Origin of the sequence: Muricoccus nepalensis (genome assembly GCF_006438825.1) — a bacterium.
Taxonomy (GTDB): domain Bacteria; phylum Pseudomonadota; class Alphaproteobacteria; order Acetobacterales; family Acetobacteraceae; genus Roseomonas; species Roseomonas nepalensis.
The window spans coordinates 52766-165415 of the sequence record NZ_RCZP01000006.1; the positions used below are offsets into that span (position 1 = coordinate 52766).

At 75.3% G+C, this 112650-nt stretch carries 93 protein-coding genes and 1 pseudogene (2 of these 94 only partly in view); 40 read left to right on the forward strand and 54 right to left on the reverse strand.

Going from position 1 to position 112650, the window contains the following annotated elements:
- From addB to EAH89_RS08925, 4 genes are all read left to right on the forward strand, one after another.
- Positions 1-1046: the final stretch of a double-strand break repair protein AddB gene (gene addB, locus EAH89_RS08910; RefSeq protein ID WP_140882456.1), read on the forward strand. The gene continues 1945 nt to the left of window position 1, outside the view; 1046 of the gene's 2991 nt are visible here — the last part of the coding sequence; its start codon lies beyond the left edge, outside the window; it ends in the stop codon at positions 1044-1046.
- The gene (gene addA / locus EAH89_RS08915; RefSeq protein WP_140882457.1) at positions 1043-4486 is read left to right on the forward strand and encodes a double-strand break repair helicase AddA; all 3444 of its coding nucleotides are present in this window, start codon (positions 1043-1045) and stop codon (positions 4484-4486) included. Before addB ends, addA begins: the two co-directional genes overlap by 4 nt.
- A 130-nt stretch (positions 4487-4616) precedes the next feature.
- Positions 4617-4868, forward strand: coding sequence for a hypothetical protein (locus tag EAH89_RS31145; RefSeq protein ID WP_161993522.1), 252 nt, complete (start codon positions 4617-4619; stop codon positions 4866-4868).
- A 172-nt stretch (positions 4869-5040) separates the two neighbouring features.
- Positions 5041-6015 (forward strand): Bug family tripartite tricarboxylate transporter substrate binding protein, encoded by a 975-nt coding sequence (locus EAH89_RS08925; protein ID WP_140882458.1) that lies wholly within the window; start codon positions 5041-5043, stop codon positions 6013-6015.
- Positions 6016-6027: 12 nt separating this feature from the next.
- Here EAH89_RS08925 and EAH89_RS08930 read toward each other — a convergent pair whose 3' ends face one another.
- From EAH89_RS08930 to rnd, 4 genes and pseudogenes are all read right to left on the reverse strand, one after another.
- The gene (locus EAH89_RS08930) at positions 6028-8043 is read right to left on the reverse strand and encodes a methyl-accepting chemotaxis protein (protein WP_140882459.1); all 2016 of its coding nucleotides are present in this window, start codon (positions 8041-8043) and stop codon (positions 6028-6030) included.
- 93 nt (positions 8044-8136) lie between these two features.
- Positions 8137-9804, reverse strand: coding sequence for a histidine kinase famiy protein (locus EAH89_RS08935; protein WP_140882460.1), 1668 nt, complete (start codon positions 9802-9804; stop codon positions 8137-8139).
- A gap of 139 nt (positions 9805-9943) precedes the next feature.
- Positions 9944-10642: a class I SAM-dependent methyltransferase gene (locus EAH89_RS08940; RefSeq protein WP_140882461.1), complete on the reverse strand. Its 699-nt coding sequence runs from the start codon at positions 10640-10642 to the stop codon at positions 9944-9946.
- A 303-nt stretch (positions 10643-10945) separates the two neighbouring features.
- Positions 10946-12115, reverse strand: a pseudogene (gene rnd / locus EAH89_RS08945) (ribonuclease D); the annotation flags it as partial.
- 115 nt (positions 12116-12230) lie between these two features.
- Here rnd and EAH89_RS08950 point away from each other — a divergent pair.
- Together EAH89_RS08950 and EAH89_RS08955 are read left to right on the forward strand one after the other, a co-directional pair.
- Entirely contained in the window at positions 12231-12872 is a 642-nt protein-coding gene (locus tag EAH89_RS08950; RefSeq protein WP_140882463.1) for a nucleoside 2-deoxyribosyltransferase, read from the forward strand.
- A 175-nt stretch (positions 12873-13047) separates the two neighbouring features.
- Positions 13048-13698, forward strand: a complete 651-nt coding sequence (locus EAH89_RS08955; RefSeq protein WP_140882464.1) for a PEP-CTERM sorting domain-containing protein — start codon at positions 13048-13050, stop codon at positions 13696-13698.
- Positions 13699-13761: 63 nt separating this feature from the next.
- Here the strand turns inward: EAH89_RS08955 and EAH89_RS08960 are convergent, their stop codons facing one another.
- Entirely contained in the window at positions 13762-14361 is a 600-nt protein-coding gene (locus EAH89_RS08960; protein ID WP_140882465.1) for a PEP-CTERM sorting domain-containing protein, read from the reverse strand.
- Between the two features lie 583 nt (positions 14362-14944).
- Here EAH89_RS08960 and EAH89_RS31150 point away from each other — a divergent pair.
- Positions 14945-15553, forward strand: coding sequence for an SH3 domain-containing protein (locus EAH89_RS31150; RefSeq protein WP_161993523.1), 609 nt, complete (start codon positions 14945-14947; stop codon positions 15551-15553).
- 12 nt (positions 15554-15565) lie between these two features.
- On the opposite strand, the gene EAH89_RS08970 is transcribed toward EAH89_RS31150, so the two are convergent.
- Together EAH89_RS08970 and EAH89_RS08975 are read right to left on the reverse strand one after the other, a co-directional pair.
- On the reverse strand, positions 15566-16285 hold the full coding sequence (locus EAH89_RS08970; protein WP_140882467.1) for an LrgB family protein: 720 nt from the start codon (positions 16283-16285) through the stop codon (positions 15566-15568).
- Complete coding sequence (locus tag EAH89_RS08975) at positions 16282-16653, reverse strand: CidA/LrgA family protein (protein ID WP_140882468.1); 372 nt, start codon at positions 16651-16653, stop codon at positions 16282-16284. Before EAH89_RS08975 ends, EAH89_RS08970 begins: the two co-directional genes overlap by 4 nt.
- A gap of 134 nt (positions 16654-16787) precedes the next feature.
- On the opposite strand from EAH89_RS08975, the gene pgi reads away from it, so the two are divergent.
- Complete coding sequence (pgi, locus tag EAH89_RS08980; RefSeq protein ID WP_140882469.1) at positions 16788-18395, forward strand: glucose-6-phosphate isomerase; 1608 nt, start codon at positions 16788-16790, stop codon at positions 18393-18395.
- A 16-nt stretch (positions 18396-18411) separates the two neighbouring features.
- On the opposite strand, the gene EAH89_RS08985 is transcribed toward pgi, so the two are convergent.
- Together EAH89_RS08985 and EAH89_RS08990 are read right to left on the reverse strand one after the other, a co-directional pair.
- Positions 18412-20469: a TonB-dependent receptor family protein gene (locus tag EAH89_RS08985; protein WP_140882470.1), complete on the reverse strand. Its 2058-nt coding sequence runs from the start codon at positions 20467-20469 to the stop codon at positions 18412-18414.
- 60 nt (positions 20470-20529) lie between these two features.
- On the reverse strand, positions 20530-20946 hold the full coding sequence (locus EAH89_RS08990; protein WP_140882471.1) for a DUF2946 family protein: 417 nt from the start codon (positions 20944-20946) through the stop codon (positions 20530-20532).
- Positions 20947-21020: 74 nt separating this feature from the next.
- Here EAH89_RS08990 and mutL point away from each other — a divergent pair, with 74 nt between their 5' ends.
- The 3 genes from mutL (at position 21021) to EAH89_RS09005 (ending at position 24641) form a co-directional block, all read left to right on the forward strand.
- Positions 21021-22925: a DNA mismatch repair endonuclease MutL gene (gene mutL, locus EAH89_RS08995; RefSeq protein WP_140882472.1), complete on the forward strand. Its 1905-nt coding sequence runs from the start codon at positions 21021-21023 to the stop codon at positions 22923-22925.
- A 67-nt stretch (positions 22926-22992) separates the two neighbouring features.
- Positions 22993-23685, forward strand: a complete 693-nt coding sequence (locus EAH89_RS09000) for a hypothetical protein (RefSeq protein ID WP_140882473.1) — start codon at positions 22993-22995, stop codon at positions 23683-23685.
- Positions 23686-23768: 83 nt separating this feature from the next.
- Positions 23769-24641, forward strand: coding sequence for a potassium channel family protein (locus EAH89_RS09005; protein ID WP_194152313.1), 873 nt, complete (start codon positions 23769-23771; stop codon positions 24639-24641).
- 22 nt (positions 24642-24663) lie between these two features.
- Here EAH89_RS09005 and EAH89_RS09010 read toward each other — a convergent pair whose 3' ends face one another.
- From EAH89_RS09010 to EAH89_RS09030, 5 genes are all read right to left on the reverse strand, one after another.
- Positions 24664-25821 carry a DUF4336 domain-containing protein gene (locus EAH89_RS09010; RefSeq protein ID WP_206667487.1) on the reverse strand — a complete coding sequence of 386 codons (1158 nt, stop codon included), beginning with the start codon at positions 25819-25821 and terminating at the stop codon, positions 24664-24666.
- Between the two features lie 144 nt (positions 25822-25965).
- On the reverse strand, positions 25966-26205 hold the full coding sequence (locus tag EAH89_RS09015; RefSeq protein WP_140882474.1) for a hypothetical protein: 240 nt from the start codon (positions 26203-26205) through the stop codon (positions 25966-25968).
- Between the two features lie 128 nt (positions 26206-26333).
- A complete protein-coding gene (locus EAH89_RS09020; RefSeq protein ID WP_140882475.1) occupies positions 26334-26780 on the reverse strand; it encodes a DNA polymerase III subunit chi in 447 nt (148 codons plus the stop codon).
- Positions 26777-28252 (reverse strand): M17 family metallopeptidase, encoded by a 1476-nt coding sequence (locus EAH89_RS09025; RefSeq protein WP_140882476.1) that lies wholly within the window; start codon positions 28250-28252, stop codon positions 26777-26779. Before EAH89_RS09025 ends, EAH89_RS09020 begins: the two co-directional genes overlap by 4 nt.
- A 9-nt stretch (positions 28253-28261) precedes the next feature.
- Entirely contained in the window at positions 28262-29920 is a 1659-nt protein-coding gene (locus EAH89_RS09030) for a leucyl aminopeptidase (RefSeq protein WP_140882477.1), read from the reverse strand.
- Between the two features lie 47 nt (positions 29921-29967).
- On the opposite strand from EAH89_RS09030, the gene EAH89_RS09035 reads away from it, so the two are divergent.
- Both EAH89_RS09035 and EAH89_RS09040 read left to right on the forward strand, forming a co-directional pair.
- Positions 29968-30780 carry a helix-turn-helix transcriptional regulator gene (locus tag EAH89_RS09035; protein WP_241666923.1) on the forward strand — a complete coding sequence of 271 codons (813 nt, stop codon included), beginning with the start codon at positions 29968-29970 and terminating at the stop codon, positions 30778-30780.
- A 53-nt stretch (positions 30781-30833) separates the two neighbouring features.
- Positions 30834-31205 (forward strand): VOC family protein, encoded by a 372-nt coding sequence (locus tag EAH89_RS09040; protein ID WP_140882478.1) that lies wholly within the window; start codon positions 30834-30836, stop codon positions 31203-31205.
- 43 nt (positions 31206-31248) lie between these two features.
- On the opposite strand, the gene EAH89_RS09045 is transcribed toward EAH89_RS09040, so the two are convergent.
- Positions 31249-31479, reverse strand: coding sequence for a hypothetical protein (locus EAH89_RS09045; protein ID WP_140882479.1), 231 nt, complete (start codon positions 31477-31479; stop codon positions 31249-31251).
- A gap of 159 nt (positions 31480-31638) precedes the next feature.
- Positions 31639-32109, reverse strand: a complete 471-nt coding sequence (locus EAH89_RS09050) for a cupin domain-containing protein (RefSeq protein ID WP_140882480.1) — start codon at positions 32107-32109, stop codon at positions 31639-31641.
- A 132-nt stretch (positions 32110-32241) separates the two neighbouring features.
- On the opposite strand from EAH89_RS09050, the gene cysQ reads away from it, so the two are divergent.
- From cysQ to rsmA, 13 genes are all read left to right on the forward strand, one after another.
- Entirely contained in the window at positions 32242-33012 is a 771-nt protein-coding gene (cysQ, locus tag EAH89_RS09055) for a 3'(2'),5'-bisphosphate nucleotidase CysQ (protein ID WP_140882481.1), read from the forward strand.
- On the forward strand, positions 33009-33980 hold the full coding sequence (locus EAH89_RS09060; RefSeq protein ID WP_140882482.1) for an L-threonylcarbamoyladenylate synthase: 972 nt from the start codon (positions 33009-33011) through the stop codon (positions 33978-33980). Before cysQ ends, EAH89_RS09060 begins: the two co-directional genes overlap by 4 nt.
- Before the next feature lie 48 nt (positions 33981-34028).
- Positions 34029-34622 (forward strand): chromate transporter, encoded by a 594-nt coding sequence (locus EAH89_RS09065; RefSeq protein WP_140882483.1) that lies wholly within the window; start codon positions 34029-34031, stop codon positions 34620-34622.
- Positions 34619-35161 carry a chromate transporter gene (locus EAH89_RS09070; RefSeq protein ID WP_140882484.1) on the forward strand — a complete coding sequence of 181 codons (543 nt, stop codon included), beginning with the start codon at positions 34619-34621 and terminating at the stop codon, positions 35159-35161. The genes EAH89_RS09065 and EAH89_RS09070 overlap by 4 nt, the downstream gene beginning before the upstream one ends.
- A 123-nt stretch (positions 35162-35284) precedes the next feature.
- A complete protein-coding gene (locus EAH89_RS09075) occupies positions 35285-36313 on the forward strand; it encodes an extracellular solute-binding protein (RefSeq protein WP_140882485.1) in 1029 nt (342 codons plus the stop codon).
- Positions 36314-36335: 22 nt separating this feature from the next.
- A complete protein-coding gene (locus EAH89_RS09080; protein ID WP_140882486.1) occupies positions 36336-38120 on the forward strand; it encodes an ABC transporter permease in 1785 nt (594 codons plus the stop codon).
- Between the two features lie 122 nt (positions 38121-38242).
- Entirely contained in the window at positions 38243-39676 is a 1434-nt protein-coding gene (locus tag EAH89_RS09085) for an FAD-binding oxidoreductase (RefSeq protein WP_140882587.1), read from the forward strand.
- A complete protein-coding gene (locus EAH89_RS09090; protein WP_140882487.1) occupies positions 39673-40452 on the forward strand; it encodes a trypsin-like peptidase domain-containing protein in 780 nt (259 codons plus the stop codon). The genes EAH89_RS09085 and EAH89_RS09090 overlap by 4 nt, the downstream gene beginning before the upstream one ends.
- 81 nt (positions 40453-40533) lie before the next feature.
- On the forward strand, positions 40534-41751 hold the full coding sequence (gene lptF / locus EAH89_RS09095) for an LPS export ABC transporter permease LptF (protein WP_140882488.1): 1218 nt from the start codon (positions 40534-40536) through the stop codon (positions 41749-41751).
- Positions 41748-42857 carry an LPS export ABC transporter permease LptG gene (gene lptG / locus EAH89_RS09100; protein WP_140882489.1) on the forward strand — a complete coding sequence of 370 codons (1110 nt, stop codon included), beginning with the start codon at positions 41748-41750 and terminating at the stop codon, positions 42855-42857. Before lptF ends, lptG begins: the two co-directional genes overlap by 4 nt.
- Positions 42854-45316, forward strand: a complete 2463-nt coding sequence (locus tag EAH89_RS09105) for an LPS-assembly protein LptD (RefSeq protein WP_241666924.1) — start codon at positions 42854-42856, stop codon at positions 45314-45316. Before lptG ends, EAH89_RS09105 begins: the two co-directional genes overlap by 4 nt.
- Positions 45317-45384: 68 nt before the next feature.
- A complete protein-coding gene (locus EAH89_RS09110; RefSeq protein ID WP_140882490.1) occupies positions 45385-46764 on the forward strand; it encodes a peptidylprolyl isomerase in 1380 nt (459 codons plus the stop codon).
- Positions 46757-47584 (forward strand): 16S rRNA (adenine(1518)-N(6)/adenine(1519)-N(6))-dimethyltransferase RsmA, encoded by an 828-nt coding sequence (gene rsmA, locus EAH89_RS09115; protein ID WP_140882491.1) that lies wholly within the window; start codon positions 46757-46759, stop codon positions 47582-47584. Before EAH89_RS09110 ends, rsmA begins: the two co-directional genes overlap by 8 nt.
- Here rsmA and glpD read toward each other — a convergent pair.
- Genes glpD through EAH89_RS09150 form a run of 7 tightly spaced genes read right to left on the reverse strand, consistent with a single transcriptional unit; the run spans position 47581 to position 54236 of the window.
- Positions 47581-49077, reverse strand: a complete 1497-nt coding sequence (gene glpD / locus EAH89_RS09120) for a glycerol-3-phosphate dehydrogenase (protein WP_140882492.1) — start codon at positions 49075-49077, stop codon at positions 47581-47583. The genes rsmA and glpD overlap by 4 nt on opposite strands.
- Positions 49077-49898 (reverse strand): phosphonate ABC transporter, permease protein PhnE, encoded by an 822-nt coding sequence (gene phnE, locus EAH89_RS09125; RefSeq protein WP_140882493.1) that lies wholly within the window; start codon positions 49896-49898, stop codon positions 49077-49079. Before phnE (EAH89_RS09125) ends, glpD begins: the two co-directional genes overlap by 1 nt.
- Positions 49899-49921: 23 nt before the next feature.
- On the reverse strand, positions 49922-50716 hold the full coding sequence (gene phnE / locus EAH89_RS09130; RefSeq protein WP_241666925.1) for a phosphonate ABC transporter, permease protein PhnE: 795 nt from the start codon (positions 50714-50716) through the stop codon (positions 49922-49924).
- Positions 50713-51480 carry a phosphonate ABC transporter ATP-binding protein gene (gene phnC, locus EAH89_RS09135; RefSeq protein WP_140882494.1) on the reverse strand — a complete coding sequence of 256 codons (768 nt, stop codon included), beginning with the start codon at positions 51478-51480 and terminating at the stop codon, positions 50713-50715. The genes phnE (EAH89_RS09130) and phnC overlap by 4 nt, the downstream gene beginning before the upstream one ends.
- Entirely contained in the window at positions 51477-52574 is a 1098-nt protein-coding gene (phnD, locus tag EAH89_RS09140) for a phosphate/phosphite/phosphonate ABC transporter substrate-binding protein (protein WP_140882495.1), read from the reverse strand. The genes phnC and phnD (EAH89_RS09140) overlap by 4 nt, the downstream gene beginning before the upstream one ends.
- Positions 52571-53398 carry an HAD-IIB family hydrolase gene (locus tag EAH89_RS09145; protein ID WP_140882496.1) on the reverse strand — a complete coding sequence of 276 codons (828 nt, stop codon included), beginning with the start codon at positions 53396-53398 and terminating at the stop codon, positions 52571-52573. Before EAH89_RS09145 ends, phnD (EAH89_RS09140) begins: the two co-directional genes overlap by 4 nt.
- 46 nt (positions 53399-53444) lie before the next feature.
- The gene (locus EAH89_RS09150) at positions 53445-54236 is read right to left on the reverse strand and encodes a DeoR/GlpR family DNA-binding transcription regulator (RefSeq protein ID WP_140882590.1); all 792 of its coding nucleotides are present in this window, start codon (positions 54234-54236) and stop codon (positions 53445-53447) included.
- Between the two features lie 104 nt (positions 54237-54340).
- Between EAH89_RS09150 and phnD (EAH89_RS09155) the strand changes: the two genes are divergently transcribed.
- Entirely contained in the window at positions 54341-55315 is a 975-nt protein-coding gene (phnD, locus tag EAH89_RS09155; protein ID WP_140882497.1) for a phosphate/phosphite/phosphonate ABC transporter substrate-binding protein, read from the forward strand.
- A gap of 85 nt (positions 55316-55400) precedes the next feature.
- Positions 55401-56882, forward strand: a complete 1482-nt coding sequence (locus EAH89_RS09160) for an MDR family MFS transporter (RefSeq protein WP_140882498.1) — start codon at positions 55401-55403, stop codon at positions 56880-56882.
- A 12-nt stretch (positions 56883-56894) separates the two neighbouring features.
- Here EAH89_RS09160 and EAH89_RS09165 read toward each other — a convergent pair whose 3' ends face one another.
- Both EAH89_RS09165 and EAH89_RS09170 read right to left on the reverse strand, forming a co-directional pair.
- Complete coding sequence (locus tag EAH89_RS09165; protein WP_140882499.1) at positions 56895-57800, reverse strand: DUF305 domain-containing protein; 906 nt, start codon at positions 57798-57800, stop codon at positions 56895-56897.
- Positions 57801-57925: 125 nt separating this feature from the next.
- On the reverse strand, positions 57926-58957 hold the full coding sequence (locus EAH89_RS09170) for an ABC transporter substrate-binding protein (RefSeq protein ID WP_140882500.1): 1032 nt from the start codon (positions 58955-58957) through the stop codon (positions 57926-57928).
- On the opposite strand from EAH89_RS09170, the gene EAH89_RS09175 reads away from it, so the two are divergent.
- Positions 58956-59567 carry a chalcone isomerase family protein gene (locus tag EAH89_RS09175; RefSeq protein ID WP_140882501.1) on the forward strand — a complete coding sequence of 204 codons (612 nt, stop codon included), beginning with the start codon at positions 58956-58958 and terminating at the stop codon, positions 59565-59567. The genes EAH89_RS09170 and EAH89_RS09175 overlap by 2 nt on opposite strands.
- A 37-nt stretch (positions 59568-59604) precedes the next feature.
- Here the strand turns inward: EAH89_RS09175 and EAH89_RS09180 are convergent, their stop codons facing one another.
- Positions 59605-60627, reverse strand: a complete 1023-nt coding sequence (locus EAH89_RS09180) for an enoyl-CoA hydratase/isomerase family protein (protein WP_140882502.1) — start codon at positions 60625-60627, stop codon at positions 59605-59607.
- Between the two features lie 171 nt (positions 60628-60798).
- On the opposite strand from EAH89_RS09180, the gene EAH89_RS09185 reads away from it, so the two are divergent.
- Positions 60799-61992 carry an ABC transporter ATP-binding protein gene (locus tag EAH89_RS09185; protein WP_140882503.1) on the forward strand — a complete coding sequence of 398 codons (1194 nt, stop codon included), beginning with the start codon at positions 60799-60801 and terminating at the stop codon, positions 61990-61992.
- A gap of 229 nt (positions 61993-62221) precedes the next feature.
- Here the strand turns inward: EAH89_RS09185 and EAH89_RS09190 are convergent, their stop codons facing one another.
- Positions 62222-62908 carry a hypothetical protein gene (locus EAH89_RS09190; protein ID WP_140882504.1) on the reverse strand — a complete coding sequence of 229 codons (687 nt, stop codon included), beginning with the start codon at positions 62906-62908 and terminating at the stop codon, positions 62222-62224.
- Positions 62909-63283: 375 nt separating this feature from the next.
- Between EAH89_RS09190 and EAH89_RS09195 the strand changes: the two genes are divergently transcribed.
- The 5 genes from EAH89_RS09195 to EAH89_RS09215 all read left to right on the forward strand — a co-directional run bounded on the left by EAH89_RS09195 (position 63284) and on the right by EAH89_RS09215 (position 69460).
- Positions 63284-64339 carry an ABC transporter substrate-binding protein gene (locus EAH89_RS09195; protein WP_140882505.1) on the forward strand — a complete coding sequence of 352 codons (1056 nt, stop codon included), beginning with the start codon at positions 63284-63286 and terminating at the stop codon, positions 64337-64339.
- 33 nt (positions 64340-64372) lie between these two features.
- Positions 64373-65491, forward strand: a complete 1119-nt coding sequence (locus EAH89_RS09200) for an ABC transporter permease subunit (protein WP_140882506.1) — start codon at positions 64373-64375, stop codon at positions 65489-65491.
- A 5-nt stretch (positions 65492-65496) separates the two neighbouring features.
- Entirely contained in the window at positions 65497-66108 is a 612-nt protein-coding gene (locus EAH89_RS09205; protein WP_140882507.1) for a hypothetical protein, read from the forward strand.
- A gap of 83 nt (positions 66109-66191) precedes the next feature.
- Positions 66192-66917: a superoxide dismutase gene (locus EAH89_RS09210; protein ID WP_140882508.1), complete on the forward strand. Its 726-nt coding sequence runs from the start codon at positions 66192-66194 to the stop codon at positions 66915-66917.
- A 215-nt stretch (positions 66918-67132) separates the two neighbouring features.
- Positions 67133-69460 carry an FG-GAP-like repeat-containing protein gene (locus EAH89_RS09215; protein WP_140882509.1) on the forward strand — a complete coding sequence of 776 codons (2328 nt, stop codon included), beginning with the start codon at positions 67133-67135 and terminating at the stop codon, positions 69458-69460.
- Between the two features lie 40 nt (positions 69461-69500).
- Here the strand turns inward: EAH89_RS09215 and EAH89_RS09220 are convergent, their stop codons facing one another.
- The 7 genes from EAH89_RS09220 to EAH89_RS09250 all read right to left on the reverse strand — a co-directional run bounded on the left by EAH89_RS09220 (position 69501) and on the right by EAH89_RS09250 (position 78293).
- Complete coding sequence (locus EAH89_RS09220) at positions 69501-70763, reverse strand: M16 family metallopeptidase (protein WP_140882510.1); 1263 nt, start codon at positions 70761-70763, stop codon at positions 69501-69503.
- A complete protein-coding gene (locus EAH89_RS09225) occupies positions 70760-72181 on the reverse strand; it encodes a M16 family metallopeptidase (RefSeq protein ID WP_140882511.1) in 1422 nt (473 codons plus the stop codon). Before EAH89_RS09225 ends, EAH89_RS09220 begins: the two co-directional genes overlap by 4 nt.
- An 83-nt stretch (positions 72182-72264) precedes the next feature.
- Positions 72265-72825, reverse strand: a complete 561-nt coding sequence (locus tag EAH89_RS09230; RefSeq protein WP_140882512.1) for a DUF3035 domain-containing protein — start codon at positions 72823-72825, stop codon at positions 72265-72267.
- Positions 72826-72890: 65 nt separating this feature from the next.
- Positions 72891-73415, reverse strand: a complete 525-nt coding sequence (gene lspA, locus EAH89_RS09235; RefSeq protein ID WP_140882513.1) for a signal peptidase II — start codon at positions 73413-73415, stop codon at positions 72891-72893.
- On the reverse strand, positions 73415-76261 hold the full coding sequence (gene ileS / locus EAH89_RS09240) for an isoleucine--tRNA ligase (RefSeq protein ID WP_140882514.1): 2847 nt from the start codon (positions 76259-76261) through the stop codon (positions 73415-73417). The genes lspA and ileS overlap by 1 nt, the downstream gene beginning before the upstream one ends.
- Before the next feature lie 275 nt (positions 76262-76536).
- Entirely contained in the window at positions 76537-76812 is a 276-nt protein-coding gene (locus EAH89_RS09245) for a DUF3297 family protein (RefSeq protein WP_140882515.1), read from the reverse strand.
- 95 nt (positions 76813-76907) lie between these two features.
- On the reverse strand, positions 76908-78293 hold the full coding sequence (locus EAH89_RS09250) for a glycosyltransferase family 4 protein (protein WP_140882516.1): 1386 nt from the start codon (positions 78291-78293) through the stop codon (positions 76908-76910).
- 142 nt (positions 78294-78435) lie between these two features.
- On the opposite strand from EAH89_RS09250, the gene EAH89_RS09255 reads away from it, so the two are divergent.
- Complete coding sequence (locus EAH89_RS09255; RefSeq protein WP_140882517.1) at positions 78436-80631, forward strand: glycosyltransferase; 2196 nt, start codon at positions 78436-78438, stop codon at positions 80629-80631.
- A gap of 61 nt (positions 80632-80692) precedes the next feature.
- Here the strand turns inward: EAH89_RS09255 and EAH89_RS09260 are convergent, their stop codons facing one another.
- From EAH89_RS09260 to EAH89_RS09280, 5 genes are read right to left on the reverse strand one after another with little or no spacing between them, the layout of a single operon-like run.
- Positions 80693-82459, reverse strand: a complete 1767-nt coding sequence (locus EAH89_RS09260) for a polysaccharide biosynthesis/export family protein (protein WP_140882518.1) — start codon at positions 82457-82459, stop codon at positions 80693-80695.
- A 56-nt stretch (positions 82460-82515) separates the two neighbouring features.
- Positions 82516-83691, reverse strand: a complete 1176-nt coding sequence (locus EAH89_RS09265; protein WP_140882519.1) for a capsule biosynthesis protein — start codon at positions 83689-83691, stop codon at positions 82516-82518.
- Positions 83660-84310, reverse strand: coding sequence for an ABC transporter ATP-binding protein (locus tag EAH89_RS09270; RefSeq protein WP_140882520.1), 651 nt, complete (start codon positions 84308-84310; stop codon positions 83660-83662). Before EAH89_RS09270 ends, EAH89_RS09265 begins: the two co-directional genes overlap by 32 nt.
- Positions 84311-84331: 21 nt before the next feature.
- The gene (locus EAH89_RS09275; RefSeq protein ID WP_140882521.1) at positions 84332-85147 is read right to left on the reverse strand and encodes an ABC transporter permease; all 816 of its coding nucleotides are present in this window, start codon (positions 85145-85147) and stop codon (positions 84332-84334) included.
- Complete coding sequence (locus EAH89_RS09280) at positions 85144-85632, reverse strand: DVU3141 family protein (protein ID WP_140882522.1); 489 nt, start codon at positions 85630-85632, stop codon at positions 85144-85146. The genes EAH89_RS09275 and EAH89_RS09280 overlap by 4 nt, the downstream gene beginning before the upstream one ends.
- Before the next feature lie 42 nt (positions 85633-85674).
- Here EAH89_RS09280 and EAH89_RS09285 point away from each other — a divergent pair, with 42 nt between their 5' ends.
- Together EAH89_RS09285 and EAH89_RS09290 are read left to right on the forward strand one after the other, a co-directional pair.
- Positions 85675-87465, forward strand: a complete 1791-nt coding sequence (locus tag EAH89_RS09285; protein WP_161993524.1) for a capsular polysaccharide export protein, LipB/KpsS family — start codon at positions 85675-85677, stop codon at positions 87463-87465.
- Positions 87466-87473: 8 nt separating this feature from the next.
- Positions 87474-88235, forward strand: a complete 762-nt coding sequence (locus EAH89_RS09290; protein ID WP_241666926.1) for an SDR family NAD(P)-dependent oxidoreductase — start codon at positions 87474-87476, stop codon at positions 88233-88235.
- Here the strand turns inward: EAH89_RS09290 and EAH89_RS09295 are convergent.
- The 6 genes from EAH89_RS09295 to EAH89_RS09320 all read right to left on the reverse strand — a co-directional run bounded on the left by EAH89_RS09295 (position 88232) and on the right by EAH89_RS09320 (position 101624).
- On the reverse strand, positions 88232-89488 hold the full coding sequence (locus EAH89_RS09295) for a capsule biosynthesis protein (RefSeq protein ID WP_140882525.1): 1257 nt from the start codon (positions 89486-89488) through the stop codon (positions 88232-88234). The genes EAH89_RS09290 and EAH89_RS09295 overlap by 4 nt on opposite strands.
- A gap of 71 nt (positions 89489-89559) precedes the next feature.
- Positions 89560-90162, reverse strand: a complete 603-nt coding sequence (locus tag EAH89_RS09300) for a formyltransferase family protein (RefSeq protein ID WP_241666933.1) — start codon at positions 90160-90162, stop codon at positions 89560-89562.
- Positions 90163-90374: 212 nt separating this feature from the next.
- Positions 90375-91706 (reverse strand): aminotransferase class I/II-fold pyridoxal phosphate-dependent enzyme, encoded by a 1332-nt coding sequence (locus EAH89_RS09305; RefSeq protein WP_140882527.1) that lies wholly within the window; start codon positions 91704-91706, stop codon positions 90375-90377.
- 10 nt (positions 91707-91716) lie between these two features.
- Positions 91717-99072, reverse strand: coding sequence for a type I polyketide synthase (locus tag EAH89_RS09310; RefSeq protein WP_140882528.1), 7356 nt, complete (start codon positions 99070-99072; stop codon positions 91717-91719).
- 16 nt (positions 99073-99088) lie between these two features.
- A complete protein-coding gene (locus EAH89_RS09315; RefSeq protein WP_241666927.1) occupies positions 99089-100441 on the reverse strand; it encodes a glycosyltransferase family 4 protein in 1353 nt (450 codons plus the stop codon).
- 175 nt (positions 100442-100616) lie between these two features.
- Positions 100617-101624 (reverse strand): C-terminal binding protein, encoded by a 1008-nt coding sequence (locus tag EAH89_RS09320; protein ID WP_140882529.1) that lies wholly within the window; start codon positions 101622-101624, stop codon positions 100617-100619.
- A gap of 87 nt (positions 101625-101711) precedes the next feature.
- Between EAH89_RS09320 and EAH89_RS09325 the strand changes: the two genes are divergently transcribed.
- Positions 101712-102473: an SDR family NAD(P)-dependent oxidoreductase gene (locus tag EAH89_RS09325; RefSeq protein WP_140882530.1), complete on the forward strand. Its 762-nt coding sequence runs from the start codon at positions 101712-101714 to the stop codon at positions 102471-102473.
- Positions 102474-102486: 13 nt separating this feature from the next.
- Here the strand turns inward: EAH89_RS09325 and EAH89_RS09330 are convergent, their stop codons facing one another.
- Entirely contained in the window at positions 102487-103674 is a 1188-nt protein-coding gene (locus EAH89_RS09330; protein ID WP_140882531.1) for a 4-hydroxybenzoate 3-monooxygenase, read from the reverse strand.
- A gap of 150 nt (positions 103675-103824) precedes the next feature.
- On the opposite strand from EAH89_RS09330, the gene EAH89_RS09335 reads away from it, so the two are divergent.
- Positions 103825-104628, forward strand: coding sequence for an enoyl-CoA hydratase/isomerase family protein (locus tag EAH89_RS09335; protein ID WP_140882532.1), 804 nt, complete (start codon positions 103825-103827; stop codon positions 104626-104628).
- On the opposite strand, the gene EAH89_RS09340 is transcribed toward EAH89_RS09335, so the two are convergent.
- The 8 genes from EAH89_RS09340 to EAH89_RS09375 form a co-directional block, all read right to left on the reverse strand.
- The gene (locus EAH89_RS09340) at positions 104616-105323 is read right to left on the reverse strand and encodes an SDR family oxidoreductase (RefSeq protein WP_140882533.1); all 708 of its coding nucleotides are present in this window, start codon (positions 105321-105323) and stop codon (positions 104616-104618) included. The genes EAH89_RS09335 and EAH89_RS09340 overlap by 13 nt on opposite strands.
- A gap of 89 nt (positions 105324-105412) precedes the next feature.
- Positions 105413-106105 carry an urea ABC transporter ATP-binding subunit UrtE gene (gene urtE / locus EAH89_RS09345; RefSeq protein ID WP_140882534.1) on the reverse strand — a complete coding sequence of 231 codons (693 nt, stop codon included), beginning with the start codon at positions 106103-106105 and terminating at the stop codon, positions 105413-105415.
- Between the two features lie 3 nt (positions 106106-106108).
- Positions 106109-106846: an urea ABC transporter ATP-binding protein UrtD gene (gene urtD / locus EAH89_RS09350; protein ID WP_140882535.1), complete on the reverse strand. Its 738-nt coding sequence runs from the start codon at positions 106844-106846 to the stop codon at positions 106109-106111.
- Positions 106843-107931 (reverse strand): urea ABC transporter permease subunit UrtC, encoded by a 1089-nt coding sequence (gene urtC / locus EAH89_RS09355; RefSeq protein WP_338325524.1) that lies wholly within the window; start codon positions 107929-107931, stop codon positions 106843-106845. The genes urtD and urtC overlap by 4 nt, the downstream gene beginning before the upstream one ends.
- Before the next feature lie 5 nt (positions 107932-107936).
- Positions 107937-109490, reverse strand: coding sequence for an urea ABC transporter permease subunit UrtB (gene urtB, locus EAH89_RS09360; RefSeq protein ID WP_140882536.1), 1554 nt, complete (start codon positions 109488-109490; stop codon positions 107937-107939).
- 47 nt (positions 109491-109537) lie between these two features.
- Positions 109538-110773 (reverse strand): urea ABC transporter substrate-binding protein, encoded by a 1236-nt coding sequence (urtA, locus tag EAH89_RS09365; protein ID WP_140882537.1) that lies wholly within the window; start codon positions 110771-110773, stop codon positions 109538-109540.
- Positions 110774-110956: 183 nt separating this feature from the next.
- Positions 110957-112264: a TRAP transporter large permease gene (locus EAH89_RS09370; RefSeq protein WP_140882538.1), complete on the reverse strand. Its 1308-nt coding sequence runs from the start codon at positions 112262-112264 to the stop codon at positions 110957-110959.
- 5 nt (positions 112265-112269) lie between these two features.
- A protein-coding gene (locus tag EAH89_RS09375) for a TRAP transporter small permease (protein WP_140882539.1) crosses the window boundary here: on the reverse strand, positions 112270-112650 show its 3' portion. 132 nt of this gene lie beyond the right edge of the window; 381 of the gene's 513 nt are visible here — the last part of the coding sequence; its start codon lies beyond the right edge, outside the window — the gene reads right to left on this strand; it ends in the stop codon at positions 112270-112272.

Below are 112650 nucleotides of genomic sequence, written 5' to 3' on the forward strand. Positions count from 1 at the left end.
TCGCCGCCCCGCGCGCGACCCTGTCCCGCGCCCGCAAGCGCGGGGGATCGCCGACCGTGGCCGCGCGCTGGCTGACGCGGCTCGACACCTTCCTCAACGGCCAGGGCCTGGGCGGACTGGAGACCTCGCCCGCGACCGGCTGGGCCGGGCTGCTCGACATGCCCGAGGTCGCGCGCCCCTGCGCCCGCCCGGCGCCCGCGCCCCCCGCGACGCTGCGCCCGCGCAAGATCGGCGTGACGGATGTCTGGCTGCTGAAGGCCGATCCCTACGCCTGGTACGCCAAGCGCGTCCTCCGCCTCCGCCCGCTCGACGACCTCGACGCCGAGGCGGACGCGGCCGAGTACGGCAACATCGTTCACCACATGGTCTCGCAGTGGCTCACCCTCTGCGACGGCGACCCGCACTGCACCAAGGCGGTGGAGCACTTCGCCGCGGCCACCGAGCACGCGCTGGCCGAGTACGCCCCGCGCCCCGGCCTCGTCGCCTACTGGCGCCCGCGCCTCGCGCGCATCGCGGAGTTCGTGCTCGAGACCGAGCGCGGCCGCCGCGACGTCGCGGAGCGCCACGCCGAGATCACCGGCGGCATCGAGCTTCCCTGCGGCGTGCGCCTCGAAGGCCGCGCGGACCGCGTGGACCGCCGCGCCGACGGCAGCCTCGTCCTCATCGACCTCAAGACCGGCGCGCCCCCGAGCAACGCCGAGATGGCCGACGGCCGCGCGCCGCAGATGCCGCTCGAGGCCGCCATCGCCGCGCGCGGCGGCTTCGCCGGCATCCCCGCCGCCGAGGTCTCCTCCCTCGAGCACTGGCACGTCTCGGGCGGCTACGAGGCCGGCACCGTCGCCCCCTTCCGCCCGAAGGAGGCCACCCTGCCCGAGGTGAGCGAGGCCGCCTTCGAGGCGCTGGACGCGCTCGCCCGCGACTTCCTGCTCGGCGACCGCCCCTTCCTGGCCCGCCCGCACCCGGCGCGCGCGCCCAAGGGAGAGGACTACGACCACCTGTCGCGCTTCGACGAATGGGGCGGCGCGGGCGAAGGGGATGCCGCTTGAACGAGGCCCTCTCGGCGCGCACGCGCGCCTTCTACGCGCAGCAGGTCGCGTCCAACCCCCGCATCTCCGCCTGGGTGGGCGCCTCCGCCGGCTCGGGCAAGACGAAGGTGCTGACCGACCGCGTGCTGCGCCTGCTGCTGCGCGAGGACACGCAGCCCGGCCGCATCCTCTGCCTCACCTTCACCAAGGCGGCGGCGGCCGAGATGGCGACCCGCCTCGCGCTCCGCCTCGGCCAATGGTCGATGATGCCGGAGGACGAGCTTCGCGCGGCGCTCGAGAACCTGACGGGCCAGCCGCCGATCCGCGCCGAGATCGAGACCGCGCGCCGCCTCTTCTGCCGCGTGCTGGAGCAGCCCGGCGGCATGCGGATCGCGACCATCCACGCCTTCTGCCAGTCGCTCCTCCGCAGCTTCCCGCTCGAGGCCCGGCTGCCCCCCGCCTTCACCCTGCTGGAGGAGGCGGACAGCGCGACGCTGCTGGCCGAGGCGCGCGAGGCGGCGCTCGCCGGCCGCTCCATCCCCGAGGAGGCGCTGGCCGGCCTCGCCCGCCTCGTCTCCGCCGACAGCCTGGCCAAGTCGCTCCGCGAGCTCGTGGCCAAGCGCGAGCGCCTGCGCCCGCTGCTTGACCGCGTGGACGGCCACCTTAGCGCGCTCCGCGAATGCCTCGGCCTGCCCGACGGCGAGGACGAGGGCGCGCTCCCCGCCCAGGTCGTCACCCCGCCGCCCGCCTTCCGCGACGCGCTCCAGACCCTGCTGCAGCACAAGAACAAGGTCCCGCGCGAGGCCGCCTCCACGCTGCTCGCCATCCTCTCCGAGCCCGACCACGCGCGCCCCTCCCGCTGGGAATCCTGGCGCGAGGCGCTCTTCACCCAGAAGGGCGACCCGCGCGCCGCCCTGATGAAGGAGGACGCGCTCGCCGCCGAGATCGCGCGCGTGGAGGCCATCCTCGCGCGCCAGTCCGCGCACCGCCTGCTGGGCGCGACCGGTGCGCTGCTCTCGGCCGCGCGCCCCGTGCTCGACGACTACCGCGCCCGCAAGGAGCGCCGCGGCGCGCTCGACTTCGACGACCTCATCCACCGCGCGCAGGCCCTGCTGCGCGACCCCGGCTCCGCCTGGGTGCTGTTCAAGCTCGACGGCGGCCTCGACCACCTTCTCCTCGACGAGGCGCAGGACACGAACCCCGCGCAATGGGGCATCGCCCAGGCGCTGGCGGAGGAATTCTTCGCCGGCACCGGCACGCGCGAGCCCGGCGACCGCACGCTGTTTGTCGTGGGCGACGAGAAGCAGAGCATCTTCGGCTTCCAGGGCGCCGACGCCCGCGGCTTCGCCGAGTGGGAGACGCGCTTCGACGCCCAGGTGCGGCGCGGCGGCGCCACCTTCGAGCGCGTGCCGCTCACCGTCTCCTTCCGCTCCTGCGCGCCCGTCCTCTCCCTCGTGGACCACGTCTTCGCCGACGGCGAGGCGCGGCGCGGCGTGGTGCGCGAGGGCGCGACGCTCGAGCACTCCGCCGACCGCGCGGGCCACGCCGGGCGCGTCGAGATCTGGCCGCTGCTCGAGCGCCAGGAGGCGAGCGCGGCCGAGCCCTGGATCGTGCCCCGCGACCCCATCGCCGCGCAGGACTCCGAGGCGCTGCTCGCCGAGGCCATCGCCGCCCGCATCGGCACGATGATCCGCGAGGAGACGCTGCCCGCCCGCGGCGACCGCCCGATCCGCCCGGGCGACGTCATGGTCCTCGTCCGCCGCCGCACGCGGCTGATCGAGCTCCTCGTGCGCCAGCTCAAGCAGCGCGGCATCCCCGTCGGCGGCGTGGACCGCATGACGCTCGTCGAGCAGATCGCGGTGCGCGACATGCTCGCCCTCTGCGACACGCTGCTGCTGCCCGAGGACGACCTCGCCCTCGCCTCGCTCCTCAAGTCGCCGCTCGTCGGCCTCTCGGAGGAGGACCTCTTCGCCCTCGCCCACGGGCGGGAGGGCCCGCTCTGGCACGTCTTCATCAAGCAGCGCGGCGACGCGACGCCGGTCGGCCGCGCCGCGACCTGGATCGGCGACCTCGCCGACCGCGCCGACAACATCACCCCTCACGCCCTGCTGAGCGAGGTGCTGGGCGAGCACGAGGGGCGCGCGCGTCTCCTCGCCCGCCTCGGCGCCGAGGCCGCGGAGGCGCTCGACGAGCTCCTCTCCGCCGCGCTCCGCCACGAGAACCGCCACGCGCCGTCGCTGCAGGGCTTCGTGCAGTGGCTCCGCCGCGGCGGCGCCGAGGTGAAGCGCGAGATGGAGAACGCGGCCGACGCCGTGCGCATCATGACCGCCCACGGCTCGAAGGGGCTGCAGGCGCCGGTCGTCATCATCCCCGACATCGGCCGCGGCGGCGCGCGCGACACGCTGCTCTGGGCCGGCGGCGGCCGCGCCGGGGCCAACGCGCCCGAGGTCCCCCTCTGGGCCCCGCGCCGCGAGTTCCAGGCGGCCTCCTGGACCCAGGCCCGCGACGCCCGCGCCAACGCCGACGCGGAGGAGGAGAACCGCCTTCTCTACGTCGCCCTCACCCGCGCGGAGGACCGGCTCCTCGTCTGCGGCCTGGCCCCCGCCCGCGCGCCGGCGCACCCGAGCTGGCACGCCCTGGTGAAGGACGGATTCTTCCGCGGGCACGACGCCGGCCGCCCCGGCTTCGCCCGCGTGCCCTTCGACCCCACCGCGCTGGGCCTGCCTGCCGGCTGCGGCTTCGGCGAGGAGGGCTGGGAGATCACCACCCCCCAGGAGGCGCCGCCCAGGCCCGACCCCGCCGTGCTGCGCGCCGAGGCCGCCATCCTCCCCGCCTGGGCCACGGTGAAGGCCGACCCGGAGGCGAGCGAGGACCCCGTCGCCCCCTCGCGCCTCGAGGGCGAGGCCGAGACCCCCGCCGCCGCGCCGCACGGCGTGGCCGACCCCGGCGGCCGCCGCTTCCGCCGCGGCCTGCTCATCCACGGCCTGCTCCAGCACCTGCCCGAGCACGAGGAATCCGCCTGGGAGGGCCTCGCCCGCCGCCACCTCGCCCGCCCCGGCCACGGCCTGGGCCCCGAGGAGCAGGAAGCCACGCTCGCCGAGACGCTGGCGGTGCTGCGCCACCCCGCCCTGGCCGGCGCCTTCGCCCCCGGCAGCCTCGCCGAGGCGCCGCTGGCCGGCGTGGTGGACGGCATCCCCATCGCGGGCCAGGTGGACCGCCTGCTGGTCGCGCCCGACCGCATCCTCGTCCTCGACTACAAGACCAACCGGCCGCCGCCCTCGGAGATCTCGGCCGTGCCCCCCGCCTATCTCCGCCAGATGGCCGCCTACCGCGCCGTGCTCCGCGCCGCCTGGCCGGAGCGGCCGGTGGAGTGCGCCCTCGTCTGGACCTGGTCGGGCCACGTCATGCCGCTGCCCGACGCGGCGCTGGACCCCCACGCGCCCGGCGCCCCCCGGGGGTAGCGCGGGTGCCTCCATCCACGGGACGAATAGGGACTATCCACGCCCCGCGGTGGAAGAGGCGAGAGGAGGGGCGCATATCCCTCCCCGAGACGACGATATGGTTCGCCGCCATCCACCCAGGATATACGCGATGTCCCGCTTCAGCTTTTCCCAGGCCCTCCGCACCCTCGGCCTCGCCGCGGTCGCCGTGAGCCCCCTCGTCGCCGGCAGCGCCTTCGCCGACGGCTTCGACGGCCTCGGCCCCAGCGCCTACCCCGCCTGGACGCAGACCACGAGCCGCACCCCGCTGGCCGCCCGCAACAACGCCTCGCCCCTCAGCAACCCCCAGCAGGCTTTCCTCCTGCGCAGCGGCGCGACGGGCGGCGAGGGCCAGGGTTCCTGACCCCACCCAGCCTGGCCGGCGATGGAAGGGGGGCTGCCGGCACGCCCGGCGGCCCCCTTTCCGCGTTCCGCCCCCGGCAAGCCCCCGCGCAGGGGACCGCTAGGCCCGCGTAACGGCCGGGGCTAACCTCCGCCAAACCGCCGGCCGCGAGGCCGCCGCAGGAGGAACGCCCATGCTCAACCGACGCCACCTCGGCGCCGCCAGCCTCGCGCTCGCGGCGCTCCGCGCGCCCCTCGCCCGCGCGCAGGGCACCTACCCGGAGCGCCCCGTCACCCTCGTCGTCCCCTGGGCCGCCGGCGGCTCGACCGACGCGGTGGCGCGCATCCTCGCCGCCCGCCTCTCGCAGGACACCGGCAAGTCCTTCGTCATCGACAACCGCGCCGGCGCCAACGGCACCATCGGCTTCGCCTCCGTCGCCCGCGCGCGGCCGGACGGCTACACGCTGCTGGTCGGCACCATCAGCACCTACGCGATGGCGCCGCACCTCTACCAGCTCACCTACGACAACGACCGCGCCTTCACCGGCGTCGGCCTCATCGCCGCCCAGCCGATGATCCTCGTGGTGCCGAAGAACTCCCCCGCCCGCACGCTGGCGGAGTTCGTGGCGATGGCCAAGCGCCCCGGCGCCAACCTCACCTACGCCAATTCCGGCACGGGCAGCTCGACCCACCTCGCGACGGAGCTGTTCCTCCAGGCCGCCGGCCTCACCATGGGCGACGTCGGCTACCGCGCCGGCGCCCAGGCCGTGCAGGGCACGCTGCAGGGGGAGGTCTCGATGGTCATCCAGGCCGCCTCCGGCCTGCTGCCCCTCATCCAGTCCGGCGAGCTGCGCGCGCTCGCCATCTCGTCGCGCGAGCGCAGCCCCATCGCGCCGGAGATCCCGACCTTCCGGGAGCAGGGCTTCCCCGATTACGAGGCGGTGGAGCACATCGCCGTCCTCGCGCCCGCCGGCACCCCGGCCCCCATCGTCGCCCGCGTGAACGAGATGATGCGCGCCGCCATGACCGCCCCCGAGACGCGCGAGCGCCTGGCCGCCCTCGCGGTCACGCCCGAGACCCAGCGCCCCGAGGAATGGGCCGCCTACAACGACGCCGAGAACCGCAAGTGGGGCGAGGTCATCCGCTCGCGCGACATCAAGGTGCAGTAGCGCTCGCCGCCCTCAGGCCGCCAGGAGGGGGCGCTCGGCGATGGCGTCGAGCGCCCGGCCGATGCCGGCCAGCGCCTCCGGGTCCTGGCGGAAGGAGAGGGCGAGCACGCCGTCCCGGCCGCCCACGGCCCGGGCCGGCACGGGCTCCCCGCCCCCCGGCAGCCCGACCAGGATCTCCGCGCCGACGTCGCAGGGCCAGGCGCACTCGATCGCGGCGCCGCCGAAGGAGATGTCGACGATCCGGCCCTCCGCCGCCCCGTGGACCTCGCAGCGCAGCCGCGCCCGCGCGTCCCGCCCGGGCACGCGCTCGTAGCGCCGGCGCTCGCCGCTCCGCTCCCCGTTGCGCATGGCGGCGAGGAAGTGGTCCACCTCCTCGCGCAGGGTCCCCGTCAGCCGCGCGACCCCCTCGGCGGTGCGGCGCACGACTTGGTTCGCCTCACCCGACCGCTCGGCCGCGCCCGCCGCGCCGCGCATCGCGCGGGTGGACGTCTCGGTGGAGGCGGCCACGCCGTGGACCCGCTGCGCGATCTCGCGCGTCGCGGCGCCCTGCTCCTCCACCGCCGCGGCGATGGCGGTCGCGACCTCGCTGACCTCGCCGATCGCCTCGGCCACGCCCCGCACGGCCCCGACCGCGGCCTCGGTCGCGGACTGGATGGCGGCGACCTGCTCGGCGATCCGCCCCGTCGCGGCCGCGGTCTCCGCCGCCAGCCCCTTCACCTCGCCCGCCACCACGGCGAAGCCCCGCCCGGCCTCGCCAGCCCGCGCCGCCTCGATCGTCGCGTTCAGCGCCAGCAGGTTCGTCTGCCCGGCGATGTCACTGATCAGCCGCACCACCTCCCCGATCCGCGAGGCGGCCTCCGCCAGCCCCTGCACCGTGCCGTCGGTGGCGCGCGCCTGCCCCGCCGCGCGCTCGGCCGTGCGCGCCGCCTGGGCCACCTGGCGCGAAATCTCGGCGATGCTGGCCGTCAGCTCCTCGGTCGCCGCCGCGGCGGCGTTCAGCCCGCCGGAGGCCCCCTCGGCCTCGCCGACGGTGGCCTCCATCTCGGCGTGGGTCGCGCGCGCCGCCTCCGCCACCTCCGCCGCCGTGCCCCGCACCCCGTCCGCGGCGGTGCCGAGCTTGACCAGCACGCCCGAGACGGCGGTGCCGAAGTCCTGGGTCAGCCGGTCCATCGCGGCCTGCCGCCGGTCGCGCGCCGCGTTGTTCGCGGCCGAGGCGGCCTCGAGCGAGGCGTTGCGCTGCAGCGCCACCCGGAAGGCCGCCGCGGCCGCGGCGATGCCGCCGACCTCCCCGGGGCCGGGCGGCGGCAGCGGCGTGCCGTGCAGCCGCCCCTCCGCCATCTCGCCCAGCGCGGCCGTCAGGCGGCGCAGCGGCCGCACCACGCTCCTCTGCATCAGCGCGAGGGCGAGGCCGACCACGAGCACCACCGCCAGCGCGGTCCCGGCGAGGAGGCGCACGGCCAGCCGGTCCCCGTCGGCGTTGATCTCGCCTCGCTGCGCCTCCGTCGCGGCGGCGACCAGGGGCGGCAGCGCGTCCAGCGCGTCGGTGAAGCGGGTGCGGGCGCTCCGGTTGGCGTCGTTGTTGCCGAGCCGGTTCGCGGCCTGGGGACCCTCCTCCACCCCGGCCCGCGCGAGCTCCGTCCGCAGCGCCACGAAGTCGCGCAGCGGCTGCTCCAGCCGCGCGCCGGCCTCCGCCGCGCCCGGCGGCAGGATCGGGCGCAGGGCGGCCCAGCTCGCCTCCATGTCGGCGAGGTGCCCGCGCAGCCGCTCGGCGAAGGTCGCGGCCTGCCGGGCGTCGTTCGCGATGTAGAGGCCGCGGCTCTCCATCACCACCGCGTAGGCGCCGCCGCGCAGCCGCTCCACCAGCGGCAGGCTGCCCTGCGCGCGGGCGAGCGCGTCCACCGCCTCCGCGTGCCGCCCGGTGCTGACATAGGTCACCGCCGCGCCGGCGAGCGCCACGCCCCCCAGCAGCAGCAGCGCGGCCGCGACTCGAAGGCCGATGGAGGCGGGAACGAGGCGGGCAAGGCGCATGAGGCATCAATTCCGTTCGATCTGGAACCAATCCTGCGGGCGCTATGCTTAACCGGGCCTTGCCGGGGCCCCGGGTTGCCGGATCCCTGGCCCTCACCCCACCCCGGTCGGCCCGTCGAGGATGATCCGCACGCGCCGGGCCAGTTCCGCCCGGCTGTATGGCTTGTGGATGAGGTCGAACTCCGGCGCCCCGCCGTCCTGCTCGCCCACGGATTCGTCGGCGTAGCCGGTGGTCAGCAGCACCTTGATCCGCGGCCGCTGGCGCCGCGCCTCGCGCGCCAGCATCACGCCGTTCATGCCGCCCGGCATGATCAGGTCGGTGAACAGCATGTCCAGCGGCTGCCCGCCGTGGATGACCGCCATCGCCCCCTGGCCGTCATGGGCGAGGAGGACGGTGTAGCCGAACTCCTCGAGGATCGCCCGCGCCAGCTCCGCCACCTCTGGCCGGTCGTCCACCACGAGGATGGTCTCCGTCCCCGGCCGCTCCGAGGCGCGGGGCGAGGCCGGGCGCGTCGCGACCTCCTCCTCGGCGCGGGGGAAGTAGAGGTTCACGGTCGTCCCCTCGCCCGGGGCGCTGGCGATGCGGGCCGCGCCGCCCGACTGGCGCGCGAAGCCGTAGACCATCGACAGGCCGAGCCCGGTGCCGCGCCCCTCCTCCTTCGTGGTGAAGAAGGGCTCCATCACGCGGGCGAGGATCTCGGGCGGCATCCCCGTGCCGTTGTCGGCCACGCCGATCTGCACGTAGGACCCCTCCGCGAGCAGCATCCCGAGGTCCGGGTCGCCCGGCCCCACCTCGACCGAGCGGGTGAAGACCGTCACCCGCCCGTCCTGCCGCCCGGCGAGCGCGTCGCGCGCATTAATCAGCACGTTCAGCAGCGCGACCTCGGTCTGAGTCGCGTCCACCCGGCAGTTGCCCAGCGTGGGGTCGAGCTCGAAGCGGAGCGTCACGGCGTCGCCGAGGCTCCGCGCCGCCATCTCGCGCATCCCCTCGGCGAGGGTGTTGAGGTTGACCGTCCGCCCCTCCAGCCGCTGCTTGCGCGAGAAGGCGAGGAGCTGCTGCGTCAGCGTCGCCGCGCGGTCGGCCGCGGTGCGCGCGGCGACGAGGCTGCGCCGGATGCGCCCGAAGTCGGGCTGGGGCCGCCCGAGCCCGCTGTCGATCAGGTCCATGTAGCCGCGCATGACCTGGAGGAGGTTGTTGAAGTCGTGCGCGATGCCGCCCGTGAGCTGGCCGAGCGCCTCCATCTTCTGCGCCTGGCGCAGCGCCTCCTCGGCGTCGCGCCGGCGGCTGACGTCGAGCTGCGAGGCGAAGAAGTAGATGACGTTCCCCGCCCCATCGAGCACGGGCGAGACGAACAGCGCGTTCCAGAAAGTGGAGCCATCCTTGCGGTAGTTGAGGATGTCGGTCGCGATGTCCTGGCGCGCCTGCACCGCGCGCCGCACGTCGGCCACCGTCTCCCGGTCGGTCTCGGGCCCCTGGAGGAAGCGGCAGTTGCGCCCGACGATCTCCTCCCGCTCGTAGCCCGTCATGCGCAGGAAGGCCTGGTTGGCGAAGACGATCGGGTTGTCGTGCCGGTTGGGGTCGGTCACGATCATCGGCATCCGCGTCATCTCGACGGCGGCGAAGAACACGTCCGAATGGGTGCTGTCGACCCCGCTTCCCGCGCCGCCGCCGATGAAGGGGCGGCCGCCGCGAAGGGCCAGCTCCGGCTCCTGCGCCTGGGGGAGGTCCGCCGGCCTGTCCGGCGCGGAATCACGCGTCATACGGTGGTGTAGGGAGACCCGGCCCCAGGATGCTGCCCGCGGGATGTGTCCCTGGCGGCCCATTCGGCAAGCCGCCCGGCCGGCCGCGCGCCGCCCGCGCGTCGAGCTGTGATCCGGGTCGGGGTCATGCGGCCGGGGCTCAGGCCGCCAGCGCCCGCGCGGCCCGCCCGTTCCGCACCTGCACGAGGGTGAACAGCCCGGCGGGCGGGCAGGATTCCAGCGATTCGACCTCCACCTCCGAGCCCATGAGGTCCGAGAGCGCGAAGTCGGGGTGCCAGCCCAGCACGCGCGACAGCGGCGCCATCGCGCGCTCCACCCACCAGCGCGGCCCGTCCGTCGCCGCGAAGTGGTTCACGAAGAGAAGCTGCCCGCCCGGCCGCACCACGCGCGACATCTCCGCGAAGAGCTTGCGGGCGTCGGGCACCACGCTGGCCGTGAACATCGCCACCGCGATGTCGAAGGAATCGTCGCGGAAGGCCATGTGCTCGGCGTCCATCTCGGCCAGCCCCTCGACGTGGAGCAGCCGCTCCTCCGCCACGCGCTCGCGCGCCTTCTCGAGCATCTCGCGCGAGAGGTCGACGCCGACCACCCGCTTGTCCCCGCGGTAGAGCGGCAGGGCCAGGCCGGTGCCGACCCCCACCTCCAGGACATGGGTGCCGGGCAGCCGGTTCACGGCCGCGACCGCCCGCTTGCGGCCGAAGGAGGACACCCCCCCGAAGACGGCGTCGTAGACGCCGGCCCAGCGGCGGTAGGCGTCCCGCACCGCTCCCGCGTCCAGCACCGCGCGCTTGTGGTCGCGGGTGGGATCAACGGTCAGGTCAGGAAGGGTCCGCGCCATGGGCTGTCAGGGTCCGATCGGAAGGCCGGTGGAGGGCGCTAGACCAGGGGGCGGCCCCGCGCAAGCGCGGGGACGGCCACGGCACGCCCAGGTGCTTCAATCCGTGGCGAGGGGGGAGGTTGCAACCCCGTCATGCGGCGCCTCCCCGGCGGGGTCTGCGGCCTCCCCGGCGGCGGCCGCCCGGCCCCCGCGGGCGCCCTTCGGACGGGCGGCCCTGGCCTTGCCGGCGCCCGCCCGGCCAGCCTGGGAGGTGGCCTCCCCGGAATCCACGCCGGACCCCTCGCCGGGCGCCGCGCCCGGCCGGATGAGCCGCACGCGGCGGCCCTCCACGCCCAGCGCCAGCTCCCCGCCGCGCAGCGCCAGCGCGTCCTCCCCGAAGACCCGGCGCCGCCAGCCCTGCAGCACCGGCAGGTCCCCCGGCGCCTCGGCGGCCAGCCGGTCGAGATCCTCGGAACTGGCCAGCAGGCGGGGCGCCACCTGGTGCTCCTCCGCCTTGGCCGCCAGCAGCACCTTCAGCAGCGCGACGAGGGCGGGGGAGGGGGAGGCGCCGCCGCGCTCGCGCGGGGCCTCGGGCAACGCGTCCTCGGGCAGGGCCCGCGCCTCCTCGATGGCGGCAAGGAGCGAGGCGCCGGACTTGCCGCGCGCGAAGCCCTCCGTCACGCCGCGGGCGCGGGCCAGGGCGCCCGCGTCGGCCGGGGCGGTCGCGGCCACCTCGAGCAGCGATTCGTCGCGCAGCAGCCGCTGGCGCGGGATGTTCACCCGCTGCGCCTCCCGCTCCCGCCAGGCGGCGATGGCGCGCAGCGTGCCGAGGAAGCGGCGGTTGGTGGTGCGCGGGCGCAGCCGCTCCCAGGCGTTGTCGGGGTCGGTGCCGTAGGTGGCGGGGTCGGTCAGCGCCGCCATCTCCTCCCCCACCCAGTCCAGCCGCCCGTCCCGCGCCAGCCGGTCGCGGAGCGCGACGTAGACGCGGCGGAGATGCGTCACGTCGCCGGCCGCGTAGGTGATCTGCGCCGGGGAGAGCGGGCGCGCCGCCCAGTCGCTGAAGCGGTGCGCCTTGTCGATCTGCGCGCCCGCCAGCGCGCGGGCGAGGCTGTCGTAGCTCGCCTGGTCGCCGAAGCCCGCCACCATGGCCGCCACCTGGGTGTCGAACATCGGCTGCGGCGTGCGGCCGAAGCGCAGCAGGAAGATCTCCACGTCCTGCCGGCAGGCGTGGAACACCTTCACCACCTCCTCGTCCGCCAGGAGGGCGCCGAGGGGGGCGAGGTCCAGGCCGGGCGCCATGGCATCCACCACCGCCGTGTCCTGGCTGCCGCCGAGCTGGACCACGCAGAGCTCGGGCCAGTAGGTGCGTTCGCGCATGAACTCCGTGTCCACGGTCACGAAGGGCTCCTGGCGCAGCCGCCCGCAGAGCGGGACCAGCTCCTCGGTCTTGGTGATCAGGACGGGCTCGGGATCGGCGGCGGGGCGGCGGGACATGGGGCGCGGGTTTACGCGCAGAAGCCGCCCCCCACAAACCCCGCGCGCGCATCCCTCGCCCCCGCCGCGCGCCGCCCCCTCCCGTGCCCCGCCCCCGCCGTGGCAGAGAGGGGGGATGGACCGCCCCCCGACCGCCCCGCCCGGCCCCGCGGCGCCCCTCGTCTACCTCGCGGGGGACATTGTCTTCCGCGCCGACGCCCTCGCCCGGTTCGACCGCTTCCGCGCTATCTGCCGCGCCGAGGGCCTCACCGGCCTCGCCCCGCTCGACGGGCAGGAGGACGTGCAGGGCCTGCCGCCGGGCGAGGCGACGCTGATGGCCATCGTCGCCGCCGACCGCGCCCTGATGGACCGCTGCGAGGCCGGCCTCTTCTGCCTCGACCCCTTCCGCCGCGCCGCCGACATGGACCCCGGCACGGCCGTCGAGATCGGCTACATGTTCGCCCAGGGAAAGCCCCTCTTCGGCTACACCGCCGACGGCCGGGACTACCCCGCCAAGGTCGAGGCCTACATGCGCGATGCCTGGGGCGCCCCCCTCCGCCCCCGTGCGCCCCTCGCCCTCGGAGGCGCCTCCGGCGGAATGGAGGACGCGGACGGGGTGCTCGTCCACTCCGAGGGCATGGTGCAGAACGGCATGACCGAGGGCTTCATCCGGCTGTCCGGCGGCCGCGTCCTCGCCCATCCCGACCTCGACGAGGCCTTCCGCCAAGCCGCCGCAGCGCTCGCGGCCCATCTCCGGGCGGGCCGCGGCGGGGGCTGAGCCGCGCCGGGCCGCGCCCATGCCAGGATCCAAGGGGGTTGTCGGGCGGTGTTACAGCTTCCGCCGGCAGCGATCAAAACGAACCCATAACCCCTTGATGGCGACGTCACGTTTTTCGTGGTCTGTTTCGTGCAGCGCAGCGCACGCGGCGCAAAAACGCGCCGAGGGAGATAAAATGAACCACCTCGTGCGGGCCGCCGCCCTCGTCGCGGCCGCTTTCAGCGTCATCGCTCCAGCCAAGGCCGACTACGTCTTTTCCTTCAACCAAGTTGGCGAGCCGATCGATCGCGGCGTTGTCTTCCCCGCGCCGTCGCAGCCCCTGGCGGTTGGTGGCACCGTCGTCGTCAGCAACGCCGCGGCGGCCAACGGCTTCTCGATCTCGCTCGACCGCAACGACTTCTCTGGGCGCTACAACGCCTCGCTGTCCGGGCTCGTTGCGATCTCGCTGACCGGCGGCCTCCTGCCCGCCGGCCTCAACACCGGCGCGTTGCTCGAGCGCCCCACCCCGCCCGACTTCGGCTTCTTCAACGCCGGCCGCAACGTGGGGTTCACGCTCTCCGGCAGCGCCGCGACGGGGTTGACGGGAACCTTCAGCTACTTCGATCTCAACGTGCAAACCGACCTCACCTTCGCCGGGGACAGCTTCACGGGGCAGTTCCGCACCGAGAACGCCCTTCTCGGCTGCTCCCGGGGCTGCACCATCGGCGGCACGGTGACGGGGGCAACGGTGCCCAGCGCGACCGCGGTGCCCGAGCCGCCGTCGCTCGCGCTGTTCGGTGCCGGCCTGCTCGGCCTGGCGGTGGTTCGCCGCCGCGCCGCGGCCTAGTCGCCTCCCCGGCCCTAGCCGGGACCGCGGGAGGCAGGCATGCCCGCCTCCCGCTCTGGCCGATCAGGCGGCCGTCTTGCGGCGCGCCAGCCCGAGCCCCGCCAGCCCAACGCCGAAGAGCGCCAGCGACATCGGCTCCGGCACCGGCACCGGCGTGGTAGCCGGCGGAACGTAGGGCGAGTTGCTCCAGACGCCCGTGAAAGTGCAGGGAATGCTGCCCGAATTGCACTCGGGCCGATCGGAGAAGATCGTCCCCGAGGCCGTCCGGCCGGTGCCGCTGGCGTCCACGTTGCTCTCGGTCCCGTCGAAGTTGATGAAGGTGCGCGATATGGCGCCCGTCGCGTCGAACCCGAGCGACAGGGAGAGATTGCCGCCCGAGAAGCCGGTGGTGAAGTCGACACCCAGGATGCGCAGCGACGAGAAGCCGTTGACGTCGCCGGTCGCGGCGAAGGACGACCCGAAGCCGAGGGGGGTCTGGTAGGTGAAGGAACCCGTCGCGACCTGGGTCTCCTTGATGCTCAGCTCGGCGGTGAAGGGCAGCAGGCCGCGGTCGGGGAAGGGCGACGTCGCCTCGAGGGTGGTGAAGCTGTAGATGACGTTCGCCTTGGCGGATCCCGTGGCGACGGCCAGGGCCAGGGCGGCGAGGGCCAGTGTTGGACGCATCGTTGTTGTCTCTCCCGCGGCCGTTTTGGTGCCGCGAGGGGAGGGGATGGCAAGGCGCAAGCCAACTGGCGGACACTCGCGGAAACAAGGCACTGGACGATTGTTCCGTCGCCTGAAACGAGAGAACGGAAAGAAAGCCGACACACGGCCCCGTCGGTCAGTCGCGACCGAGCCCCCAGTTCCACTCCGCGTCGTTGCGCCCGCCCACGGCCCCGCCCTCGTCGCGCACGACGAGGATCGTCCCGTCCGGGCGCGTGACGCTGCAGGTCGAGCGCCAGCCATGACCGTCTTGCCCGGGTTCGACCGCCGGGCCATCAGGGTGCGGTGCCCGGTCCCGCGCCCGAAGACGCGTCCGGGCCCGGGTCTGGAACTCCGCGGCGTCCTGGGCCAGCTTCGCGCGGGCGAGGGGGCCGAGGGCACCGCATCCTCGGCGAGGATGACCATCTCCAAAACGGTTCTGGGGGACGCGATGCGCCATCGGATGACGCGCCATGGATTGTTGGCGGGCCTACTGCTCCTCGGCCTCGGGGGCAGCGCCGCGGCCCAGGGATCCGCGGCCCAGGGATCCGTGGCCCAGGGATCCGTGGCCCAGAGCTCCGCAGACCGGCGGGCCTCGGCGCAGCGCGCGGCCGAGGACACGATCCGGGAGATCCTGCCCGGCGCGGCCACCTTCCGCGCCGTCGCCCCCTTCCGCCAGGCGGCGCCCCGCGCGGTGGCGGTCTGCGGCCGGGTGCGCGTCGCGCCCGGCCCCTTCCTCCCCTTCGTGGCCGTGGTCACCTACTGGGACGACGAGAGCGAGGGCGGCACCGTTACCCCGATCCTCGCCACGACCGACGAGGGCGCCGCCCGCGTCGCCGCCGAGACCCGCACCCGCTGCCGCGAGGGCGGCGGCCCGCCCACCGGCGCCGCACCGCCCGTCCCAGGCCGCGCCGAGGAGGCCTCGCCGGACGGCGCGGAGGCCCCGGCGCCGCGCTCCGCCCCCGGCACCGCGCGCCCGGGCGACACGGTCACGGCCCGCCTCTCCGGCACGCTGCGCAGCAGCCCGGGCGGCGGCGGGGCCGCCATCGGCACCGTGCGGGCCGGCAGCAGCGTCACCGTCCACGGCACCGCGCCCGGCGGCTGGTACCAGGTGGGCGATCCCTCCGGCCCCAGCGGCTGGGTCCATGGCAGCCGTCTGCTCGGCACCCCCTGAGAGCCGGTCCGCCTAGAGCAGCGCCCGCAGCACGATGGGCGCGAGGATCGCGCTGAACAGCGCGTTCAGCGCCAGCGCGATCCCCGCGAAGGTCCCGGCCACGGGGTTCACGTGGAAGGCGCGCGCCGTGCCGATGCCGTGCGCCGCCAGCCCCGCCGCGAAGCCCCGCGCCCGCATGTCCCGCAGCCCCAGCGCGTTCATCAGCGGCGTCACCGTCACCGCCCCGATCGCCCCGGTCAGCAGCACCAGCACGGCGGCCAGCGCGGGGTCGCCGCCCAGCCCCTCGGCGATGCCCATGGCCACCCCCGCCGTCACCGACTTCGGGGCCAGCGCCGCCAGCACCGGCCCCGGGATGCCGAAGGCGCGGGCGATGAGAAGCGCCGAGAGCATCGCCGCCATCGCCCCCACCACCAGCGCCGCCGCCATCGGCACGATGGCCCGCCACACCGTCCGCCGGCTGCGGTAGAGCGGCAGGGCGAGGGCCACCGTCGCCGGGCCGATCAGGAAGTGGACGAACTGCGCCCCCTCGAAATAGGTGCGGTAGGGCGTGCCGGTCACCGCCAGCAGCCCGGCGGCGAGCGCCACCGCCATCAGCACCGTGTTGGCCAGCGGGTGCCGCCCGAGCGCCGCCGAGATCCGGTCCGCGGTCAGGTAGGCGAGCAGCGTCACCGTCAGCCAGAGGAGCGGCGTGCGGGAGAGATAGACCCAGAGGCCGAAATCCGCGTCGCTCACGCCTCGGCCTCCTGGTGCAGCAGGCGCGCGACCGCGGCGAAGGTCAGCGCCGTCGCCACCAGCCCGATCAGCGTGGAGGCCACCAGCGCCACCGCCAGCCCCACCCCGTTGGCCTGCAGCACGTCCAGCCGCCCCACCACGCCCACCCCGGCCGGGATGAACAGCAGCGAGAGGTTCCCGAGCAGCCCGTCCGCCGCCGGCGCCAGGAAGGCGTCCCCCACCGGCCGCGGCGAGGCGTCGTTGAGGAGGAGGAGGGCGAGGAGAAGGATCATCCCGAGCACCGGCCCCGGCAGGGGCAGCCCCGTCGCGTGCGCGACCGCCTCCCCGGCAAGCTGGCAGAGAAGGATGAGGGCGGCGCCGGGGATCATGCGCCCAGGCTAGCCAGGATCGTGCCGCCCCGGCGACCCTCCCCGACCCCACGAGCGGGTGATCCGCCCCGGGCTATCTCCCCCACCCGCCCACCCCTACCCTCGCGCCGGTGAATCGGGGGAGCGACGGCCGCATGGCGGGGATGGCGGAGGCGGCCTGGGGCCGGGTGATGGAGTTGGCGCGCGCGCCCGGCGCGGCCGCGATCCGCCCGCTGATGGAGGACCCCTCCCGCGCCGCGCGCTTCACCCACCGCGCCGGCGACCTCCTCGCGGACCTCTCCAAGACCTCCGTCTCCGACGAGGCCCGCGCGGCGCTGCTCGACCTCGCCCGCGCCCGCGGCGTGCTCGCCGCCCGCGACGCCATGGCGGCCGGCGAGGCGATCAACGCCACCGAGGGCCGCGCCGTGCTGCACCTGGCGCTCCGCGGCCCCCGCGGCGCCTTCCGGGCCGGCGGGGAGGACGCCTCCGCCGCGGTCCACGACACGCTCGACGCCATGCGCGCCTTCTGCGGGCGCATCCACGCCGGGGGCCGCTTCACCGACGTGCTGAGCATCGGCATCGGCGGCTCGGACCTCGGCCCGCAGATGGCGCTGCGCGCCCTCTGGCGCCATGGCATGCCGATGCGCGCGCACTTCCTCTCCAACGTGGACGGCCATGCCTGGGAGGCGCTGCGCCACGGGCTGGACCCCGCGCGCACCCTCGTCCTCGTCGCCAGCAAGACCTTCACCACCGCCGAGACGATGGCCAACGCCCACCTCGTCCGCGACTGGCTGCGCGCGGCGCGCGGGACGGCAGGCGACGCCCAGCTCGTCGCCCTCTCCACCAACCTGGCCGCCACCCGCGAATTCGGCGTGCCCGAGGCCCAGGTCTTCGGCTTCCGCGACTGGGTGGGCGGGCGCTTCTCGATGTGGTCGGCCATCGGCCTCTCCATCGCGCTGGCCTGCGGCTGGGAGGTCTTCGCGAACCTCCTCGCCGGCGCCCGGCGCATGGACGAGCATTTCCTCGCCGCGCCCGAGGCGGAGAACCTGCCCCTGCTGATGGCGCTGACCGAGCTCTGGCACGTCGACGGCCTCGGCCTGCCCAGCCGCGCCGTGCTGCCCTACGACGAGCGCCTCGCCCGCTTCCCCGCCCATCTCCAGCAGGTGGAGATGGAGTCCCTCGGCAAGCGCGTGACGATGGAGGGCGCGCCCGTGCCCCGCGCCACCGGCCCCGTGGTCTTCGGCGAGCCGGGCACCAACGCGCAGCACTCCTTCATGCAGCTCCTCCACCAGGGAACCACCCCGGTGCCGGCCGACATCGTCCTCGTCGCGAACCCTGACCACGGCTTCGAGGAAAACCACCGCCAGCTCCTCGCCAACGGCCTCGCCCAGGCCGAGGCGCTGCTGCGCGGCCGGGGCGAAGGGGAGGTGCGCGCCGAGATGGAGGCCAAGGGCATGGCGCCCGCGGCGGTCGAGGCCCTGCTGCCCCACCGCCTCTTCCCCGGGGACCGGCCGAGCACCACCCTCGTCCTGCCGCGCCTCGACGCGAACACCCTCGGCCAGCTCGTCGCCCTCTACGAGCACAAGGTCTTCTTCCTCGGCGCCCTCTGGGGGATCAACGCCTTCGACCAGTGGGGGGTGGAGTTGGGCAAGCAGCTCGCGGGCGCCCTCCTGCCCGAGCTCGCGCCCGGCGCGGCGGCGGGGGCGCACGACCCCTCCACCGCCGCCCTCATCCGCGAGCTGCACCGCCTGCAAGCGGGCTGAGCCCCAGGGCCGAGCCCTAGAAGCGGAAGCCCACCCCGCCGTAGACGCTGCGCCCGAAGCCCGGCTCGTAAAGCGCCGAGGCGGCGGTCGCGGCCGGGGCGACCGAGGCGCTGGCGATGTACCGTCGGTCCGTCAGGTTCCGCCCCTCCGCGAAGACCGACAGGCCGTTCTCGAAGTCCCAGGCGGCGCGCAGGCCGAGCAGCGCGTAGCCGCCCGTCCGCTGCGTGTTCGCGTTGTCCGCGAAGAACCCGACCGGCACCCACTCCACCGTCGGCGCGACCGTCGCGCCCGCCGGGTGGCGGTAGCGCAACTCGGCCCGCAGCAGGTGCCGCGGCGCGCCCGGAAGCTGGTTGCCGCCGTAGCGCGCGTCCCCGTCGAAGCGGAAGTCGTTGAAGCTGTAGGCCCCGCGGAGCGCCACCGCGTCGCCAGGGACGAGGTCGCGCAGCACCGTCCAGGCGAGCGCCGCCTCCACCCCCTGGTGGATCGTCCGCCCGGCGTTCAGCGCGAAGCTCGCGCCGGTGCCCGTGGGGTCGAAGAGCTGGATCTCGTCGCGCAGCGCCGCGCGATAGGCCGCGACCTCCCAATCGAGCCCCCCCTCGCGCCCGCGCGTGCCGATCTCGACCGTCCGCGACCGCTGCGCCCGCAGCGCCGAGAAGCCCCGCGCGGCGAGCGGCGTCAGGTCGCTGATCGTCGGCGGCTCCGTCGCCCAGGAGAGATTGGCGAAGGCCTGCGCGCCCGGCGTCACGTCCCACGTCACGCCGAGCAGGGGGTTGGCGTAGCGGTAGCTCGCCGAGCCCGACTGCGCCCCATCCGCGAGGAATCGGTCGCGGCTGGCCCGGTAGGCGTCGCCCAGCTGCACCCCCGCGACCAGCGCGAGCGAGGGCAGGACGTAGAGCGTGTCCTGCAGCGTCGCCGTGCTCGTCCGCGCGCGGTCGCTGCTCGAGGCCGTCGGCCGCCCCGGCCGCCCGCCGAGGTTGAGGAAGCGCTGGCTGTCCGTCGCCCCCAGCCCGGCCGTGCCGGCGAGGACGAGCCGGTTCCGCAGCCCCGCCACCTCGCCCTCCAGCGTGAGGCGGAGGGAGCCGTTCACGTCGTCGCTGCGCTGGTCGATGTACTGGAAGATCGGGTGGTCCACCTCCCGGTGCACGAAGGAGGCCCCGGCCTCCAGCACCGCCCCCGGCCCGATCCGCCAGGTGGTGCGGCTGCCCAGCCGGTTGCTCTCGATGTTGCGCTGGTAGTCGCCGAGGAGATTGGCCGCCGCCGCGGCGCGGGGATCGAGGAGCGCCCGCGCCCGGGTCAGCGCGCCCGGGATGCGCTGCTCGATATTGTTGTACCCGTAGTAGAGCCGCGTCTCGACGCCCTCCGCCGGCTGCCAGCCGATATTCCCGTTGAAGCGCCGGCTCTCACCCCCGCTGTGCCGCCGGAAGCCGTCCTGGCTCAGCGCCGAGAGGCTTCCCCAGGCGTCGACGCCGCCCGCCGCCACGCCATAGGCCGCCTGTGCGCGCCGGTAGCCGTAGGACCCGGCCTCGCCGCGCAGCAGGGCGCCCGGGTCGCTCCGCCCGGTCGGCGTCACGAAATTCAGCACGCCCCCCAGCGTCGCGGCCCCGAGGCCGAAGGCGTTGGCGCCGCGCAGCACCTCGACATGCCCGAAGGTGAGGGGGTCCAGCTCCTGGAAGTCGCCCGCGCCGTCCGCCTGGTTCAGCGGGATGCCGTCCTGGGTGAGCTGCACGCCCCGCAGATGCGCGTTCCGCGCGAGGCCGGAGCCGCGGATCGAGAGCCGCGTGTCCTCGCCCCATTTCGGCTGGGCGAAGACGCCGGGCGCGTACTCGAGCACGTCGCGCAGCGTGGTGACGCCGGCGCGGAGCCGGATCTCCTCCGCCGGCACCACCGTGACGTTCCCCGGCACCTCCCGCAGCCGGAGCGCCGCCGCGGCGGCGTCGGGGGCGGTGAGGGAGGGGCGCGGCCGGGCGACGGTCACCTCGGGCACCTCCAGCGGCGCCTCCGGCGCAGGCTGGGCAAGGAGCGGAAAGGGCAAGCAGGCGGCCGCGAGCAGCGCGGCGCGGGGAGAGGGGCGCATGGAGATCTTCCTGACGGCGTGGGAAAGCCGGCCCCCGGGCGGGAGCCGGCCGGAACGCGGTCAGGCGGCGGGCGGGGCTCTCGGCTGCTGGGGTGGCGCGCGGGCGGGCAGGGGCGGCAGCCCGGCGCGCCCCCGGGGAGGCGCCGCCGCCGCGGGCGCGACGCGCAGGGCCGGCGCCCGCGGCGCCTCGGCCGCGATCGCCGCCGGCCCCTGGCAGAGGTCGCAGCAGGCGGCGGCGTGGCCGGGCTCGACCGGCCGCCCCTCCTCGTCCAGCAGGACGGTCCGCGCGCCGTCCGGGCTGCACAGCTCCACCGCCACGGCGCGGCCGAGCATCCCGAGCGCGCGCGCCTGCGGCAGCACCGCCGCCGCCCATTGCAGGAGCAGCAGCCCGGCGAGCAGGCGCGCGAGGGTGCGGCGGGAGGGTCGCATCGCGGCCCCGATAGCCGAGCGCGCCGCACCTGGCGAGGCGCCGCTCACGCTTTCCTAACCGGCCCGCGCCAATCCTCCGTCAATCCTTGCCCCGGCGCCACGGAAGCTCCATCCCTGGCATCGTGAGCCCCACCTCCCTCCTGGCAGCCGCCCCGGCCATTCGCCGCCTCCCCCCCACCACCGCCGACCGCATCGCCGCCGGCGAGGTGGTGGAGCGCCCCGCCGCCGCCGTGAAGGAGCTGGTGGAGAACGCGCTCGACGCCGGCGCGCGCCGCGTCCGCGTCACGCTCGAGGGCGGCGGCACCGACCGCATCCTCGTGGAGGACGACGGCGCGGGCATGCTCCCCGCCGACCTCGCCCTCTGCATCGAGCGCCACGCCACCTCCAAGCTGCCGGACGAGGCGACGCTGTTCCGCATCGCGACCCTCGGCTTCCGCGGCGAGGCGCTGCCCTCCATCGGCGCCGTCTCCCGCCTCGCCATCACCACCCGCCCGCGCGACGGCGAGGCCCACGCCATCGCGGTGGAGGCCGGGCGCGTCGGCGAGGTGACGCCCGCGGCCGCCCCGCCCGGCACGCGGGTGGAGGTGCGCGACCTCTTCTTCGCCACCCCCGCCCGCCGCAAGTTCCTGAAGACCCCCGGCACTGAGGCCGCCCACGCCGTCGAGGCCGTGCGCCGCCTCGCCTTCGCCTGGCCCGAGGTCGGCTTCCGCGTCACGGTCGACGGCCGCACCGCCCTCGACCTCCCCCCCGCCGACCGCGCGGCCCGCGCCGGCGCCCTGCTCGGCCGCGACTTCGCCGCCGCCGCCGTGCCGGTGGAGGGAAGCTGGCCGGACCTCCGGCTGGAGGGGCTGGCGGGCCTGCCCACCCACCACCGCGCGACGGCGGCCGAGCAGCACCTCGTCGTCAACCGCCGCCCCGTGCGCGACCCCCTGCTGCGCGCGGCCCTCCGCGTCGCCTACCGCGACGTCCTCGCCGTCGGCCGCCACCCCGTCGCCGCCCTCTTCCTCGAGATCCCGCCCGAGGCGGTGGACGTGAACGTCCACCCCATGAAGACCGAGCTCCGCTTCCGCGACGCCGCGGGGGTGCGGGGCGCGATGATCGCCTCCCTCCGCCGGGCGCTGGGCACCGGGGCGGGCGTGGGCATGGCGCGCACCGGCTGGGACGCCGCCCTCGGCGCCGCCCGCGGGGCGGAGGACGCCGCCGCGCCCGACCCCGCCTGGCCCAGCCTCGCCGGCCGGCCGCGGGAGGAAGCGTCGGGCACCGCCTGGTCCGAGGCCACGGAGGGCCCCGCCCGCGCCCCCGGCTTCGCCGAGCCCGCCGGCGCCGCCTTCGCCTTCGCGCCGCCCTTCCCCCCGCCGCCGGTGCAGGCGCGCTTCGCCCTGCCGCCCGGCGCCCTCTCCGTGCCCGCCGAGGCCCCGCCGCGCGACCCCGGCGCGGCCGAGGAAGGCCCCCTCGGCCGCCCGCTCGCGCAGCTCCTCGACACCTACGTCCTCGCCGAGGCCCCGGACGGCGCCCTCGTCCTCGTGGACCAGCACGCGGCGCACGAGCGGCTGACGCACGAGCGCCTCGCGGCCCAGCTCGTCGCGGGCGGCGTGCGCGCGCAGCCCCTGCTCCTGCCGGCGGTGGTGGACATGCCGGCCGCCGACGCGCTGCGGCTCGCCGGCCGGGCCGAGGACCTCGCCCGCCTCGGACTCGAGATCGAGCCCTTCGGCCCCGGCGCCATTCTCGTCCGCGCCCTGCCGGCCCTGCTCGGCACCCCCGAGCCCGGCCCGATCCTGGCCGACATCGCCGCGGAACTATCAGAATGGGAGGAGAGCACGGCGCTGGAGCGGCGGCTCGACGCCGCCGTCGCGCGCCTCGCCTGCCACGGCAGCGTGCGCGCCGGGCGCCGCCTGAACACCGCCGAGATGGCCGCACTCCTGCGCGAGATGGAGGCGACGCCCCGCGCCGCCACCTGCTCCCACGGCCGCCCCACCTTCCTCCGCCTCGGCGCCGGGGACCTCGCGCGGATGTTCGGCCGCACCTGAGCGCGGGCGCCGCACGGACAACCCGGGGCCGCCCCGCCGGTTAAGCCGGTCATGAGGGAAACGCCCGATGGCCGATGACGCCCGCCCGCGGGACGAGGGGCCGCGCGTCAGCGCGGAGGCGGTGAACAACGTCGTGCAGACCCTCGCCATCCTCGCGGCCGGGGCCTGGGGCGTCTACACCTTCGTCTACGAGGCCCGGATCGCCCCGGGCCTCGCGCCGCCGAGCGTCTCCGTCACGAGCGCGCTGGAGCGCGTCGGCCGCAAGGACGGCCTCGTCGCCATCCGCTCCACCGTCACGCGCCGCAACGTGGGTCAGGCGGAGGTGCGCGTCCTCGGCCTCACCTACAACGTCACGGGCGTGCGGGTGCGCTTCGGGGGGCCGGGCGCGCTCCCATCGGCGCTGCCGGCGGGCGAGCCCGTCGCCCAGGCGCGCGACTACGCGGAGGAGGGGGAGGAGGTCCTGCTCCGCCACGGCGTGCTCTTCGACGGCGCGACCGGCGACCCCTCCGGCCTCAACCCCGGCGAGGCCGTCTCGCGCGACCTCGTCTTCTACGCCGACCCCGCCCGCTACGACTCCATCCGCTTCCGCGTCGCCCTCACCTACGCGAAGATGTCCGACCCCGCCGTGCCGCTCGTCCTCGCGCTCCGCGACGAGCGCATCGCGGCGCTGCCCGGCCCGGGCTGCGCGGCGCCGGCCGCCCGCTGCGGCGCGCTGGCGACGACGGATTTCGGGACCGAGTTCTCCCTCTGGTCCCCATGACCCCGCTCCCGGGCCCCGCCCCGGTTGCGGTCGCCGCCGCCCCGGCCCCACTCTCCGCGCCCAAGCGGGAGGAAGCGGCGGCCATGCCGGTGCCAGGGGCGATCCGGACGGCGGGGGGCGACCGGCCCGCACCGGGCGGCGCGGCGGGGAAGGGGCCTTCGGCGCCCCCGCACCCCCTCGCCGGGCGCCTGCGCCGGCTGCGCGCGCGGCTGCGCAGCCTCTACGAGGATGACACCCCCGGGGCACGGCGCGCGCGGGACGTGCTGCTCGGGACGGACATCGCCATCCTCGTCTTCGTCATCGCCACCTCCTTCGCGCACGGCCAGGCTTGGCTGGAGGTGGTGGACGGCCTTCTCGGCGCGCTCCTCCTCGCCGAGCTCGCGGCGCGCCTTTTCGCCAGCCGCGCGCCGCGGCGCGACCTGCTCAACCCCTGGACCTGGGTGGACATGGTGGCGATCGCCTCCTTCCTCGCGCCCGTGACCGGCGAGGCCTTCGGCTTCCTGCGCGCGCTCCGCCTCCTGCGGGTGCTGCGGCTCTTCCGCGTGCTCGAGCGGCTGCGCGAGATCTGGCCGGTCTTCCGCCGCAACGAGGAGGCCGTCATGGCCGCGGCCAACCTCGCCGTCTTCATCTTCGTCATGACGGGGATGGTCTACGCGACGCAGCACCGCTCGAACCCGCACATCGCGAACTACGCAGACGCCCTCTACTTCACCATCACCTCGCTCACCACGACGGGCTTCGGCGACATCACCCTGCCGGGCACGACGGGGCGCATGCTCTCCGTCGTCATCATGCTCGCGGGCGTGACCCTCTTCCTGCGCCTCGCCCAGGCGCTGTTCCGCCCCTCCAAGGTGCGCCACGACTGCCCCTCCTGCGGGCTGATGCGGCACGAGCCGGACGCGGTGCACTGCAAGGCCTGCGGCGTCGTCCTCAACATCCCCGACGAAGGGCACTGACCCCCGGCGAGGCGCGCCCGCCTCAGTCCAGCAGCCAGCGGAGCGAGCGGCGCAGCCGCGCGGTGCCGTCGCGCTCGAACCAGCGGCCGTGGGCGAAGATCACCCGCACGGGCGCCAGCGCCACCAGCCGCGACGCCGCCCCCGCCGCCTCCCGCTCGCGCCAGCGGATGACGGCGCGCAGGTAAGGCGGCGGCATGCCGTCGGGCGCCAGGACGCCGAAGGCCCAGGTAACCGGCCGCAGCGGCAGCGGCACCTTCGGGGCCTCGAGGTTGATGACGAGGTCCGTCAGCACGAGGGTCTCGGAGGGGCGGTGGAACATCGCCATCTCGGTGAAGCCCGCCCCGCCCGGCACGGGCACGAGCTCGATCGCCTCCCCCCAGGCGGCGGGGGCGAGGGGGCCGAGGTCGTGGTCCAGCCGCAGCCCGCTGCGCCGCACCTGGCCGCGGCCGCGCAGCCCCGGCGCCGCCCAGGTCGTCGCCTCCGGGCAGGCGTCCTGCCAATCCTTCATGAAGGTCCAGTGCGCGAGGTTGGGCGCGACGAGGTGCCGCACCGGCCCGATCGCCTCCAGCGCCGTCTTCAGCGCGATGGAGAAGCGCGTCGGCGAGTGCAGCAGCAGCCCGCCGTCGGGCAGCCGGATCACCGTCATCCGCGTGCCGATCACCGCGCCGAGCGCGTTCTCAAGCGCGCTGTCCACGAGGAAGACGCCCTCCGCCACGGGCTTGGGCACGTCGAGCGGCGGGTAGGCGGCCCCATTATGGGAATGCGCGTGGGCGTGGCCCCGCGCCGCGCTCCCCGGACCGAGCAGCCGTCCCACCGGCCCCGATCCCTGGCCCGGTCCCTGGCGCGGCGAGGCGCTGCTGAGCGCCGTCACCACCAGCTCCGTGATCCCAATGCCGACGAGCAGCGCGCGCGTCGCGTCCGACTGCCGCGCCATGGCCAGCCCCGCCGCGACGAGCGCTGTCCCGCCGAGCGCGTCGAGGGCGAGGTGCTGGCGCATCGAGAGCGCCGGCGTCAGCCCGCCCTCGTAGTCCGTGAGCGCCGCGTAGCCCGCGTGGTAGGCGCCCGCCGCGCCCAGCAGGCGCGAGACCGGCGGCGGCAGCGCGCGGGAGGCGGCCAGGCCGCCGAGCAGCGCGGCCATGCCGTAGTCGATCAGCCCGTGCGCGCGGGTGGAGATGGTCATCGGCGGCATCCGGTCCGTGGGGGTCCCGATGAAACGGGACCACCCCCCAATGGATGCATTCCACAAGCGGGAACGGGCACGCCGAAGCCCGGGACGCCGCCTCGAAGCGGTGGCCCGGCGGAAGCTAGCGGCGCGGGAAGGGCGTCAGCCCTCCTCCTCGTCGTCCGAGCCGCGCAGGTCGCAGGCGATGACATAGGCCGGGGAACCGTCCTCAGCCTCCATCTCCTCGATCATGTCGATGCCGTAGATGTCGATGTCCCCGTCATCCTCCTCGCCGCCGAGCATGATGCCGAGCGCGATGGGGCGGGAGGCGTCGAGCTTCTGCAGCTCGGCGATCAGGGCGCCGACCGTCATGGTCTCGGTGGCCTGGGTATCGTCGGACATGGGGGTCGCTCCTGAAGGCAGCGCCGATGTGGCAGGCCGCGGGGGAGGGAGCAAGGGCGCGGGTCGTGACGGCTGCGCGATTGCGGCAGGCCGCGCGACCCTCCGCCGGCGGGCGCCGCGGCCCCTCCCTACTCGCGCTTCACCCAGCCCGACGGGCCCTGCTGCCAGTAGGTCAGGGCGTGGCCGGCCGCCTTGCCGCGCCGCCAGCGGTCGCGCGCGGCCTCAAGCGCCGCGGGGTCGTTCCCGTCGAAGAGATCGAAGACGCGGTCATAGGCCTCGGCCCGCGCCGTCTCCGCGCCATCGGCCAGGAAGAGGTGCCGGGCGCCGTTCGGGGCCTCGTCCTCGGTGGTCAGCCAGATCGGCTGCAGGTCGGCATCCCCCGTCGCCGGCGTGCCGTGGGGCAGCCAGTCCGGGTCGGGGGAGAGCCAGAGGGCCGCGTCCAGCGCCGCCAGCCGCTCGGGCCCGCCCACCCGCACCACGGCGCGCCCGCCGGTCGCCAGCACGCGGCCGAGCAGCCGCGGCAGCGCCACCTCCAGCGCCGTCCGGGTGAGGTGGTAGAAGCCGATCTCGCTCATGTCTCGAACCGGTCCGCCACCAGCCGGTCCAGCAGCCGCACGCCGAAGCCACTCGGCCCCGGGGGCAGGGGATAGGCGCCGCCCTCCACGCCCTCCTCCCGCAGGTCCATCCCGGCGATGTCGAGATGCGCCCAGGGAGTGTCGCCCCCTGCGAACTCCCGCAGGAAGGCCGCGGCCTGGCAGGCGTCGGGCAGGAACTTCCCGACCCAGCCCGGCCCCCCGCCGCCCACCGGCAGGCAGTGGCGAAGGTCGGCGATCGCGCTGTCGAGGTCGCTTCGGTGCTTCGCGCCGATCGGCATCGGCCAGAGCGGCTCGCCCACGGCGTCGCCCGCCGCCATCGCGGCGTCGCGCAGCCCGTCGTCGTTGCCGAAGAGCCCCGCGCGGTGATGGCCCAGCGCCGAGACGATGCTGCCCGTCAGCGTCGCGAGGTCGATGATCGCGGAGGGCCCCAGCCCGCGCGCGTGGTGCAGCGCGTCCGCCAGCACGAGCCGCCCCTCCGCGTCCGTGTCCACCACCTCCACCGTGCGACCCGAGGCGGTGCGCAGCACGTCACCCGGCCGGTAGCTCGCCGCCCCCGTCGCGTTCTCCGCGATGGCCAGCACCGCGACCGCCGGGGCGGGGCTGCGGCGGAGCGCGAGCGCCAGGATCGCCCCCGCGCAGGCGGCGGCCCCGGCCATGTCGCCCTTCATCGCCTCCATCCCCTTGGCGGGCTTGATGGAGATGCCCCCGGTGTCGAAGGTGATGCCCTTGCCGACGAAGGCGACGGGCGCGCCGCCCCCGCTCCCCGGCCAGCGCAGCACCACGAGGCGCGGCGGGCGGGCCGATCCCTGGCCCACCGCCAGCAGCGCGCCGTAGCCGTGCCGCTCCAGCCAGTCCTGCCCGTGCACCACAACCTCGACGCCGTGCTTGCGCAGCCCGAGCAGCCGCTCCGCGAAGCTCGTGGGGGTCAGCCGGTTCGCGGGCTCGGCCGCGAGGTCGCGGGCCAGGCCCACGCCGCGCAGCACCGCCTCCACCCGCGCGAGTTCCGGCGCCGCGGCCGCCGCGTCGTCGACCAGCAGGTCCAGCCGCCGCAGCGCGCGCCGCGGGCGCGTGGAGAGGTCCGGCAGCCGGTGCCCGCGCATCCCCGCGCCCATCGCGAGCTGCCCGATGGCAACGGGGTCCAGCCCGCGCGCGTCGATCACCGCACGCCGCACTGGCCGCGCCTCCCGGTCCTCGGGATCGCCCGACAGGGCCTCGACGGCGAGCGCCCCCGCCACCTCCATCCGCAGCGGCCGCGGCGCGCCCCCGCCGACCAGCCAGGCCGTCCGCCGCCCGAGCGCGCCGTCGAGGCGCAGCACCTCCCCCTCCGCCGCCCCGAAGCGGGCGACGGCGGCCAGCGGCGCGTAGGCGGCCGGCAGCGCCTCCTCCGGCAGGGCCGGGAAGGCGAGCGGGTGGCGCCCCCGCGGCAGCTCGGTGAGGCGGAGCCTCAGCACGCCCGCGCGCTAGCGCCGGGCGCGGCGGGTCGAGGGGCGCGGGGCCGGGGCGGGCGCCACCGGCTCCGGCGCCGCGATGGAGGCGTCCGAAGAGGCGCCCCCCTCCGCCAGCATCGCCGGGGACTCGCTGCCCACGCCGCTCACCGCCGCCTCCGGCTCCACGGCCGGCACCGCCACGGGGCTGCGGCCCTCGTGGTGCTCGGCGACGAGGCGGTCCAGCAGCCGCACGCCCCAGGCGGTCGCGCCCTTGGGCACGGTCGGCTGGTCCTTGGAGCCCCAGGCGACGCCGGCGATGTCGAGATGCGCCCAGGGGCAGCCGTCCACGAAGCGCTGGAGGAACTGCGCCGCCGTGATCGAGCCGCCCGCGCGCCCGCCGCCCACGTTCTTCATGTCGGCGATGTCGGACTTGATGGCGCGGTCATAGGCCTCGCCGAGCGGCATCCGCCAGGCGAGCTCGCCGACCGACTTCCCGGCGGCCTGCAGGCGCGCCGCCAGCCCGTCGTCGTTCGAGAAGAGCCCCGCGTGCTCGTTGCCCAGCGCCACGATGATGGCGCCGGTCAGCGTCGCCAGGTTCACCATGAAGGCGGGGTCGAAGCGCTTCTTGCAGTAGGAGAGCACGTCCGCCAGCACCAGCCGCCCCTCGGCGTCGGTGTTGATCACCTCGATCGTCTGCCCGGAATAGGAGGTGACGACGTCGCCCGGCCGCACCGCGGTGCCCGACGGCATGTTCTCGACGAGGCCCACCAGCCCGACCACGTCCACCTTCGCCTTGCGGCCGGCCAGCGCCATCATCAGCCCGGCCACCGTGCCAGCGCCGGCCATGTCCCACTTCATGTCCTCCATGCCGCCCGCGGGCTTGATGGAGATGCCGCCGGTGTCGAAGGTCACGCCCTTGCCGATGAAGGCGATCGGCTGGCTGTCCTTCTTCTTCGAATCCGTGCCGTTCCAGCGCATCACCACCATGCGCGGCGGCTGCGCCGAACCCTGGGAGACGCAGAGCATCGAGCCGAAGCCGAGCTTCTCGAGGTCCTTCTGCCCGAAGACCTCCACCTCCACGCCGAGCTTCTCGAGCTTGCGCAACCGGTCCGCGAACTCGGGCGGGTTGAGGATGTTGGCGGGCTCGCTCACCAGCTCGCGCGTGAGGAACACGCCGTCCGCGATGGCGCGGCGGCTCGCCCACTCGCCCTTCGCCGCCTGCGGGTCCTCGCAGAGCACCTTGATGCCGGTCAGCCGCGGCTTGTCCTCGGGCTTCTCCGTCGTGCGGTAGCGGTCGAAGCGCCAGGCGCGCAGCGCGGCGCCCAGCGCCAAGTCCGCCGGCGCCCCCGCCCAGCCGCCGATGGCCCGCGCGTCCACCGAGGCCACCGCCTCCTTGCCGAGCGCGGCGACGGCGTTCCCGCCCGCCGCCTCGGCCGCCGCCGCGTCCAGCGACTCGCGCTTGCCGAGGCCGACCAGCACGAGGCGCGAGAGCCCGCCGCCGGGCGCGTAGAGGGTCGTGGACTGGCCCTTGCGCCCCTTGAACTCCGCCGCCGCCACGCCGCGGGCCAGGCTGCCGCCCAGCAGCCGGTCCCACTCCCCCATCAGCGCGCCGCCGAGGTCCTCCTCGGCCAGCGGCAGGACGAGGGCGCCGCTCTCGGGCAGGGAGGCTTTGGCGAAGGCGATGTCGAGCATGGGGGTTCCCGGGTCTGTCGCCGCAGAGATAGCACCCGCCGGGCAATGTGCCACGCCGCCCCCCGGGCGCCCCCGCGCCGCGCCCTCTCTTTCATCGTTCCGTCACGGGGCCCGCTTGGCGCGGCCCGGGCTTCGCGCTAGCCGCGGGGGCGCCACCAGGGGAGACCCGCCTGTCCCGCTCCGCCCGCCTGCTCGACCTCCTCCAGGCGCTCCGCCGGCGCCGGCGGCCCGTCACCGCCGCCGTCCTGGCCGGGGAGCTCGGCGTCTCCCCGCGCACCCTCTACCGCGACGTCGCGACCCTCGTGGCCCAGGGCGCGCCGATCGAGGGGGAGGCGGGGATCGGCTACGTTCTGCGCCGCGGCTTCTTCCTGCCGCCCCTGGCCTTCACCGCGGACGAGGTGGACGCCCTCATCCTCGGCCTGCGCCTCGTCGCCCGCCGCGGCGACGCGGAGCTGGAGGCCGCGGCGCGCGACGCCCTCGCCAAGATCGAGGCGGTGCTGCCGCCCGAGGCGGCCGAGGCCGCCGAGGCGAGCGGCCTGCTCGCCGGTCCCGTCACGACCCCGGGCACCCCCACCCCCCACCTCGCCACCATCCGCCGCGCCCTCGCGGCCGAGGCGCGCCTCCGCCTGTGCTACCGCGACAAGGCCGGCGCGGCGACGGAGCGGGTCGTCTGGCCCGTCGCGGTCGGCTTCTTCGAGGCGACGGAGGTCCTCGTCGCCTGGTGCGAGACGCGCGGGGACTTCCGCCACTTCCGCCTCGACCGCATCGCCAGCGCCGAGCCCGCCGGCGGCCGCGCCCCGCGGCGGCGCCGCGTGCTGCTGGCGGACTGGCGGGCGTCGCAGCGGATCGAAGGCTCCTGACAGGAACTGACACGGGGAGGGGGCAGAAGGGCCGGGCCAACGGAGACACGCCGATGACCCACCCCACACCCGACCTCAGCCTCGTCCTCCTCCTCGTGGACAGCCCGGCCGCCAGCGCCGCCTTCTACGAGGGCCTGCTCGGCCGCGGCCCCGTCGAGGCCTCGCCCACCTTCGCGATGTTCACCATGCCCTCGGGCGCCGGGCTCGGCCTCTGGTCGCGCCACACGGTCACGCCCGCGCCCGGCGCCGCGCCAGGGGCGACCGAGCTCGCCTTCACCGTGCCGGACGTCGACGCCGTCCACGCCGACTGGTCGGCCCGCGGCCTGGCCATCGCCCAGCCGCCGGTCGACCTCGACTTCGGCCGAAGCTTCGTCGCCCTCGACCCCGACGGCCACCGCCTCCGCGTCTTCGCGCCGGCGCCCTGAGCGGGCCGCGGCCCCTCCCGCCGGGGGAGGGGCCCGCCGCGCCTCAGCGCCAGCCGCGCCCGTAGCCGTAGCCGCCATGGCCGTAGCCATAGCCGCCGTAGCCGTAGCCCCGGCCATAGACCGGCGCGGCGTAGGAGTAGGCGCGGTAGGACGGCGCGGCGTAGCCGTAGCCCCCGCCGTAGTAGGGCGCCGCCGGGTAGGCGACGCAGCCGGCCAGCGAGGCGCCGGCAACCACGAGGGTGAGCGCGCGCAGCAGGCGGGAACGGGTGGTCATGGGGGGCCTCCTCTCGGCAACGGCGGCGGGGGCCGCCCGCGTCTCCGATAGGGGGAGAACGCGCCGCGCCGCTGTCCGGATCGCGGCGGGATCGCGGCCCCGGCGTGGCAGGGGCCCCGCCCACGCAGGCGTGATGCGGAACGGGGCGTCGCCCGGGGCTCAGGGCACCGGGTGCACGTCGTCCGCCCGCTGCGGCGGCAGCTTGATCGCCATCGCCCGGAACCGCCCGGTCGTCGCGCGCGACCCCGCGTGCGCGGTGCGGCGGGGGATGATCACGAGGTCCCCGGGCTTCACCTGCACCTCCCGATCCCCGAGCCAGAAGGAGCCGGTGCCGTCGAGGATGAGCTGGATCTCGTCGGCGTCCGCGTGGAAGTGCTTCATCACGTTGCCGCTCTGCAGGGCGATCGTGCCGTGCTCGGAATCCACCAGCGTGCGGGAGCGGATGTCGGCGCCCGCCCGCATCGGCCCGATCTCGTCCTCCGTCATGGTCATGACGTTGACGATCCCCGGCGTCATGGCCGGGCGCGCGGCCGTGGTGGCTTGAGCCCAGGCATGCGGCACGGCGTCGGCCGCGAAGAGACCGGCGGCGAAGGCGAGGGCGAAGCCCCCGCAGGCGATGGGAAGGCGCAAGGTCGGTTCCTCCAGGTCTATTGCTTGGCCGGATCATGGGCCGCGCCCGCGCGCCGCGGCAACCGCCCCGTGCCTGCCGCCGCGGCAAGGCCGGGACTGCCCTCCACCCCCCGCCCGCGCTATGCCCACCCCATGACCGACGAAGACCTGCTCGCCCTGGCGGCCACGCTCGCCGAGCGCGCCGCCCACGCCATCAACGCCATCCGCGCCGCCGGCTTCGCGGTGGAGCGCAAGAGCGACGCCTCCCCGGTCACGGAGGCCGACCGCATCGCCGAGGCGCTGATCGTGGAAGGCCTGCGCGCCGCCACCCCGGACATCCCCGTGGTCGCGGAGGAGGAGGTGGAGGCCGGCATCCTCACCGCGCTGGCCCCCCGCACCTGGCTCGTGGACCCGCTCGACGGCACGCGGGAATTCGCGGCCGGGCACGACAGCTTCGCGGTGAACGTCGGGCTGGTGGTGGAGGGCCGCGCCCATCTCGGCGCCGTGGCCATCCCCGCGACCATGGAAATCTTCGGCGGCATCGCGCCGCGCGGCCTCGCCTGGAAGCGCGACGCGGCGGGCCAGCGCCCCATCCGCGCCCGCGCCATCCCGGCGGCCGGCGCGACGATCCTCGCCTCCCGCCACTACTCCGACGACCCCCGCCTGGACCGCTTCCTCGAGGGAAGGCGCGTCGCCGAGGTGATCAAGATCGGCTCCGCCGTGAAGTTCTGCCGCCTGGCCGAGGGCGCGGGCGACCTCTACCCCCGCTTCGGCCGCACCATGGAATGGGACACCGCCGCCCCCCAGGCCCTGCTGGAGGCCGCCGGCGGCCGCGTCGCCGGCTTCGACGGCGCGCCGCTCCGCTACGGCAAGCCCCGCTTCGAGAACGGCGCCTTCCTCGCCCAGGGGGCGGCGACGGCATGACGGAGCGCCTGGCCCCCGAGGCCCTCCCCCGCGCCGCCGCCCTGCTGCGGGACGGCGCGCTCGTCGCCTTCCCCACCGAGACCGTCTACGGCCTCGGCGCCGACGCGCGGAACGGCCGGGCGGTGGCCGCCATCTTCGAGGCCAAGGGCCGCCCCCACTTCAACCCGCTGATCCTCCACCTGCCCGAGGCCGCCGCCGCCTTCGCCGAGGTGGTGCCCGACGCCCGCGCCGAGGCCCTGGCCGCCCGCTTCTGGCCGGGCCCGCTCACCCTCGTCCTGCCCCGCCGCCGCACCAGCCGCGTGGACCTGCTGGCGGGCGCCGGGCTCGACACCCTGGCGGTGCGGGTGCCCGGCCACCCCCTGGCGCTGGCGCTGCTGCGGGCGGCCGGCGTGCCCGTCGCCGCCCCCTCCGCCAACCGCTCCGGCGGCGTCTCCCCCACCACGGCGGAGCACGTCCTAGACGGGCTCTCGGGCCGCATCGCCGCGGTGCTCGACGGCGGCCCCTGCGCGGTGGGGGTGGAGAGCACGGTGCTCGACCTCACCGGCCCCGGCGCCGTGCTGCTGCGCCCGGGCGGCGTTCCGGCGGCCGAGATCGAGGCGGTCATCGGCCCCGTCGGCCGCACCATCCCGATCGAGGCCGCGGAGGCGACGCGCACGCTGCGCTCGCCCGGCATGATGCTCTCCCACTACGCCCCCGCCCTGCCGGTGCGCCTCGGCGCCACCTCGCTCGGCCCCGCCGAGGCGCTGCTCGCCTTCGGCACGCCCATCCCCGGCGCGGCGCTCGCCTGGAACCTCTCCGAGTCCGGCGACCTCGCCGAGGCCGCCTCCCGCCTCTTCTCCGGCCTCCGCTGGCTCGACGCCGAGGGCGCGCGCCGCGGCGCCGCGGGCATCGCCGCCATGCCCGTGCCGGCGGAGGGCCTCGGCGAGGCGATCAACGACCGCCTCTCCCGCGCCGCCGCCCCGCGATAAGCGCGCCACCCCCTTGCCCGCGCCGGGCGGGGGGATGACCCTGCGGCCGTGCCCAAGCCTCCCGCTCCCGACGCCGACCTCCCCCTCAACCCCCCGCCCGGCCCCGGCCCCCTCTTCGTCGCCTTCGCCAAGGCGGGGCTGATGGGCTTCGGCGGCGCCCAGGTCTGGGTCCGCCGCGCCCTGGTCGAGGAGCGCCGCTGGATGACCGAGCGCGACTACGCGGAGGTGCTCGGCCTCGGCCAGGTGCTGCCCGGCCCGAACGTGGGCAACGCCGCCGTCATGATCGGCCGCCGCTTCGCGGGCCTGCCCGGCTCCTTCGCGGCGACCGGGGGCCTCTACCTCTTCCCGCTCATCGTCCTCATGTCGCTCGTCCTCCTCTGGCAGGAATTCGCTGACATCCCGGAGGTCGCGGCCTTCATGCACGGCCTGGCCTGCGCGGCGGCCGGGATGGTGATCGGCAACGGCCTGCGCATGACCGGCCGCCTGAAGCCCCCGCCCGAGCTGATCGCGATCGGCCTCGCCTCCACCGCGGCCGCCGCCTGGCTGCGCGTGCCGCTGCCGGTCATCGTCCTCGTCCTCGGCCCGATCTCCATCGCGGCCGTCGTCTGGCGCGGCCGGCGCGGCGCGGGGAGGCGCCTATGAGCCCCGTCGCCTGGGACCTCTTCCTCTTCTTCCTCAAGCTCTCCCTCGTGGCCGTAGGCGGCGCCAACGCCGCCGTGCCCTCGATGCACCAGGAGGTGGTGGAGCTACGCCACTGGATGACCGACGCCGCCTTCTCCCAGGGCTACGCGCTGGCCTCGGCGGCCCCCGGGCCGAACGTGCTCTTCGTCGCGGTCATCGGCTGGCACGTCGCGGGCTGGCAGGGGCTGGCGGCCAGCCTCGTCGGCTTCCTCGGCCCCACCTTCATCCTCGCCTGGGCGGTGGCCATGCTCACCCAGCGCGTGGCGCACGACGCGCGCATGGCCGCGCTCCGGGCCGGGCTGGTGCCGGTGGCCATCGGGCTGATCCTCGCCACCGGCCTCGTCACCGGCGCCGCCGCGGCGCGCGGCACGGGGACGGAGGTGGCCGCCGCGGTGGTCATCACCGCCGCCTCGGCCCTCTTCGTCTGGCGCTCGAACCTCTCGCCGATCTGGACGCTGCTCGCGGGCGGGGTGGTCGGGCTGGTCGTCATGCAGGGGTGAAAGCGGGGCGCGCGGCCTTGCCGCATTAATAATCATTCTCACCTCTTGCCGGCGCGGCCCCGCCGCGACAGATTGCGCGCCGTTCATCCGAGCCCGCCTGTCCCCCCTGCCGAGGCCAGCCCCATGATCCGCCCGCGCGCCGCCCTCCTCCTCGCCCTCCCGCTCCTCTCGGCGCTGCTGGCCCCCTCCGCGGCCCGGGCGGCGGAGGTGAACCTCTACACGACCCGCGAGCCCGGCCTCATGCGCCCGCTCACCGACCGCTTCACCCAGGAGACGGGGGTGAAGGTGAACACCGTCTTCGTCCAGGGCGGCCTCGCCGAGCGCCTGGCGGCCGAGGGCAGCCGGTCCCGCGCCGACGTCGCCATGGTGGTCGACGTGGGCAACCTCATGGAGCTGGTGGACCGCAACCTCACCCAGCCCGTGCGGTCCCAGGCGCTCGAATCCGCCATCCCCGCCCCGCTGCGCGACCCCCAGGGCCGCTGGTTCGCCCTCTCCACCCGGGCGCGGGCCATCTACGCCTCCCGCGAGCGTATCCCCGAGGCCGAGGCCGCGAAGCTCACCTACGAGGACCTGGCGGACCCCCGCTTCAAGGGCCGGGTCTGCATCCGCTCGGGCCAGCACCCCTACAACACCGCCCTCTTCTCGATCCTGATGATCCACCATGGCGAGGCCTGGCTGCGCGACTACCTGACGAAGCTGCACGCCAACCTCGCCCGCCGGGCCACGGGCGGCGACCGCGAGGTGGCCCGCGACATCCTGGCCGGCCTCTGCGACGTCGGCCTCGCCAACACCTACTACGCCGGCCTCATGCTCTCCGGGCAGGGCGGCGAGGAGCAGAAGCGCTGGGGCGAGGCGGTGCGCGTGATCCTTCCCCAGGCCGAGACGGCCGTGAACATCTCGGGCGGCGCCGTCACCCGCCACGCCCCCAACCGGGCCGAGGCCGTGCGCTTCCTCGAGTTCCTCGCCTCCGCCGAGGCCCAGTCGATGTACGCCGACGCCAACTTCGAGAACCCGGTGCGCCCGGGCACGCCGGTGAACCCCATCGTGGCCGGCTTCGGCACGCTCACCCCGCGCGAGGTCTCGCTGCCCGAGGTCGCCTCCCGCCGGGCGCTCGCCAGCCGCATCGTGGACGAGGTCGGCTTCGACCGCTGAGAGGGACCCTCCGGGCGCGCCGATGAGCAGCCACCTGGGACGGGCGCCGGCGCTCCCCGCCGGCCTCGGCGCCGCCCGGCGCGCAGCCCCGGCCGGGCCCGTGGCGCCCTGCGGCCCCCGCCCGGGCCTCCGGCGGGTGGCGCTCGGCCTGCGGCTGGGGGCGGCGCTCGGCGTGCTGCTGGTGGCGCTCCCGGTGGTCGCGCTCGCCTTCGCGGCCGCCCGGGGCTCGGGCGACCTCTGGCCCCACCTCATCCGCTACGTCCTGCCCGAGGCCGCCGTCGAAACAGCGCTGCTCCTGGCCGGCGTCGGCGCGGTGGCGGTGGGGGTGGGGACCGGCACGGCCTGGCTCGTCACCTCCTACCGCTTCCCCGGCCGCAAGACCCTCGCCTGGGCCCTCGTCCTGCCCCTCGCCATGCCCGCCTACGTCGCGGCCTATGCCTGGCTGGACGTGCTGCACCCGGCCAGCGCCGTGCAGTCGGGCCTGCGCGCCCTCCTCGGCCTGACGGACCCGCGCGCCATCCCCCTGCCCGAGATCCGCTCCCTGCCGGGCTGCATCATGGTCATGGGCACGGTGCTCTACCCCTACGTCTACCTCGCCGCCCGCGCCGCCTTCCTGACGCAGGGGCCGGACATGCTGCGCGCCGGGCGGGCGATGGGGGCGGGGGGCTGGCGGCTCTTCCTCTCGGTCGGCCTGCCCATGGCCTGGCCCGCGGTCATGGCCGGGGCGGCGCTGGCGCTGCTGGAGACGCTGAACGACGTCGGCGCCGCCGAATTCCTCGGCGTGCGGACGCTGACCGTCTCGGTCTACGTCACCTGGATCACCCGCTCCTCGCTCGAGGGCGCGGCGCAGATCGCCCTCGTGCTGCTCGCCGCCGTCGCCGCCGTCCTCGCCCTGGAGGGCTGGGGCCGCAGCCGCTCCCGCGAGGCGCGGGCCGTGCAGGACGCCCTCCCGCCCGACCTCCGCCCCATGCCGGCCGGCCTCGGGCTCCTCGCCCTGCTCGGCGGCGCGGTGCCGGTCCTGCTCGGCTTCGTCACCCCCGCCTCCTACCTTCTCTGGGCGGCCTGGCGGCGCGTGGCGGAGTTCGGCCTGCCGGCGGAGCTCGGCACCTGGATCGCCAACAGCGCGACGCTGGCCGCCATCGCCACCCTCCTCGTCCTGCCCGCCGCCCTGCTGCTCGCCTTCGGGGCGCGGACGGGGCAGGGGGCGGAGCCGGGCGCGCGGCCGGGGCTCGACGCCGCCCTGCTGCGGGCCAGCCTCCTCGGCTACGCCCTGCCCGGCGGCATCGCGGCGGTCGGGCTGATCATCGCCTTCGGGGGCCTCGACGACGCGCTGGAGACGCTGGGCGCCCTCGCGCCGCCGCCCCTCTCGGGCACGCTCTCCGCCCTCATCCTCGCCTATTTCGTGCGCTTCCTGGCCATCCCCGCCTCGGGGCTCGACGCCGCCTACGGCCGCATCCGGCGGGAGGTGGACTGGTCCGCCCGGGCCATGGGGGCGGGGCCGGGCCGCATCCTCGCCCGCGTCCACCTGCCGATGCTGCTGCCGGCCCTGCTGGCCGCCGCCCTGCTGGTCTTCCTCGACGCCATGAAGGAGCTTCCCGCCACCCTCCTGCTCCGCCCCTTCAACCGCGAGACCCTGGCCACGGCCCTCTACGGCGAGGCCGCGCGCGGCACCTACGAGGAGGGGGCGGTGGCCGCCCTGGCCCTCGTGGTGGTGGGGCTGCCGGTCATCGCGCTGATGGTGGCCGGCGGGCGGGCCGCGGCGGCGGCGGCCCAGCGCCCCGGTCGCCGCTCCCGCCCGCCGGCCTGATCCCGCGCCCCGCCTTCTTTTGCCGGGCACCGGGGCCAGATAAAGGGGGTCCCGCCCCGAAAACCGTCCTTGACCCGCGGCCCCGCCGCGGCGTTTGGTCCCCCGCCATGCCCGACACCCCGATGCCCCTCCTCCCGGCCCTTCCCCCCGGCCTCCTCGACGCCCTGCACGGCGTCCTCGGCGCCCGCGGCATCGTGACGGACCAGGCCGACCTCGTGCCGCACCTGTCGGACTGGCGCGGCCTCTACCGCGGCGCCTCCCCGGCCCTGCTCCGCCCCGGCTCCACCGCGGAGCTCGCGGCCGCGATGCGCCTGCTGCACGAGGCCGCGGTGCCGGTGGTGCCCCAGGGCGGCAACACCTCCATGGTCGGCGGCGCCATGCCCGACGAGAGCGGGCGGCAGGTGATCCTCTCCCTCTCCCGCCTGAACCGCATCCGCGACCTCGACCCCGTGGACATGACGATGGTGGCGGAAGCGGGCGTGGTGCTGAAGACCGCGCAGGACGCGGCCGCCGCGGCCGGCACCCTCTTTCCCCTCTCGCTCGGCGCCGAGGGCACGGCGACGATCGGCGGCGTGCTCTCCACCAACGCCGGCGGCAACACCACGGTCCGCTACGGCAACGCGCGGGACCTCATGCTCGGGCTCGAGATCGTCCTGCCCGACGGCGGCGTCATCAACGGCCTCCGCCGCCTCCGCAAGGACAACACCGGCTACGCGCTGCGCCACCTGATGGTCGGCGCGGAGGGCACGCTCGGCATCGTCACCGCCGCCGTGCTGCGGCTCTTCCCGCGCCCGCGCGCCGAGGCCATCGCCCTCTGCGCGGTCGAGAGCGAGGACGCGGCGCTGGCCCTCTTCCGCCGCTTCCGCGACCGCGACGAGACCGCCGTGCGCGCCTTCGAGTACATGGCCGGCCAGGGCATGGACCTCGTGCTGCGCCACGTCGACGGCGCCACCCTGCCGCTGTCCGAGCGCGCCGACCACTACGTGCTCGTGGACCTCTCCTCCTCCCGCCCCGACGCCGACCTCCGCGGGCTGATGGAGGGCGTGCTGGAGGAGGCGCTGGAGGCCGGCGAGGTGCTCGACGCGGCGCTGGCCGAGAGCGAGGCCCAGCGCGCCGCGATCTGGCGCCTGCGCGAGGAGCACCCGGAGGCGCAGAAGCGGGAAGGGGCCTCGGTGAAGAACGACGTCTCCGTCCCCGTCTCGAAGGTGCCGGAGCTGATCCGGCGCTCCAACGCGGCGCTCACCGCCCTCATCCCCGGCGCCCGCCCCGTGCCCTTCGGCCACATGGGCGACGGCAACATCCACATGAACCTCGAGCAGCCCGAGGGCATGGACGCCGGCGCCTTCCTCGCCCGCAGCCACGACATCATGGACTGCGTGAACGCGATCGTGCGCGACCTCGACGGCTCCTTCTCCGCCGAGCACGGCGTCGGCCGCCTCAAGCCCGACATGCTCGCCGAATGGCGCGGGGGCGCGGAGCTGGACGCGATGCGCCGCATCAAGGCCGCGCTCGACCCGCTCGGCCTCCTCAACCCCGGCAAGGTGCTGCCCGCTTGACCCGCGCCCTCGCGCTGCTCGCGGCCCTCCTCCTCTCGGCCTGCGCGGCCGCACCGCCGCCGCTGCGCCAGCCCGAGGCGACGCCACGCCTGCCCGACGTGCCCGATGCCTTCCGGGCCGAGCTCCTCGGCGGCCGCTCGCCGGACTGCCGCCTCCGCGGCCAGGCCGTCTACCTCGGCGGCGGCCGCTTCCTCACCGCCGCCCACCTGGTCGACGACATGGTGCCCCGCCTGCGCCACTGCGCGGGCATCCCGCTCGAGCCCCTGATCGTCTTCCGCGGCTACACCATGCCCGTGCGCCTGCTGCGCCTGGGCGAGGGGACGCTCGAGCCGGACGTGGGGCCGGTCTACCGCCGCGGCGAGGACCTCGCCCTCCTCCAGGCCGGCAGCGCCCCCGCCGGCCCCTTCGCGCGGCCCTGCCCCGACGGGCCCTCGCCCGGCCAGCGCGTGCTCGTCCTCTCCGGGCAGCGGCACGAGGCGCGGGCCGGCGGCCTGGTGCCCGAGACGCGCGCCGCCGACGGCGCCTACGCCGACCTGCCCATCCACCTCGCCCAGGGCGAGTCCGGCGCCGGGGTCTTCGACGCCGGCAGCTTCTGCCTTCTCGGCGTGGTCAGCCATCGGCCGGACGACACGCCCAACCACTCCCGCATCGTCCCCGCCGCCACCATCCGCACCTTCCTCGGCGAGGTGGTGGGCCTCGGCGAGGGCGAGGCCCCAAGCGGGGGCGGGGGCGCGGCCGCCGCGCCGAGCCCGGCCGAGCGCGCCGGACACGCCTAGCCGCCATGCCGCCCCGGCGGCGTGATTTCCCCGCCGCGCCCTTTGCCCTGATCCACGGGGGCCGCTAGGTTCCCCCCCATCATGAGCCGGGTCACCCGCTACATCTCGAGGCAGATCGCCGTCAGCCTTCTGGCCGTGACGATCGGCCTCGCCGCGCTCATCTGGCTGACCCAGTCGCTCCGCTTCATCGAGCTCGTCCTCGACCGCGGCCTGCCCTTCTCGGTCTTCCTTGAACTCACGGGGCTGCTGCTGCCCTCCTTCTTTGCGGTGATCCTGCCGATCACCACCTTCATCGTCACCCTCTTCGCCTATGTGCGCCTCTCCACCGACCGCGAGCTCGTGGTGATGCGCGCCGCCGGCCTCTCGGACTGGCGCCTCGCCCGCCCCGCGCTGATCGTGGCGACCGTCTCCACCGTCGCCGGCCTCGTGCTGCAGACCTGGCTCGTGCCCGTCTCCCACGCGGCCTTCCGCGAGTGGCAGTTCGAGATCCGCAACCAGATGGCCGCCATCCTCCTGCAGGAGGGCGTGTTCAGCTCCGTCAGCAACGACCTGACCGTCTACGCCCGCCTGCGGGAGAAGGACGGCACGCTGCGCGGCATCCTCATCCACGACATGCGCGAGCCCGGCGCCCCCGTCACCATCCTCGCCGAGCGCGGGGTGATCCTGCCCGGCGCGAACGGGCCGCGCGTCATCCTGCTCAACGGCCAGCGCCAGCAGATGGAGCGCGTGGTGCCGCCGCGCTCGCCGCCGGGCACGCCGCCCGTGCCGCAGCTCTCGGTCCTCGCCTTCGGCGAGAACAGCGTCGACCTCGCCCGCACCGGCAAGGCCGAGGACGCCCGCAACCGTGACAGTCGCGAGCGCTTCGTCGGCGAGCTGCTGAACCCCGACCCCGAGGAAGGCCTGCTCGAGCGCGACATCCGCAAGTTCCGCGCGGAGGGCCACGGGCGCCTCGCCTCGCCGCTCACCGCCTTCTCCTTCGCCATGGTCGGCCTCGCCGCCGCGCTCGCCACCGGCTTCCGCCGCCACGGCGGCGGGCTGACGGCCATGATGGCCATCGCCGCGGTCGTCACCCTCCTCGCCCTCGGCCTCGCGGTCGGCAACCTCGCCGCGCGGGACAACCGCTTCATCCCGCTCATCTGGCTGCACGCGATCGGGCCGGGGGTCGTCGCCGCCTGGGTGCTCTCGGGCGCGCCGGGCTGGCCGCGCCGCGCGCCGCCCGTGCCCTCGGACGCGCCGCCCCTGCCGCGCGGCCGCCGCGCGCGCCTCGCCCCGCGCGCGGCGCAAGGGGCCTCGAGGTGACCTTCCCCTTCACCTTCGGCCTCTACGTCGCCCGCCGCTTCGCCGTCATGTGCTTCGTCATGCTGGCGGCGCTCACCGGCCTCGTCGTGCTGTTCGACTTCATCGAGCTGCTCCGCCGCGCGGCCACGCGCGAGGCCGGCTTCGGCATCGTCGCCACCATCGCGGGGCTGCGCATCCCCTTCGTCGCGCTGCAGGTGCTGCCCTTCGCCATCCTGCTCGGCGGCATCCTCGCCTTCTGGCGCCTCGCCCGCGCCTCGGAGCTCGTGGTGGCGCGCTCCGCCGGGATCTCGGCCTGGGGCTTCCTCATCGGCCCCGTGGTGGTCGCGACCCTCCTCGGCGCGGGCGCGACGGCGGGCCTCTCGCCCCTCTCGGCCGCGATGCTCGCGCGGGCGGAGCGGCTCGACGCCCTCGTGCTGCGCAACGGCGGCGGCACCACCGCCATCGCCGGCGGCCGCCTCTGGCTCCGCCAGGCGGACCGCGAGCTCGACCCGCAGGGCGTCGCCATCCTCTCGGGCCGCGCGGTCAACCGCCGCGACGGCCGCTTCGGGCTGGAGGAGGTCTCGCTCTGGCGGATCTCGGCCACCGACCGCTTCCTCTCGCGCGTGGAGGCGCCGAGCGCGAGCCTCTCGGGCGGCGCCTGGGTGCTCGACAACGCCGTCGCCTTCGGGCCCGACCGCAAGGCAACGCCCGCCATCGCCTTCCGCCTGCCCACCGAGCTGACGCCGGACCGGATCGAGGACAGCTTCGCGAGCCCGGACACCCTCTCCTTCTGGACCCTGCCCGACTTCATCCAGGTGCTCGAGGATTCCGGCTTCTCCGCCGTCCGCCACCGCCTGCAGTTCCACTCCCTGCTCGCCCTGCCCATGCTGGCCGTCGCCATGGCCCTCCTCTCCGCCGGCTTCTCGATGCGCGAGGCCCGCAAGGGCGGCGTCGCCCAGATGCTCGGCGCCGGGGTGGCCGCGGGCTTCGTGCTGTTCCTGATCGACCGCGTGACCGGCGAGTTCGGCGAGACGGGCACCCTGCCCGTGGTCCTGGCCGCCTGGGCACCCGCCGCCGCCGGCCTGATGTGCGCGGTGGCGCTCTTGCTTCACCTGGAGGACGGATGACCGACGCGGCCCCAAGGAAGAGCGCCCGCGCGGGAACCCTCCCGCGCCCCGCGGCGCGCCGCGCGCGGCTGCTGGGCGGCGCGGCCTTCCTCGCGACCCTCGCCCAGCCCTGGGCCGGGCCGCTCCGCGCGCAGAACTTCGGCCCCGGCGGCGCCGGCGGCGCCGGCCTCTTCATGCCCGGCAACCCCGGCGCCTTCGGCAACACCCCGGGCGCCCCGGCCGCGGCGCCCGCCCCGGCGCCGGCCGCGGGCTTCAACCCGCTCCGCGGCGGCGCGGCGCCGGTCGACCGCAACGCCCCCGTCACCTTCACCGCCAACGAGGTGGAGTACGACCAGAACGAGAACCGCGTGACCGCCCGCGGCTCGGTCGAGGCCTGGCAGGGCGAGCGCATCCTCCGCGCCGACCGCTTCACCTACGACCGCGACACCGGCATCGCGACCGCCGAGGGCAACGTCCAGCTCCTCGAGCCCGACGGCCAGGTGATCTTCGCCGAGCGCGCGGTGCTGCAGGGCGGCATGCGCGACACCGTCATCGAGGGGCTGCGCGGCCTCCTCGCGCAGAACGGCCGCCTGGCCGCCAACGGCGCCCGCCGCCGCACGACCGAGAGCGGCGCGGTGGTCTCGGACCTCTCGCGCGTCGTCTACTCCTCCTGCGACCTCTGCGCCGAGAACCCGGAGGCGCCGCCGCTCTGGCAGCTCCGCTCGCGGCTCGCGACCCAGGACGGCGAGGACAAGCGCATCCGCTTCCGCGACGCCATGGTCGAGTTCGACGGCATCCCGGCCTTCTACACCCCCTACCTCTCCGTGCCCGACCCCAGCACGCCCCGCGCCTCGGGCTTCCTCAGCCCCTCCTTCGGGCAGACGCGCTACCTCGGCGGCTTCGCGGAGTTCCCCTACTACTGGGCGATCGACGAGCAGAGCGACCTGACCGTCACGCCGCTCATCTCCACCCAGGCGCCGCCGGGCGCCTTCGCCAACTACCGCGGCCGCTACAACTTCGGCACCATGACCATCCTCAGCTCGATCGGCGAGCTGACGGGCAAGGAATCGAGCCGCGAAAAGGGCCTCGGCGGCCACGTCTTCGCCCGCGGCCTCTTCACCATCAACGAGAACTGGCAGGCCGGCTTCAACATCAACCGGGCGACCAGCGAGACCTACCTCCGCGCCTACCGCCAGCCCGGCACCGGCGTGCTCTCGAGCACCGCCTACGCCGACGGCTTCTGGGGCTACAACTCCTACGCCCGCATCAGCGGCCTCGCCTTCCAGAGCCTGCGCGCGCAGGACGACGTCGCGCGCATCCCGGTCGTGCTGCCGAACCTCTACTACGAGCACGTCTTCAACCGCGACGAGCTCGGCGGCACGCTCACCGCCGACGCCACGGCCTTCAACGTCTACCGCGACATCGGCAACAAGACCCAGCGCGCCGGCACGCGGGTGAGCTACGAGCTGCCGCGCTACGACCGCTTCGGCTCGCAATGGACCTTCCGCACCCAGGCGGACGTGCTCGGCTACAACGCGCAGGACGTGAACACCCAGAGCGGCATCGGCCTCGCCGGCAGCGCCACCAACAGCGGCGTGGACACCACCAAGGTCAACGCCAACATCCGCGCGGCCGTCGACTGGCGCCTGCCGCTGGTCCGCTCCGCCGGCAGCCTCGGCCAGCAGCTCATCGAGCCGCGCGTGCAGCTCGTCACCGGCCCGAACACCGGCCGGCAGTCGAGGATCCCGAACGAGGACAGCATCGACTTCGAGTTCACCGACGCGAACCTCTTCTCCCTCAACCGCTTCACCGGGCGCGACCGGCAGGAGGGCGGCACGCGGGTGGACGCCGCGCTGCGCGGCGCCTGGTACTTCCCGAGCGGCGGCTCGGTCGACGCGCTCGCGGGCCGCTCCTTCCGCGCCTCCGACGAGACGGTCTTCACCCCGCGCTCGGGCCTCGAGAAGCGCGCCTCGGACTGGGTGGGCCGCATGACGGTCGCGCCCACCTCCTGGCTCGACCTCACCGCCCGCACCCGGCTCGACGGCGAGACGCTCGACCGCCGCATGATCGACGGCTCCGCCAGCTTCGGCCTCGCCCCCATCGGCCTCGACGGCACGCGCCTCGCCTTCGGCTACCTCTACGAGCTTCCCTCGCCGCTGCGGGTGGACCGCATCCCCAACGGCTCGGGCGGCCTCATCTCCGCGCCCCGCTTCATCCGGGAGGTCTACGCGGGGGTGAACACCCGCATCGCGACCCGCTGGCGCGCCGGCGCCTTCGGCCGCTACGACCTCGAGACCTCCCGCGGCGTCTCCTTCGGCGCGACCGCCGCCTACGAGGACGAGTGCTTCCTCTTCGAGGGCCGCTTCTATCGCTCCCTCGCCGAGAACCCGCTGACCAACCGGGCCTACCCGAGCGGCACCACCCTCATCCTGCGCGTCGCCCTCAAGACGGTCGGCGACTTCGCCGCCCGCGCCCTCTAGGCGGGCGGCGGGGCGGGCCCGGAAGGGATCGCTTCAAACCGCCGCCCGCATGGTCTAGGAACCCGTCCATGCGCCGCCCCCTCCGCCTCCGCCCGACGCCGCCGGCCCCCGCGGGCCTCCTGCTCGGCGCCCTCCTCGCCCTCCCGCTCGGCGCCCTCCCGCCCGCGGCCGGCCCGGCGACGGCCCAGGTCACGGCGCAGGCGGGCAGCCGGCAGGCCCCGCCGCGCCAGGCCGCCCCCGCGGCCCCGCCAGAGGCCGGCAACCGCATCCTGGCCATCGTGAACGGCGACGTGGTGACGGAATCCGAGGTGCAGTCCCGCGCGCGGCTCTTCGCCCTCAACATCGGCCTGCAGCCCGGCGGCGACCTGCTGACCCGGCTGCGCCCCCAGATCATGCGCCAGCTCATCGAGGAGCGCCTGCGCCTGCAGGAGATCCAGCGCCGCCGCATCCCCGTGGGCGACGACGAGGTGGCCGACGCGATCGGCGAGATCGAGAAGCGCAACAACCTGCCGTCGGGCGGGCTGCGCGCCCAGCTCCGCGCCGCCGGCGTCGAGCCGCGGGTCCTCTACGACCAGCTCCGCGCCCAGATCGGCTGGTCCCGCTTCATCCGCGCCCTGCTGGGCCCGAACGCCGAGCCCTCCGAGGCCGCGGTGAAGGAAGCGGTGGCCGCCCAGGAGGCGCGGACCGGCCAGCCCGAATACCTCCTCTCCGAGATCTTCGTGCCCGTGGAGGACCCCTCCTCGGCCGCCGACACCCGGCGCTTCGTGGACGACGTGATCGGCCGCCTCCGCCAGGGCCTGCCTTTCCCGATCGCCGCCACCCAGTTCAGCCAGAGCCAGACGGCGCTGCAGGGCGGCGACCTCGGCTGGGTGAGCCCCGAGAGCCTCGACCCCGCGGTGGCCGCGGTCGTCCAGCGCATGCCGCCCGGCGCCGTCTCCAACGCCATCGAGGTCCCCGGCGGCTTCCAGGTCGTGGCGCTGCGCCAGAAGCGCGAGACAGGGCGCGAGAACGCGACCATGGTCACGATCCGCCAGGCCTTCCTGCCCTTTACCTCCGCGCTCGACCCGCAGAACCCGACGGAGCAGCAGCGGGCCCAGCTCGCCCGCGCCCAGGCCGTGCGCGGCGGCTGCGACGCGGTGGAGGCCGCGGCCCGCGCCGCCAACTCCCCCCGCCCGGCCGACCCCGGCGGCGCCGTGCGGCTCGACACGCTGAACCCGCCGGCCCTCCGCCAGCTCGTCTCCGGCCTCGCCCCCGGGCGGACCAGCCAGCCGATCGTCACCTCCGACGGGATCCTCGTCATCGCCGTCTGCACGCGCGAGACCCGCAACCTCGCTCAGTTCACGCCCGAGCAGGCCAAGCAGCAGATCCTGCGCGACCGCGCGGAGAACCTCTCCCGCCAGCAGATCCGCGACCTCCGCCGCCGCGCGACGATCGAGATGCGTGGCTGACCTCCCGACCCTCGCCGCGACGGTCGCGCGCCACGGGCTCGCCGCGCGCAAGTCGCTCGGCCAGCACTTCCTCCTCGACGAGGCCCTCTGCACCCGCATCGCGCGGCTGGCGGGGGAGCTCGAGGGCCGCCACGTGCTCGAGGTCGGCCCCGGCCCCGGCGGCCTGACCCGCGCGCTGCTCGCCAACGGCGCCGACCACGTCCACGCGGTGGAGCTCGACAGCCGCGCCGTGGCCGCGCTGGCCGAGCTGTCCGAGGCCTATCCCGGCCGCCTGACCGTCACCGAGGCCGACGCGCTGCGGGTGGACCCCGTGGCCATGATGCCCGCGCCGCGTCGGATTATCGCGAACCTGCCTTACAACGTCGGCTCGCCGCTCCTCATCGGCTGGCTGGCCCGCGCCGGCGCCTTCGAGAGCATGACCCTCATGTTCCAGCAGGAGGTCGCCGAGCGGATCGTGGCCGCCCCGGACACCGAGGGATACGGCCGCATGGCGGTGGCCGCCCAGTGGCGCTGCACCGCCCACCTCGTGCTCCGCCTGCCGCCGGGCGCCTTCTCGCCCCCGCCCAAGGTCTGGTCCGCGGTCGTCCACCTCGTGCCGCACGCGGCGCAGCCCGACCCCGTGCTGGCCCGCGCCATGGAGCGCGTGACGGCCGCCGCCTTCGGCCAGCGGCGGAAGATGCTGCGGGGATCGCTGAAGTCGCTCGGCCACGCCGAGGCCCTGCTCGGCGACGCCGGCATCGAACCGACGCGGCGGGCGGAGACGCTGACGGTCGCCGAGTTCGAGACGCTGGCGCGCGGGCTGCTGGCGCGGGGCGGCTAGGCCACCACCCGCTCGAACCGCGCGGCGAAGGCCTCGCGCTCCGCGTGCGTCATGTGCAGCCCGCGCTTCGTGCGCCGCCACAGCACGTCCTCGGGCGCCGCCACCCACTCGCGGGCGCGCATCCACTCCAGCTCCCGCGCCGTGATGCCGCCGCCGAGGTCCCCGCCCATCGCCTCGATCGAGGTGGCGCCGTCGATCACCCGCTCGAGCTCGCCCCCGTGCGTGCGGATCAACCGGTCCAGCAGGGGCCGCCCCAGCCAGGGATGGGCTGCCGCCATGCTCTCGGTGAAGGCCGCGCGCGACAGGCCGCCGAAGTCTCCGCCCGGCAGCACCGCGCGCGCCGTCCAGTCCGTGCCCTGCCGTCCCAGCGCGCGCCCGATCTGCCGCGCCGCGTCCTCGGCCAGCCGCCGGTAGGTCGTGATCTTGCCGCCGAGCACCGAGAGCAGCGGCGCCCCCTTCGTGTCCATCGCCAGCGTGTAGTCGCGCGTGACGGAGGACGGGTTGTCCGAGCCGTCGTCGTGCAATGGCCGCACGCCCGAATAGGTCCAGGCGATCTGGTCCGGCGAGACGGGGGTGCGGAACTGCCGCGACACCGCCTCGCAGAGATAGGCGGCCTCCTCCGGCGTGCAGGTCGGCTTGCCCTGCGCAGGGTCGTGCGGCACGTCGGTCGTGCCGATCAGCGAGTAGTCCTGCTCATAGGGAATGACGAAGACCACGCGCCGGTCGTCGTTCTGCAGGATATAGGCCTGGTCGCCGCGGTAGAGCGCGGGCACCACGATGTGGCTGCCGCGCACGAGCCGCACGCGCCCCTCCAGCGCCGTGCCCGTCGCGTCCTGCGCGCCCATCACCCAGGGGCCGGCGGCGTTGGCGATGGCGCGGGCGCGCACCGTGCGCTCCCCCCCGTCCGCGCCGCGGATCGTCGCGGTCCAGGCCTCGGCGCTTCGCTCGGCGCGGAGGAACTCGGTGCGCGGCAGGACGGTCGCGCCCCGATCCGCCGCGTCCCGCGCGTTCAGCAGCACGAGGCGGCTGTCCTCGACCCAGCAGTCGGAATAGGCGAAGCCGCGCGCGAATTGCGGCTGCTTCAGCGGCGCGCCCTGCGGCAGCCGGTCGAGCGCCAGCGCCTCGCTGCCCGGCAGCGACTTGCGGCTGGCCAGGTGGTCGTAGAGGAACAGCCCCGCGCGGATCATCCAGCGCGGCCGCATCTCCGGCCGGTGCGGCAGCACGAAGCGCATCGGCCAGACGATGTGCGGCGCGATGGAGAGCATCACCTCGCGCTCGGCCAGCGCCTCCCGCACAAGGCGGAACTCGTAGGTTTCGAGGTAGCGGATGCCGCCGTGGATGAGCTTGGAGGAGGAGGAGGAGGTCGCCTCCGCGATGTCCCCGCGCTCCACCAGCATGACGGAGTGGCCGCGCCCCACCGCGTCGCGCGCGATGCCGACGCCGTTCACGCCCCCGCCGATGACGAGAAGGTCGACGCTGTCCGGATTGTTCATCAGAGAAGCCCTGCCCGCACGCGGGTCACCACGATCTCGGCGATCAGCACGACCGCCAGGATGGCCAGGAGGATGGTCGCCACCTGGTCCCACTGGAAGAAGTTGATCGCGTCCTCCAGCACCACGCCGATGCCGCCCGCGCCCACCAGGCCCAGCACCGCGCTCTCGCGCACGTTGATGTCCCAACGGAACAGCGCGACGCCCCAGACGGCTGGCCGCACCTGCGGCCAGACAGCCTTCAGCATCTCCGCGCCCCAGGGGGCGCCCGCCGCGCGCAGCGCCTCGCGCGGCCCGGGGTTCATCTCCTCGAGCGCCTCGGCCAGCAGCTTGCCGACGAAGCCGATGGAGCGGAACGCGATGGCAAACACCCCCGCCGCCGCGCCGGGCCCGAAGACCGCCACGAAGATCAGCGCCCAGACGAGCGAGTTGACCGAGCGCGACGCCACCAGCCCCACCTGCGCCAGCGCGTTCAGCGCGGGCACGCGGCAGATGTTGCGCGCCGCCATCAGCGCCAGCGGGATGGCCATGACGAAGCCGAAGACCGTGCCCAGGGTCGCGATGTGCAGCGTCTCCACCAGCGCCGCGTGGACGGTGCGCGGGTAGTAGGCGAGGTCGGGCGGCCACATCCGCACCAGCAGGTCCGCCATCTGCTCGGGCGCGTCCGCCAGGAACTCCGGGATGATGTCGATCGTCCGCACCGCCCAGACCACGGCGGCCACCACGGCGAGGAACATCGCCCAGCGCACCAGCCGCTCGCCCGGCGTGTGCCGGATCCACTCGCGCCGGAGCGGCGCCAGGGTATCTCCGGTGGCGGCGCTCATTGCGTCGCCGCCCTTGGCGGCGCTCATTGCATGGCCGCCCGGATGCGGCCCGACACCACCTCGGCGAGCAGGATGAGGCCGATGATGGTGATCAGGATGGCCGAGACGAAGTCGTAGTCGAAGCGCTTGAAGGCCGCGAAGAGCGTGCCGCCGATCCCGCCCGCGCCCACCACGCCCACCAGTGTGGAGTTACGGAGGTTGCTGTCGAGCTGGTAGAGCCCGAAGCCCACGAAGCGCGACGCCACCTGCGGCAGCACGCCGTAGAGCAGCACCGCCATGCCCGAAGCCCCGGTGGAGCGCACCGCCTCCACCTGCTTCATGGAGATCTCCTCCACGGCCTCCGCGAAGAGCTTCGCCACGAAGCCGACGGAGGCGACGATCAGCGCCGCGACACCGGCCAGCGCCCCGAAGCCGAGCGCCTTCACGAAGAGGATCGCGACGATCACGTAGTGCAGGCTGCGGCACACCGCGATGAAGGCCCGCACCGGCCCCGAGACCCACCAGGGCGCGAGGTTCCGCGCCGCCATCAGCCCGAGTGGGAGGGACAGGATGATGCCCCCCACCGTCGCCAGCACGGCGATCTGGATGCTCTCGACCATCCCCTCCAGCAGCAACTCCCAGCGCGCGAAGTTCGGCGGGAACATGCGCGCGAGGAACCGCCCGCCCTCGCCGAGCCCCGTGACGAAGCGGCCGAGGCCGAGGTCGAGCTGGGTGGAGGCGTAGACGAGATAGGCGACGAGCAGCGCGCCGAGCACGCGCATCCCCCATTCCGGCGCGAAGGGCGTGCGCCGCGGGGCGGGAAGGGTGGTGTCGCTCACAGCCAGTCCTCGCCGCCGTAGATCCGGCGCAGGTGGTCGTCCTGCAGCGCCTCGGGCGGCCCGTCGAAGATGATGGCGCCCTCGTGCATGCCGACGATGCGGCGCGCGTAGCGCTTGGCCAGCGCCACGTTGTGGATGTTGATGATCACCGGCACGCCCTCGGCCGCCGCCAGCTTCGTCAGCATCTCCAGCACCTCGACGGAGGTGCGGGGATCGAGGGAGGAGGTCGGCTCGTCCGCCAGCAGCAGGTCGGGCCGCTGCATCAGGGCGCGGGCGATGCCCACCCGCTGCCGCTGCCCGCCCGAGAGCGCGTCGGCCCGCCGCGTCGCGTGCTCGGGCAGCCCGACGGCGTCGAGCAGCGCGAAGGCGCGGGCGATGTCCTCCTCCGGGTACTTCCGCAGCCAGGCCCGCCAGAGCGGCACGTAGCCCAGCCGCCCGCAGAGCACGTTCTCCATGACCGAGAGGCGCTCCACGAGGTTGTACTCCTGGAACACCATCCCGATCCGCCGCCGGGCGAGGCGCAGGCCCCGCCCGCGCAGCTTTGCGACGTCGATCGTCCCCTCGGCACCCGTCAGCCGGATCTCGCCCTTCGTCGGCTCGACCAGCCGGTTGATGCAGCGGAGCAGCGTGGACTTGCCGGTGCCGGAGGGGCCGATGATGGCGGTGATCCCCTCCGCGCCGATGGACAGGTCCAGGTTCCGAAGCACCGGCTTGCCGCGCACGTATTCCTTGGTGAGGCCGCGGATGTCGAGGGCGGCGCTCACGGGCGCGGGGCCGCCGGGGACGCCGCCTGGGGGGTGGCGTGCGGCGCCGCCTCCTGGGTGCGCGGGGCGCTCTGCGCGGCGTTGCGCCGGGCCTCGGCCTCCAGCTCCTTGCGGCTCTCCTCGTCGAAGGCCGCGCGGCTGTAGGGCGCGTTCACCGCGTCCGCCACGGCGCGCACGGGCGCCCATTGCTCGGCGTAGGTCGCGGGCCAGAAGCGGTCGTTGCCGCCGAGGTCGCGCACCATCGCCTCCGGGAAGCGGTAGTCGAGGAAGCACTGGCGGATCTTCGCCTGCAGCTCCGGCCGCAGGTCATGCGCCATGGCGAAGGAGGAGGTGGGGAAGGGGTCGCTCTGCCAGATGACGCGGAAGTTCTCGCCCTTCACCTGCCCGCGCGCGACCATGCGGGAATAGACGTCCGACGCCACTGGCGCCGCGTCGTAGTCGCCCGCGCTCACGCCCATCACGCTGCGGTCGTGCCCGCCGGAATAGAGCACGCGGTAGTCGGCGTCGGGGTTCAGCCCCAGGCCCGGGAAGAAGGCGCGCGGCGCCAGGTTGCCCGAGTTGGAGGTGGCCGAGGTGTGCGCGACGCGCTTGCCCTTGAGGTCCGCCAGCGTGCGGTAGGGGCTGTCGGCGCGCACCAGCATCAGCACGCGGTAGCTCTCGAACCCGTCCGGCCCGCCCTTCACCGCGAAGGGCACGGCGCCCGCGAGGTTCACGGCGAAGGCCGTCGGCCCCGTGGAGAAGCCCGCGATGTGCAGCCGGCCGGAGCGCATGGCCTCCACCTGCGCCGCGTTGCTCGTCACCTGGAAATACACGGTGCGCTTGCCCGTGCAGCGCGTGAGGTGGTCGATCAGCGGCCGGAACTGGCTCGCGTAGAGGGCGGGGTCCTCCACGGGAGTGTAGGCGAAGACGAGCGTCGAGGGATCGCGCTGCCGGGCGGCGTCGGGCGTGTCCGCGACCATGTCGCGGTTCTCGTCGCAGTAGCCCTCGTCCAGCGTGCCGCGGAAGCAGCCGGCCGCCGGCGCCTGGGCCGCGGCCGGCAGGGCCGCGAGCGCGATCAGCCCGGCCGCGGCCGTCGCAAGAAGCGTCTCTCTCATGCTGCGTTCTCCTCCCTGTGTTCGTTGCGCGCCGCGAGCAGCGCCTCCGCGAATTCCGCGAAGCCCCGCCCGCCCGGTGCCCGCGTGACATAGGCGGGCGCGGCCGCAATCCCCTCAAGATGGGGCACGACATTCGCCACGCCCACGGAAAACGGCACGGCGGCGAAGAGCGGCGCGTCGTTCGGGCTGTCGCCCAGGAAGGCCACCCGCCCGATCACCGAGGCCAGCGGCGCGAAACGGGCCGCGAACAGGCTCTCGATGCCCGTGCGCTTGTCCCAGTCCCCGAACCAGGCGTTGACGTGGATGGAGGAGACCTTCGCCCGCGCGCCCCCCGCCTCGAAGACGGCGGCGATCCGCGCGGCCTCCGCAAGGGGGAGTGGCCCCGCGTCCTCCGCGAAGTCCACGGCCGCGTCGAACAGCCGGAAGGGCTGGTCGGCCGAGAGGGCGCTGCCCGGCACCGCCACCATGGCCTCGCGGGCGAGATCCATCAGCCGCCCGCGGTTCGCCCGCCGCGCCGCCTCGTCCTGCGCCTGCCAGCGGATCATCCGCCGCGCCCCGCGGTCCTCGGCGTACCAGAGCGCCCCGTTCTCGCCGACCACGGCCGCCACCGGCCACTGCCGGGCGATCGCGTCGCACCAGCCGGCCGGGCGCCCCGTCACCGGGACCACCGCCAGCCCCGCCGCCGAGAGCGCCTCCATCGCCGAATAGGCGAGCGCCGGCAGCCGGCCCTCCTCGGTCAGCGTGTCGTCGATGTCGGTCAGCACGTAGCGCAGCGCGGCCAGCCGGTCCGGCGGCGCGGCGCTCAGGGGCGTCGGCGCGGGCATGGTTCCTCCTGATGATGTGGAGGATGCCACTCAGCGATGTGGAAGGTCAAACATCTTCCGCGACGTGCACCGCCACCCCCGCCCGCTCCAGCGCGGCGGCGAGGGCCGGGGGAGGGGGCGCGTCGGTCACGAGGTCCGTCAGCGCCGAGAGGTCCGCGACGTGCTCCAGGTAGCCCCGCCCGAACTTGCCGGAATCGAGCAGCAGCACCCGCCGCGGCGCCCGCTCCAGCATGGCGCGCTTCACCCAGGCCGCGCGGCTCTCGGCGTCGGTCGGCCCCTCCGCCACCAGGCCGGAGGCGCCGATGACGGCGATGTCGGCGCTGAAGCGGCGGAGGAAGGCGTCGGTCTCGGCGCCGTAGAGGGCGCGCTCGGCCGCCAGGAACTCGCCGGGCGCCACCAGCACGCGGATCCCCGGGGCCTCCCCGGCGGCGGCGACCACGGGCAGGCTGTTGGTCAGCACCGTCGCCCCGATCCCCCGCGCCGCCAGCGCCCGCGCGAAGCGGGAGGTGGTGCTGCCCGCGTCCACCATCAGCACCGCCCCCGGCTGCACCAGCGCCGCCGCCGCGGCGCCGATCCGCCCGCGCTCGGCCCCGGCCATGGCCTCGCGGGCCAGCAGGTCCGGCTGCACGCCCGCGTGGGTGACGGAGGCGCCGCCATAGGTGCGCCGCACCGCGCCGCGGGCGGAAAGCTCCTCCACGTCCCGCCGCACCGTCTCGCCCGAAACCCCGAACCGCGCCGCCAGCGCGCTGATCCGCACCGTGGGATCGGTGTTCAGCGCCTGGAGGATGGCGGCGTGCCGCGCTTCCTTCCCGGGCGCGCCATCCTGCCGCCTTGCCATACCCGCCAGGGTGGTCGGGTGCCGCCCGCGGCGCAACCGGGGGCCTTTCCCGGGGCCGCCCGGGCGTGACAGGCTGCGCGCGACCCCCTTGCCGGAGCCGCCCGATGATCCGCCGCCGCCACCTGGTCGCCGCCGGGGCCCTCCTCCCCGCCTTCGCCCGCGCCCAGACCGCCGCGCCCCCCGCGCCCGCCATGCCGTCGCCGGGCCGGCGGGCCTGGGCCGCGCAGGTCCCGCAGATCCGCCTGGGCGTGCTCGGCGGCGAGTCCGAGAGCGACCGCCTCGGCCGCTACGACGCCTACCGCAAGCTCTTCGAGGACACCTTCGGCGTCCCCACCCGGATGTTCTTCGCCTCCGACTACTCGGGCGTGCAGCAGGCCTTCGCCGCGAAGACGCTCGAGATCGCCAACATGTCCCCCGCCGCCTACGCCGGCGTCTGGCTCGACACGAACGGCGGCGTGGAGCCCATCCTCGTGACCAAGGAGCCCGACGGCAGCACGAGCTACGTCGCCCTCATGTACGCCCGGGCGGACTCGGGCATCACGAAGCTCGAGGACATGCGGGGCAAGTCCATGGCCTGGTCCGACCCCAACTCCGCCTCCGGCTACCTCATCCCCCGCGCCGAGCTCCGCGCGGCCGGGATCAACCCGGAGCCGGGCGCCTTCTTCTCCCGCACGGGCTTCGCGGGCGGCCACGACCAGGCGCTCGTGGCGGTGCTTCAGAAGCAGTACGACGCGGGCGTCTGCTGGTCCTCCGGCCAGGGCGAGGAGAGCCGCGGCTTCTCCCGCGGCGTGCTGACGGCCGCCGTCGAGAAGGGGCTGCTGGACATGAAGGACCTCCGGATCATCTGGCGCTCCCGCCCCATCCAGAACGGGCCGATCGTCGTCCGCGCCGACCTGCCGGCGGCCTTCAAGAAGGACATGGTGGACTTCCACCTCGCCCTCCCCGCCGCCCATCCCGACATCCACAAGGCCGTGGAGCGCGGCAGCGCCGTCGGCTGGGTGCCGACGCGGCACGAGGACTACGCGGTCTTCGTGGACATGCGCCGGGCCGAGGCGACCGAGCGGCGGCGGCGGAACTAGCGACCCGACCTCCCCCGCCCGACCTCCCCCGAAGGTGACGCGGCGACCGGTTCCCCCGCAACCGCCGCGGGTCTAACGGGCGCCGATGCCCAACCCGCCCAAGCTGCGCCGCCCCCTGGTCCTGGCTTCGGTCATGGCCTCGATGTTCATGATCGCGATCGAGGCGACCATCGTCTCCACGGCCATGCCGGGCATCGCGGGGCAGCTCGGCGACCTCCACCTCTACTCCTGGGTCTTCGCCTCCTTCCTCCTCGCCCAGACCGCCACCACCATGGTCTTCGGCAAGCTCGCCGACATCCACGGGCGCCGGCCCGTGATGCTCTGGGGCATCGCGATCTTCCTCGCGGGATCGATCCTCTGCGGCTTCGCCTGGTCGATCCCGTCCCTCATCGCCTTCCGCCTCGTGCAGGGCATCGGCGCGGGGGCCATCCAGCCGGTCTCGCTCACCGTGGTGGGCGACCTCTACACGGTGGAGGAACGGGCGCGCATCCAGGGCTGGCTCGCCAGCGTCTGGGGCATCTCCTCGGTCGCCGGGCCGCTGGTGGGCGGGGTGATCATCGGGCACGTGAGCTGGGCCTGGATCTTCTGGATGAACATCCCGATCGGCCTCCTCGCCGCCGCCGGCTTCTGGCTCTTCCTGCGCGAGGACGTGGCGCGGGAGAGGCGGCCGGTGGACGCGGCCGGCGCCCTCCTCCTCACCCTCGCCGTCGCGGGGCTGATGGTGGCGGCGACCGAGCCCGGCACCGCGCTCTCCATCGCGGCGCTCGTGGGCGGTCTCGTCTGCACCGCCGCCTTCCTCTGGCAGGAGAGCCGCGCGCCCGACCCGATCCTCGACGTCGCCCTCTGGCTCCGCCGCCCGCTGGCCACCTCCAACGCCTCCGTCCTGTTCAGCGGCATGGCGATGATCGGCCTGACCACCTTCCTGCCGATGTACGTCCAGGCGGTCATGGGGCGCTCGGCCCTCGTCGCCGGCTTCACGCTGACGGTGATGGTCCTCGGCTGGCCGCTCGGCGCCACCGTCGCCGCGCGCCTCTTCGGCCGCTTCGGGCTCCGCGCCTGCCTTCTCTTCGGGGCGGCGCTGGTGCCGGCGGGCTCGGTCGCCTTCGTGCTGCTCGGGCCAGATTCCTCGCCCTGGGTCGCCGGCGCGGGCTCCTTCGTCCTCGGCCTCGGCATGGGCTTCCTCAGCATCTCCGCCATCGTGATGGTGCAGGAGAGCGTCGGCTGGTCCGAGCGCGGGGCGGCGACGGCCTCCAACGTCTTCTCCCGCAACCTGGGCAGCGCGCTCGGCGCGGCGGTGCTTGGCGGCGTGCTGAACATCGGCCTCGCCCGCTCCGGCGGCGCCGCGGCGGGGATCGACTACGACGCCATCCGCCGCCTGCTGGAGCACGGCGGCGGCGCCGGGAGCACGGTGGTGGACGGCACGGTGCGGGCCGCGCTCGACGCCTCGCTCCACCTCACCTTCTGGGCGGTGCTGGGCACGGCAGTCATCACCCTGCTGCTCGCGCTGCTGGTCCCCCAGGTCGCCCCCCGTGCCCGCGCGGCGGAGGCCGCGGCCCCCGCCGACTGAGCGCCGGCGCGGTCAGTGCGCGTGGCCCCTGTGCCCCGAGGGTGCGGCGCGGCGCGGGGAGGCGGGCGATGGCGCCGGGGCCGGGGCGCGGGCCGGCGATGCCGCGCCGCCGTGCCCCGCGTGGGGATCCGGGGCCGGCGCGGCGGGACCGGCGCCGTGCCCGCCATGCGCCATCCCCTCCATCCCGTGGATCATCGAGGCCGGCACCGGCACCGCCGCCGCGTCCCCCGGGTAGGCCGCTGCCACCCGGCGCATGAGGGCGATCTCCTGCGTCTGGTCCGTGATGATGTCGACGTTCAGCAGGCGCAGGAAGCTGTTCCGCCCGGCCGGGTCGGCCTGGTAGGCGCCGGCCATGTCGAGCGCCCCCTGGTGGTGGATGGTCATCGCCTTGGCGAACTGCACGTCGCGGACGGTCACGGCCTCGCCGGGCGCGGCGAAGGGCGTGAGCGGGCCGGGGATGGGGTAGCGGGCGAAGCGCTGGCCCACCGCCAGCCCCTCGGAGGCCGAGGGCTGGACCGCGACGCCGCCCAGGGTGCTCCCGCCCCGGTCGAGGTTCCGCGCCACGCCGTCCAGCAGCGCGATCTCGAAGCGCTGGTTGTGGATGATGGCGACGGCGAGCGCCCGCAGCGCCGGGCTCCGCGCCGCGGGGTCGGCCAGGTACTCGTCCGACATCGTCAGCGCGCCCGCGTGGTGCGCCCGCATGCCCGTCACGTAGCCGCGGTCCGCCCGCAGCGCGGCCTCCAGCCCCGCCCGGCCCACCACGGTGTAGGAGGTGGAGACGACGGGCTGCACGCCCTCGTCCGAGCCCTCGCCGACGAGGGCCCGGGCGGGCGGCGCGGCGAGGGACAGGCCGGCGCCCAGCGCCAGGGTCAACGCGGCCAGGCGGCGCGCCCGCCCCTGGTGGATCGTGGAAGCCATGCGCCCGTTCCTGCCCTCTCTGCCCGCTGCCGGAGCAACGCCCGGCGGGGCCCGGAGGTGGGGCTTGCCACCGTGGGAAGGTCAAGGGTCGCGAAGCCTGTCATGTCAGGCCATGACCGGTCCTGTCAGGCCAGCGGCATCCGCTCCGCGCGGGGCGGCAGGAAGCGGCCGTCATAGACCTCCTCCGGCGCGGGGACGCGGGCGAGGCCGAAGCCGCTCGCCACCGTCGCGATCGTCTCGGCCAGCCGCGCCGGCTCCACGTCGCCCAGGCCCCGGGCGCGGGTGGCGGGGGTGAGGACCTGGCGCTGCGCCAGCCAGGTCAGCCGCTCCGCCTCCAGCCCCGCGTCCACCAGCGGCGACTGCGCGGCGATGGTCGCGGCCGCCGCGCGGGGATCGGCCGCGGCCTCGCGCCAGGCGCGGGTGGCGGCGGCCAGGAAGCGGCGCACCACCTCCGGCTGCTCCCGGATCACGGATTGCCCGGCCAGGATCGAGTTGCCGTAGCTGTCGATGCCGTGGTCGGCGTAGCCGAGGAAGCTCACCTCCTCCAGCCGCACGCCGTTGGCCTTGATGTTGAAGAAGGTCGTGTAGTCGAAGCCCGTCACCCCCGCGACCTGGCGGGTCAGCAGCATCTGGTCGCGAAGCTGGGCCGTCACCTGCCGCCGCCCCACCTTCGCCTCGTCCACCCCGTTGATCCGCAGGAAGGCCGGGAACATGCGGGAGGCGCCATCCGACACGCCGTTGCCGATCACCTTCCCCTCGAGGTCCCGCGGCGCGACGATGCCGGCGGAGCGGAGGCTGACGACGGCCTGGGGCGAGCGGTTCTGCAGCACCATGACCGCGCGCGGGGCGTTGCCGGGCTGGCGGGAGGCGAACTCGGTCAGCGTCGAGAGGTCGCCGACGCCGAATTGATAAGCGCCGCTCGCCACCCGCGTGATGGCGTCGCCCGAGCCGTTGGAGGGATCGATCTGCACCTCCAGCCCGGCCTCCCGGAAGTAGCCGCGAGCCTCGGCGTGGTAGAACGGGGCGGTGGAACCATCTACGCCGAAGTTGAGGACGAGTCGCACCCGCGCGCGTTCCTGGGCCCGCAGGACGCGCGGCGCGGCGAGCGACGCGGGCAGGAGGGCCGCGACCCGGCGGCGCGAGAGGAGGAACGGCATGGCGCGAGACGGTCTCCCGGTGGTGGGCAAGGGGGGCGCTCCCGCGGGACACGCAGCTTCCGTGCCGCGGCCCGTCCTCCCCCGCCGGCTCCTCGCGCCGCTGCCCCTCCTCGCCCTCCCGGCCCTTCTCCCCGCGCGCCCGGCCCGCGCGCAGGAGGCGCCGGCGGAGATGCAGGTCGCCGGGCGGCGCCTGGTGCTGAACGGCACGGGGGTGCGCCGCTTCCTGCTGATCGAGGTCTTCCGCGGCTGGCTCTACCTCGAGCGGCGGAGCGGGGACGCCGCGGCCATCATCGCCTCGAACGGCACGAAGCTGCTCCGCCTCCGCTACGCCGTCCCCGTGCCGAAGGACCGGCTGGTGGGCGGCTGGGAGGACGGGTTCCGGGACGGCTGCGCCTGCGAAATGCCCCCCGCCTTCCGCGCCCGGCTGCGCGACCTGCCGGCGGGGCAGGTGGAGGACTGGCTCTTCCTGCCCGACCGCACCGAGATCGCCTATGCCGGCGAGCCCCCCGCGACCGTCACCGCCGCGAACGGCGCGATGATGCTGGCGAGCTTCATCGGCCCCAACGCCGAGAGCGCGGGGCTGCGCCGGGGCCTGCTCGGCGGGGCCTGAGCGGCCCCGTCTTAAGGCAGCCCTTAAAAAGCACGGCTCAGCCCGCGAACATCGCCGCGACGGCCGCGGGGTCCACCGCCTCGATGGCGGGCGGCGACCAGCGGGGGGCGTTGTCCTTGTCCACGAGCACGGCGCGCACGCCCTCCGCGAAGTCGGGGTGGCGCGTCACGGCGCGGGTGAGGGCCAGCTCCATGGCGAGGCAGGCCGGCAGGTCCATGGTGGCGCCGCGCCGCAGCAGCTCGAGCGTGACGGCGAGCGAGGTCGGCGACATCCGGGCGAGCGCCTCGAGCTGCGCCCCCGCCCATTCCGTGCCCTCCGCCCGCAGGGCCGCGAGGATGGAGGGGAGGTCGTCGGCGGCGAAGGCGCGCTCGATCGCGCCGCGCGCCGCCTCCACCGGGCCGGGCGGCACGGCGGCGGCGTGGCGGGCGACCACGGCGGCGTCCCCGGCCAGCAGCGCCTCGCGCAGCGCGGCCAGGCGCTCGCGCGGGACGTGGTGGGTGGCGAGCCCGGCCTCCACCGCCTCCGCGCCCTTCAGGCGGGCGCCGGTCAGCGCCAGCCACTTGCCCATGGCGCCGTGGGGGCCGGGCAGGCGCGGGAGCGCGTGGGAGGTGCCGACATCGGGGAAGAGGGCGATGGCCGTCTCGGGCATGGCCAGCAGCGCGCCCTCCGTCACCACGCGGTGGCTGCCGTGGATCGAGACGCCGATGCCGCCCCCCATGCAGACGCCGTCGATGAGGCTGATCCAGGGCTTGGGGTAGTCCGCGATGGCCTGGTTGAGCGCGTATTCCGCGGCGAAGAAGCCCTCGATGGTCGCGCCGTCGCCGGCCAGCGCCGCGGCGCGGATGGCGCGCACGTCGCCGCCGGCGCAGAAGGCGCGGCCGCCGGCGCCCTCCAGCACCACGAGGTCCACCGCCGGGTCCTCGGCGAAGCGCCGCGCGGCCTCGGAGAGGAGGCCGATCATCGCGCCGTCGAGCGCGTTCAGCGCCCGCGGGCGGTTCATCAGGATGGTGCCGGCCCGGCCCTCCACGCGCGCCACCACGCTCGGCTCCGCCGTCTCCATTCCCGCCTCCTCGCTTCTCCTCCTCTCGCCTAGCCGCCGCCCGGGCGCCCGGCAAGGGAGGCCCTCCCGCGCGCGGCGGCGCTTTCCCGCCGAAGGCGCTCGCGGAGGCGCGATGACGGTTGACACCGCCGCCCCCTGCCGCGATGCCTGCCCGCGCTGGAGGACCCCCCCATGGCGCGGCGACTGGTGAGCTTCGGAACGGAGGGGACGGTGTTCCACCGCGAGCCCGCGCGCCCCGCGCCGCAGCCGGCGATGCCCGCCGCGATGGCGATGGCCGTCCTTACGCTCGACGGGGTGCGGAAGGCGGGGCGGGGGGAGGCGCCGCCCGTCCTCGCGGGGATGGACCTGGCGGTCGCGCGGGGGGAGATCCTCGGGCTGCTCGGCCCGGCCGGGGCGGGGAAGAGCGCCGTCATCGACCTCGCCGCGGGCTTCCTCGCGCCCGACGCGGGCGCGGTGCTGATCAAGGGCGAGCGCACGGCCGGCCTGCCGGCCTGGAAGCGCGACATCGGCCTCGTCTCGGCCGGTGCGGACCTCTTCCCGGACATGACCGTGCTCGGCAACGCCGCCTTCCCGCTGGAGGCCCGCGGGGTCGCGCGCGGCGAGCGCGAGGAGCGCGCCGCCGCCATGCTTGCGCGCTGGGGCGTGCCGGCCGCGCTTCACCCGGGCCCGGTGGGCGGGCTGGCGCCGGCGCTCCGCGTCCGCGTCGCCCTCGCCCGCGCGCTCGTCCACGCCCCCGCCCTGCTGCTGCTCGACGACGCGCTGGGCACGCTCGACGGGGCGGCGCGGGAGGCGCTGGTGGCCGACCTGCTGCGCGTGCGGGCGGAGCTCGGCCTGACGGTGCTGCACGCGACGCGCGACGCGGCCCTCGCCCTCACCCTGTCGGACCGCGTGGCGGTGATGGAGGGCGGGCGGCTGCTCCAGGCCGGCGCGCCGCGCGACCTCTACGACCGGCCGGCCGACCCCGTCGTCGCCGCCATGACTGGGCCCTGCAACCGCCTGCCGGGCAAGGTGCTGGCGGTGGAGGGGGGGTCCTGCCACGTCCAGCTCGACTGCGGGTTGGAGGCGGTGGGGGTGCCGGTGGCGGGCGCCGGCGGCGGGCCGGCGCGGGGCGGGCGCTGCGTCCTCCTCATCCGGCCCGAGCGCGTGGCCGTCGCGCCGGTGCCCCCGGCCGAGATGGGGGAGGACGCGGTCGCGGCCCGGCTGATCGAGGCGCGCTTCGCCGGCGACCACCTGCGGCTGCGGCTCGCGATCGGCGAGGGGGCGGAGCTGCTCTGCCACCGCCCGGCCGGGCTGCCCCTGCCGGAGCCGGGGGAGGAGGCCTCCATCGCCTGGGACCTCGGGGCGGCGCGGGTCCACGCGGCCTGAGGCGGGCGCTGCACCAAGAAGGTCTGATTCGGATTTTAGCGGCTGTGCTCCGAAAGTGGATGGATGCGGAGCCGGTCCCCGTGAGGCGCCTTAGCTACGCGAGCCAAGAGGAACCCATCTTTTCGTTGCACTGCTCATTCGCACGCCAAGTCGCTCCTGTGTATGTGGCCTTTCGGTTGTTCTTGGTTGTATGGCGCTGCAATCTGCTGTTCGTAAGCTAATCAATCTTTCATTGCTTGAAGATGGTGCGCAAGCGGTTTCTGAGCTTCGGTTTGCTGTCATCTGAAGGCTGCGCACGAATGCCGATCTCCAACGCAAGAAGATGAAGAAGATTATTGTATCCGCGGGCGATTTCCTGATTGGTCGCTTTCTGTTTTGCGTCCACAAAAAACCCGTTCCATTCCGAGTTCCATTGCGTTCCCCATGTCTCTTGGAGACGGGTGAGATCGGCGCGCAAACAGGCGTCCCGGCCGACCCCGTTGAACGTTCGGAAGCACGAGTGGATGAATGCGTTATATTGATCGAAGACAGCCTTGTCGAACAATGGACCGTAGACGCACATCATCTGGTCCAACTCACGCTTCCGCTCGATCATCAGCGGAGGAGGAAGTTTCCTCCAAGGGCCTTGCAAAAGGAAAAAACACAGCAGGTCATTTAATTTTGGAGCAACCGCATCGTAGATCGCAATCCGCTTCTTTATTAATTCCTGATTTGCTGTTTTTCTCGCATCAAGGCGAATGGCCAGAAGAGCAATAAATATCGTAACAAGGCCTGACAAAACGGCGTTTGCCAACAATATTATGAATTGCGCGGTTCCGCCAGATGCGGACGCTTGCGACCATGCAAGCTTGTTTTCACCGAAGTAAAACCAGGCGCAGACAAGCCACGAGACGTAGCTTGGACGCGAAGAGAACATTGATCTTCCATTATAAATCTGAGTGGCTTGTCTAAGCAAAAATGTCAGGCTCGTGGCGGTTTGCAAGGGGTAATTTGCCGGGGCGTGTGATCCAATGACACTTCGTTTGTTTCGGTTTTATGCGAAAAGGGGTGGTTCTTGAGGGGCCGCCATTTGTCTCTCATCTCCCTGCTTTGTGTCGCCGTGATTTTCAGCTCTTGTTGTGGGTCAAGGCCGCCAGGGGCTTAGCTCGTGGCGAACATTGGACCCGAACGAAAAAAGGGGCACCGGAACGGGTGCCGCACCAGACAGTTCCACCGTATGGTGCGGCGCAGATTCGACCGAGCCGCTGACTCGGCCGCTGACTAGCCACCGACCGGGCCAAAGGACGCCCCCATGCGCCCCACCACGCGCCGGCTTCTCGTGTCCGCCCCCCTGCTGGCCGCCCCGCTGCTGGCGGCGCTGGGCCCGCGGCGCGCGCGCGCGCAGGCGCGGGACCTCACCGTCGTCTCCTGGGGCGGCGCCTACCAGGACGCGCAGCGCGAGGCGATGTTCCGCCCCTTCCAGCGCGCCACTGGCCAGCGCCTGCTGGAGGAGACCTGGGACGGCGGCATCGAGGTGCTGCGCGACCGCGCGGCGACGGCGCGCTGGGACATCGTGCAGGTCGAGGGGGACGAGCTGGAGCTGGGCTGCGAGGAGGGGCTGCTGGAGCCGATCCGCCCGGAGCAGGTCGGCGGCGCCGAGCGCTACGTTCCCGGCACGCTCAGCGCCTGCGGCGTGGGGAACATCCTCTACGGCTTCGTCCTCGCCTACCGCCGCGCCGACCTGCCCCCTGAGGGATGGGCGGACTTCTTCGACACCGCGCGCTTCCCCGGCCGCCGCGCGATGCGCCGCGGGGCGAAGACGACGCTCGAGATCGCGCTTCTCTCGGACGGGGTGCCGCCCGGGGGCGTCTACGCCGCGCTCGCCACCACCGGCGGGGTGGACCGCGCGCTCCGCCGCCTCGAATCGATCCGCCCCGCGCTGCGCTGGTGGGAGCAGGGCAGCGAACCGCCGCGCCTGCTGGTGGCGGGGGAGGCGGCGATGGCGGTCTCCTACAACGGGCGGATCGAGGTCGCGAACCGGGAGGACGCCGCCGACCTCGGCACGGTCTGGGCGGGGCAGCTCATCGCGCAGGACAGCTGGGCCATCCTGCGGGGCAGCCCGAACCGGGAGCGGGCGCTCGCCTTCCTCCGCTTCGTGGGCAATCCCGAGGTGCAGGCGGGGCTGCCGCCGCGCATCCCCTACGGCGTTACCGCCCGCGGCGCCGAGGACGGGTTGCCCGACGACGTGCTGGCCAGCCTGCCCACCGCGCCCGACAACCGGCGCGGCGCATTGCGGATCGACGACGCCTTCTGGCACCGCCACCTCGACCGGCTGGAGCGCCGCTTCACCGCCTGGCTGGGCAGCTAGGCCCGCCCCCATCCCCTTTTCCGGAATCCTGCCTTGACGCGCAGCCCCCTCATGGCCGCCCTGATGGTCATGCCCCTCGTGCTGCTGGTGGTGGCGGGCGGCGTCGTGCCGCTCGGCCTGCTGCTGTCGCGCGCCGTGCTCGAGCGCGAGGTGGCGCCCGCCCTGCCGCGCACCGCCGGCGCGCTGCAGCGCTGGGACGGCACCGGCCTGCCCGACGACGCCGCCTTCGAGACGCTGGCGGCCGACCTCGCCGCGCTGCGCGCCGCGGGCGCCCCGGGCACCGCGGCGCTGGCGCGCGCCGCCGCCCGGCTGGTGGCGGACCTGCCGGTGCTGGAGGGCGTGCTGCCCGGCACCGCCGAGCGCGTGGCCGAGACGCGCACGGGCCGCGCCGTCTCGGTCCTCGTCGCCGATCCCGCCTGGGGCGAGGCGGAGACCTGGGCCGCGCTGCGCCAGGCCGGGGCCCCGGCCTCGGCCTTCCACCCGCTGGCCGCGCTCGGGCTGCGGCGCACGGCGGCGGGCGGGCTGGAAGACAGCGCGCAGGGGCCCCACGCCCGCGCGATCCTTGCCCGCGGGGTGGGCGGGGCGGCGCTGGCGACGCTCGCCTGCCTCGTCATCGCCTGGCCGCTGGCGCGCTGGATCGCCGAGGCGCCGCCGGGCCGGGCCGCGCCGCGGGCGGCCCTCGCGGCGCTTCCCCTGCTGGCCGGGGAGGCGGCGCGGGCGGCGGGGTGGTCGGTTCTGACGGAGGGAGGGACGGCGGTCGCCCTCGCCGCGCTCGCCCTCGGGCTCGTGCCGCTGATGGCGCTGCCGGTCGCCCTCGCGCTGCGCCGGGCGGGGCCGGACCTGCCGCGGGCGGCCGCGGCGCTCGGCGTGCCGCCGGGGATGGTGCTCCGCCGCGTTCGCCTGCCCCTCGCCCGGCGGGGGATCGCGGCCGGCGCGGCGCTCGTCTTCGCGCAGGCGCTGGGGGCGCTCGCCGTGCCGGCCGTCCTGCTGCCCGGGCGGCCGCTGGCCTCCACGGTCCTGGCCGCCGCCGCGGGGGCGGGGGAATGGGGGGAGGCGGGGGCGCTGGCGGCCTGGCTGCTGGTCCCGGCGCTGGTCGCCGCGGGGCTGCTGCTTGGGCCGCTTCTCCGGCCGCGCCGCGGGGTGGCGGCGTGAGGGCCGTGCTCGGGCCCCTGGCGCTGCTCGCGGCCTTCCTGCCCCTGCTTGCGCTGCCCTTCGCGGGGGAGGCGGCCGGGGGCGCGGCCTCGCCCGCCGGGGCGCTGCTCGCCGCGCTGGCCGCCGCCCTCCTCGCGACGGCGCTCGGGGGCGCGGCCGGGCTGGGCCTCGCCACGCGCTTCCCGGGGCGGCGCGCGGCGCTGGCCGTGATCGCGCTGCCGCTGCTGCTGCCGCCGGTGCTGCCGGGCGCGGCGCTGCTGTTGGCCGCGGGCGAGGCGGGCGGTGTCGCGACCGCGCTTTGGCACGCGCTGCTCGGCGCGCCCGTGGTGGCCGCGCTGGTCCGCCTGGCCGCGGGGCGGATCGACCCCGCCCTGCTGCGCGCCGCGGAGGCCTGCGGGGCCCCCCCGGCGCTGGCGGCCCGGCGGCTGCTGCGGCCGCGGCTGCGCTCCGCGCTCGCGCTCGGGGCGGCGCTGTCCTTCGGGCTGGCGCTGGGGGAGAGCACGGTCGCCGCGATGCTCCGCGCGGGGGCGCTGCCGGCGCCCTGGCTGCCCGTGCCGCTCGCCGCCGCGGCGCTCGGGGCGGCGCTGCTGGCCCAGGGGCGCGGCGGGGCGGGATAGGGCGCGCGCCGCAACCGCGGGCGCGGCGGGGCCTTACGGCTGCGGGCGCCGCGACGGCGACCCGAGCAAGGGAACCCCGCGCCGTGATCCGATCCTCCCGCCGTGCCGTCCTCGCCGCGCTTCCCGCGCTCGCCGCCGCCGCCGCGACGCGGCCCGCCCGGGCGCAGGCTCCCGCCCCCTCGGGCCCGCACAGCCTGCCGCCGCTGCCCTACGCGGCCGAGGCGAACGAGCCCTCCATCGACGCGCCGACGATGCGGATCCACCACGACCTGCACCACCAGGCCTATGTCACCAACCTGAACAACGCCCTGAAGGACCACGGGCAGCTCGCGGCGCTGCCGCTGCACGAGTTGCTCGCGAAGCTCAACGAGGTGCCCGAGGGCATCCGCACGGCGGTCCGCAACAACGGCGGCGGGCACGCGAACCACAGCATGTTCTGGCCGGTCATGGGCGGCCGCGGCGGGGCGCCCTCGGGCGAGCTCGCGGAGGCCATCGCGCGCGACCTCGGCGGCTTCGACAAGATGCGGACGGACTTCAACGCGGCGGGCGCGGGCCGCTTCGGCAGCGGCTGGGTCTTCGTGACGGTCGCGCGCGACGGCAAGCTGGCGCTGACCACCCGCCCGAACCAGGACAGCCCCCTGTTCGACGGGGAGCGGGTGCTGCTGGGCAACGACGTGTGGGAGCACGCCTACTACCTGAAGTACCAGAACCGGCGCCCGGAATACCTCGCCAACTGGTGGAACGTGGTGAACTGGGAGCGGGTGGCGGAGCGCTACGCGGCGGCGAAGGCGGGGACGCTGGGGGTCTGAGGCCCGGCGCGGGTCTCAGACGAACTGGGGAGCGTCGCCGCCCCCCCGCTTCCGGCAGCCGTTGCGGGGCTGGAAGCGGGGGCGGAGCCCACGCCGCCCGGCCGCGATGGCGCCCGCCTGCTGGATCGGACGCCGCGCCCGGATGGGCGGCGCCTGCCTTAATCGCGGGGTAATGAAACGGTTGTAGGCCCGTGGGCGAGATGCTCACATCCTCCATGATCAGCAGCCTACGCCGTCCGCTTCGGGCAGAACCTGCCGACGCCGCGCGGGACGGGCTGGTAGAGACCGAAACCGAGGTCGGCGCCTCGCCGCAGGGCTCCTGGGCGGAGGCGGGCGGCGGGTACCTGGACGGCGCGGCGACGAAGCCGGAGGCGGCCCGGGCCGGCGCGCCGGCCGCAGCGGTGGCTCCGGGACCGGCCTCGAGCCTGGCGTCCAACGCCACCCTGCTGTCCGAGGTCACCTTCCTGACCGGCCTCAACCCCAACGGCTCGCGCGCGACGGGGGCGAACTCCTACTGGACGACGTTCGGCGAGACCGCGCAGAAATGGGGTGCGGACGGGGTCGGATCGCCGGGCGGCACCCTGACCTATTACTTCGATCTCCGTTCCGCGTTCAGCGCGACCGAGAAGGCCACCTTCGCAAAGAGCTTCGCGCTCTGGTCGGCGGTGGCGAACGTCTCCTTCACCGAGGTCGCCAGCGGCGGGGCCGTGAGGCTGCAGCGCGGCCCGTACGGCGACGGGGCCTACGCCGACACCGCCTACCGGGACGGCGTCGGCTGGGCGACCGCTCACATCGACCGCGGCCTGATCAGCATCAGCACCAGCGAGACGGGCTTCGACCTCGGCGGCAACCCGAACACGCCGATCGGCGGCTACGGTCTCAGCACCGTCGTGCACGAGGTGGGGCACCTGCTGGGGCTGGGGCACGGCGGCGCCTACAACGGCTCCGTCAACCCGGCGACGCAGCAGTTCAGCCAGTTCGACAACCGCGCCTGGACCGTCATGTCCTACATCTACTCGGACGGTTCGAACGCGGGCTTGAAGTTTGGGAGCACCTACCCGGGCGCCGGCATCGACTGGGGAACAGCCAGCGACGGCTACGCGCGCGAGGCGCCCCACACCTGGATGCCGCTGGACGTCATGGCGATCCAGCAGCTCTACGGCGCGGCCGTCGGCGGGCCGCTCTCCGGCGGGCAGGTCTTCGGGTTCAACACCAACATCACGGGACCGCTGCGGGACTTCTTCGACTTCGGCTACAACCGCAACCCGGTCGTCACCGTCTACGACAGCGGTCGCAACAACGCCCTGGATCTCTCGGGCTATTCCTCCGCGGCGACGCTCGACCTGCGCGACGGCCACTTCAGCAGCTTCAATGGCATGACCAACAACCTGGCGATCGCCTTCGGCTCCGTGGTCGAGACGGGGATCGGCGGCGCCGGGAACGACACCATCCAGGGCAACGCCTACAACAACGTGCTGGTCGGCGGGGGCGGGAACGACCTGATCGACGGCAGCGCCGGCTACGACGTGGCGGTCTACGCGGTGTCGAGCAACCTGGTCAGCTGGACCCGCACGCCCAGCGGCTACGCGGTCACGGCGCTCGGGCTCGGGACGGACACGCTCATCAACATCGAGGCGCTGCGGTTCACGGACCGTGATGTCCTCCTCCGCGGCGCGCGCGGGGACTTCGACGACGACGGCCACACCGATGTTCTCTGGCGCGGGCAGGCCGGCGAGGTCGGGATGTGGCAGATGAGCGGGCCGCAGATCGTCGTCGGCGGCGGCGTGGGCAGCCCGGGCAGCTACTGGACCGTGGCGGAGACCGGCGACTTCAACGGCGACGGGCGCGCGGACATCCTCTGGCGCGGTCAGGCCGGCGAGGTCGGGCTGTGGCAGATGAACGGGTCCCAGATCCTGGCCGGCGGCGGCGTCGGCAACCCCGGCGGCTACTGGGGCGTGGCGGGCACCGGCGACTTCAACGGCGATGGCCGCGACGATGTCCTCTGGCGCGGGCAGGCCGGCGAGGTCGGGATGTGGCAGATGAACGGGTCCCAGATCCAGGCCGGGGGCGGCGTGGGCAACCCGGGCAACGACTGGAAGGTCGCGGGCACCGGCGACTTCAACGGGGACGGGCGCGCGGACATCCTCTGGCGCGGGCAGGCCGGCGAGGTCGAGATCTGGCAGATGAACGGGCTGCAGATCGCCGGCAGCGGCGCCGTCGGCAATCCCGGCAACTACTGGATCGTGGCGGGCACCGGCGACTTCAACGGCGATGGCCGCGACGATGTCCTCTGGCGCGGTCAGGCCGGCGAGGTCGGGATGTGGCAGATGAACGGGCCGCAGATCCAGGCCGGGGGTGGCCTGGGCAGCCCGGGAAACTACTGGAAGGTCGCGGGCACCGGGGACTTCAACGACGATGGCCGCGACGATGTTCTCTGGCGCGGGCAGGCCGGCGAGGTCGGGATGTGGCAGATGAACGGGCTGCAGATCCTGGCCGGCAGCGGGGTGAGTAACCCCGGCACCTACTGGCAGATCGTGGGCTGACGACCGCGGCGGTGGCGCGCCGGCGGCCGACGCCCCGGCGTCAGAGCCCGACCGGGCGCCCCGCCACCGTGACCGCGAGGTCGTCCGGCCGCAGCACGCGCGCCGCGACCTCGGACAGGCGGTCCCGCGAGAGGGCCTCGAGGCGCGCGGGGCGGTTCGCGAGCCAGTCGAGCGGCCGCTTGTTCCGCTGCAGCGCCAGGAGGATGCCCGCCACCTGCCGGGTGGAGGTGAAGGAGAGCGGCTGGCTGCCCGTGAGGTAGGCGATGGCCTCCTCGCGCTCGGCGTCGGTGGGGCCGGCGGCGGCCATGCGGGCCCATTCGCCGCGCAGTACCGAGATGGTTTCGGCCATGCGAGCGTTCTCGGTCGCGACGGAGCCGACGATGACACTGCGGCCCGCGACGGGCTCGGGCCCCGCGTTGATGCCGTAGGCGAGGCCGCGCTCCACCCGCACCGCGTTCATCAGGCGCGACGAGAAGCCGCCGCCCGCGAGCACGCGCAGGACCACGCCGGCCGCCTCCCAGTCGGGATCGTCGACCGCGAGGCCGGGCTGGCCGAAGACGGCGCTCGACTGCGGGCTGTCCATGCCCACGACCTGCACGCCGCGGGCGGAGAAGGGGGGCAGGGCCGGGAGGGCGGCCGGGGCCTCGGCGGGCCAGTCGGCGAAGAGGGCCGTCATGACGTCGCGAAGCTGGGCGGCGGTGATGGCGCCGGAGGCGGCGAGGCAGAGGCCGCCGCGGCGGAACTGGCGGGCGGGCACGCCGCGCAGCACCTCGGCGGGAAGGGCGGCGATGGTCTCGGCGGTGCCGCCCGGCGGGTGGCCGAAGGGGCCGGGCAGGGCGGCCGCCCAGAAGGCGCGCCCGGCCTGGCCGCGCGGGCTTTCCAGCGCCTGGCGCGCGCCGGCGATGGCGCGGGCCCGCACCCGCTCGACGTCGGGCGCCTCCATCCGGGGCGCGGAGAGGGCGAGGCGGGCGAGGCGGGTGGCCTCGGGCAGGGCGTCGGTCAGGCAGCGGAAATTGCCCGAGAACTCGTCGCGGTCGGCCGAGAAGGAGATCGAGATGGCGGCGTCGCGCAGCGCGTCCTGGAAGGCCGGGGCGGTGAGGTCGCCCGCGCCCTCCGTCAGCAGGGAGGCGGCCAGCGCCGCCGCGCCCTCGCGCCCCTCCGGGTCCAGCGAGGCGCCGCCGGGCACGGAGAAGGAGAGGGAGATGACGGGGACCGCGTGGTCCTCGGCGAGCCAGGCGGTCACGCCGGCCGCCTCCACCACCTGGACGGGGAGGGTGAAGCCGCTGGGGATGGTGCCGCTCATGGTGCGCGGGTGCCCTCGGGCAGGAGCCAGCCGGTGGTGGAGGGATGGGTGAAGATGGCGCGGGCGGCGGCCATCACGGCGTCCGGCGTCACGGCTCGGATGTGCGCGGGCCAGTGCTCCACGGCGTCGGCGGGCAGGCCGATGGCGAGCGCGCTGCCGAGGAGGCGGGGCGCGGCGCCGAGGCCGTCGAGCGAGAGGAGCGCGCCGGCGGTGAGCTGGCGCTGGCTGCGCGCCACCTCGGCCGCGGTCACGCCGCTGTCCAGCAGGCGGGCGATCTCGTCCTCGATGGCCGATTCCACCCGCGCGGGCGCGGTGTCGCCGCGCGGCGTCGCGAAGATGCCGAAGGCGGAGGCGCCGAGCTCGTCGCTGTCGTAGCCGGCGCCGGCGCCGACCGCGAGGCCGCCCTCCACGAGGGCGCGGTGCAGGCGCGAGCCGGGGCCGCCGCCGAGGAGATGGGCCAGGACCTCGAGCGGCAGGCCGTGGGCCTTGTCGGCCTCGTCGCGGCCCCAGGTCTGGGTGGGGGCGATCCAGGCGCGGAGCATCTGGGCCTCGCGCACGCCGGGGTCGTTGCGGACGAGGCGGGCCTCGAGCGGGGCGGGCGGCGGGTCGGCGCGGCGGCGGGGGGCGGCGGGCGCGCCCTCGGCGCCGCCGTACTCGCTCTCGACCACGCGCCGGAGGGCGTCCTCGTCCACGGCGCCGGCGACGACGAGCACGGCGTTGCCCGGGTTGTACCAGTTGCGGTGGAAGGCGAGCATGTCGTCGCGGGTGAGGGCGCGGATCTCCTCCTCCCAGCCGATGATCGGGCGGCCGCGCCAGTGCTGGCGGCCCCACATGGCCGCGTCGAAGGCCTCGCGGAAGCGGGCGCGGGGGGAGCTGTCGGTGCGCTGGCGGCGCTCCTCGAGCACCACGGCGCGCTCGGGCTCGACCGTCGCCTCGGGGTAGAGGGGCGCGCGCAGCCGGTCGGCCTCCATGGAGGCGACGAGGGCGAGGCGGGTGGCCTCCACGGTCTGGTGGTAGGCGGTGACGTCGCGGGAGGTGAAGGCGTTGTCCTGCCCGCCCTCGCGCGCGACGCGGCGGGAGAACTCGCCGTCCGCCACCTTCGCGCTGCCCTTGAACATCATGTGCTCGAGGAAGTGGGCGAGGCCGGACTTGCCCTGGGGGTCGTCGCCGGCGCCGATGCCGTAGAAGAGGTAGTGCGCGACCACCGGCGCGCCGCGCGTGCGCGCGTGGGCGACGCGGAGGCCGTTCGGCATGGTCCAGAGGCTGGCGCCGAAGAGCGGGCGCTCGGCCGGGATGGGGGCCGGCTCCGGCAGGACCGCGGGGGCGGCGGGGCTCGCCTGCGCGGCGGCGCGGGTGGCGAGGGCGGCTTGCGCCGCGGCGGCGGTGGCCAACGCGGCGCGGCGGGTCAGGGGGGGCATTCCTGGCATGTGGGGGGCCGGGTCGCCGGCGGGAATGGCCGGGGGGCGCGAAAACCCCCCGCGGGCCATCCGCCGGCCATCCGCTAGAGCAGCCCGTCCAGCAGGCCGCGCTGGCGGCGCTGGATGATGGGGGTGTCGCCCGCCTCGGGCGAGCGGCCGAGGGCCGAGTTCTCGCGCAGGCGCTGGGCCTCGCGCTGGGGGTCCAGCACCGTGCCGGGGCGGGGCGCGTCCTGCCAGAACATGAGGCGCTCGACCACGTTCTGCTGCGGGCGATCGAGGCGGAGGCTCTCCTCGTCCACCTGGCGGCGGATGTTGCCGGTGGCCTGGGCGCCCGAGGCGCGGCCGGCCTGGGCGACGAGGGCGGCCTCGGCGCCGGAGGGACGGGCCTCGCGGCCCTCGCCGGTGATGGTGGCGGGGGCGAGGGTGGTCTCGCCGCGCTCGCGCGCGGACATCTCCTGCGGGCGCTGGGCGCCCGGGCGCGGCGGCGGCAGGTCGCCCATGCTCGGGGGGATCGAGAGGGGGGCGCGCGTGACGACCTGGAACTCGTCCGGGGCGTCGCGGGTGAGGCCGAGCGTGCGGGCCGTGTCGCCGCCGCAGGCGGCCAGCAGCAGCAGCGGGGCCAGGAGGAGGGGCTTGAAGGTCATGGCGCCGGCTTTCTAGCAGGAGGGGGCGTGAAGCGGAAACAGGGAGCTTCCGGCGGCCCGTTCCATCAGGCGGGGCGGCCGGGCGTCTCGGCGGGGGCGCGGGCGGTCAGCGCCTCGATCAGCAGGACGGCGACGCCCAGCACGATGGCGGCGTCGGCCACGTTGAAGACGTACCAGTGCCAGCCCCAGCCATGGGCGTCCACGAAGTCCACGACGGCGCCGAAGCGGAGGCGGTCGATGACGTTGCCGATGGCCCCGCCGACGATGGCGCCGAGCGCGAGCGCCGTGCGCCGCGTCTCGGCGGTCGCCATCCAGCGGAGGAGGAAGGCGGCGATGACGGCGGCCAGCGCGGCCAGCGCCCAGCTGTGCCAGGGGGCGCTGCCGGAGAGGAGGCCGAAGGTGACGCCGCGGTTCCAGACCATGGTGAGGTTCAGCCCGACCGGCCCCGCCGCGAACAGCTCCACGCTGCGGCGGGCGGGGAGGTCGAAGGCCTCGAGGATCCACCACTTGCTCGCCTGGTCGGCCACGAGGACGAGGAGGGCGAGGAGGAGGCCGCGGCGGAGGCTGGGGCCGGCGTGGGGCGCGGCCATCAGGCGACCGCCCCCTCGCAGCGCAGGCACAGGGTGGGGTGGGCCGCGCTGCGGCCGACCTCGGGCAGGACGCGCCAGCAGCGGTCGCACTTGGCGCCGGCGGCGGGGAGGAAGCGGACGGCGGCCTCGCCCTCGGTCTCCACGCCCTCGCCCTCGGGCGGGGTGTCGAGGAGGGTGAGGCCGGAGGTGATGCAGAGCTCCGCCCAGGGCAGGTCGGCGAGGTCGGCCCCCGTGCTGCCCAGGAAGAGCTCCGGCGCGGCCTGGAGGGAGCTGCCGATGGTGCCGGCGGCCCGCGCCTTCTCGAGCGCGCCGGTGACGAGGCCGCGGACGGCGCGCAGGCGGGTCCAGCGCTCGGCGAGCGCGTCGTCCCGCCACTCGCTGGGCACCGCGGGGAAGGTCTGCAGGTGGACGCTGTCCGCGCCCTCGCCGAAGCGGGCGAGCCAGGCCTCCTCGGTGGTGAAGACGAGGACGGGGGCGAGCCAGGTGCAGAGGCAGCGGTGCAGCACGTCGACCACGGTGCGCGCGCTCCGCCGGCGCGGGTCGTCGGCGCGGTCGCAGTAGAGGCTGTCCTTACGGATGTCGAAGAGGAAGGCCGAGAGGTCGGAGGCGCAGAAGTTGTGGATCTCCGGCATCACGCCGGACCAGTCGTAGTCCTCGGCCGCGCGGCGGAGGCGGGCGTCGATCTGGGACACGCGGTGCAGGATGTAGCGCTCGAGCTCCGGCAGCTCGGCGTAGGGCACGCGCTCGTCCTCGGTGAAGCCGTCGAGGTTGCCGAGCAGCCAGCGGAGCGTGTTGCGCAGGCGCCGGTAGAGCTCCGCCTGCTGGCCGAGGATGGTCTTGCCGATGCGGAGGTCGTCCGCGAAGTCGGAGTTCATCACCCAGAGGCGGAGGATGTCGGCGCCGTAGTCCTTCATCACCTCCTGAGGCGCGGTGACGTTGCCGAGGGACTTCGACATCTTCCGGCCGGACTCATCGAGGACGAATCCGTGGGTGAGGATCGCCTTGAAGGGCGCGATGTCCCGCGTGCCGATGGCCTCCAGCAGGGAGGAGTGGAACCAGCCGCGGTGCTGGTCCGAGCCCTCGAGGTAGAGGTCGGCGGGGAAGGGCAGGCCGTGGTCGGGCAGCGCGAAGGCGTGGGTGCAGCCGCTCTCGAACCACACGTCCACGATGTCCATCACCTGCTCGTAGTCGTCCGGGTTCCGCTCGTTCCCGAGGAAGCGGGCGGCGGCGCCGGGCTGGTACCAGGCGTCGGCGCCCTCCTCGCGGAAGGCGGCCAGGATGCGCTCCATCACGGTGGGGTCGCGCAGCGGCTCGCCCGAGCGCTTGTCGACGAAGACGGCGATGGGCACGCCCCAGGCGCGCTGGCGGGAGATGCACCAGTCCGGCCGCGCGGCGACCATGGAGCCGATGCGGTTGCGGCCCTGGTCCGGCACGAAATGGGTGTTGGCGATGGCGTCGAGCGCCTTCGCGCGGATCCTGTTCTCGTCGTCCATCGCGATGAACCACTGGGGCGTCGCGCGGAAGATAACGGGCTTCTTGCTGCGCCAGGAATGCGGGTAGCTGTGGCGGAGGCTGCCCTTGGCGGCGAGCGTGCCCATGGCCTCGAGCGCGGCCCAGACGGCGTCGTGCGCCTTGAAGACGTGGAGCCCCGTGAAGCCCGGCGTCTGCACGGAATAGGTGCCGTCGTCGTTCACCGTCTCCGGCACGGGCAGGCCGAAGGCGCGGCCGAGGGCGAAGTCGTCCTCGCCGTGGCCGGGGGCGATGTGGACGAAGCCGGTGCCGGCGTCGGCGGTGACGAAGTCGCCGGGCAGCAGCGGCACGTCGAAGTCGTAGCCGCCCTCGGCCGGCGCCCAGCCGCGGAGGGGGTGGGCGAGCACCGTGCCGGTCAGCTCCGCGCCCTTGAAGACGCGCTTGAGGGAATGGGCGGCCAGGCCCGCCTCCTTCTCGAAGGCGGGGAGGAGGGGGAGGGCGATCAGCAGGTCGTCGCCGGTGGCGAGCAGCGAGCCTTCCGCGATGCCGTCGACGTGGACGAGGGCGTAGTCGATCTCCTCCCCGAAGGCGACGGCGCGGTTGCCGGGGATGGTCCAGGGGGTGGTGGTCCAGATGACCACGCGCGCGCCCTCGAGCTCGGGCAGCGAGGGCTTCACGACCGGGAAGGCGGCGTGCAGCGTCGGGCTGGTGACGTCGTGGTACTCGACCTCGGCGTCGGCCAGCGCGGTCTTCTCGACCGGGCTCCACATCACCGGGCGCAGGCCGCGGTAGAGGGAGCCGTTCATCAGGAAGCGGCCGATCTCCTCGGCGATCACCGCCTCGGAGGTAAAGTCCATGGTGGCGTAGCGGTTCTCCCAGTCGCCGAGGACGCCCAGGCGCTGGAACTCCTCGGACTGGATGCCGAGCCAGTGGCGGGCGTAGTCCCGGCACTCCCGCCGGAACTCGAGGATGGGGACGCTGTCCTTGTCCTGCTTCTTGGCGCGGTAGCCCTCCTCGACCTTCCACTCGATCGGCAGGCCGTGGCAGTCCCAGCCCGGGACGTAGTCGGCGTCGCGGCCGGACATCTGCGCCGCGCGGTTGATCACGTCCTTCAGGATCTTGTTCAGGGCGTGGCCGATGTGCAGCGGGCCGTTCGCGTAGGGCGGGCCGTCGTGCAGCACGAACTTCTCGAGCCCGCGGGAGCGCTCGCGGAGCTGCCCGCGCAGGTCCTGGGCCTTCCAGCGGGCGAGCGTCGCCGGCTCCTTCTTCGGCAGGTCGCCGCGCATGGGGAAGGAGGTCTTGGGCAGGAAGACGGTGCCGCGGTAGTCGCGGGCCCCCTTGTCCTGCGTCGTGTCCGGGGGAGGGGCGTCGGTCATGGGCGGTCCGGGGGCTTGGGCGGCGCCGGCCGGGTTCGGCGGGGCGCGCGGCGACGGGGCAGGCGCTGCGGTTCGTTCCCGGCCCTCAGGCGAGGACCGGGCCGGGAATTCGAATCCGGTGGCGGGCGCAGGGCGGCCGGAGGAGCATGGGGACCATATGCGAAGGCGGCGCGGGCCGGGTCAAGCGAGGCGCATCAGCCCCGCGACGGGCGCGGGGCCGTTCCGCCGCCGTTCCGGGGCCGGGGGCTTCGGCGGGCGGGGCCGGGAGGGCCGGCTCAGGCCTCCGGCGCGGCGTCCCCGGGGCCGGCGGCCGGCTCGGGCTCGCGCAGGTAGGGCTCGACCTTGCCCTGGAGCTTCATCGTCATGGGCTTGCCGTGCCGGTCCACGGCCTTGCCGACGGAGAGGCGGACCCAGCCCTCGCTGACGCAGTACTCCTCGACGTTGTTCTTCTCGACGCCCTTGAAGCGGATGCCGACCCCGCGCTCGAGCAGCTCGGCGTTGAAGAAGGGGCTCTTGGGGTCGGTTGAGAGGCGGTCGGGCATGTCGGTCATGGAGGCGGGCTTTCCGGCGGCAGGGCGGGCGGGGGTGTTAGCGAAGGCGGGGCCGGAGTCCAAGAGTCGGTCCGAGGGTCGGTCCAAGGGGCGGGTCAGCCCTCCGCGAGGTCGGGCTCGTGGCGGGGCTCGGGGGCGGGCGCCGGGGCGGCGTCCCCCAGCGGCACGCCGAGGCGGGCGTAGAGGGCGGCCAGGCGGCGCTCGTAGGCGGCGGGGCTGAAGAGGGTGGCGCGCTGCCGGCCGGCCCAGGAGAGGTGGCCGCAGAGCTCGTCGTCGGCGTCGAGGGCGCGGATGCCCTCGATCATCGCGCGGAGGTCGTAGGGGTCCACCTTTACCGCGGCGTCGCCGACCACCTCGGGCAGGGAGGAGGTGTTGGAGGTGAGGACGGGCGTGCCGAGGCTCATCGCCTCCAGCGCGGGAAGGCCGAAGCCCTCGTAGAGGGAGGGGAAGAGCACCCCCCGCGCGCCGCGGATGAGGCTGACGAGGAGGCGGAAGGGCGCGTAGTCGAGCATGACGACCTTGCGCCGCGTGAGGATGCGCCCGTCCTGCTCGGAGAGGTACTTGATGTGGTCCTCGAAGAGGAGGTTCAGCTCCCCCTCGCTCTTCCAGGCCTGCTTGCCGACGATGACGAGCGGCCGGTCGGAGCCGGAGGCGAGGTAGGCCTCGATGAGGCGGCCGACGTTCTTCTTCGGCTCGATCGCGCCGAAGAAGAGGAAGTAGCCCTTCCAGTCGAGGCCGAAGGAGCCCGCCACCTCGTCGCGCGCGAGGTCCTCGGGCTTGTTGGCCAGCGAGGGCGGCAGCTCGACGGACTGGTAGGTGTTCGTCACCCGCTCCGGGTCGGCGCCGAGGAGGTTGATGATGTCGCGCCGCGAGGCCTCGCTGACCGTGACGATGTGGTCCGCGCCGCCGACGAGCATCTGGGAGAGGCGGTGGTAGCGGCGCTTGTGGTCGAGGGTGGTGTAGGGCAGGCGGAGCGGCACGAGGTCGTGCATCGTGTAGATGTTGCGCACGCCGGCCATGCGGATCGGCAGCGGGTAGGTCCAGTGCATCACGGCCGGGCGCGGGTCGGGCGCCTGGACGGGGACGAGGCGGCGGACGAGCTTGAAGCGGTTGTGGGCGCGGGCGAAGATGTCCTCGGCGTTCCAGATCCGGTCGAAGTAGGGCAGGCGGGACGCGAAGCCGTCGATCACCACCTTGCCGGTGACGGGGATCTCCGAGATCCGCTCGTTCAGGCCCGACAGCAGCATGCGGCGCAGGCGGCGCAGCGCGCTGTCCTCCTTCTGCACCTGCAGCGGGTCGTCGAAGAAGGCGATCTCGCGCATCAGCGGGCCGAGCTTCGTGCTGACGGTGCGGCCGTAGAGCACCTCCACCCCGGCGCCGAGGCCGTGCAGCCGGTAGGAGAGGTTGCGGGCGTAGGTCGAGACGCCCGTGCCCTGCTCCAGCGCGAGGTTGAAGCCGTCGATGAGGATCCGGGGGCGCATCGGCGGAGCATAGACCACGCGGTTGCGCGCCGGAATGGCTGCCGGGCGCGCGATGTTCCCTTCCCGGTTGCGCGGCCCCTGGCCTCGCGCCGCGCGGCGCGGCATGGTCCGGCCGCTCGCAGGGATGGGGAGACGGGCTGCGGTGGCGGACAGGCTGGGGAAGGGCGCGGCGGACGAGGCCGACGCGCTGCGGGCGCGGGCCGATGCCGCGCGCGACGGGCGCCGCTGGGCGGAGGCGGCGGAGGGCTACGCGGCCTTCCTGCGGCTGCGGCCCGACGACCGCGGCATCCTCGTGCAGCAGGGGCACTGCGTGAAGGAGGCGGGGGACCCCGCCGCGGCGCTCGCCCTCTACCGCCGCGCGGAGGCGATGGAGCCGCGCGACGCCGACATCCACCTCCAGATCGGCCACGCGCTGAAGGTGCTCGGGCGGCGCGGGGCGGCGGCGGAGGCCTATGGCCGCGCCCTCGTGCTCGACCCCGGCGGCACGCAAGGCGGGGCGGATGCCTGGGCGGAGTGGCTGGCCGCGCGCGACGCCCTGCCGGCGCCGCGCGCGACCGGGATGCTGCTCGACCTCTCCGATCTCGTGGCGTGGTGGATGGGGCGGCGCGCGCCGAGCGGCATCCAGCGCGTGCAGGCCGAGATCGCGGCGGTCAGCGAGGCCGGGTTCTGCGCCATGCACCCGGAGGAGGGGTTCTGGCGCGCCCTGCCGGCGCCGCTCTTCCACCGCCTGCACCACCTCTCCCGCAGCGGGGCCGACGCCGAGGCGCCGGAGTGGCGGGAGGCGGTGGGGGTGCTCGAGGCCTGGCGGCGGCGGGGCGGGCTGCTGCGGCCCGTGGCGGGGGCGACGATCGTCACCCTCGGCAGCGCCTGGTGGCTGCCGCGCTACGCGCCGGCGCTGCGGGCGGCGCGGGCGGCCGGGGCGCGGCACGTGCCGGTGCTGCACGACTGCGGGCCGCTGGTGCTGCCGGACGTGACGCCGCGGGAGACGCGGGCGGAGTTCGCGCGCTGGTTCTCGGCCCTGCCGGCGCTGGCCGACGGGGTGGTGGCGGTGTCGCAGGCGACGGCGGCGGAGTACCGGCGGCTGATGGCGCGGCACCTGCCGGGCTGGCCCGTGCCGCCCGTGATCGTCGTGACGCCGGACGGCCGGACGGAGGAGGACGCGGGGGAGGCCCCGCCCGCGCCGGCCGCGGCCCCGCGCGGGATCGCGCGGCTGCTCGGCCTCGCGCGGCGCGGGCGCCCGGCGCCGCCGCCGCCCGCCGTGCCGGGGCTGCCCGCCGGGCCCTATGTCCTGATGGTCTCGAGCTTCGAGCCGCGGAAGGGGCACCTCCTCGCCCTCGAGGCCTGGCGGCTGCTGCTGGCGCGGCGGGGGGCGGCGGGGACGCCGCGCCTGGTCCTCGCCGGGCGGCGGGCGCCGGGGGACGGGCCGGTGCTGGAGGCGCTGGCCGCGGACCCGGCGCTGGCCGCCCACGTCACGGTGCTGCACGACGCCGACGACGCGGCGCTCGGGCGCCTCTACCGCGGCTGCCTCTTCACGCTCTACCCGAGCCGGCACGAAGGGTGGGGGCTGCCGGTCTCGGAATCGCTGCTGCGGGGCCGCGTCGCGCTCGTCTCCGAGATCCCCGCGCTGATGGAGAGCGGGCGGGCGGGGGCGGTGTTCGTCACGCCGGGCAGCGCGGGGGACCTGGCGACGGCGGCGGAGGGGCTGGTGGCCGACCCCGCGCGCCTGGCCGCGCTGGAGGCGCGCATCCCGCCCGGCGGCGGGCTGCGGCCCTGGGCGGAGGTGGCGGAGGCGCTGCGGGCGGCCGTGCGGCGCCTGGAGGCGAGGGAGGAGGCCGGGGAGGCGCGCCAGCCCCCGGCGCTGCCGCCCTGCCGGCCGGTGCCGCTGGGCCACGGGGGCCTGGCGGAGCCGGGGCCGGGGCTCGCCTTCGCCGCGGCGCTGCCGGTGGGCGGCGGCTGGCACGCGACGGAGGACTGGGGGGTCTGGACGATGCCCGGGCGCGCGGCGCTGCGGCTGGCGGCGCCCTCCGGGGGGCCGGCGCGGGTCGCCCTCGCGCTGCGGCCGGCGCCCGGGGCCACGGGCGCGCTGCGGGTGACGCTGGCGCGCGAGGGGGTGGTGCCGGTGGCCTTGGAGTGCCCGGCCGGAGCGGAGGAGGTCTCGCTCGAGATCGAGGCGGGCGGGCCGGTGCTGGAGCTGGCGGTCGAGGCGCCGGGCACGGCGCTGCCGGACGGGGGGCCGAAGGTGGGGGCCGGGCTGGCCGCGGTCGCGGTGATGCGGGCGGGGGCGCCGGAGGACCGGATCGCCTATCTCGAGGCGCGCATGCTGGTGCCCGTCGCCTGAGGCCGTTCTCCTGAGGCCGGTGTCCTGAGGAAGGGGCCGGCGGGAGGCCGGCCCCGCCGCGCTACATGAAGATCCGGGCCGCGAGCGCGGTCTGGTAGATGAGCTGGAACACGTCGCGCGTGACCTGGAACAGCTTCGGGTCGAGCCGCGGGAGGGCGATCAGCTCGTCGCCGGGGCGCGGGCCGACGCGGGGCTCGAGCACGATCTCCCCGCTCGCGCGGCGGATCATGATGTTCGAGAGGTTGCCGCGCTGCGTCAGGCCGCCGGCCTGCTGCACGTAGTCCTCGATGCGGAGGTTCGGGCGCCAGAGCACGGCCTGGGGCGCGGTCACCTCGCCGGCCACCATCACCACCTCGCTCCGCTCCGGCACGACGACGGTGTCGCCGTCCTCGAGGCGCGTGTCGGTGCAGCGGCCGCTGCCGTCGGAGACGACGAGCCGTCCCTCCGGCTGGATGCGGCGCGCGCGGGAGATGTACTGCGAGACGAGCTGCGCCTCGCTCGCGCGGATCTCGGCGACGCCGGTGGTGGAGGAGGTGGCGCTGAAGAGCTGGCGCTCGAGGCGGTCCAGCGTCTCGTTGATGGTGCGGAGCTGCTGGGCAGCCAGGCGCGGGCGGAGGAGGAAGACCGACTGCGTGTCCGCCAGCACGGGGTCGACGGCCACGTGGTCGAGGAGCTGGCAGAGGCCGATGTCGCGGTCGGCGATGAGCACGGAGGGGCCGATGCGGCTGCCCTCGATCGTGACCCGGATGGTCTGGGCGGGGGCGTCCGTGATGAAGCTCGCCACGTCCTGGTCGAGGAGGGAGATGCGGCGGAGCTCGGCGATGGTGGTGTAGCGCGACCAGGGCTGGCCGCTGCGGGTGCCGCGCACGACGACGTTGGTGGCCGACGGCAGGGGCGCCGCGAGCTGGACGAGCTCCTCGCCCGTCATGGCGCGGCCCGGCACCTCGAAGAGGTAGTTGTTGCGGATGGCGCCGTCCACGCTGACGAGCGCGCCCTGCTTGCCGACGACGATCGTGTCGCCCTCGGCGAAGAGGTGGCCCGGCAGGCGGCCGGTGAGGAGGAAGGGGTAGAGGTCCACGCGCTGCACGGTGCGGCCGCCGCGGCGGATCTCGACGTCGCGGAAGGAGCCGCGCGCGGGGTCCACGCCGCCGGCCCGCATGAGGTAGTCGATCACGCTCTCCATGCCCGTGCCGGTGTGGCGGCCGGGGCTGCGGACGAAGCCGGTGACGAAGACGCCGATCCGGTTGACGTTCAGCAGCACGGCGTAGACCTGGACCTGCTGCGTGTAGATGCGGCGCACCTCGCCTTCGACGGCGGACTGGAGAGAGCCCGCGGTGGTGCCGGCGATGCGGATGGGGCCGATGCCCGGGAGGAAGAGGTTGCCGTCGCCGTCGACGGTGCCGATCGCCTCGGACTCGATCGCGCCCCAGACGCGGACCGAGACCCGGTCGCCGATGGCGATGCGGTAGTTCGGGTTCGGCGCGTCGGCCGGCGAGGGCGCAGGGCGGTTGAAGAGGCTGGCGCCGAAGACCGCGGAGGAGGGGCCGGGGCGGCGCGCCGCGTCGCCGAGGGGGCCGGCGACGACGGGGCCGCCCTCCGCCTCGGTCGCGGTGCCGGCGCGGGAGGTGATCGTGCCGTTGGGGAGGATGACGTCGTTCGCCTGCAGCGGCGCGGCCTGGGCGAGCATCGGGCCGAGGCGGCCGGGCACGGGCTGCTCGAGGAGCTGCGCGCGCGCGGCCGCGGGGGCGAGGGCCGCGAGGAGGGCGGCGAGGAGGGCGCTGCGGAGCTTGAGAGAGCGGGTGGTCCGCGCGGGTCCGGTCGGCGTCATGGCGGTCTGGGGTGTCCCGGGTTGCAGGGGGCGCAGGCGCGGGGCGGGGCGGCGGTTCACGACGCGTGCTCGCGGAAGCCGGAGAGGACGAGGGAGCCGATCCCGTAGATCACGAGGAGGACGGCGAGGAGGCTGACGACCGTGTAGGTGGCCTTCGGGTAGAGCGCGCTCTCGGCCTCCTGCGGCTCGGTCACGCGCGCGAGGTAGATCTGCTGGCGGGCGGCGTCGGCGCGGGCGGTCTCGAGGCTGGTGACGGCGGAGGCGAGCTGGCGGTCGGCGAACTCGCGCTCGAGCATCAGGCGCTCGTAGCCCGCGAGCTGGCGGGGCGCGGCGCCGTCGCCGGCGGTCAGGCGCTGGCGCTCGGCGCCGATCTGCGTCTCGAGCGACGCGATGCGGTTGCGCAGCACCGCGACCTGGGGGTTGTCGGGGCGCATGAAGGCGAGGCGCTCCTGCAGGTCGGCGCGGGCCTGGCTGAGCGCGCCCTCGAGCTTGGCGACGGTCTCCATGCTCGCCACCGCCTCCCGCGTGGGGTCGATCGCGCGGCCTTCCTGGCGGAAGGCGGTGAGGGCCTCGCGGGCGGCGACGACGCGGCGCTCGGCGATCTCGACCTCGCGCCGCGCGTCGGCGACGGCGCCGCCGCGCTGGCGCTCGCCGATGCGGTTGACGAGGTTCTCCGAGGCGCGGAGCAGGGCCTCGGCCAGCATCTTGGAATCCTCCGCGCGGAAGGTGCGGACCTGGAGGCTGACGGTGCTCGATTCCGTGTCGTAGTCGGCGACGACCATGCGGCGGAAGTAGCGGGTGAGGCTCTCGACCGTCGGGGCGGAGAACCAGAGGCGGGCGGCGAAGTCGGCCTCCGGGCGGCGCCAGACGCCGACGAGGTCGATGGAGTGGCGGAGCTCGCGCACGAGGTCGGGCGAGCGGAGGTACTCGCGCACGGCCAGCGAGTCCTCGGGCACCGACTTGAAGCCCGCGCCGCCGAGCACGGCGCCGAGGCCGCTCATCATGGTGTTGGAGGAGGGGCCGCGCACGAAGAAGCGCGCCTCGCTGACGTACTGGTCGGCGGCGAGGGTGGTGAAGTAGGCGGTGGCGAGCGCGGTGGGCAGCGCGACGACGAGCAGCAGGCCGCGCCACTTGCGCAGCCGGCGGGCGAGGGCCGAGGGCGGGCGTGCGGGAACGGAGAGCCCCGCCGGCGCCGCCTCGTCAAAGGCGTTGATAGGCGGCGATACCTTCATCGAGGTCCTCATAGAACTCAAGGAGGCCGTTCCGGAGCACGACGGCGGTGCGGCAGTATTGCCGGATGTGGTCGGCGAAGTGCGAGACCATGAGCAGCGAGGCCTGGCCGAGGCGGTCCTCGAGCATGCGGCGGCAGCGCTCGACGAAGCGGCTGTCGCCGGCGGAGAGGGTCTCGTCCACGAGGTAGCAGTCGAACTTCACCGAGAAGGACAGGCCCATCAGCAGGCGGCCCATCATGCCCGCGGAGTAGGTGCGGACCGGCTCGTAGAAGTAGGGGCCGAGCTCCGCGAACTCCTGCACGAAGTCGAGGGTCTCGCGCACGTCCTGGCCGTAGATGCGCGCGATGAAGCGGGCGTTGTCGGCGCCCGACATGCTCGACTGCACGCCGAAGCCGGAGCCGAGCGGCCAGGAGATGGACATCTCGCGCCGCACGCGGCCGCGCGTCGGCGCCTCGACGCCGGCCATGACGCGGATGAGGGTGGACTTGCCCGCGCCGTTGCGGCCGAGCACGCCGACCGCGTCGCCGCGACGGATCGTCGCGTTGATGCCGCAGAGGATGTCCCGCCGCCCGTGGCGCATGGGGTAGGACTTCCAGACGTCCTCGAGGATCAGGGACATGGGGGGCTTCGCATCCGGAGCTCAGAAGATCTCGAGCTTGCGCCGGGCGCCGCGGAGGGCGGCGAGGCCGAGGAGGTTCACGACGAGGATGAAGAGGATGACGTAGGGGATGTCGTAGTAGGAGACGAAGATGGCGCCGAAGATCGCCTCGCGGATCATCTCGTGGATGCTGACGAGCGGCACCCAGAGCAGCAGGTCGCGCGTCTCGGCGGGCAGCCAGGAGAGGGCGAAGAAGGCGCCCGAGAGCGGCATCATGAGGTAGGTGACGGGGTGGATGATCCGCTCCAGACCCTCCCAGCGCGCGACGCCGGCGGCCAGCATCATCGAGATGCCGTGGCAGAGCAGGAACATGAGGACGAGGCCGGCGAAGATCTGGGCGATGTTGGCTGGCCAGACCTCCGCGCTCCAGGCGGCGAGGCCGAGGATGATGAGGATGACGGCGAAGACGGCCGCGGCCTCCAGCAGGTTGCGGGCGATCAGCACGTCGACCGGCGTGACCTGGCGGTGGAAGAGCAGCGTGAGGTTCGAGTGCAGCGCGCTGCCCGCGCGGTTCACGACCGAGCGGAACATGAAGAAGGGCACGTAGCCGGAGATCGAGAAGAGGAAGGGGTCGGGGTTGCCGGGCAGCGCCTGGCCGTGGGCCGCGTGCATCGCGCCGAGGACGCTGCCGAGCACCATCGGTTCCAGGAAGAGCCAGAGGAAGCCGAGGTTGTGCCGCCCGAAGCGGGTCTGGATCTCGCGCATGATCAGGGCGCCGATGACGCGCGCCTGCACGGCCGGGCCCTCGACGAGCCAATGCCGCGGCGCCGGCCGGGCGTTGCCGGCGGCCGCGCTCACGGGCGGTAGACCGCGCCGCCGCGGAGGAGGGCGCGGGCGGCGACCCAGCCCTGGGAGGGGTCCTTGCAGTAGGTGGCGCCGGGCGCCCCGCCGGGCGCGGAGGCGGCGCCGAACTGCACCTCGCGGCACTCGCGGCCCGAGGCGGCGCTGTAGGTGCGGACGAGGCGCGCCTCGACCGTGCGGCCGCCATCGGCCAGCGGCACGGTCTCGGCCTGGCCGGGGCGGGCGCGGGCGGCGAAGGCGGCCAGCGGGTCGGCCGGGCGCACGGGCAGGACGACGCCGGTGGCGGGGGGCGGGGAGACGGGCGCGGGGCCCATGCCGACCGGGTTCCACCAGGTCGCTTCGGTGCTATGGGTCGAGCAGGCGGCGAGGGCGAGCAGGAGAATCGCCGGCGCGAGGCGCGCGGCGGGACGCGCCGGCCGGGCCGGGGCGGGGGGCTGAAGGGGCCCCGTCCGTCCGGGCCGGGCATCCAAGGTTTCGTTCATACGATAAGTTTACCGCAGGACGTGGTGGCAGGCAAAACATCGATGACGGGCAGGATCCATTCCGCCGACCTGTTGCCCATTTCCCGCGCGGACGGGCTTCTCGCGCGCTGGCCGCACCTGCCGGCCTTCTGGCCGGAGCGGGCGCTGGACGAGCGTAAGGCATTGCCATCCTTCACTCTTTCGCCCTTCGCCCCGCCCCGATTCGCGGGGAGGGACCGGCCGTCGCTGGTCGTTACGGACTGTGAAGAAAGTCTTAAGGAGGGGGAGGCGCCGGCGCTGGCGGGCCTGATCGCGCGCCATCGCCTCGGGGGGGTGCCGGGCCTGCCCGACCCCGGCGCGGCCGCGCTCGGTCTGGCCGGCGGGTTCCGGGTTGTGCTAGATTCCTGCGATTCGGAATCGTATCAATCGATACGGCATGCGTTGGACACGGCGCTGGCCGCGGGCGGGGCGGTGCTCGTCGCGCGCGATCCCTTCGCCAGCCCCGCGGCGCCGCCCTGCCTGCCGGACCTGCCGGGCACGCGGCGGCTGGCCGGGCCCCTTTCCCCCTGGACCCTGCTCGACGCCGCCTCGGCGCTGCACGGCGCCGGGCCGCTGATGGCGGCGCTGGCCGAGGCCGCGGGGGTGCCGCACGACCGCCCGGGCGCGCATCTCGTCCCCCTGCTGGCGCGGACGCGCGCGGCGGACCCCTTCCGCGGCCGTTCCTGGACGCGGGCGGAGGGCTTCGCGCTGCTGGCGGACTGGGTGGCGGCCGCGCGGGAGAACCGGGGCGTCTCGGCCTGCATCGGCATCGCCCGCTGGAAGCGCCGGCAGGTCGCGGCGCTGCTGGCGCTGGAGGAGGGGGCGCCCGTCTTCACGAGCACCTCGCGCGCGGTCGCGAAGGCGCGGGCGGAGGGCGGCGCCGTCGTCGCCTGGGCGGCGTCCTGCCCGGACGCGCTCGCCGCGCGCATCCGCGGCCAAGGGGTGGAGCTTCGGCTGCTGGAGGACGGCTTCGTGCGGTCCCGCGGGCTCGGGGCGCGCTTCCTGCCGGGCGCCTCCTACAGCCTCGACGCACGCGGGGCTTATTACGACCCGCGCCAGCCCTCGACGCTGGAGACGATCCTGGCGGGCGGCGGCTTCGAGCCCGGGCTCCTCTCGCGCGCGGCGGCGCTGCGGGCGGAGATCGTCCGGCGCGGGGTGTCGAAGTACAACCTGGCGGGCGGGGCCGCGATGCCCGACCTGCCGGCGGACGGGCGGCCGGTCCTCCTCGTGCCGGGGCAGGTGGAGGACGACGCCTCGGTGCGGCTGGGCGGGGGCGCCATCCAGTCCAACCTCGCCCTGCTGCGCGCCGTGCGGGCGGCCGAGCCGGACGCCTTCATCCTGTACAAGCCGCACCCGGACCTCGAGGCCGGGTACCGGCGCGGGCGGCTGCGGGCGGCGGACTTGGCGGGGCTGGCGGACGCGGTGGCCGGGGGCGTGCCGCTGCCGGCGCTGTTGCCGCACGTCGACGCGCTGCACACCCTCACCTCGCTCTCGGGCTTCGAGGCGCTGCTGCGCGGGGTGCCCGTCACCTGCTGGGGTCAGCCCTTCTACGCGGGCTGGGGGCTGACGGAGGACCGCGCGCCCCTGCCAGCGGGGCGCCGCGGCGTGGCGCGAAGCCTCGACGAGCTCGTGGCGGCGGCGCTCATCCTCTACCCGCGCTACGTCGACCCCGTGACGCTGCTGCCCTGCCCCGTGGAGGTGATGCTCGACCGCCTGGCGGACCCCGCGGCCTGGCGGGTCTCGCCGCTCACCCTGCACCGGGGGGTGGAGGGATTCCTGCGCGGGGCGCTGGCGCGGATCGGGCGGCGGCGGTGAGGGGCGGGGTGATCGTCTCCGGCGCCTCGCGCGGGCTCGGGGCGGCGCTGGCGCGGCGCTTCGCGGCGCCGGGGGTCACGCTCGGGCTGCTGGCGCGGGGCGAGGCGGGGCTGCGCGAGACGGCGGCAGCCTGCGAGGCGCGGGGCGCGCGCGTGCGGGTCGCGGTGCTCGACGTGCGGGACGCGGCGGGGGTGGCGGAGGCGGTGCTCGGCTGGGACGCGGAGGCGCCGACGGCGCTGGTGGTGGCGAACGCCGGCATCGCGGCGGGGCGGCGGCCGGACGGCACGGCGGAGGGGGTGGCGGACGTCGCGGCCCAGGTCTCGGTGAACCTGCTGGGCGCGGTGAACCTGGTCGGGCCGCTGCTGCCGGCGATCCGGGCGCGGGGCGCGGGGCGGATCGGGCTGGTGGCCTCGGTCGCGGCCTTCCGGGGCCTGCCGGACAGCCCGGGCTACTGCGCCTCCAAGGCGGGGCTCTGGGCCTGGGGGGAGGCGATCCGGGCGGACCTGCGGGGGACGGGCGCCGGGGTGACGCTCATCGCGCCCGGCTTCTTCGAGAGCGACATGGGCCGCGCCTGGCGGGGCGGGCGGCCCTTCTCGCTCTCGACCGAGGCGGCGGCGGCGCGGGTCGAGCGGGCGCTGCGGCGGGGGCGCCCGTCCTGCGCCTTCCCGCTGCCGCTCGTCGTGGGGCTGCGCGCGCTGTCGCTGCTGCCGGCGCCGCTGGCGGACCGGGCGGTGCGGCTGCTGCGGTTCCGGATCGCGGAGGGCGGCTAGGGCGGCGTCTCGAGGAGGGGCTGGTTGACCAGCCCGTGGTGCAGGCGGTGGACGGCGCCCGCCACGGCGGCGTCGAGGCCGGGGCGGGCGTAGTAGGCGCCGCGGAGGTGCAGGCAGTGGGCGATGCCGCGCAGGAAGGCCTCGCGCAGCACGGGGTCGGGCGCGCGGCCCTCGGTCCAGAAGGTGCTGAGCGGGCCGCCATGGGTGAGGCCGGGGATCTTGTAGAGGGCGTCGCCGAGGGCGAGGGTCGGCAGGCGGTCCACGATCGAGCGCAGGCCGACGGTGCTGTTGATGGTGATGACGCCCTGCACGCTCTCGGTAATGGCGCCGAGGTTGCCGCCGCCGAGATAGTGGACGCGCTCGGCCACTCCTGCCCGCTGCGCCATGCCCGCCACGCGGCGGCCCCAGTTTTTGATGGCGGGGTCCAGCGGGTGGACCTTCACGAGAAGCTGCGCCTCCGCCGGCGCGTGGGCGGCGAAGGAGCGGGTGACCTCGTCGATGGCCGTGTCGAGGTCGGGGTAGGTGGAGTAGGCGCGGACGGAGAAGTCGGTCTCCATCTGCATCGCCATGAGGAAGAGCGGGCGGCCCTGGCGCTTCAGCCGGTCGATGATCGCGTCCGCCCGCCGGTTGGCGCGGCGGCGGCCGAGGATGCGGGTGAGGGTGCCGAGATAGACCTGCAGCGGGTTGTAGATCTGGTGGCTCTCGTAGTGCCGGAAGGGGCCGGGGACGAGGCTGGCGAAGTGGTAGGCCATGTCCCAGACGGCCTGGTTGAAGAAGCTGTCGCGGTAGCGGGTCGCGAGGTCGGGCGGCGGCAGGTCCCTGGCGAGGGCGAGGATGGCCTCGGGGTCGCGCGGGAAGCGGCTCTCGCGGTTCAGGCCGTCGAACTCGAAGGTGATCCAGTCGGGGCGGAGGTAGCCGAAGTCGGTGGCGACCACGTCGGTGCCGCGCGCCCGCGCCGCCGCGATCGCCTCGCGGTGGTAGAAGCGCTGCTCGCCGAGGAGGACGATGGCGTCGACGGCGTGCCGGTCGAGGAAGGCGGCGATGAAGGCGGGCCATTCCTCGGGGCGGCCGGTGAAGTCGGTTGCGCCCGGGCCACGCCAGGCGAGCCGGTCGCCGAGGCAGAGGTTGATCCGGTGCACCCCGTGGCCGAGGCGGCGCAGGCCCGCGCCGATCTCGCTGAAGAACGGGGTGATCGGCCCCTGCAGGAAGAGGAATTGCCTCGGCCGGGGAGCGCTTTCTGATTCCTGAGGCACCCGGGTTCCATATGCGGCGCGGGCGGCGGGGACAATCCCGCATCGGCCGGGCCCGCCCGGCCGCGGGGTGGTCAGAGGCGGGCGCGCAGCGCCGCCCGGATGTCGGCGGCGTCGACGAGGCGGAGGCCGCGGCGCCGGGCGTCGCGCAGGGCGGCGCGGGAGGGGAAGGGGCGGTAGGGCAGGGGCTCGACGGGCCGTTCCTCGGCGTCGCCGGTGGCGAGGCGGGCCAGGGCCTCGGCGGCGAGCGGGACGGCGGCCTCGTGCAGGAGGCGGGCGGCGGCGGAGACGGTGGTGCCGGGCGGGAGGGGAACCGCGCGCTGGGCGAGCACCGCCCCGGCGTCGATCCGGGGCACGAGGCGGTGGACGGTGACGCCGTGGGCGCCGTTGCCCTCCAGCCCCGCCCAGAAGGTGGGGATGGGGCCGCGGTGGCGGGGCAGGAGGGAGGGGTGGACGTTGATGCCGCCCTTTGGGGCGAGGGCGAGGGTCTCGGCGGAGAGGATCCCGTCGAAGTGGAAGGTGACGATCAGCTCGGCGCCGGAAGCGCGGAGGGCCTCGGCGAAGGCGGGGCCGTTCACGTCCTCCACGGCCACCACGCGCGCGGCGCCGTCGGACAGGGCGCGGGCGAGCGGCCCCGGGCCGGGCGAGAGGAGGCCCGCGAGGCGGGGCAGCGCCATGTTCACCAGGAGGTAGCCGAGAAGGCGCGGCCCCGAACGGCGGAGGTGGCGCCAGGCCTGGCCGAGCGGGCCGCCGGCGCTGCGGCGGTAGGGGTTGGAGAGGCCGACAAGGGCGAGGCTGTCGCGGTGGCGGGCGGCGAAGGCGGCGACCGCCCCCGCGCTCGCCGCGCTGGCGAGGGTGAGGAGGGCGATGCGCGGGAGGGGCGCGCCGCTCAGCCCGGAGACTCCAGGGGCGGCTCCGCGGGCGGGGTGCCGGCGCAGGCCTCGGCGACGATCGCGGCCGTGCGGTCGATCTGCGCCTCGGTGTGCTCGGAGGAGACGAAGAAGCGGAGGCGGGCCGCGCGCTCGGGCACGGCGGGGAAGGTGATGGGCTGCGCGTTCACGCCCCGCTCGAAGAGCGCCGCGGAGAGGCGGCCGGCGCGGATCGAGGAGCCCGTCATCAGCGGCACGATGGCGTGGCCGGCCGAGGCGCCGGCGTCGAGGCCGCGCGCGCGCAGCGCGTCCCGCAGCCGGGTGGCGTTGGCGTTCAGCCGCGCGACGCGCCAGGGCTCCTCGGCCATGACGCGCAGCGATTCGAGGGCGGAGGCGGCGAGGACGGGCGCGAGGCCGACGGAGTAGACGAAGCCGGGGGCGGTGTGGCGCAGCCAGTCGATGAGCTGGCGCCGCGCCGCGATGTAGCCGCCGCAGGAGGAGAGGGTCTTCGACAGCGTGCCCATCCAGATGTCGACACCCGAGGGATCCACGCCCTGCAGCTCGAAGAGGCCGCGGCCCGCGGGGCCGAGCACGCCGAGGGAATGCGCCTCGTCCACCATCAGCCAGGCGTCGTGGCGGCGGGCGACCTCGACGAAGCGGGCGAGGTCCGGCACGTCGCCGTCCATGGAGTAGTGGCCTTCGATGACGATCAGCGCGCGGGCGGCGCCGCGGCGCAGCGCGGCCAGCTCGCGCTCGGCGGCCTGGGGGTCGTTGTGGGCGAAGGCGACGCGCTTCGCGCCCGAGAGGCGCGCGCCCTCGAGGCAGGAGTTGTGGATCGTCGCGTCGTGCAGGACGACGTCGCGCGGGCCCATGAGGTGGCCGATGACGGTCACGTTCGTCGCGTGGCCGGAGACGAGGCAGAGCGCGGCCTCGGTGCCGTAATGCGCGGCGAGCGCGGCCTCGAGGGCCGCGTGGGGCGGGCGCTCGCCCGAGACGACGCGCGACGCGGAGGCGGAGACGCCGTAGCGGTCGATGGCGGCATGGGCGGCGGCCTTCACGCGCGGGTCGCCGTTCAGGCCGAGGTAGTTGTAGGAGGAGAAGTTGAGGTAGTCCGCGCCGCCGATGCGCGTGGTGTCGGCGGCCAGGCCCTCGTGCGGGCGGAAGAAGGGGTTGGGGAGGTCGAGCGCCTCCATCGCCGTCTTCATCAGCTCGAAGTCGCGCAGCGCCGGCAGGGCGCCGAAGGAGCGCGCGTCCTCCTCGGCGCCGCTCTCCTCCTGCCGCGCGCGGCGCTTGGAGAGGCGTTGCAGCAGGGCGAAGCGGGCGGCGGCGGTGAGGCCGGTTCCCCCGGTCATTGCGCCCGCCTCATGCCGGCGTCTCCGCCGCCTCGCCCGGCGCGGCGGGTTCGAAGGTGTCGAGCAGCGCGTCGAGCTGCGCCTCCCGCGCGCCGCCCGAGAGGCCCTCCACCATGCGCGCGGCGAGGCCGGCGACGGTCAGGTCCTCGGTGACGGCCGAGAGCGGCACGGGCATGCCGAGCCGCGCCTCGAGCGCGCCGCGCAGCTCGAGCCCGCCGAGGCTGTCGAGGCCGAGGCGCGCCACGGGCGCGTCGGGCGCGATGCTCTCGGCGGGGAGGCGGAGGATGCGGCCGAGCTCCTCCGCGCCGATGCGGACAAGCATCGCCCGGGCCTCGGCGGCGGGCAGGGCCGCGAGGTGGGCGCGCATGTCGGCGATCCCCGCGTCCGCGTCCTCGGCGCCGGCGCGGAGCGCGGCGAAGGCGGGCTCGCGCAGCACGGCGAGGGCGGCGCCGGCGCGCGCCCAGGCGACGCGCGCGAGCGAGACGACGGGCGCGCCGCCCGCGAGGAGCGCGGGGAGGGCGTCGAGCGCCTCGCGCGCGGCGATCGGCTCCACCCCGAGGCGGCGGGCGAGGGTGCGGGCGGTCTCGGCGTCGCGCGCCAGCACGCCGGCGTCGGCGATCGGCCCCCAGCAGACCGCGAGCGCCGGCCGGCCCTGCGCGCGGCGTCGGCGGGCCAGCGCCTCCAGCGCCGCGTTCGCCGCGACGTAGTTCGCCTGGCCGGGATTGCCGAGCGCGGTGGTGGCCGAGGAGAAGAGGAGGAAGAGGTCGACCGGGTCGGCGGCGGTCAGGCGGTCGAGGTTCTCCGCCGCGCCGAGCTTGGGGGCGAGGCTGCGGGCGAAGCGGGCGGCGTCCATGCCGCTCGCCGCGCCGTCGTCGAAGACGGCCGCGGCGTGGACGACGCCGGTGACGGGTCCCTCCGCGCGCAGCGCCTCGAGGAGGGCGTGGAGCGCCGCGCCGTCGGCGGCGTCCACCGCGTGGGCGCTGGCGCGGGCGCCGAGGGCGGCGAGGGCGGTGATCGCCTCCCCCACGCCCGGGGCGGCGGGGCCGCGGCGGGAGAGGAGGGCGATGCGGGCGGCGCCCTGGGCGGCCATCCACTTGGCGCATTCCAGCCCGAAGCCCGCGGTGCCGCCGGTGACGAGGATGGTGCCCGCGCCCGGCGCCCAGGGGGCGGGGGCGGCGCCGTCGGGGCGGGGCGGGAGGACGACGATCTTGCCGATGTGCCCGCCGGCCTGGAGGAGGCGGAAGGCGCCCTCGGCCTCCTCCGCGCCGCGGCGGGAATAGGGAAGGGGGCGGAGGCTGCCGTCGGCGAGGCGGTTGCGGACGGATTCCAGCAGCCGCGCGGCCTCGGCCGGGCGGGCGCTGGGGAGCTGGTCCACGTCGATCCCGAAATAGGTGACGTTGCGGCGGAAGGGGCGGACGGCGACGCGGCGGTCCTCGGCGTAGTCGCGCTTGCCGAGCTCCACGAAGCGGCCGAAGGGCTTCACGAGGGCGAGCGAGCGCTCCATCGCCTCGCCGGCGAGGGAGTTCAGCACGACGTCCACCCCCTCGGGCCAACGGCGGCGCAGCGCGTCGTCGAAGCCGGCGGCGCGGCTGTCGAGCACGAGGTCGGCGCCGGCGGCGCGGAGGAAGGCGCGGCGGGCCTCGCTGCCCGCGGTCATCGCGACCTCGGCGCCGGCGGCCTGGGCCACCTGGAGGGCGGCCAGCCCCACCGCGCCCGCGCCGCCGTGGATCAGCACGCGCTCGCCGGGCAGGAGGCGGGCGAGGGTCTCCAGCGCGTAGACGGCGGTGAGGAAGGCCACGGGGATGGTGGCGGCGGCGGCGAAGGAGAGGCCCTCGGGGATGGTGGCGAGGGCGGCGGCGCGGGTGAGGGCGCGGCTGGCGAGCGCGCGGGGGGCGAAGCCGAAGACGCGGCTGCCGGGGTGGAAGGGCGTGCCGGGCCCCGCGGCCTCGACCACGCCGGCGCACTCCATCCCGAGGCCGGCGCCGGCGAAGCCGTCCTTCAGCGTCTCCTCGGGCAGGAGGCCCTGGGCCCACATGAGGTCGCGGAAGTTGAGGCCGGCCGCCTCGACGCGCAGCCGCACCTCGCCCGGGCCGGGCGCGGGGGGCGCCTCCATCGGCTCCCAGGCGAGGGAGGCGAGGGCGCCGGGCTGGCGGATGGCGAGGCGCGCGGCCCGGGCGGGGGCCGGGGGCGCGCCGAGGGCCACGCGGGGCGCGCGGCGGGCGAGGTGGCCGAGGACGAGCTCCGGCTCGGCGCCGGGGGCGAGGATCTCGGGCAGGAGGCGGGTCGCCGCGGCCGCGGGGGCGAGGGCGGCGTCGACCAGGATGCGGCGGGGGGCGAGGTCCGGCATCTCGTTGGCGAGCACCCGCGCGAGGGCGCGCAGGGCCTCGGCGGCGGGGGTGGCGGCGTCGCCCTGGGCGACGAGGGTGAGGCCGGACGCGCTGCCGAGCGCGGCCTCGGCGAGGCGGACGAGGCCGGCGAGGGTGGTGGGCAGCCCCTCGGGCGCGGGGTTGGCGAGGGCGACGACGGTCGCGCCGCGCAGCGCCCGCGGCGGCAGGGCCTGGGCGTCCTCCAGCCGGTGGCGCTCGACCGCGGCGCCGGTGGGGTCAAGCGCGAGGGCCAGCGCCTCGGCGAGGGGCCCCGCCCCGGCGTCGGCGACGAGCAGCAGGCGGCGGCCCTCGGCGCAGGGCGGGGCGGCGGGCGCGGGCGCCGGGCGCCGGGCCGCGACGAGGAGGGCGGGGATGGGCGAGGCGCGCAGCGGCTCCGCGTGGCCGGCGAGCCAGCCCTCGGCCTCGAGCGCGCCGCGCCAGGCGGCGGGGCCGGGCAGCTCGGTCCGCGCGCCCTCCAGAGCGGCCTGGCCGCGCAGGAAGTCGGCGACGCGGCCGGGCTGGGGCGCCGCGAGGAGGAGCGCGCCGCCCTCGGCCAGGGAGGCGGCGAGGGCGGGGAGGAGGTCGGGGCCGGTGCGCTCCGCGAGGGGGTCGAGGAGGCCGACCACGAGGTCCGCGGCGGGGAGGGGGGCGCCAGAGCCGGGGTGCCACTCGGCGGTCGAGACCTCCGTCGCCTCGTGCGGGGGCGGGGCCGGGCGGGCCTCGCCGGCGAGGACGTGGAGGATGCGCCGGCCCGAGCGGGCGAGGCGGGCCGAGAGGGCGAGGGTGAGGGCGGGGCCGCCGAGGTCGAGCACGCGCAGCGGCCGCTCGGGCGGCCAGGCGGTGGCGATGGCGCCGGCGGCGTCGGCCAGGACCGCGGCCAGGCGGGTGCGGGCGGCGGATTCGTCGGAGAGGGCGAGGGGCGGGGCCTCGGGCGGGAGGTGCCCGGCGAGGGCCTGGGGAAGGCGCTCGGCCGCGAGCGCGAGGGTGGCGAGGTCCTGGGCGAGGACGGGGCGCTCGGCGAGGACGGAGAGCCAGATGTCCTCGGGCGCGGGCAGGTCGTCGCCGGGCAGGAGGCGCCAGGCGCTGCCGTCGCGCGCGGCGAGGCCGTCCTCCTCCAGCGCGCGCAGCATGGCGGCGGCGTAGGGGTTGGTGGGCAGGATGGCGGCGCCCGGGGTGGCGCCGGGCAGCGCGCGGGCGACGGCGGAGGCGGCGTAGGCCTCCAGGAGAAGGGCGGATTCCGAGAGGTCGAGCGCCTCGTCGCGCGCCTCGGCGGCGGCGAGGGCGGCGCCGAGGTCGGGGAGGACGGGGAGGAGCGCGGGGTCGTGGGCCGGGCGGTCCTCGAGGCGGAAGGCGGCGAGGTCGGCGCCCGCGCGGCCGAGGCGGGCGCGCTGGAACCACACGCCCTCGGCCGCGGCCACCGGGCGGCCGGCGGCGTCGGAGAGCACGAGCCTGGCCTCGGCGGCGCGCTGGCCGGCGTGGTCGAGGAAGAGGGCGGCGCGGGTGGCGGGGCCGGCGCCGCGGCGGAGGACCAGGCGCTCGAAGCGGACGGGCACCAGCGCCTCGCCGGAGGGGCCGGCGCCGAGGCCGCCGCCCTCGGCCAGGAGGGCAATCAGGCCCTGCAGGGCGCCGTCGAGGCGGACGGGGTGGAGGTGGAAGCCGGCATCGGCCGGGGCGGCGGGGGGCAGGTCCAGCACCACCTCGGCGGCGGCACCTCCCTCGGCGAGGAGGACGTGGCGGACGGGGCGGAAGGCGGGGCCGTAGTCGAGGCCGCAGCGGGCGGCGGCGGCGTGCAGCACCGCCTCCTCCACGCGCCGGCCGCCGGCCGGGGGCGCGGCCTCGGGCAGGGCGCCGGCCCCGGTCGCGCGCAGCAGGCCGCGCGCGTGCAGGGACCAGCCCTCGGCGCTCAGGCGGCGGCGGGATTCGAGGCGGAAGGTGCCGTCGTCGGCGAGGCGGAAGCGGACCTCCTGGCTGCCCGCCTCGGGGCCGCCCGCGGGGACGGGCAGGGGGCGGAGGATCTGCAGGGTGCAGACCTCCAGCGCCTCGGCGTCGGGGAAGCGGAGGGCGGCGGCGGCGAGGGCCATCTCGGCCATGGCGGCGGCGGGCAGCACGGGGTCCTCGCCCAGCCGGTGGTCGGCCAGCCAGGGCATGAGGGCGGCGTCGAGCGGGCGGCTCCAGAGCGCCGCGCCGCCCTCCGGCCCCGCGTCGCGGCGGAAGCCGAGCAGGGGGTGGTCGAGCGGGGCGTCGTGCAGGCGCGCGGCCTCGGGCGTCGTCGGGAACCAGTGGCGCGCGCGGGCGTAGGGGGTGGGGGGCAGGCCGCGGCGGAGCGCGGGACCCCGGAAGGCGGGGGCGCCGCGCGGGTCGGCGCCGAGGGCGATCGCGCGGTCCGCGATGGCCGGCACGGGGTCGCCCGGCGGGTCGCGGCGCGAGAGGCCGGCGAGGACGGGCGCGGGGGAGCCGGCGGCGCGCAGCGCCTCCCGCAGGTAGGATTGCAGGATGGGGTTGGGGCCGATCTCGATGACCAGCCCGGCGCCGGCGCGGGCGGCGGCGCCGGCGGCCTCGGCGAAGCGCACGGGGGCGCGGAGGTTGCGCCACCAGTAGGCGGCGCCGGCCGGCTCCGCGAGCGCCGCGCCCGTGACGGTGGAGAGGAAGGGCAGCCGGGGCGGGGTGGCGCGCAGGCCCTCCAGCGAGGCGGCGAGGTCGCGCTCCACCTCGTCCATGGCGGCGGAGTGGAAGGCGTAGTCGAGGTCGAGCACCACGAGGTTGATGCGCTGGCGCCGGGCGGCGGCGGAGAGCCGCTCGATCGCGGCGGCGGGGCCGGCGATGGTGAGGGCGCGGGGGGCGTTGCGGGCGGCGACCTCGAGGCCGGGGCCGCACTCGGCGAGCAGCGGCGCGGCCTCGGCCTCGGTCGCGGTCATGGCGGCCATGCGGCCCCGCCCGCGCGTACGGGCCTGGGCGGCCGAGCGCGCGACGATCAGACGGGCGGCCGCGGGCAGGTCGAGGATGCCGGCGGCCAGCGCCGCCGCGACCTCCCCGACGGAGTGGCCGAGCACCATGGCGGGCTGGATGCCCTCCGCCGCGAGGGCGGCGACGAGGCCGTGCTGGGCGGCGAAGAGGGCGGGCTGGGCGACCTCGGTGGCGGCCAGGGCCTCGGCCGTGAAGCCCTCCGCCAGGCCGCGGGCGACGGACCAGCCGAGGCGGGGGGCGAGCTCCGCGTCGGCGGCCTCCACCGCGTCGCGGAAGGCGCGGGAATGGGCCATGGCGTCCCGGGCCATGCCGGGGAAGGGGGAACCGTTGCCGGAGAAGGCGAAGGCGACGCCGCCAGCGCCGACGCCGGGCGGGACGGCGCCCTGCACCCCCATGGGCTCGCCCGCCGCGAAGGCCTCCAGCCCCGCGGCCAGGGCCTCGGCGCCGGCGCCGCGCAGGACGAGGCGGTGGGGGTGGAGGTCGCGGTGGCGGGCGAGGCCGCGGAGGAGGGCCGGGGCTTGCGCGGGGGCGGCGCGGAGGGCGGCGGCCCAGGCCATCGCGGCCGCCGGCAGGGTGGCGGCGCTGCGGGTGGAGAGCAGCAGGGGCGGGGCCGCGCCGCCCGCCGCCCCCCCGTTCTCCGCCGGGCCGCGGGCGGCCGGTGGGGGGGCGGGGGCGAGGAGGAGGGAGGCGTTGGTGCCGCCGAAGCCGAAGGAGTTCACGCCGATCACCGGCCGGCGGCCCGGCAGGCGCTCGGCCGCCGTGGGGACGCGGAGGTTGAGGCCGGCGAAGTCGATCCTCGGGTTCGGCTCGTCGAAGTGCAGGCTCGGCGGGATGGTCCGCTTCTCGAGCATGAGCAGGGCCTTGAGCAGGCCGGCCATGCCGGAGGCGGTCTCGAGGTGGCCGATGTTGGACTTCACGGAGCCAACGGGCAGGGACGCGGCCCGGGCGGCGCCGGAGAGGACCTCGCCGATCGCCGCGGCCTCCACGGGGTCGCCGGCCTGGGTGCCGGTGCCGTGGGCCTCGAAATAGGCGACCTCGTCCGGGGAGAGGCCGGCCTCGGCCAGCACGCGGCGGAGCAGCGCGGCCTGGGAGCGGCTGTCGGGCAGGGAGAGGCCGATGGAGCGGCCGACCGCGTTCACGCCGGCGGCCAGGATGACGCCCCGCACCGCGTCCCCGGCCGCGAGCGCGGCGGAGAGCGGCTTGAGGACCACCATGCCCGCGCCCTCGCCGCGGACGTAGCCGTCCGCCCCCGCCGCGAAGGCGCGGCAGCGGCCGGTGGGGGAGAGCATGGCCGCGCGGGAGAAGCCGACGAAGGCGTAGGGCGAGAGGAGGAGCTGCACGCCGCCGACGAGGGCGGCCTCCATCCGGCCGGCGCGGAGGGCGTCGACGGCGAGCGACAGGGCGACGAGGGAGGAGGAGCAGGCGGTGTCGACCGTCTGGGCGGCGCCGCGGAGGTCGAAGACGTTGGTGATCCGGTTCCCGAGGATCGAGAGGGTGTTGCCGGTCATGAAGTGCCGGTCCACGCCCGCGGGGTCGGAGAGGCGGAGCTCCGCGTAGTCGGTGGAGGAGCCGCCGACGAAGACGCCGATCTCGCGCCCGGCGACGGCGGAGGCGGGCCAGCCGGCGTCCTCCAGCGCTTCGGCCGCGACCTCCAGCAGGAGGCGCTGCTGCGGGTCGGCCTCCGCCGCCTCGCGCGGGGAGAGGCCGAAATGGGCGGGGTCGAAGCCCGCGACGTCGCCGAGATGGCCCGCGGCGAAGGTGTAGGCGCGGCCGGGCTCGCCGCGGCGGGGGTGGAGGAAGAGGTCCTGGTTGAAGCGGTCGGCCGGCAGGGTGCCGACGGCGTCGCGGCCCTCGGCCAGGAGGGACCAGAAGGCGCCGAGGTCGGGGGCGCCGGGGAAGCGGCCGGCGGCGCCGACGATGGCGATGGGCTCGGGCGGCGACGCCTCCGGCCGACGCGATGCGGCGCGGCGCCCGGGCTTGCGGGCGGGCCGCGGGCCGCGCGCGGCCGCGGGCCGCTTTCCTCCTGTCGGGCTCATGCCGTCCCCCCGCCGCTCAGGTCGTGGCCCCGCCCGAGCGGAGCGGGCGGCCCCGCAGCCAGCCCGGCGCGGCGGCGCGGGGGACGGAGCGGAAGGATTCGTGGGCGAGGCCCGCGAGCATGCGGTCGACCATGGCGAAGTGGGCGCTCCAGCGCGGCGCGGTCCAGCCGGGCAGGCGGGCGAGCTGGGCCTTCCGCGCGGCGCCGTCGGGGTCGGCGTAGTCGAGGATGGCGGCGCGCCAGGCGGGGCCGTCCAGGGGGTCGAGGTAGTCGGGCACGGTGCCGCCGACCTCGCGCAGCGCCGGCAGGTCCGAGCAGATGGCGGGGACGCCGAGGGCGAGGGCCTCGGCCAGCGGCAGGCCGTAGCCCTCCGCGAAGGACGGGAAGAGGAGGGCGCGGGCGCCGCGGAGCAGCTCCCAGACCTCGCGGTCGGGGATCTGGCCGAGCTCGCGGACGGTGCCGCGGAGGGCGTCGCAGCGCTCGAGGATGTCGACGACGTTCTCGTTCTCCCAGCCGCGGCGGCCGACGACGACGAGGTGCGGCACGCGCGCGCCCGTGCGCTCCGCCGCCGCGGCCATCTCGCGCCAGAGGTGGAGCAGCAGGAGGTGGTTCTTGCGCGGCTCGATGGTGCCGAGGACGACGAAGTAGGGCTCGGCCGGCAGGGCCGGGGCCGGGGCGGGCAGGGGGTCGATGCCGAGGGGGGCGACGAGCACGGCCGGGGGCGTGCCGCGGGCCGCGAGATGGGGGCGCAGCGCCTCCTCGGTGTGGGCGGAGTTGACGATGACGGCGTCGGCGAGGGCCGCGGTGGTGCGGATGCGCCGCAGGTGGCGCTCGGCCTGGCCGGGGCGGGCGTATTCGGGGTGGGTGGCCGGGATGAGGTCGTGGATGAGGGGGACGAAGCGGCAGCCGGCGTCCCGCATCGCCTGGATCGGCCGCTCGCGGTCGAGGGCGCGGTGGGAGACGAGGAGGAAGGTCTTCGGGCCGGGCGCGCGGAGGCGGCGGGCGAGGGGGCGCTGGCCCATGCCGGCCATGACGCGCCAGCGGAGCGCGACCGCGAGGCGGCGGGCGCGGCGGACCTGGTTCCCGGCGGGGTCGCCCTGCAGCCAGGCGGAGGTGAGGGAGGCGATGAGGCCGCAGACCGCGCGCCAGGGCAGGGCGACGTAGTCGCCGAGCATCGCCTGGGCGACGAAGGTGCAGCTTCCCTCCGGGGCGCTCGCCCAGTGGCGGGCATAGGCCATTTCGACCCGGTCGATGCCGGAGGGGGCGGCCTTGGAGCCGCAGGCGAGGAGCCGGGAGACGTCCAGCACGATATGCGGCATCCGGCCCTCGGGGCGCGGGTCCGGAACGGTGCTCTCCTCGCCTCGCGGCACTGGGTGATCCCCCTTCGGCTTTCACTTCTTGTTTACCGGAACGGGGGCAAGACCGCTACCAGGTTCAACCGTGAATAGAAAATAACCGATAAGGCGTGTTGTTTCAGCGCTATCCTCGAGGATTCACATAATGGTATCGAAATAATCAGTTATCACATTATCGCTAGAAGGCGGTTCAGTCGTCCTCCGGGCGGATGACGTTCGTGGCCAGCCCCTCCACGAGGACGTCGCGCATCGTCTCCGCGCCCTTGCGGCGGATGTCGGCCAGGGCTTCCGGCGAGTGGAAGGCGCTGTGCGGCGTGACGATGAGGCGCCCGGCGAGCCAGGGCTCCCGCGCCCGGTAGGCGGCGAGGAGGGGGTGGACGGCGGGGCCGGGCGGCTCCTCCGGAAGGACGTCGAGCCCCGCGCCGGCGAGGGTGCCGTCCCGCAGCGCCGCCTCCAGCGCGTCGAGCTCGAGGATGGGGCCGCGGGCGGTGTTCACCAGCACGGCGCCGGGGGGCATGAGGCGGAGCAGGCGGGCGTCCACCAGGCCGCGGGTGGTGCGGGTGAGGGGGGTGTGGAGGGAGAGGGTGTCGGCCCTCTCGAACAGCTCCTCCACCCGCCGCACGCGGCCGATGCCCAGCGCCAGCTCCGCGCCGTTGGGGCGGTAGGGGTCGTGGAAGATCACGTTCCAGCCGAAGGCCTTCGCCCGCAGCGCCGCCGCCGTGCCGATGCGGCCAAGGCCGACCACGCCGAAGACCCGGGTGGAGGGGCGCTGCACGAGCGGCGAGTCGATGGGCACCCAGGCGGCGGGCGGCGCCGCGCGCTGCGCGTCGTGGTGGAGGAGCAGGCCGCGGCGGAGCGCGAGGGCGAGGGAGATGGCGTGGTCGGCCACCTCCGTCGTGCCGTAGTCCGGCAGGTTGCAGACGGTGACGCCCCGCGCGGCCAGCGCCGCGCGGTCCAGCCGGTCGTAGCCCACGCCCATGCGGACGACGCAGCGCAGGCGCGGGAAGCGGGCGATGTCGGCGGCGTTCAGCCACTGGCGGAAGACGAAGAGGCCCTCGACCTCCGCGCAGGTCTCGTCCGGCAGCTCGGACAGGGCGGAGCAGACGGGCTGCAGGATGCGGACGTCGGGGCCGAAGACCTCCCGCTCCACCGTGTCGTCGGGATAGAGGCCCTCCGCCTGCATTACCGTCACCGTCATGCGCCTCTCCCCCATCGCTGCGTTGCGGGGCATCCTGCGGTGAGGGGGCGCCGCCGTCCATCGGGGGGCCGTCAGGGAGGAGGGCGGATGGCCGGGCGGCGGATCCTGATCACGGGGGCCTCGAGCGGGATCGGGGCGGCGACGGCGCGGGCCATGGCGGTGCCGGGGGCCTCCATCGCCGTGCACGCGCGGCGCAACCGGGAGGGCGCGGAGGCGGTGGCCGCGGAGCTGCGGGCGGCGGGCGCCCTGGCCACGGTGCTGATGGGCGACCTGACCGACGCGGCGACGCCCGCGCGGCTGGTGGAGGAGGCGGTGGCGGCGCTGGGCGGGCTCGACGTGGTCGTCGCCAACGCGGGCTTCGCGGACCGCACGCCGGTGGCGTCCCTCACCGACGAGGGCTTCGCCCGCAGCGCGGACACGGTGCTCTGGGGCTTCCTGCGGCTCGCGCGGGCGGCGGGGCCGCACCTGTGGGAATCGGGCGAGGGGGGCGGGATGGCGCGGCTGGTCGCGGTCTCCTCCTTCGTGGCCCACCTGTTCCGGACGGACACGGCGGTCTTCCCGGCCAGCGCCGCGGCCAAGGCGGGGGTGGAGGCGCTGGTGCGCTCGCTCGCGCTCGAATGGGCGCCGCGGGTCACGGTGAACGCGGTGGCGCCGGGCTTCACGCGCAAGGACACGGGCACCCACGCGGCGCTGGACCCGGCGGCCTGGGAGGCGATCCTGCCGCGCATCCCGCTGGGGCGGCTGGGGACGCCGGCGGACGTGGCGGCGGCGGTGGCGTTCCTGGCTTCCCCCGGCGCGGCCTATGTCACGGGGCAGGTCATCCACGTGAGCGGGGGCGTGGTGGTGTGAGGGGGCCGCGCCTTCAGGCGTCGAAGGGCAAGCCGACGTAGTTCTCGGCGACGGCCGCCTGGGCGTTGCGCGAGCCCGAGAGGAAGTCGAGGTCGGCCATGCGGATGCGGTGCTCGAAGGGGGATTCCGTCTCGTCGACGTGCAGCATCGTCGTCATCATCCAGGAGAAGCGCTCGGCCTTCCAGATGCGGCGGAGCGCGGTCGCGGGGTAGGCGTCGAGGCGCTCCGTGCGGTGGTGCCGGATCGCGTCCTCCAGCGCGCGGGAGAGGACGAGCACGTCGGCGACGGCCAGGTTGAGGCCCTTGGCGCCGGTGGGGGGCACGATGTGGGCGGCGTCGCCGGCCAGGAAGAGGCGGCCGTGGCGCATGGTCTCGCAGACGAAGCTGCGGAGCGGGATGATGCCCTTCTGGAAGATGTCGCCCTCCGAGAGGTGCCAGTTGCCGGCGATCTCGAGGCGCTTGTGCAGCTCGGCCCAGATGCGGGCGTCCGGCCAGTTCGCGATGTCGTCGGCGGGGTCGCACTGGATGTACATGCGCTGGATCTCGGGCGAGCGCGTGCTGAGCAGCGCAAAGCCGTCCTCGTGGCGGGCGTAGATGAGCTCGTGCCAGGAGATGGGCGCGCGGGCGAGGATGCCGAGCCAGCCGAAGGGGTAGGTCTTGTTGTATTCCTGGCGCGTCCCCTCCGGGATGGCCTTGCGGCCGGGGCCGTGGAAGCCGTCGGCGGCGACGACGTAGTCGCAGAGAAGCTCGTCGGGCGTGCCGTCCTTGTCGCGGAAGGCGATGCGGGGGGCCTCGGTCTCGACGTCGTGGAAGGCGGTGTCGGTCACCTCGAAATGGATGGCGCCGCCGTCGGCGACGCGGCCGGCGATGAGGTCGCGGAGGACCTCGTGCTGGGCGTAGACCGTGACCTGCTTGCCGCCGGTCAGCTCCGTCACGTCGAGGTGGAAGCGGTTAGGGCCGTATTGCAGGGTGATGCCGCTGTGGATGTGCGCCTCGCGGTCCATGCGCCCGCCGAGGCCCATGCCGCGCATCAGGTCGGTCACCCAGTGCTCGAGCACGCCGGCGCGGATGGTGCTCTCGACCGCCTCGCGCGAGCGGTTCTCGAGGATCACGCTCTCGATGCCCGCGCGGTGCAGGAGGTGGGAGAGGAAGAGGCCGGCGGGGCCGCAACCGACGATGCCGACCTGGGTGCGCTGGGACATGGCTGACCTTCCGCGGGCTTTACATCTTATGGCGCATATCGATCGCCTCCCTAGCATGGGAAGGGGTGGGCTGGGGAAGCGCGTCGGGGCGGGCTGCCTTGCGGGCCCGCCGCGCCCCCGGCATGACGGGGAAGGGATGGAGGAAAGCCGATGGGCGACGAACCGCTTCTCGTGACGCGCCGGGGCGGCGTGGTGAGGGCCGTGCTGAACCGGCCGGCGCGGCGCAACGCGCTCAACGGGGCGCTGTCGGCGGCGATCGACAGCCTGCTGGAGGGGCTCCGGGAGGACCGGGCGGCGCGGGTGCTCGTGCTCTCGGGCGCGGGCGGGCATTTCTGCGCGGGGCTGGACCTCGGCGAGGTGGGCGAGCCCCTGCCGGAGGCGGAGCGGATGGCCGCGCAGCTCGAGCGGAACCGGGCGATCGGGGCGCGCTTCGCGGCCCTCGCGGCGCTGCCGCAGGTGGTGATCTCGGCGGTGCAGGGATCGGCCTTCGCGGGGGGCTTGGGCTTCGTCTGCGCGGCGGACATCGCCTTCGCCAGCGCCGACGCGCGCTTCGCGGCGCCCGAGGCCCGGCGCGGGCTGGTGGCCGCCCAGATCCTGCCCTGGATCGTCCGCCGCACCGGGCGCAGCCAGGCCGCGCGCATGGTGCTGCAGGGGCACGTGATGGACGCGGCCGAGGCCGGGCGAATCGGGCTGGTGCACCAGGTGGCCCCCGATGCGGCGGCGCTGGAAGCGCTGGTGGAGGGGGCGGTGGCCGACGTGATGCAGGGCGCCCCCGGGGCGCTGGCGGAGACGAAGGCGATGCTGGCGGCGCTCGGCGGCGCGGTGCCGGAGGGCTACGCGGAAGCCGGCGCGCGGGCCTTCGCGCGCTGCACCACGAGCGGGGAGGCGGACGAGGGGATCGCCGCCTTCAAGGAGCGCCGCGCGCCGGCCTGGCTCAGTAATCAGTCCTCGTAGATCATCTTCCGGGTCATCCCGCCGTCCGAGATGAATTCCGAGCCGGTGACGAAGCCGCTCTCGGGGCCGAGCAGCCAGGCGGCCAGAGCCGCGATGTCCTCCGGGCGGCCGACGCGGCCGGCGGGGTGCTGGGCGTTGTCCGCCTCGCTCAGCGTTTCGTCGCGCACGTTGATCCAGCCGGGGGAGATGACGTTGGCGCGCACCTCCGGGCCGAGGCTGACGGCGAGCGCGTGGGTCAGGGCGAGCAGCCCGCCCTTGGAGGCGGCGTAGCTCTCGGTGTCCGGCTCGGACTGATGGGCGCGGGTGGAGGCCATGGTGACGATGGCGCCGCGCGCGGCCCGCAGCAGGGGTTCGGCCGCGCGGGCGAGGAGGTAGGTGCTGGTGAGGTTGGTGCCGATCACGCGGGACCATTCCTCCAGCGAGAGGTCCCGCAGCGGCTTGCGCACCATGATGCCGGCGTTGCAGACGAGCCCGTCGAGGCGGCCTTCGGCGCTGGCGATGCCGTCGACCAGGGCGCGGACGGCGGCCTCGTCGGCGATGTCGGCGCGGGCGTGGCGGGCGGCCTCGGGCGGGCCCTCGGGCTCGGTGTCGGCGGTGACGACGTGCCAGCCGTCCGCGGCCAGCCGCCGGGCGATGCCGCGCCCGATGCCCCTCGCGCCGCCCGTGACCAGCGCGACGCGCTTCCCTTCCGCCATGGGCCTCTGTCCCTTCCCGTGCCGGGCGGGGAACGCGGGGCGGGCGGCTCCGGTTTGCGGGGGCGGGCGGAGGGGCCCCCGCCCGCCGGTCAGACCGTGAGCAGGCGGCGCACGGATTCCTCCTCGAGCGCGCCGACCTCGCCCTCCAGCGCGACCTCGCCGCGGACCACGACGGTGATGCGGTCGGCGAGGTCGCGGGCGAACTCGTAGTACTGCTCGACCAGCACCACGGCCATGTTCCGGTCGCGCGCGAGGTGGCGGATGACGCGGGCGATGTCCTTGATGACGGAGGGCTGGATGCCCTCGGTGGGTTCGTCGAGGATGAGGAGGCGCGGGCGGGCGGTGAGGGCGCGCGCGATGGCAAGCTGCTGCTGCTGGCCGCCCGAGAGGTCGCCGCCGCGGCGCCGGAGGAACTGGCGGAGGACGGGGAAGAGGTCGAAGACCTCCGCCGAGACCTTGGACCCACGCGGGGCGGCGGCCAGCGCCGTCTCGAGGTTCTCCTGCACGGTGAGGAAGGGGAAGATCTCCCGCCCCTGGGGGACATAGCCGATGCCGGCGCGGGCGCGGTCGGCGGGGGAGAGGGTCGCGATGTCGCGCCCCTCCCACTCGATGCGGCCGGCGGCGATGCGCTCCACCCCCATGACGGAGCGCATGAGGGAGGACTTGCCGACGCCGTTGCGGCCGAGGACGCAGGTGATGCGCCCGGGATCGGCGGCGAGGTCCACGCCCCGGAGGCAGAGGCTGGCGCCGTAGGAGAGGCGGATGCCGGTGGCTCGCAGCATGGCTCAGCGCCCCAGGTAGACTTCGATGACGCGGGGGTCGTTCTGCACGGCGTCGATCGTGCCCTCCGACAGCATCGTGCCCTCGTGCAGGACGGTGACCTTCTGGCCGAGGGCGCGGACGAATTCGAGGTCGTGCTCCACCACCACCACGCTGCGGCGGCCGGCGATGCGGCGGAGCAGGGCGGCGGTCTGCTCGGTCTCCTGGTCGGTCATGCCCGCGACCGGCTCGTCCACGAGGAGGAGCTCCGGGTCCTGCATCAGCAGCATGCCGATCTCCAGCCACTGGCGCTGGCCGTGGGAGAGGACGCCGGCGAGGTCCCCGGCGCGGGGGGCGAGGCCGATCTCCTCCAGCACCGCCCCGATCCGCGCGCGGGCGCCGGCCGCGAGGCGCCAGCGGAGGCAGGACCACGGGTCGCGCGGGGCCTTCAGCGCCAGCTCGAGGTTCTCGAAGACGGTGAGGGCGTCGAAGACGGTGGGCTTCTGGAACTTGCGGCCGATGCCGAGGTTGGCGATGGCGGCCTCGTCCATGCGGGTCAGGTCGTGGTCGCCGAAGCGAACGGTGCCGGCGGTGGGGCGGGTCTTGCCGGTGATGACGTCCATCATCGTGGTTTTGCCCGCGCCGTTGGGGCCGATGACGGAGCGCAGCTCGCCGGGATCGACCACGAGGGAGAGGTTGTTCAGCGCGCGGAAGCCGTCGAAGACGACGGAGACGCCGTCGAGGTAGAGAACGGGTCCGCTCATCGCGCGCGCCTCCGGAACAGGCCGACCAGGCCCTGCGGCAGCAGCAGGGTGACGGCGACGAAGAGGCCGCCGAGGACGAAGAGCCAGAGGTCCGGCGCGAAGGAGGTGAGCCAGGTCTTCACGGCGTTGACGGAGAAGGCGCCGAGCACCGCGCCGACGAGCGTGCCGCGCCCGCCGACGGCGACCCAGATGACGGCCTCGATCGAGTTGCCGGGCGCGAACTCGCCGGGGTTGATGATGCCAACGAGCGGCACGTAGAGGGCGCCGGCCAGGCCCGCCATCATGGCGGAGAGGACGAAGACGGCCAGCTTGAAGGCGGTGACGGAGTAGCCGAGGAAGCGGACCCGGCTCTCGGCGTCGCGCACCGCGACCAGCACGCGGCCGAGCTTGGTCGAGACGAGATGGCGGCAGAGGAACAGCGCGCCCGCGAGCAGCGCGAGGGCGGCGTAGAAGAGGCCGGCGCGCGCGCCCTGGGTGTTGAGCGGCACGCCCAGCAGCTCCTTGAAGTCGGTGAAGCCGTTGTTGCCGCCGAAGCCCATGTCGTTGCGGAAGAAGGCGAGCATGAGGGCGTAGGTCATCGCCTGCGTCAGGATGGAGAAGTAGACGCCGGTGATGCGGCTGCGGAAGGAGAGCCAGCCGACGAGGAAGGCGAGGGCGCCGGGCACCAGCAGCGCCATGAGCATGGCGTAGGGAAAGTGGTCGAAGCCGAGCCAGTACCAGGGGAGCTCACGATAGCCGAGGAAGACCATGAAGTCCGGCAGCACGGGATGGCCGTAGACGCCGCGCGGGCCGATGAGGCGCATGAGGTGCATGCCCATGGCGTAGCCGCCGAGCGCGAAGAAGGCGCCGTGGCCGAGCGAGAGGATGCCCGCGTAGCCCCAGGCAAGGTCGATCGCCAGCGCCAGCACCGCGTAGCAGATCCACTTGCCGGTGACGGCGACGGTGAAGTCCGAGACGCGGAGCGCGCTGCCGAGGGGAAGTTGGTTGAGGAGGGGCAGGATCGCGAGGAGCGCGATGCCCGCGAGGATGGCCCCGCGGACGAGCAGGCGCGCGGGGATACGGCGCGGGGCGGGGGTGGCGGCGATGTCGCTCACGCGTCGGCCGCCCGGCCCTTGAGGGCGAAGAGGCCGCGCGGGCGGCGCTGGATGAAGAGCATGATGATGACGAGGACGGCGACCTTGGCCAGCACCGCGCCCGCCCAGGGCTCGATCACCTTGTTCAGCACACCGAGCCCCATGGAGCCGACCAGCGTGCCGGCGAGGGAGCCCACGCCGCCGAAGACGACGACCATGAAGCTGTCGATGATGTAGCCGGTGCCGAGGTTGGGGGAGACGTTGTCGATCTGGCTGAGCGCGACGCCGGCCATGCCCGCGATGCCCGAGCCGAAGGCGAAGGTGAGCGCGTCCACGCGCCCCGTGCGGATGCCCATGGTGGCGGCGATGCGGCGGTTCTGCACGACGGCGCGCATCTCGAGCCCGAAGCGGGTGAGGCGGATGGCGGCGAGGGCGAGGAGGAGGACGAGGATCGCGAAGACGATGACCCAGAGGCGGTTCTGGGTGATGAGGATGCCGCCGGGGAGGGACAGGGTGCCCTGCATCCAGGAGGGGGAGATCACCTCGCGGTTCTGCGCGCCGAAGGCCAGGCGCACGGATTGCTGCAGGATCATGCCGACGCCGAAGGTCATCAGCAGGGTCTCCAGCGGGCGGCCGTAGAGGTGGCGGATCAGCCCGCGCTCCAGCGCCGCGCCCGCGAGGCCCGCGACGAGGAAGGCGGCGGGGACGGAGAGGGGGAGGGACCAGGGGAGGAGCCAGGGGATGCCGCGCAGCGCCTCCTGCACGACGAAGGTCGTGTAGGCGCCGAGCATGACGAACTCGCCGTGCGCCATGTTGATCACGCCCATGACGCCGAAGGTGATGGCGAGGCCCAGCGCCGCGAGCAGCAGGACGGAGCCGAGCGAGAGGCCCTGGAAGAGGGTCTCGGCGGCGCGCTTGAAGGTGAGGCGGGCGTCGATGGCGGCGACGGCGGCGTCGATCTCGGCGGCCAGGTCGGGGTTCGCGTTGCGAGCTTCGAGCAGCAGGGCGCGGGCGTCCTCGGAGGAGGCGCCGCCGAGGATGGCGATGCCCTGCCGCTTCACCCCGGCGTCGGGCGCCACGAGGCGGGAGGCGGCGAGGGCGAGCTCCTGGCGCTCCCGCACGCGGGGCACGGCCTCGCGCGCGATGGCGGCCTCGAGGCCCGGGATGTTCTCGGCGCTGCGGCTGCGGAACACGGATTCAGCGGCGGCGAGGCGCTCGTCGGGGTTCGCGGAGACGAGCTGCAGGCGGCCGAGGGCGCCGCGGAGGGCGGCGCGGACGCGGTTGTTGATGCGGACCGTCTCGGCGCCCGCGGGATCGGCGGGCTGGCCGGTGGCGGCGTCGGCGTTGTTCAGGATGAGGGTAGCGTCGCGCTTCAGCAGCCGCCCTTCGGAGAGGGCGCGGAGCACGGGGAGGGCGCGCGGGTCGCCGGAGGCGCCGAGGCGCTCCACCGCCTCCGCCTGGGCGCCGAAGCCGCCGGCGAGGCCGGGAAGGGCGTCGAGGAAGGGGTCCTCGGCCGCGGCGGGACGCGCCACGGCGAGGAGGAGGGCGAGCAGAAGAAGGATGCGGGCCATGGGGGATCGGGCGGCGGGGAAGGGGCCCCGCCGCCCTGTCCTTCTCGTCAGCCGCGCCGGGCAGCGTTCTCGGGGATGAAGGGGGACCAGTTCTCGGCCGCGATGGCGTTCGGCGTCTTGTAGACGACGTTGAACTGGCCGTTCTCCTGGATCTCGCCGATCACCACGGGCTTGGTGAGGTGGTGGTTCGGGCGCATCTCCTCCTCGTAGCCGCAGGGAGCCATGACCTTCTGGCCGTACATGGCCTGGCGCACGGGGTCGACCGCGGTGGTGCCGGCCTTGGCGACGGCCTGCATCCACATGCGGAAGCCGGTGTAGGTGGCCTCCATGGGGTCGTTGGTCACGCGCTTGTCGTTCTTGATGTAGGCGCGCCACATCGCCTTGAAGTCGTCGTTCGGCTTGCCCGGCATGGACATGAAGTAGTTCCAGGCCGCGAGGTGGCCGACGAGCGGCTTGGTGTCGATGCCGGCCAGCTCCTCCTCGCCGACGGAGAAGGCGACGCAGGGGATGTCCTCGGCCTTGATGCCCTGGTTGCCGAGCTCCCGGTAGAAGGGGACGTTGGCGTCGCCGTTGATGGTGGAGACGATGGCGGTGCGCTTGCCCTCGCCGGCGAAGCGCTTCACGCGGGAGACGATGCCCTGCCAGTCGGAATGGCCGAAGGGCGTGTACTCCTCCATGATGTCGGCATCGGTGATGCCCTTGCTGTTCAGGTAGGCGCGCAGGATGCGGTTGGTGGTGCGCGGGTAGACGTAGTCGGTGCCGAGCAGGACGATGCGCTTGGCCTCGCCGCCGTCCTTGCCCATGAGGTACTCGGTGGCCGGGATCGCCTGCTGGTTCGGCGCGGCGCCGGTGTAGAAGACGTTCTTCGACTGCTCCTCGCCTTCGTACTGGACGGGGTAGAAGAGAAGGCCGTTCAGCTCCTCGAAGACCGGCAGGACGGACTTGCGGGAGACCGAGGTCCAGCAGCCGAAGGTGACGTCCACCTTCGAGACGGCGAGGAGCTCGCGCGCTTTCTCGGCGAAGAGGGGCCAGTTGGAGGCGGGGTCCACCACCACGGCCTCGAGCTTGCGGCCGAGCACGCCGCCCTGGGCGTTCGCCCACTCGACCATCATCAGCACGGTGTCGCGCAGCGCGGTCTCGCTGATCGCCATGGTGCCGGAGAGGGAGTGGAGCACGCCGACCTTGATAGGCGCCCCTTGGGCGAAAGAGGGGCGGATCGCCGGCATCGCCAGCGCTCCGCCCAGGCCGGCCAGCGCGGCGCGGCGGGTGAGGGAGAGCGTCATTCGTGTCTTCGTCCCGGTTAGGCCGGTGCGCCCGCGGATCCCCCCGCGACTGGCCGGACGGTCACGGTGCTGCGAGAAGCGTGCCAAGCGACGAGACTGCCTGAAACTTATGCGACCGAGCCGGATTGGCGCCGGCTTGGGCAAAGCGGGGCAGCGGCTGCGTGTTCCTTCGGCAGGTGCCCCTCAGAGGTCCCCGGTCCAGCGGGGGAGGGCCAGGGCGAGCTCCGGCAGGAAGGTCACGGCCAGCATCACCGCCGTCATCGCCAGGAGGAACCACCAGACCCAGACCATGGTGCTCTCCATGCTGCAGCCGGCGATGCGGCAGGTGACCATGAGGTTCACGGCGGTGGGCGGGGTGAAGGCGCCGATGGCGACGTTCATGGTGATGATCACGCCGAACCAGGTGAGGTCCCAGTGGAAGACCGCGGCGATGGGCAGGAGGATCGGCATGAAGATGAGGTAGGTGGAGATGGCGTCGAGCGCCGTGCCCGCGATCATCAGCAGCACCGTGATGGCCAGCAGCATGACCGTCTCGTTGCTGGTGAAGCCGATCAGGCTGGCGGCGAGGGCGTCGAAGATGCCGGCGGTGCTGCCGGCGTGGGCGTAGATGGCGGCGAGCGCGATGATGAGCAGCACGACCGCCGAGATCTCCGCACTGTCGCGCAGCACCTCGTAGAGGTCGCGCCAGCCGAAGCTGCGGTAGACGACCGTGCCGACGAAGAGGCCGTAGAAGACGGCGACGACCGCGGCCTCGGTGGGGGTGAAGGCGCCGGAGCGGAGGCCGCCCAGGATCACCACCGGGGCGGCGAGGCCCCAGACGGCGTCGACGAAGGAGCGCCAGAGCCGCGCGGCGGTCAGCGGCGGGCGGGCGGCGCGGGGCTCGGGCAGGCCGAAGCCGCCGCGGCGGGCGAGCCACACCGCGGGGACGATGAGGGCGAGGCCCGAGAGGATGCCGGGCACCACCCCCGCCAGGAACAGCGCGGGGACGGAGACGCCCGGCACCAGCACGGCGTAGACGATGAAGGGGATGGAGGGCGGGATCAGCACGTCGGTCGCGCCGCCCGCGGCGGTGAGGGAGGCGACGTAGGGCGCGGGGTAGCCCTGCTTCAGCATGGGCGGGACCATCACCGCCGCGACGGCCGCCGCGTCCGCCGCGCCCGAGCCGGAGACGCCGCCGAGGATCATGCAGAGCAGCACGGCCACGATGGCGAGCGCCCCCGTGCGGTTGCCCACCAGAAGCTGGGCGAAGCCGACGAGGCGCGCGGCCACGCCGGCGCGCTCGAAGACCATGCCGGCGAGGACGAACATGGGCAGGGCCAGCAGCGGGTACTTCGCGATGCCCGTCCAGATGTTGGTGGGCAGGGCCATGACGCCCATGCCCTCCACCGCGATGACGAGGAAGCCGGTGAGGCCCATGGCGACGCCGATGGGCACGCCGAGCAGCATGAGGACGATGAACAGGCCGACGAGGATGGCGGTCGCGAGGAGCATCGCCGTCAGCCCGCCCGGATCACGCAGGCCATGCGGCCCAGGAGGCGGGCGCAGATCACGAGCGACATGAGCGGCATCCAGCCGGTGTAGAGCCATTGCGGCACGCCGAGGCCGGGCGAGAGCACCTCGAAGCGGTACTCGTCCCAGGTGTAGGAGGCGCCGAGCCAGGCGAGGGGCGCGAAGACCGCGAGGCCGCAGAGGAGGACCAGGACCTCCAGCCGGCGCGCGGCGGGGAGGGGCAGCTTCTCGGTGAAGTAGGTGACGCGGATGTGCCGGTCCGCGCCCACGGCGGCGGCGCTGCCGAGGAAGGTCATGACCACCATGATCGCCACCGAGTACTCCTCGGTGAAGGCGATCGACACGTCCGTGAGGTAGCGGAGCGCGAC

Bases quoted from the DNA above. Each gene is read 5' to 3' on its own strand.
- EAH89_RS31145 (WP_161993522.1), top strand. From the start codon at position 4,617: ATGTCCCGCTTCAGCTTTTCCCAGGCCCTCCGCACCCTCGGCCTCGCC.
- EAH89_RS08925 (WP_140882458.1), top strand. From the start codon at position 5,041: ATGCTCAACCGACGCCACCTCGGCGCCGCCAGCCTCGCGCTCGCGGCG.
- EAH89_RS08930 (WP_140882459.1), bottom strand. From the start codon at position 8,043: ATGCGCCTTGCCCGCCTCGTTCCCGCCTCCATCGGCCTTCGAGTCGCG.
- EAH89_RS08935 (WP_140882460.1), bottom strand. From the start codon at position 9,804: ATGACGCGTGATTCCGCGCCGGACAGGCCGGCGGACCTCCCCCAGGCG.
- EAH89_RS08940 (WP_140882461.1), bottom strand. From the start codon at position 10,642: ATGGCGCGGACCCTTCCTGACCTGACCGTTGATCCCACCCGCGACCAC.
- EAH89_RS08950 (WP_140882463.1), top strand. From the start codon at position 12,231: ATGGACCGCCCCCCGACCGCCCCGCCCGGCCCCGCGGCGCCCCTCGTC.
- EAH89_RS08955 (WP_140882464.1), top strand. From the start codon at position 13,048: ATGAACCACCTCGTGCGGGCCGCCGCCCTCGTCGCGGCCGCTTTCAGC.
- EAH89_RS08960 (WP_140882465.1), bottom strand. From the start codon at position 14,361: ATGCGTCCAACACTGGCCCTCGCCGCCCTGGCCCTGGCCGTCGCCACG.
- EAH89_RS08975 (WP_140882468.1), bottom strand. From the start codon at position 16,653: ATGATCCCCGGCGCCGCCCTCATCCTTCTCTGCCAGCTTGCCGGGGAG.
- pgi (WP_140882469.1), top strand. From the start codon at position 16,788: ATGGCGGGGATGGCGGAGGCGGCCTGGGGCCGGGTGATGGAGTTGGCG.
- EAH89_RS08985 (WP_140882470.1), bottom strand. From the start codon at position 20,469: ATGCGCCCCTCTCCCCGCGCCGCGCTGCTCGCGGCCGCCTGCTTGCCC.
- EAH89_RS09000 (WP_140882473.1), top strand. From the start codon at position 22,993: ATGGCCGATGACGCCCGCCCGCGGGACGAGGGGCCGCGCGTCAGCGCG.
- EAH89_RS09005 (WP_194152313.1), top strand. From the start codon at position 23,769: ATGCCGGTGCCAGGGGCGATCCGGACGGCGGGGGGCGACCGGCCCGCA.
- EAH89_RS09010 (WP_206667487.1), bottom strand. From the start codon at position 25,821: ATGACCATCTCCACCCGCGCGCACGGGCTGATCGACTACGGCATGGCC.
- EAH89_RS09015 (WP_140882474.1), bottom strand. From the start codon at position 26,205: ATGTCCGACGATACCCAGGCCACCGAGACCATGACGGTCGGCGCCCTG.
- EAH89_RS09020 (WP_140882475.1), bottom strand. From the start codon at position 26,780: ATGAGCGAGATCGGCTTCTACCACCTCACCCGGACGGCGCTGGAGGTG.
- EAH89_RS09030 (WP_140882477.1), bottom strand. From the start codon at position 29,920: ATGCTCGACATCGCCTTCGCCAAAGCCTCCCTGCCCGAGAGCGGCGCC.
- EAH89_RS09040 (WP_140882478.1), top strand. From the start codon at position 30,834: ATGACCCACCCCACACCCGACCTCAGCCTCGTCCTCCTCCTCGTGGAC.
- EAH89_RS09045 (WP_140882479.1), bottom strand. From the start codon at position 31,479: ATGACCACCCGTTCCCGCCTGCTGCGCGCGCTCACCCTCGTGGTTGCC.
- cysQ (WP_140882481.1), top strand. From the start codon at position 32,242: ATGACCGACGAAGACCTGCTCGCCCTGGCGGCCACGCTCGCCGAGCGC.
- EAH89_RS09060 (WP_140882482.1), top strand. From the start codon at position 33,009: ATGACGGAGCGCCTGGCCCCCGAGGCCCTCCCCCGCGCCGCCGCCCTG.
- EAH89_RS09070 (WP_140882484.1), top strand. From the start codon at position 34,619: ATGAGCCCCGTCGCCTGGGACCTCTTCCTCTTCTTCCTCAAGCTCTCC.
- EAH89_RS09075 (WP_140882485.1), top strand. From the start codon at position 35,285: ATGATCCGCCCGCGCGCCGCCCTCCTCCTCGCCCTCCCGCTCCTCTCG.
- EAH89_RS09080 (WP_140882486.1), top strand. From the start codon at position 36,336: ATGAGCAGCCACCTGGGACGGGCGCCGGCGCTCCCCGCCGGCCTCGGC.
- EAH89_RS09085 (WP_140882587.1), top strand. From the start codon at position 38,243: ATGCCCCTCCTCCCGGCCCTTCCCCCCGGCCTCCTCGACGCCCTGCAC.
- lptF (WP_140882488.1), top strand. From the start codon at position 40,534: ATGAGCCGGGTCACCCGCTACATCTCGAGGCAGATCGCCGTCAGCCTT.
- EAH89_RS09105 (WP_241666924.1), top strand. From the start codon at position 42,854: ATGACCGACGCGGCCCCAAGGAAGAGCGCCCGCGCGGGAACCCTCCCG.
- EAH89_RS09110 (WP_140882490.1), top strand. From the start codon at position 45,385: ATGCGCCGCCCCCTCCGCCTCCGCCCGACGCCGCCGGCCCCCGCGGGC.
- glpD (WP_140882492.1), bottom strand. From the start codon at position 49,077: ATGAACAATCCGGACAGCGTCGACCTTCTCGTCATCGGCGGGGGCGTG.
- phnE (WP_140882493.1), bottom strand. From the start codon at position 49,898: ATGAGCGCCGCCACCGGAGATACCCTGGCGCCGCTCCGGCGCGAGTGG.
- phnD (WP_140882495.1), bottom strand. From the start codon at position 52,574: ATGAGAGAGACGCTTCTTGCGACGGCCGCGGCCGGGCTGATCGCGCTC.
- EAH89_RS09145 (WP_140882496.1), bottom strand. From the start codon at position 53,398: ATGCCCGCGCCGACGCCCCTGAGCGCCGCGCCGCCGGACCGGCTGGCC.
- EAH89_RS09150 (WP_140882590.1), bottom strand. From the start codon at position 54,236: ATGGCAAGGCGGCAGGATGGCGCGCCCGGGAAGGAAGCGCGGCACGCC.
- phnD (WP_140882497.1), top strand. From the start codon at position 54,341: ATGATCCGCCGCCGCCACCTGGTCGCCGCCGGGGCCCTCCTCCCCGCC.
- EAH89_RS09160 (WP_140882498.1), top strand. From the start codon at position 55,401: ATGCCCAACCCGCCCAAGCTGCGCCGCCCCCTGGTCCTGGCTTCGGTC.
- EAH89_RS09165 (WP_140882499.1), bottom strand. From the start codon at position 57,800: ATGGCTTCCACGATCCACCAGGGGCGGGCGCGCCGCCTGGCCGCGTTG.
- EAH89_RS09175 (WP_140882501.1), top strand. From the start codon at position 58,956: ATGGCGCGAGACGGTCTCCCGGTGGTGGGCAAGGGGGGCGCTCCCGCG.
- EAH89_RS09170 (WP_140882500.1), bottom strand. From the start codon at position 58,957: ATGCCGTTCCTCCTCTCGCGCCGCCGGGTCGCGGCCCTCCTGCCCGCG.
- EAH89_RS09180 (WP_140882502.1), bottom strand. From the start codon at position 60,627: ATGGAGACGGCGGAGCCGAGCGTGGTGGCGCGCGTGGAGGGCCGGGCC.
- EAH89_RS09185 (WP_140882503.1), top strand. From the start codon at position 60,799: ATGGCGCGGCGACTGGTGAGCTTCGGAACGGAGGGGACGGTGTTCCAC.
- EAH89_RS09190 (WP_140882504.1), bottom strand. From the start codon at position 62,908: ATGTTCTCTTCGCGTCCAAGCTACGTCTCGTGGCTTGTCTGCGCCTGG.
- EAH89_RS09195 (WP_140882505.1), top strand. From the start codon at position 63,284: ATGCGCCCCACCACGCGCCGGCTTCTCGTGTCCGCCCCCCTGCTGGCC.
- EAH89_RS09215 (WP_140882509.1), top strand. From the start codon at position 67,133: ATGATCAGCAGCCTACGCCGTCCGCTTCGGGCAGAACCTGCCGACGCC.
- EAH89_RS09220 (WP_140882510.1), bottom strand. From the start codon at position 70,763: ATGAGCGGCACCATCCCCAGCGGCTTCACCCTCCCCGTCCAGGTGGTG.
- EAH89_RS09225 (WP_140882511.1), bottom strand. From the start codon at position 72,181: ATGCCCCCCCTGACCCGCCGCGCCGCGTTGGCCACCGCCGCCGCGGCG.
- EAH89_RS09230 (WP_140882512.1), bottom strand. From the start codon at position 72,825: ATGACCTTCAAGCCCCTCCTCCTGGCCCCGCTGCTGCTGCTGGCCGCC.
- lspA (WP_140882513.1), bottom strand. From the start codon at position 73,415: ATGGCCGCGCCCCACGCCGGCCCCAGCCTCCGCCGCGGCCTCCTCCTC.
- ileS (WP_140882514.1), bottom strand. From the start codon at position 76,261: ATGACCGACGCCCCTCCCCCGGACACGACGCAGGACAAGGGGGCCCGC.
- EAH89_RS09245 (WP_140882515.1), bottom strand. From the start codon at position 76,812: ATGACCGACATGCCCGACCGCCTCTCAACCGACCCCAAGAGCCCCTTC.
- EAH89_RS09250 (WP_140882516.1), bottom strand. From the start codon at position 78,293: ATGCGCCCCCGGATCCTCATCGACGGCTTCAACCTCGCGCTGGAGCAG.
- EAH89_RS09260 (WP_140882518.1), bottom strand. From the start codon at position 82,459: ATGACGCCGACCGGACCCGCGCGGACCACCCGCTCTCTCAAGCTCCGC.
- EAH89_RS09265 (WP_140882519.1), bottom strand. From the start codon at position 83,691: ATGAAGGTATCGCCGCCTATCAACGCCTTTGACGAGGCGGCGCCGGCG.
- EAH89_RS09270 (WP_140882520.1), bottom strand. From the start codon at position 84,310: ATGTCCCTGATCCTCGAGGACGTCTGGAAGTCCTACCCCATGCGCCAC.
- EAH89_RS09280 (WP_140882522.1), bottom strand. From the start codon at position 85,632: ATGAACGAAACCTTGGATGCCCGGCCCGGACGGACGGGGCCCCTTCAG.
- EAH89_RS09285 (WP_161993524.1), top strand. From the start codon at position 85,675: ATGACGGGCAGGATCCATTCCGCCGACCTGTTGCCCATTTCCCGCGCG.
- EAH89_RS09300 (WP_241666933.1), bottom strand. From the start codon at position 90,162: ATGGCGCTGCCCCGCCTCGCGGGCCTCCTCTCGCCCGGCCCGGGGCCG.
- EAH89_RS09305 (WP_140882527.1), bottom strand. From the start codon at position 91,706: ATGACCGGGGGAACCGGCCTCACCGCCGCCGCCCGCTTCGCCCTGCTG.
- EAH89_RS09310 (WP_140882528.1), bottom strand. From the start codon at position 99,072: ATGAGCCCGACAGGAGGAAAGCGGCCCGCGGCCGCGCGCGGCCCGCGG.
- EAH89_RS09320 (WP_140882529.1), bottom strand. From the start codon at position 101,624: ATGACGGTGACGGTAATGCAGGCGGAGGGCCTCTATCCCGACGACACG.
- EAH89_RS09325 (WP_140882530.1), top strand. From the start codon at position 101,712: ATGGCCGGGCGGCGGATCCTGATCACGGGGGCCTCGAGCGGGATCGGG.
- EAH89_RS09330 (WP_140882531.1), bottom strand. From the start codon at position 103,674: ATGTCCCAGCGCACCCAGGTCGGCATCGTCGGTTGCGGCCCCGCCGGC.
- EAH89_RS09335 (WP_140882532.1), top strand. From the start codon at position 103,825: ATGGGCGACGAACCGCTTCTCGTGACGCGCCGGGGCGGCGTGGTGAGG.
- EAH89_RS09340 (WP_140882533.1), bottom strand. From the start codon at position 105,323: ATGGCGGAAGGGAAGCGCGTCGCGCTGGTCACGGGCGGCGCGAGGGGC.
- urtE (WP_140882534.1), bottom strand. From the start codon at position 106,105: ATGCTGCGAGCCACCGGCATCCGCCTCTCCTACGGCGCCAGCCTCTGC.
- urtD (WP_140882535.1), bottom strand. From the start codon at position 106,846: ATGAGCGGACCCGTTCTCTACCTCGACGGCGTCTCCGTCGTCTTCGAC.
- urtB (WP_140882536.1), bottom strand. From the start codon at position 109,490: ATGGCCCGCATCCTTCTTCTGCTCGCCCTCCTCCTCGCCGTGGCGCGT.
- urtA (WP_140882537.1), bottom strand. From the start codon at position 110,773: ATGACGCTCTCCCTCACCCGCCGCGCCGCGCTGGCCGGCCTGGGCGGA.
- EAH89_RS09370 (WP_140882538.1), bottom strand. From the start codon at position 112,264: ATGCTCCTCGCGACCGCCATCCTCGTCGGCCTGTTCATCGTCCTCATG.